Genomic DNA, 115,343 nt, shown 5'->3' on the forward strand with positions numbered 1-115,343 from the left:
TAAGTTAGATAAGGAAAAAGCTAAGGAACTTGTACCGCATAAGGTATGCGTCGTTGGATTTGCTGTAATAGTAAATCCAGCGGTTAAGGTGGATAATTTAACAAAAGACCAGCTCATCGGTATTTTTACAGGAAAAATTACAAACTGGAAAGAAGTAGGAGGAAATGACCTGAAAATAGTGGTGATAAATAGACCTGCGGGTTCTGGGACCAGGGCAACGTTTACAAAGTATGCCCTGGATGGCAGGGAAGAAACCCAGGGGATGGCTTTAACTCAGGATTCCTCAGGTACGGTAAAGAAAGCCGTTGCGGATACCCCCGGTGCCATAAGTTATATTGCCCTATCGTATGTGGACAGCAGTGTAAAAGTCGTGAAACTTAATGGAGTAGAACCTTCTAAGGAAAATATTGTAGAGGGTAAATACCCTGTCTGGTCCTATGAATATATGTACACTAAAGGGGAGGCTGCGGGAGCGGTAAAAACCTTTATCGACTATATGCTTGGTGATGAGGTAAAACCGATTATAGAAAAATTGGGGTATATACCGATAGGAGATATGAAGGTCACAAGATGAACAAAAGCCGGGAATAAAAACCCGGCTTTTTTAACATTTTCTTAACAGCGATTTAACATAATATAAATAGGAGAATGATATCCTTTATTTGAAAGTTAAAGATTTAAAAGGAGAATTCTTATATGAAACCGAAGATGATGGACAAATTGGGCAGTTTTTTTGCTTTTTTTTGCGCTTTGCTTTCGTTACTTATCACTATTTTCATTCTTGTGTTTATTTTTTATAAGGGTATTCGGACCTTTACGGTGGATAAAATATCCGTTTCCCATTTTCTTTTCAGCGCAAACTGGAATTTGGAAAATCAAAACGCACAGGCAGGAGCTCTTGCTTTTTTACTCGGTTCGATTTCGGTTTCTTTACTTGCTTTGCTTTTAAGCCTGCCTTTAAGTCTTGGACTTTCCATATTTGCTGCAGAAATTTCAAGAAAGATAGGGGAAAATTTCCTTCAACCAGTTGTGGAAATGTTTGCCGGAATTCCGTCGGTAGTTTACGGATGGATGGGCTTAAGCATCCTCGTACCTATTATTAGAAAAAGTTTCGGAGGCACAGGTTTTTCTCTACTTGCCGGGGGGATAGTACTTGGCATCATGATTTTCCCCACCATTACAAGCATTTCGGTGGATTCCCTTAAAGCACTTCCCCCGGACCTCCGGGAAGCTTCTCTGGCCCTTGGAGCTACCCGGTGGCAGACCATTAAGTACGTTTTACTTCCTGCCGCCCTGCCGGGGATATTGACCGGGGTTGTCCTGGGATTGGCCAGAGCTTTCGGAGAAGCCCTGGCGGTGCAAATGGTAATAGGCAACAGTGTCAGGATACCCGATTCCTTAATTAATCCGGTACACACATTAACCAGCATTTTGACCATGGAGATGGGTAATACCACCTGGGGAACCCTCTGGAACGATGCCTTATGGTCCATTGCATTACTGTTATTGATGATTTCGCTTTTCTTTATCGGTTTAATCAGATTTTTTGCAAAAAGGAGGGTTTTCCGGTGAGCCCTAAGTTAGAGGATAAATTAGCAACCTTTTTAATGTACATGCTGGCAGTACTTGCGGTGATGTTTTTACTGGCGATTACTTTCATCCTTTTAAATGCGGGTTTAAGGGTAATAAATATCCACTTTTTGATATCCTCGCCCAAGGCCTTTCAAAGCGGCGGAGGAGTAGGGCCTCAAATAGTTAATTCTTTTATGATTCTCTTTTTAACTCTCATATTTACTGTACCCATAGGAATAGGAGCGGGTATATACCTTTCAGAATTTGCTAAAAAAAATGCGATTACGGGTATATTGAGGTTAAGTATTGAAACCCTTTCCAGCCTGCCTTCGGTTATAATAGGTCTTTTCGGGCTGCTGGTGTTTGTAACTACCTTTGGGTGGGGGTTTTCAATGATTTCAGGGGCTATGACCCTGACGGTGTTGAATTTGCCGGTGATGACAAGAATTACTGAAGAAGCATTCCGGGATGTTAAGAGGGATTTAAGGGAAGCAAGCCTTGCCCTGGGCGCGACCAGATGGCAAACAATAACCCGGGTGGTAATGGTATCGGCAATACCCAGGTTAATCACGGGTATAATTCTCGCTTCGGGAAGAATTTTTGGAGAAGCCGCTGCTCTTATTTTTACAGCAGGCATGACATCACCAAAATTAACCCCTGATAATTTCTTCAATATTTTCAGACCTGCGGAGACTTTGGCGGTTCATATATGGAAGGTTAATTCTGAAGGACTTGCCCCTGATGCCAGGCGCATTGCGGATGGTTCATCGGCTTTGTTAATTATTATAATTATTGCGTTTAATTTTTTAGCGAGGGCTTTAACCCAAAAGTTGTATAAAAGGCTTACCGGTGCATAAATTAATCCTTTTTTAGGACCCGATAAAGGGTCTTTTTTTATTTAAAATGACATATAATTTAGATAAAGGCATATTATTTATAATAATTAATCTGTGAAAAGCAAAATGATATAGCATAATAAATGAAAATAAGAACATAATCTATGCATATATAAAGTAAAATGATATAATAATTTTGTAATTATCAATAAAAACGGGGGGTCTTTAATGTCAAGAATCACTTTTTCGGTAATAAAGGCGGATATCGGTGGATTTGTAGGTCACAGCAGTGTACATCCGGATTTATTGAAAACTGCAGAAAAATATTTAGGAGAGCAAGGAAAGGATTTGCTGATAGACTTTAAAGTAGCCCATGTGGGAGATGACATAAACTTGATAATGACCCATAAAAAGGGTGTGGACTGCGAAGAAGTACATAAACTTGCCTGGGAGACCTTTTTAGAGTGCACCCGATTAGCCAGGGAATATAAACTTTACGGAGCGGGACAGGATTTGCTTTCCGATTCCTTTTCGGGCAATATCAAAGGCATGGGCCCGGGAGTGGCGGAAATGGAATTTGAGGAACGTCCCAGCGAACCCGTTATCGTCTTTATGGCGGATAAAACGGAACCGGGAGCCTGGAACTTGCCGCTTTATAAAATGTTCGCCGACCCCTTCAATACCATCGGACTTATAATAGACCCCAAAATGCACGACGGTTTTATTTTTGAAGTCATGGATACCGTCGAAAATAAACTAATGAAATTTTCCTGTCCTGAAGAAATATACGACCTTCTGGTTTTTCTGGGTGCTTTCAATAAGTATGCTGTAAAAGCGGTTTATAACAAAAAGGGAGAACCGGCGGCAGCATCTTCAACACAGAGGATGAACCTTATGGCGGGAAGGTATGTGGGGAAAGACGATCCGGTGATGATAGTCAGGTGTCAAAACGGTTTTCCGGCTGTAGGAGAGGCTTTAGAGCCCTTTGCCAATCCTCACTTAGTTTCCGGATGGATGAGGGGGTCTCATTTTGGACCGCTAATGCCCGTATCCCTTGAGGATGCGACGCCCACGCGTTTTGATGGACCGCCGAGGGTAGTAGCTCTGGGATTTCAGCTGTCTAACGGAAAACTAATCGGGCCTCAGGATTTCTTTGCGGATAAGGGTTTTGATAGAGCGCGTCAAAAGGCGCTGGAAATAGCGGATTATATGAGAAGCCATGGGCCCTTTGAACCTCACAGGCTTCCTTTGGATGAAATGGAATATACGACCCTTCCCCAGGTAATAGAAAAGTTTAGCAAAAAAAATATATAAGGCCCGGGGAAGGGCTTTTTTTCTCAAAAATTTTATATTGAAATAATCGGGGGAGGGAATATAATAGAATAAAAGAGTGAAAAAATATAATAAATATAAAAAAACCTTTTTAAATATAAATAGCGAAAATTATTCAGAAAATGCAAGTTGTTACAAAAATATCAAAAAAATTTTTTTATCAAATAATATAAAATAAGAAGGAAAATTCATTAAAGTGTAGAAAATATATATAATATACTGGGTAGTCCACTTTTTTAAAAATTTAATATAGAAAGAGGGGGGATGAGAGAAAAGACCTTTGGTAAAGAATTTTGTTCGAGCGCGAAAATCCTCAATTAAAAGGGAGGTAAAACAATGACAGAAAAGCGCGAAGAATGGGGTAGCCGAATAGGTTTTATTCTGGCTTCCATAGGTATGGCAGTGGGCACCGGTAACATCTGGCGATTCCCACGAATGGTAGGTACCAACGATGGAGGAGCTTTCCTGGTGGCCTACCTGATAGCAAACTTAGTATGGTCTGCACCTTTAATCATGTTAGAACTTGTAATAGGTAAAAACACTCGGCTGGGGACAATCGGTGCCTTCAGGGACTTTATGGGAAGAAAATTCACCTGGATTGGCGCATGGATTGGGTTTACGTGCGTTGCTATCATGTTTTATTATGCCGTCATTCTCGGATGGGCACTGAGGTATTTCGTATTTGCCCTTAGCGGTACTTTTAAGGTGGGAATGGATTCCGAAGCTCTGTGGAACAGCTTTATCAATAATCCCTCCCAGACGATATTATTTCAGTTTATTGCGGTTTTAATAGGCGGCTATATTGTTTACAGAGGAGTTCAGGGTGGACTTGAAGCCGCAAATAAAATAATGATTCCCGCACTTTTTGTCTCACTTTTAATTGCTGCCATCTGGGCTATTATGCAACCCGGATCTGCCCTTGGTTTACAGTACATGTTCGTGCCCAAGTGGTCATCCCTTGGCAACCCGAAGGTTTGGTTAAACGCCTTTGCCCAATCTTCCTGGTCTACCGGAGCAGGGTGGGCTCTTATGCTTACCTACGCTAACTACATGAGGGAAAAGGACGATATCGCTGTTAACAGTATGATGATAGTATTCGGAGATGCCTGCGGAGCAATGCTCGGCGGTTTGGCGGTTCTTCCTACCGTATTTGCCCTTTCGGCAACTCCTCAGGCTGCTTTGGATGCATTAAAAGCTGGCAATACCGGTCTTACCTTCATATACTTAGCAAAACTCTTCCCAACTATGCCCGGAGGTCAAATCGTAGCCGCTGTATTTTTCCTTGCCCTTTCTCTTGCAGCTTTGTCATCTCTGCTTCCTATGTTTGAAGTAGGGGTGAAGAACTTCATAGATGCCGGGTTTGACAGGAAAAAAGCAACTTTAATTGTCTCCATAGGTGGATTTATCCTGGGTATTCCATCGGCTTACAGCGCAACATTCCTTGACAACCAGGACTGGGTATGGGGCGTTGGGCTATTAATCAGCGGTTTACTTTTTGCTATTGCAGCATATAGATACGGAATTGAGAAAATTAGGACGGAGATCATCAATAAGTCCAGCGATATTTACGTTGGCCGCTGGTGGACTTACTGCATTGCTCTTTTCCCGGTTATGTTTGCAATACTCTTCGGCTGGTGGGTCGTGCAGGCAATCAGCTGGTATCCCAACAACTGGTGGAATCCCTTTGAGACCTTCAGCGTAGGCACTATGGTGGTGCAGTGGGTAATTTCTGCTATTGTCTGGTTAGCATTAAATAACTGGCTGGCGGATTGGATCAAAGCTAAGTCACCGTATATCGCCGTAGATGTTACAAAATCCGCTGCTAAGGAGGCGAAGTAAATGAACGGCCAGACCGCATTCTGGATGATAGTGATGCTTTTAATTTACTTCGGAGGTTTTACTTTCTTCGCAAGCATTGCCTCAAAATCGGAAAGAAATAAATAAAAAAAAACTGGGCCTCTTTTAAAGGAGGCCCTTTTTGTATACCTTTCTTAAGATTTATTATATAATATATTTGCCAGATAAATTCTAAATGTTATCCCTTTTGAATAAATAATTCACAAAGGTCGGTAATTTATATTCAAAGGGGGTAAAGGCCTTGCCCAGAGTTAATGTCCTTTTTTTGGATGAGGCGTTAAGCGGGCAAAAAAGGCTTTTAAACAGGGCTCAGCACATTATAAATCTCCCAAATTTAAAAGGCGTAAGATATATGCTGGAAAAAAGCAAATTGGAAGAAATAAAAAATAAACTTGACCTGAAAATGCCGGGTATAGTCTACCTGGGGTCTGGAGATTTCCACCATTTTTCCAAGTTAATGATAGAAATGACTCGAAAAAAACCCGTTCTCGTGCTGATTGACCACCATTCCGACATGTTTGAAAGTCCAGGAGAAGTCATTACATGCGGTTCCTGGGTAAGAGACCTGGTAAAGGAAAATAAAATAGAAAAGTGTGTGATAATAGGGTTAAATAGAAAGGATTATGAATTTTTTAGAAACAGCGAATATAAAAAAGTTTTTTTTATACCCGAAGATTTACCCCAGGAGGTAAGGATTTACTATTTAATGAAAGAACTTTCCGACCAGGATGCTCCGGTTTACATCAGCATAGATAAAGATGTATTATCAAAAGATTACGCAGCTACCAATTGGGATCAGGGCACCATGACCTTAGAAGAACTTTTAGAGATAATAGAAATCATTGCCAGGACCAAAAGACTTATCGGAGTTGATATTTGTGGGGAGTGGAAGCAGGCAACCGGTAATTACATATCGGGGATGCTTGATAAGGAAAAAATTTTAAAAAATGAAGAAAGTAATCTAAGAATATTAGACAAACTTATAAAAGTATGGTAAAAAATTAATTATAAAGATGATTATACTATATTCGGGGAGGTAATAATATGGATATCCGTGCCGATGTGGCGGTAATTGGAGGAACCGGGTTTTATGCTTTTCTGGATGATGTAAGGGAAATTACGGTAGAAACTCCTTATGGACCGCCCAGCGATAAAATTGCCATTGCAAAAATTAAGGATAAAAACGTAGCTTTCCTGCCAAGACATGGCAAGGACCACAGGATTCCACCCCATATGATAAATTACAGGGCAAATATTTACGCATTAAAACAGCTCGGGGTAAAGAGAATACTGGGCCCCTGTGCCTCCGGCAGCCTACAGCCTCATGTAAAACCGGGAGATTTTGTTATTTGCGATCAATTTGTAAACAGGACCTGGGGCAGAAAAGATACTTTTTACGATGGACCGATAACCACCCATATTGGAGGGTCGGAACCCTACTGCCCGCAGCTAAGGAAAATAGCAATTGAAGTGGCAAAGGAAAAGGGTCTTCCTGTCCACGAAAGGGGCACCGTGGTGGTAGTTCAGGGACCGAGATTTTCCACAAAAGCTGAAAGCAAAGAATTTTCCAGCCATGGCTGGGAAGTAATTAATATGACCCAGTACCCGGAAGTAGTGCTTGCAAGAGAACTGGAAATTTGTTATGCTAATATCACCCTGGTTACGGACTACGACGTGGGGCTTGAAGGACATCCCGATATTGAACCTGTCAGCCATGAAATGGTGCTGAGAGTTTTTAATGAAAATATAGGTAAACTCAAAGATTTAATATACACTATTATCGAAAGGATTCCTGAAGAAAGGACCTGCAGGTGTAAGGATGAATTAAAACACGCCAGGATGAGCTGATAATAATCCGAGGAAGGTGTAAAATAAAATGCTTCTTTTAAAAATAAAACAAATGGTGGTAGAATACGGAGAAAAGATAGTTAAAGAAGGCCTTGTGGTGGCGACCTGGGGGAACATCAGCGCCAGAGAAGAGGGCGAGGATATCTTTGTAATAACCCCATCGGGAATGAACTATATGACCTTAGAACCAGAAGATATTGTAACGGTGGATATCAACGGAAAGCAGGTTTGTCCGGGAAGGAAACCCTCGGTAGAGACGCCCCTTCATGCAGCCATATACAGGGCAAGACCGGATGTGGGAGCAATAATACATACACACAGCACCAATGCCAGTGCCTGTGCGGCGGCCAGGGTTGATATCCCGTGCATTATGGAAGATTTAGCTTCGATGGTGGGAGGCCCCGTCAAGGTCGCTGAATACGCCCTAACGGGTACAGAAAAACTTGCGGAAAATGCTGTAAAGGCGTTGGAGAACAGGAATGCGGTGCTTCTTGCAAATCACGGTGTAGTAAGCGTTGGGAGGAATTTAGAAGAAGCTTTTAAAATAAGCCTCCTGGTGGAAAAAGGTGCCGAGATTTTTCTAAAATCCCGGATTCTCGGCGGGCCGGTTTCCTTAGATGAAGAGGAGGTAAAATATTTAAGGGAATTCTATATTAAATCGTATGGGCAAAAATAAAAAAATGTATTATAATTAGTTAGAATCATTTACCTTTTGCTGGTTTGAGGAAGGAGTACGAAATGCCAAAAAAAAACTGCGAGATTTCTTCCAAAGTAGATTACAGCCTTCTGGCTAAAAAACAAATTCTTGAATTTCTTGAAGGACTTAAGGGGAAAGACTATACGGTAAAAGAATTGAACCGTTCGATGAAAAAATTATTTAAAATGGGCAAAATGGTGGTGCCAGTTTGCTTATCCAAGTTAAAGGAAAGTGATGAAGAACTGGCACCAATAATTTGTTATGCTTTAGAATACGCCAATGATTATTCCCTTGTAAGTCCTCTAATGGATATATTGATTATGCCCGGCGTTTCGGACAAGGTCAAAACAAGGATACTTTCCGTGCTTGCTCATTACGGAGTGGATGCAACCGAGCTGCCCTTAGAATACATCTTAAAGGATTACAATAGAATTACCCGGGTATCCATGATGGAAATGCTTGAGGATATAAACAGGGATTATTTTTTAATCCCTTATATACTGGAGGACCTTCAGGATTTTCCTTTAGAATCCAAGTTAAACTATATTTACGATATAGGTTGTTACAGGATGGAAAAATCGATCCCCTTGCTGGAGGTTCTTGCAAAAGTGGATGAAGCCCCCGTAGCAGAAGAAGCAGTAAAAGCAATAAGTAAAATAAAAACGGGGAAGGCTTTGTTTGTTTTAAACAGGTTGCTAAAGCAGTTAAAGGATGAAAAGGTAAAAAAGATAATAGAGAGGGAAATTCTAAGACTAAAATTTTCCGGCATATGCGAAAGCACCTTCGAACGACCATTTAAACTTAAGCAGCCCTATAAAATATTGCTTACCGCCATAGATGGGCTCGGGAGCAGGGCTTTATGGGTGGTTTGGAAACACCCTCTTTTAAAAAGAAAATACTGTTCCGTCAGCTTTCTTATAAATATTTCTTCGGGAATAAAGGACTGCTGGAGCGTTTCCCGCTTAAGCTTGAAGGAATTCAAGGAATCGTCAAAAGACCTGTCGAGAACCACTGTTATTGCCGAAATAGATGGCAGTTATGCAATAAAGCTTTTGGAGGATGCCATATGGCAGAATAATAAATCGGGAAATCCGCTGCCCTATCAGTATTATTTCTGGCAGGGGGTAATCGAAGATAGCTTATCCACCGAAATAGTTCCAACCCCTTATATACCTGACTTTAATGAATACGATTTAGGTGAAATAAAATTGAACCATAATTATCTAATAAAAAATTTCGAACTACTAAATTACCCTTTGTTTGAAGATTGGTTTTTCTCGGAACCAAAGGTATACGATTTTGCAGAAGAATATAAATCTAAAAAAGGGTTTTTTCTTAAAAAACTTACTTTGGAAAAAACTGAAAAATTATTTTTTCAGTTTACGGAAGAAATAATTTTGCCCCGGTTGAATATTTTAAAAAGAATGCTGGAGCTTTCGGCGGATTTTTTGAGACTTTTGGATGAGAAAGAGTTAGTAAAAGTAGTGCTTTCGGCAATCCTCCATTTGGATATGCAGCCTATATATTATCACCCACTAATACAGAGAATAATAATTGAAAGCCTGAAAGTTGCTCTGACAAACTTGAAAAATGGTTTTGATATAAGGTTGAACCCTGAAGTCTTCGATTAATTTATACTATTATGAAACACGAGGAGGTATGACTCTTGGCAAAAAGATATCTTTTTACATCCGAATCCGTAACTGAAGGACATCCCGATAAGATTTGCGACCAGATATCCGATGCAATCCTTGATGCAATTTTAGAGAAGGACCCGATGGCAAGGGTTGCCTGTGAAACTGCCGCAACGACGGGACTTGTACTGGTGATGGGGGAAATCACCTGCGAATGCTATGTGGATATACCCAAAATTGTGAGAGAGACAATAAGAGAAATAGGGTACACAAGGGCAAAATACGGTTTTGACTGCGATACCTGTGCGGTAATTACCGCTATTGACGAACAGTCCCCGGATATAGCTATAGGGGTAAATACTGCTCTGGAAATCAGGGAAGGTGAATTTCAGGACGAACTTGACAAAATCGGTGCGGGAGATCAGGGCATGATGTTCGGGTTTGCGGTGGACGAGACTCCGGAATTAATGCCCATGCCGATTATGCTCGCCCACAAACTGGCCAGAAGACTTGCGGAAGTAAGAAAAACAAAACTCTTACCCTATTTAAGGCCCGATGGGAAGACCCAGGTAACTATAGAATACGAAGATGGAAGACCGGTAAGGGTAGATAAAATAGTTGTCTCCGCTCAGCATAAATCCACCATTGACCTTGCTACACTAAAGCAGGATATTATCGAGGAAGTAATAAAAAAGGTTGTTCCTGAAGAGCTGATGGACAAGAATACTAAATTTTATATTAATCCTACAGGAAGATTTGTTATCGGAGGTCCTCACGGAGATTCGGGATTGACGGGAAGAAAGATAATAGTTGATACTTATGGGGGTTATGCAAGACACGGCGGCGGTGCTTTTTCCGGAAAAGATCCGACAAAGGTGGACCGCTCGGCTTCCTATGCTGCAAGATACGTTGCAAAAAATGTGGTAGCGGCAGGACTTGCGAAAAAATGCGAGGTACAGGTAGCTTACGCCATAGGTGTAGCTCATCCCGTATCTATTATGGTAGATACTTTTGGTACCGGGATAATTCCCGATGAAAAGATTAAAGACCTGATATTAAAGCACTTTGATCTGCGCCCCGGTGCTATAATAAGAGACCTTGACCTTAGAAGACCCATTTACCGCCAGGTAGCGGCTTACGGGCATTTTGGAAGAACTGACCTTGATGTTCCCTGGGAAAAAACCGATAAAGCAGATATTTTGAGAAAAGAAGCGAGCAGCCTGTAAACGGGCTGCTAATTTTTTTTCAATTTTTCCGGTGCTTTCGAATATAAATAAGATATATAAAAATATATAGGGGGATTCTCTATGTTAGTGGAAGCATTGTTAGAAAAATACGGGGCTTTTGCTGTAATTTTTTTTGCAATTATTGGAGTACTTTATATTATGCACCTTTTTAGCTTAATAGTTTTAAGAAAAAAAGCAGGCAAGATTATGCCGGCGTTATTTATTCTGGTGGAGAATGCTCAGGATGAAATAGAAGGTTTCATCAGGAATTTGTTTAATGCCGGCATAATGGAAAGGGTTCTTGAATTAAACGTGATTGACATTGGTTCACGGGATGAAACTTTAGAAATTTTAAAACGATTATCCGAAGAAATGGGAATTAATGTATTTGAAGGAATTAATGGGCTGGAAACCGAAATTCTAAAATACCCCTATATGATATCGATAGATTTAAGAAAATTGAAGCCTGTGGAGGCTTTAAATTGCCTCGTGTCGAATTTTATAGAAAAAACAAAAATTAGGACGAATATCCCAGAAAAAATAGGACCTTAGTCGACTATTTTTTACAAGAAATTTGTTTAGCATATATATTAAAGGACCCTGAACTAAAAATTTAGTGCCCCCCTTTCTTTCTGAGGAAAGGCCCATAAAGATGTATGGGCCTTTTTATTTTATGGTAAAAATGGAAGGAATTATCAAATTCCTATAGAATAATATATTAAAAAATAAAAAAAATCTTTTTGGGAGAACAGGGCTATGAAAGATAAAATAAGAAAACTATTCAAGTTCGCAGTGGTAATAGCCGGTGCGTTCTTACTTTTTAGGGCTTATGAAGAAATAAATCACACCGTGTTAATTACGAACTTATCAACGGGTTTGTTATTCTTAGCAGCAATGATTGCGGCAGAATTATCCCAGGTAAACCTGGGCAAATACAGGGTCAGCTCGGAATTTGGACTTTTATATTCAATGATTTTTATTTTCCACTATCAAATTGCTCTAATTATAAAAGTTATTTCTGCTTTTTTGAGCGAAATCTACTACAGAGTTAAAAACGGCAATGATAAGGAAATTGTTTCAATGTCCTTATTCAATACTTCTCAATATGTTTTAAGTTTCTTATCCGGTATTTATTCCTATATGGCCCTTAAAAAATATCTATATAATCCGTACCAAAATGTGATATTGACGGAAATACTGATACAGGGGATAGCAATATTCTGCTATTACTTCACCAATATGGTCTTAGTAAACACCTATTTATTACTTGATAGCAGAAAATTCGAAAAAGGCGAAATTATAAGATTGGCTTTGGTTGACCTTTCTTCCTATTTTGCCTTAGTCCCCGGAGGTATTCTAATTGTACTTTTTAATAATTTATTCAAAAATTTTATCGGCCTGTTTTTAGGATTTTTTATATACTTTTTAATAGTATATATATACAGGCTTTATTTTGATTTGGTTTCATTAAATGGTGAATTGACCGCACTTTACGATCTGGGGGTTTCTTTTATATCCACATTAAATAAAGAGGATTTAATAAAAAAATTGATGAATGCAATTAAAATTTTAGTCCCCTGGGATGTAATTGTCTTATTTTTATATAAAGAGGGGAGGCTCATCCCCGAGGCTTTTGAAGGGGTCATATCGGCACCTGTTCCCGGTAAAGAGGGACAGGAATTATTATGGAAGGTTTTTTACAGCGGGAAGGGAGAAATAATAAAAGACCTTTCAAAATGTAAGGGGTGTACCAAATACTTCGGCGATGGTAAAAGGAGTTCTGCCCTTCTTGTACCTCTTGTAAATAAAGATGATAAATTTGGCGTACTAATGGTAGGCAGCAGGAGAAAAGGAATTTACAAAGAAAAGCATCTCAAGATAATTAGCATTATTTCCCATCAAGCTGCCGCTGCCATGACCAACGTCCATTTGTTCCTGGAAACAAAAGAAATGGCGATTACGGATAGCCTTACGAAACTCTACAATAGAAGGTATTTATTCAGTGAATTTAAAAAGATTTCAGGAAGGGAAAATAACAAAGAAGAAATCAGCATTATTATTTTTGATATAGATTATTTTAAACAGATTAACGATGAATACGGCCATCTAATTGGAGATGAAATTTTAAAAAAGGTAGCCATGTGCATAAAAAATAACGTAAGGGAAAACGATATAGTTTGTAGATATGGAGGGGAAGAGTTTGTTGTGCTTCTTCCCAATATGGGATGTGAGGAAGCATTTAAGGTAGCTGAAAGAATAAGAAAAATCATAGAGCGCACGGAAATGGCTAAGTCCGAGGATGGTTTGGGAATTTATGTCACCGTTAGTGCCGGAGTTTCTTCCATTTCGGTGGAAGATGATATGGAGAGGTTTTTGAAAAAGGCTGATGAAGCTCTTCTCTTCGGTGCAAAGAGGATGGGAAGGAACAGGGTGGTCAATTTTAAAAATATTGATATGCCGCTATAAAAGCGGTATTTTTTATTGCTAAGAAAGACAAAAAATGTTATAAAAAATTAAAGGGAACGCAAGGTTATAAAGGAGAAAAATTATGACGACTTTTTTCACAGAAGATTTATCTACTGTATATGAATTTCTTTCTTCTGGTTTTATAAGAGGCATAGGAGAATCTACAGCAAGAAGGATAATCGAACACTTTAAAGAAAATACCTTAGAAGTCCTTAAAAATAACCCCGAAAGATTAATGGAAATTGATGGAATAAAGAAGAAAAAATACAAAATGATTTTCGAATCCTTACAAAGTTTCCAGGGAATTTTAGATGTAATACTTTTTTTAAGAAAGTATGATTTAAAGGTTTATACCATACTGAAAGTTTGTAATATACTCAAGGAAAAACCTTTGGAATCAATTAAAAAAAATCCTTACCTGCTAATAGGAATAGATAATATTGATTTTTTTATTGCGGACAGGATTGCAAGGTCCTTGGGTATTCCTGGCGATGACGAGAACAGAATTGCGGCTGGGATTAGACATATTCTTTTGAAGGCTTCTGAAGAAGGACATGTCTTTCTACCTTTAAAGGACCTCCTTTTACAATTGGGATCATTGCTTTCCCTGGATATAGAAAAATTAAGATATATTATAAATGAGGGACAAGATAAAATTACTTTTGAGGATATTGCAGTTGTCAAAACAAAAGAAGAGGATAGGGTTTACCTTAAATCCTTTTATAACATGGAAAAAAGCATTGCCCGGAAAATCTTTCAAATCATTGGGGAAAACCATTCCATAAAAATTGATGGGAAAGAAATAGAAGAGATTGAAAAAAAAGCCGGAGTGAAACTGGCGGAAAAACAACGACAAGCCCTTTTCAAAGCTGCGGAAAATCGAATATTAATTATAACGGGGGGCCCGGGCACGGGAAAAACCACCCTGATAAAGTGTCTCAACGAATTTTTCAGAAAAAGAAAAATGAAGGTGGCTCTCTGTGCGCCAACGGGCAGGGCGGCCAAGAGAATGGCAGAAGCCACTTCCTGCAAAGCATTCACCCTTCACAGGTTACTGGAATACGGTCAGGATATTTTGGGAAACTTTGCAAGATCAGAGGAAAACCCTCTTGAAGAAGATGTAATTATCGTAGATGAGATGTCTATGGTAGATGTAAGTTTGATGTACCATCTATTATCCGCTTTGAAGGAGGATGCCAGGATAATACTTGTGGGAGATAAGGACCAGCTTCCTTCCGTTGGTCCCGGATGCGTTTTAAGGGACCTGATAGCCAGCGGTAAAATAGAAACGATTTTTTTGGACCAGATATTCAGACAGGCCAGCGATAGCCTTATTGCAGTTAATGCCCATAGAATTAATAAAGGGTACATACCCTTTTTAAATAAAAAAAACAGCGATTTTTTTCTTTTACAGGCAGAGTCTCCCGAAGAAATATTAAAAAGAATAATAGAGCTGGTCTGTGAAAGAATCCCCATCTTTGGCAATTATAGTCCGATGGAAGATATTCAGGTTATAACTCCGATGAAAAAAACATTGATTGGAGTTGAAAACCTTAATAAAAATTTGCAGGAAGTTTTAAATCCCAAGGGGCAAAACAGAAAAGAACTGGTGTATAAAGGGACCGTATTCAGGCAAAATGACAAGGTAATGCAGATAAAAAATAATTATCAAAAAGATGTTTTTAACGGAGACATAGGGAAGATTGTAGATATAAGAGAAGAGGGGGAAATAGTAGTAGTTTATCAGGATGTGGAGGGCGAAAAAGAAGTCACGTATAAAGAAGAAGAGATAGAAGAACTTACCCTGGCTTATGCCCTTTCGGTGCACAAAAGTCAGGGGAGCGAATATCCGGTAGTAGTAATGCCAATTTCTTTTGCGCATTATTCAATGTTAGACAGGAATCTACTTTACACTGCCGTTACCCGGGCTAAAAAACTGCTGGTGCTGGTGGGAACAAAGCAGGCGTTATTTTACGCCGTTAAAAATGTTAAAAATATTAAAAGATACAGCGGTTTAAGAGATTTTTTAGAAGAAGAATTTAAGCCATAGGGGGTATTTGCAATGGATGAAAAATTTAAAAAGTTAGAGGAGTATTTAATTAACCTGAAAAAAGTTTTAGTTGCCTTTTCGGGGGGTGTAGACAGTAGCTTCCTTTTGAAAGTTTGTCTTGATACTCTCGGCAGGGAAAACGTACTTGCGGTAACGGTAAGCATGCCCGCGGTACCCCGAAGGGAATTAGAAGAAGCCAGAGAAATCGCAAAATACCTGGGCGCGAACCATATTGTCTTGATACCCAAAATGCCCAGCAAGGAAAAAATATTTGAAAATCCTCCCGAAAGGTGTTATATATGCAAGAAGGATCTATTTACTGAATTGATAGAGCTGGGGAGAGAAAAAGGGATAATGAATGTCATGGATGCCAGTAATGCCGACGATGAAAAGGATTACAGGCCGGGACTAAAAGCCTTGCAGGAATTGAATATAAAAAGTCCTCTTAGAGAACTTAGATTTACAAAGGAAGAAATAAGATTTTACTCAAAAAAACTGGGTCTTCCTACTGCGGAAAAACCTTCTTTAGCATGCTTGTTCACTCGATTCCCTTATGGAGAAAGAATTACCGAAGAAAAGCTATTTATGGTGGAAAAGGCGGAGGATGTTTTAAAAGAACTGGGTTTTACCCAGTACAGGGTTAGGGCTCATAATAATCTGGCCAGAATCGAGGTTTTTGATAGGGAGATTGACAGGTTTTTTGATAAAGATTTGAGGGAAATAATTATTAAAAACTTTAAAGATATAGGATTTAAATACGTATCCTTGGACTTAGAGGGTTACAGGACGGGGAGTATGAATTAAAATTAGGAGGGGGCATTTTGGATATAAAGGATATTTTGCAAAAGGTGCAAAATCACCAGATGAATATTGATGAAGCTATAGAAAAACTAAAAAACCTTCCCTTTGAGGATTTGGAGTTTGCCAAGATTGATTATCATAGAAGCCTTAGAAGGGGTGTACCGGAGGTAATTTTTTGCCAGGGTAAAAAAAAGGATCATATAGTGAAAATAGTCGAAGCAATGATGAAGAAAGGCACAAATATTATGGGTACAAGGGCTTCCCTGGAGGTTGTGGAGGGAGTAAAAGAAGTAGCAGAAAACGTTCGGTATTTTGAAGAAGCAAGAATTTTTTACATTGAAAATCAAAAGGTTATAAAAAACAAAGGGAAAATAGCGGTTGTTTGTGCGGGCACTTCGGATATTCCCGTTGCGGAAGAAGCGGCGGTTACGGCAGAGATTTTTGGAAACAGGGTTGATAGGCTTTATGATGTGGGCGTTGCGGGTATCCACAGGCTATTTATGAATCTCAATTTAATTAAACAAGCAAATGTGGTAATTGTAGTTGCGGGGATGGAAGGTGCGCTGGCAAGTGTTGTAGCGGGGGTCATTGATAAACCGGTTATTGCTGTTCCCACGAGCGTGGGATACGGTGCAAATTTCAATGGGCTTTCAGCACTTCTTACTATGCTAAACAGCTGCGCGGGTGGCATAACGGTTGTCAATATTGATAACGGGTTCGGGGCAGGATTTGCGGCCCATTTGATTAACAGGTTAGGGGGAATTGAAAATGAGGATTCTTTATCTTGATTGTTTTTCCGGTATAAGCGGCGATATGTTCCTGGGAGCGCTGCTGGATTCAGGGGTAAATGTGGAGGAGTTCTTGACGGAAATTAAAAAACTTCCTGTAGAATTTGAAATTGAAGTGAAAGAAACATATAAAAACGGAATCAGAGGTAAGGATGTTTATATAAAAACCCATGAACATCATCCCCATCGGGGGTTAAAAGAAGTAACTGAGGTTATTAAAAAAAGTGAAATAAAGGAAAAAGTAAAGCAAAATGCATTGAAAGCTTTTGAAAAATTGGCAAGGGTGGAGGCAAAAATTCACGGAGTTTCGGAAAATGAAATACATTTTCACGAAGTAGGTGCAGTAGATTCAATAGTAGATATAGTGGGGGCCTTCATTCTTGTAGATCTTATTTCGCCTGATAAGGTTGTCTTTTCCCCTGTAAATGTGGGAAGCGGTACGGTCAAATGCGCTCACGGGATTTTGCCCGTTCCTGCTCCTGCTACCTTAGAGCTTTTAAAAGGAATTCCGGTTTACTCCCGGGGCGAAGGAGAACTTACAACTCCGACAGGGGCTTTGCTTGCAGTGATGCTCTCTTCAGAATTCGGTAATCTACCGGAGGGGAAAGTAATCTCTTTTGGATACGGTTTTGGGAAAAAAGATATCGGTAATTTAAATGCTTTAAGGGCGATATTAATAGAATCAAAAGAAGAGACGAAGAAATCATCATTAAATACAAGCCGGGATAGGATTTTTGTGATGGAAGCAAATATAGATGATATGAACCCACAACTTTACGATTCTGTAGTAGAAAAGCTTTTTAAGGTGGGAGCTTTGGATGTTTATTTAACGCCGATTATAATGAAAAAGGGAAGACCGGCAGTTAAGCTTTCCTGTCTTGTTGGACTGGATAAAAAGGATGAAATAATAAATACTATATTTGATGAGACTACTACAATAGGTGTAAGATATTACGAGGTAGAAAGGGAGAAAGCTGAGAGGTGTTTTAAAAAGGTAAATACTTCCATTGGGGAAGTTACAGTAAAAGTATCCACTTTCGGCAAAAACCAGCAAAAGATAACACCCGAGTTCGATGATATAAAAAAACTTGCCCATGAAAAAAATATCCCTGTTAGAAAGGCTTATGAGGTAATTTTTTCGGAAATCCAAAGAAATGAATAAAATTATTTTTAAAATGATACAAATTCTCTCCAATATGTTATAATTTTCAAGGAAAATAATGAAGCGGGAGTGTGTGAAATGGAAGAAAAGGTTAGGGTAAGATTTGCGCCAAGCCCTACGGGAAGCTTACATATTGGCGGCGCAAGGACTGCGCTTTTTAATCTTTTGTTTGCAAGGCACAATAACGGTACCTTTATACTTCGCATAGAGGATACGGATACGGAAAGGTCTACGGAAGAATCCGTAAAACAAATAATAAGGTCCTTGAAATGGCTTGGGCTTGATTGGGACGAAGGCCCCGATAAAGGTGGAGATTACGGGCCCTATTTTCAGTCCATGAGACTTGAGCTTTATAGAAAAGAAGCACAAAGGCTTGTGGAGAAAGGAAAGGCCTATTACTGCTATTGTACGCCTGAAGAACTGCAGGCAAAAAGAGAAGAGGCATTAAAACAGGGAAAGGCTCCAAGGTACGATGGCTGCTGCAGAAATTTAACCCAAGAGCAAAAAGAGCAGTTTGAAAAGGAAGGCAGGAAGCCGGTTATAAGGTTAAAAATAAATGAAGAAGGGCAAACCATAGTGGAAGATATTATAAGGGGGACGGTAATATTCGAAAATTCTGTCCTGGATGACTTTATTATAATGAAATCCAACGGAATTCCCACCTATAACTTTGCCTGTGTGGTGGACGACCATGCTATGAAAATTACCCATGTAATAAGGGCGGAAGAACACCTATCCAATACCCCGAAGCAGATAAAAGTTTATGAAGCCCTGGGTTATGAGATGCCTAAGTTTGCCCATGTTCCAATGATTCTGGCTCCTGATAGAAGCAAACTGAGCAAGAGGCACGGAGCTACATCGGTAGAGGAATTTCGCGATCAGGGGTATTTAGCCGAGGCTATTGTAAATTACCTTACCCTTTTAGGATGGTCGCCGGAGGGTAATGAAGAAATATTTGGTATGGATAAAGCTATAAAGGAATTCACCTTAGAAAGGGTAAACAAAACCGCTGCCATTTATGATGTAAAAAAACTTACATGGATAAACGGCCACTATTTGAGGGAGTTAGATGGAGGATATATTACTGACCAGACTATACCCTTTTTAATAAAGAAAGGGATCATTGAAGAAAAAGAAGTAAAGCAAAATTACGACTACATTAAGGAAGCGGTGATACTTTCAAGGGATAGAGCACGAACCCTGGAAGAACTGGCGGATATGATTTCGTTTTTCCTTAAAGATTTCGATTATTACGAAGAAAAGGGTGTTAAAAAACATTTCGAAGACATAAAAACGGCGGAGCTTTTGGAAAGGACGGCCCGGAAACTGGAAGGGATTGGAGAGTTTACAAAAGAAAACGTCGAGTTAAAGATAAGAGAACTGGCAGACGAAATGGGTATAAAAGCTGCGGAAATCATTCATCCTACAAGACTTGCCGTAACCGGACGTACTGTAGGCCCCGGACTTTTCGAGATACTCGCCCTTTTGGGAAGGGAAAAGACCGTAGAAAGACTGAAAAAAGCAGCTTTGTGGATAAAAAACAGGAATTAAAGGCGGGGAAAAGAATTCCCCGTCTTTAAATTTCCTGTTTTTATTTGTTAATAATTTTTTCTTCGACTTTTAAAAGATTTTCCCGGGCAATTTTCAAGTAGTCTTCAGGTTTTAAGGTTTTTACTTCCTCCATTGAGGCGCATATTTCCAATGTAAGCATACCATTATAGTCTTTGGGGAAATCATCTGCAAAGCTTTCCCAGTCGATACTTCCTTTAAAAGGAACGAAATGATTATCCTCATTTCCGTTGTTATCCGAAATATGGGTGCAAAAGAGTCTACTTTTCCATCTTTTGAGGGCAGTAAAAATTCCCTTTCCTGTAAGGACATCGTGGGAGGCATCGTGGCAAAAACCAAGATTTTCATCGTCTATATTTTCTAAGATTAAATCAAGATATTCATTTTTCCGGGTATTTTCAACGGCCAATTTAATATTATATTCTTTTGCCTTTTCTACAACTTTCCACATATTATCAATACCAGCGAGATTTGGCGAAAATTGAGGATTGTCTTCTACATGCAAAACTACCAAATTAATGCCTTTTTCGATACACTCCTCGAACCATAGGGAATACTGGTCAATAATTTTACAAACCATATTTTTTTCGACATGCCATATATAGTTGCAATGTTCATAGGGGAAATGCACATAATCCACGTCCAATCCTATTTCTCTAATAACTTCTGGCATTTCGGTTCTTTTTATTTCCAGTTCATCCTCCCACCAGAGGGAAATGGCGTTAAAACCGGCTTTTTTGATAAGATACGCTCGTTCAAAAAAAGGCAAGATATAGCCGAACCATGAAAAAATTCCCTTTTTATATCGTTTTTGCATTAATAATACCTCCAAGTCTTGTAATTCGCACATTTGTTCGTTTACCCGTATTGCTTTATTATACTTTTTGATATATAATATAATAGCAATAAAAGCTTTAAATTTACAGGGGGGCGTTTGGTTTCGACGGGGGCAGCGGAGATAAAAGCTGCAGGTCGAGCTTTCCGACTCGTTAAACCGGAAGCACGTATAAGTGCCAACGAAGAATTAGCACTTGCTGCTTAATTAACGCAGCACGCCCTTTTTGAAAGCGCCCGGCTTTCAAAAAAGGGTGTCAAAATACCGGGCTTTTCTCTAAGGGTTAGCTTTGGCCCTTCAGGGAGAACTCAAACAAAGCTGGCCGGCTTTCAATCCTGCCCTTGGGAGTGAAACCGGCGAGATCCAGAACAAGGGATAAACCTGTAGAGGCTTTTATCGATGTGCCTTCGGACAGGGGTTCAATTCCCCTCGCCTCCACCAACTTTACCCCTTTCCGTTTCAAACTAATTTAACTGCAGGGAAAAATAATTCACAAAAAGCGGGCTGTAAACCCGCTTTTTTTATACTTTAAACCTGTTAATCATATCATCAAGGTCTTTAACCGCCGAAATCATATCATCGAAAAGTTTTTTTATTTCATCTAAGGTAGCAGCCATTTCTTCAGTAGAGGCTGAAACTTCTTCTGCTGAAGCTGAATTTTCCTGTGTTACCGCACTTATGCTGTCGATTTTATCTGTCAATACCTTTCCTGCATTTTTAGCAGCCTCTATGCTTTGATAGATTTTTTCCATAAGCGGCGTTATTTTATTAACAGCCTCAACTATGTTGGAAAAAGATTTTGTGGTATTTTCTGATATGCTTTTTTGTGCTTCAATGTATTTTCCCGTTTCCTCAATGCCTTTGCTTGTCCTTTCAATGCTTGCGATAATCTCACCTAAAAGAGAAGATATACTTTTAGCGGATTCTTTTGAGTTTTCGGCTAATTTTCTGATTTCCCCTGCAACAACGGCAAAACCTCTTCCGTTTTCACCGGCTCTTGCTGCTTCGATAGCCGCATTAAGTGAAAGCAGGTTGGTCTGTTCTGAAATATCTTTAATAGTTTCTGTAATATTGTTAATTTCGCTAACCGTATTTGACAGCCCCCGGGTCATATCAATAATTCTCTGATAAAGGTCTGTAATTTTCTGTATAGACTGATTTAGCTCATTTATCTGTTTATCTCCTTCTTTAACGCTTCTATCAATATCCTCCGTCATTTCGTAAATGATTTTAGCTTCATCTGCGATAATTTCAATGCTCTGGTAGACATTATTAACATTAGCCCCTGCGTCCTGAAGGTCTTTAGCCTGTTCGGTAGCGCCTTCAGCAACCTGTTCTATTGTTTTAGCCAAATCATTTGATACCACCGCAATTTCATTAACTGATTTTTGTATGGTATGCCCTTTTTCCATCGTTATATCGGAAGCGTATTTTATTTTTTTCACCATTTCCCTAACTGCAAGAAGGGTTTTATTAATATTTTTAGCAATGTCTCCTACTTCATCGTTCAATGATAAAAGTTTATCGGAAATATCAAAGGACAAATCACCGTTTGCCATTAGGTCCAAATCCTTTTTAATCTTATTGATAACACCAACGATATTTTTATTAATGAAGAAATTAAAAATAACTATAATTAATAAAATAGAGATTAAAGAAACACCGATAAGGAAGTATATAATTTTGTTGGTGGTCTTATTAATAATATCTATAGGAGTACCTAAAGCCATCATGCCGACGACCGTTCCGTCCTTTTGGGTAAGAGGCATATACATAGTGAAGAAATCTTTTCCCAAAACTTTAGCGGTATTCAGATAATGCTGTTTTTTGCTGATAACTGTTTCAACAACGTTTTGTGCAGCGGTTGTGCCTACTTTTCTTTCTCCATTTTCAATAACGGTAGTTGCAATTCTCTTATCCATAAGGAAAATAGAGCAATCAATACCGGTTAAAGATTTAATTTTGTTAGGGAGGGTGTGGTTATCGTTAATAACAAAATCGCCTTTTTTGAGAGTATTTCCTTCTACATGCCATTCACCGGGGTACATATTGTCCGCAAGCTCGACTGCTAAACTCATGGTAACCCTGAACTTATCCTGAATCATTGACATAGCTAAAGACTTAACATTGCTGGAAACAAAAAAATTGATAACCAAAATGACAGCTAAAAAAGAAGCGATAGTTATAGAGATAATTTTGGATTTAAGAGAGTTAAAGCTGAAGAATGGTTTAACTAATCTCACTGATAGTGCCCCCTTTTTTTATAAATATATATCTAATTATACAGGAAATAAAGACAAGTTTCGACAAAAAATAACAAATTATAAAAGTATAATCTAAATTAAAAAATATTGAAAAAATAACGATTAAACAATAAAATATAAGTAAAAAGACAAAAATATAAATTTCAACAATCTATTATCCCTTTGGCCCCCATAACAGAATATACCCTATAATAAAGGGTTTATTTTTTTATAAAAAGAAAGTATATAAAAAATAAAAAGGAGGAATCAACGATGGTTACAAAAAAGCAAATCAAAACAATAACAGCACTTATAATCTCCGCAATTTTGTTAACGTTAGTTATAACACCGTTAGCAAAAGCGGAGGAAAGGGAAATAAAGGTAGTTATAGACGGAAATGAAGTGACCTTTCCGGACCAAAAGCCGATAATAGACGAAAACGGGAGGGTATTAGTGCCGATAAGGACGATAGCGGAGAAATTTTACTGTGACGACATAAAATGGGATGCACAGGAAAGAAAAGTAACGATAGTTAAAAACAGAAACAGTGAAATAATACTGTGGCTTGACAGCAAAAAAGCATTGGTAAACGGAGAAGAAAAAGAACTCGACACTTCTGCTAAAGCAGTAAACGGAAGGACGATGCTGCCGTTAAGGTTTATATCGGAAACATTTAACTCAAAGGTAGACTGGGACAGTGCAGCATATACGGTAAAGATAACAAAACCGCAGTACAGCCCTTATGTGGACTACACAAAGATAAAGGTAGAAGAAGATAATACGGTAACGCTTTACGTTAAGCTAAAAGACAACCTTCCCGATGATATAGCAAAACTAATGCAAAATAAGAAGAACATAAAGGTGGAATGTAAAGTAAATGAAAAGCAATTGTTTATATTAGACAGTTATAACAAAATAAATATAGACGTAAACCTAAACCAAAAAGTGATGACGGTAAGCAACGTGAAATTCCCATCAAAAACGAATAAAAAGCAGGTAATAAATTACACATTGCTAATAGCAACAGAGGAAAATAGTACGGCAAGCACAGCTTTTGCCAAGTTTGACTATATAATATTAGAAGCCGACCCCAACGCCGAACCGGTAGAAGTAGAAAAAGTAGAATACGAAAAAGGGGATAACCCAAATACTATAAACCTTATAATAACGCTGACAAAAGACCCGGGTCATTATGTAACAGTACAAAATATAGAAATAAAAAAATACGTAAATGGCAAACCTGACAATAAGCTGACCTACTGGTCTAACTGGGAATCTGAACAAAGAAGGCTGTCAATATTAAAAATGCCCGTCCCTGAACCAGCGGACGAACTGCAGGAGGTAACGTTCGTTATAAAATACAACGGAGGGGACAGGGAAGTTACTTTAACGTATGTAGTGCCGAAAAGATAAGGAGGAATAAAAAAATGAAAAAAAAGACAGCGTTAATTTTAATTGCAAGCCTCATAATGACAGGCCTTATATTCCCAACTGTATATGGTGCGGATCAAGACATAACCATAAAAATTGACGGGCAGGTAGTAGTGCCTCCGGACGCAAAACCGTTTATTCAAAACGGAAGGACGCTTGTGCCTATAAGGTTTGTATCCGAAAATTTAGGTGCAACCGTGGATTATAAAAAAGAATATGGATATGAAAAAGTATATATCAAGAAAAACGACCGAACAATCGAAATGACAATAGGGAACAATAACATAAAAATAAATAGCACTGTAGTGAATTATGAAGTAGCTCCGATAATTAAAGATGATAGGACTTTCGTCCCAGTAAGAGTAGTAAGCGAATCACTAGGCTACTTTGTAGGATGGGATGAAAAAAACCTAACAGTATTAATAGACACCACAAAACCGCTACAAAACACAATTATAGGCTATAAAGGGAGCGAAGGCTTTAAATATAAGTATAGATATGATACAGAAAACAAATCCTACTGCAAGCATCTAATAATTCTTGACTTAACATGCCCGATAGAACCACAATATACTGATGCTGAGTACGTTTTGAATTATTTAAAGAACACGGAAAAGGACTCAAAATTCAATGACACAACAGTAAAAGATATAATGAATTATATAAAACAGAAAAAAGAAAGAGAATATGACCTCCCTAACAAAGAATTTTATACTGATAAATACGAAATTTCTATAGGATCAGAATGGGGAAACTCTCTTATCAGCATACTATTTTTTGAAAGGTAGATGTGCTTATGAAGAAAGGAAAAAATAAAAAGCTTATTGCACTGCTTATAATGATTTCTTTCTTCATCTGGCAGAACTACTGCGTATTTGGGATGCCTGCAAATTTCTATGTAGTCCCCAACCGTCCGGGCATCAGTACTTTTCTATCGGAAATCAATAAAGACATCAAAGAAAGATACAAAGAAAATAATTATTTTAAAGAAAAAAATAAAGACGGTATTCCAATAAACAAGGATATGTATGTAAACAGGGGACTGCTGGTGTACGGCGAACCGTTTGGCGAAAGCAAAGAAGGCAGGATAAGGTTTTTAGGATATACAATGTCAGGGGATTACTTTACAAATGAGTATTTTCCTGACGATATGTGGAAGGGTGGAAACCTCGAAGATAGAAATTGGATAGAAAGACCTTGGGAAAAAGGTTTAACATTTAGAGGGAAAATAATATGTGGAAATAAATTTGACGGCAATTCTATCTTAACGGATGCAATAAAGAAAGGGCTAAGCTATTTTTATGAAAGCGACGGCAAATTTTCATATGCAAACAGCAAAATGGAGTGGAGCAAATATGTCCATATACTTCAGCCTCCGACGAAGTGGACATGGGGAATAGGTGTAGCATGGCACAACATAAACGGTAAAACATGGTATAAGACTATACCAATGGCACCATTTGACATGCCTTCTCCTGCCAATTTAAAAGCGGTAATATACGACAGCACAGTGAAGTTAAAAGTAGGAAACAACTGCACATATAAGGCAAAAATAACAAACCAAAGCGGAGAAGAAATAGTTTTTACTTACCATAATATTCTTTAAGCCAAATAACCGTATCAAATACTGTTTGCTTTATGGGTCTTGTATAATACCCCAATTCTTTTTTTGCCTTTTCACAGCTGAAGTTGCAATTAGTTCTTAATGTATAAATGGAATAAGAAGTAAAAGTAGGTTTTTCTTTTGATATACTGTAATAAATGTCTGCAAAATAAGAAAAAAATAATGCCGTATTGATATTGATGGTGTACTTCGGCTTTTTGATACCTGTAAATTCTTCCAGATAGGAAAAAAGCTGCTCGATTGTAATGGTCTCTCCTGAAAGGATGTAGTTTTCTCCTCTTTTCCCTTTTTCCCATGCTAAGATTATCCCTTGAGCTACATCCCTTACATCGACGAAATTGTAAGCACCCTTTATTGAAAATTTCTGTTTATTATTTATATAATCAATTATAACTTTGTTAATAAAGGATATTTTATAATCATAAGGGCCGATAACGCCGGAAGGATGGACTATTACCGGTTCCAAGCCGTAATCTTGAGATTTAAATACCAGGTTTGTAGCAATAGCTTTAGATTTTGCATAATCACCGATTACATTGTTTGGATTAAAATCCTTGCTTTCTTTTATAATAATACCTGCGGGTTCTTCTTTTAAAGCATGAACCGAGCTGACATATATTAAATCTTTGATGCCATTTTTTATACATGCTTTTATCACATTTTCCGTTCCTTTAACATTGATATCGTAAACCTTCTTATCCCTTTTAAATATAGAAATGCGGCTTGCGAGGTGAAATACGGCAGAGCCGTTTTTAAAGCAGGATGTAATTTTTTCCTCATCGCGCACATCTGCAAATTCGATTTGGACATCCAATTCTTTTATAGGTGTTAAATCTTCAAAAGGCGGCACTATTATTCTTATTTCATGTCCTTTTTCCAGTAATTTTTTAACCAAAACGTTTCCAATATGCCCCGTTCCTCCTGTAACTATAATCAAAATAACCCTCCCACCAATAATATTAGTCTATGGGGAGATAATTTTTTAATTACCTTTTCTTTTTTGCCTATTTAAATTATATAATTTTAATCATTTTTTTAATAGAAGTTCATAAGCAAACTTAATAAAAAATTTGCGTAGTCGGAGAAACTCATGCAATATTTTTAACTTTATTTAAATTTAAAAGGTGAATATTAAAAAATAGTTGTTTATATTTTTTTAACTTATTCCCTGCCTTTCATACACGCCCTTACCTGGCGGGGACTTCCCGACAGGGAAAGTTAAAAGTAATTATCGGGGTAAATAATTTCTCATTCCACGGAAAGGGGCATCATAAGGCACGGTTCCCCTCCATTTATCCCTCCCCGCGCCCCTTGCCTTTGCCCTGCCGGGACCTTATTTTGCAGCCAAGCCGTAAGGCGGCGCACGACAGGGACGGAGTTGGGATTGCCAAGCAATGAAAGGAGGTGAAAACAAAGAAGCCGGTGTTGTCCGGCTCTGAAAAACTGTGGTATAATTAAAATTGTTAAGGCAAGTGGCAAATACCTCATTGAAATAAAAATAATCATAAAAAAGAAAGTAGCTTAGAGAAAGCTACTATACCCTAACTGACTCGCTAGTATTTTCTACACTTGCCTCATCGGCACCTCACTTATATTATACCTCTTTTAATTCGTATTTATCAAATAGTTTTTTAAAAGACTATCGTTAGGTACGGTTCGTGGAAAGATGTCTTTCCGCCTAGTTTCCGCCCAAGAATATATTAAGTTATTATTTGTAGGATGACTATTTTATAACGGAAATAAATAAAGGAGCAAATCAATCAGGAAATTTCAATCAGGTAATTAATATTTATGCCTACAATTGCTAATAACAATTGTGGATTTAAACACATATGGTTCGCCTCCACCAAATGTAAACTAAAATTTTGATACAAAAAAACCCGCTGATTTCAGTGGGTTTTAGTGTTTTTTGGTAAAAATAAAGTGAAATTTATTGCGTTTTTGATGCTAATTATATTAAATTATTTGACTTTGATGCACACCCCTTTCAATTTTTAATGAGGGGTGTGCATTTTTAGTTAGGGGTGTGCACTTTTTGGCGGAAATAAGTGGAGTGGGTTGATATAACGCTTATGAAACAAGGCTTTTATGTTTTAGGGTTGGAACTACAACATGAATTACCAAATCTGCACTAAAATGAGATACCATCGCTATTTCTAAGCTGTACTGCCAAAATAAATATCCGAATAATATTCCAGCTATAGCATTCAAGATAATTGTCCTCAATATCACAATAGTATTCAAGCCAAAAAGATTTTTAGCTGGGGGGAGATGGCCAGCTGAAATAAAATTGCAGTAAATATATTGGCTATCCAAAATGAGAATGGACCGCTAACATACATGTACTATGCATAAGATAAGTATATGGGCTGTTTCAACCGGTAATGAAGGGCAATATATCGTGGTTTGAAATTTAAGACTTACGTTATTATAATGTTGTTATTGACGCACATAATACTAAGTAAGATAAATGGAGGAAAGCAACGATGGATTATGAAAAAATGATTCAGACATTACAAAAGAAGGGCTATAAAGTTTCGTTCTTTGAGTCGTCACCTGCCGCAATTGAGTATATTGTAGAGAATGTGCGAGGAGTTACGGTTGGGTTCGGAGATTCTGTAACGCTCTCATCTTTAAAGCTCGCAGAATATCTTCAAGAACATAATTCTATAGTGGATCCAAGTAAATGTGCAGAAGTTAAATTTTATAATGTTGCAAAAGAAGCACTTTTAACGGAAGTTTTTTTTACATCAGTAAACGGAGCGGCAGAAACTGGTGAACTAATAAATATTGACGGCTCTGGCAATAGAATTGCTGGGTCATTATTTGGACATAAAAAGGTTTTCTTTGTTTTTGGAACAAACAAGATTGAACCTACACTTGAGAAAGCTATATGGCGGGCTCGTAATATAGCAGCGCCACAAAATGCAAAGCGTCTTGGTTTAAAGACTCCTTGTGCGGTCAAAGGGGACAAATGTTATAACTGTTCAAGTCCTGATCGGATTTGTAATACTCTTAATATTTATCTTAGGAAGATGGACGGTGTTGAAGCAGAAATAATTATGATAAACGAAAAACTAGGACTATAAATTAGTGTGCATCATTCAGATTTCAAGATAATCCGAATCAGGTGATTTAGTTTATCTTGCATTTATTCAACAAAGGTTAGGTACATATACATGTATAAGAAACAATTAAAATCATCCACATAACTTCATGGTGTTTTAAAAAGAAATTAGCTAAGTAAGTTCGTAAAAAAATCCCCAGAAGATAAAAGGTATTAGTATAATAAACAAGTAGAAACTACTTTTTTTTTTGTTTTTCGTGTTTAATTATAACCCAATATTGCAAAAATATTGCAAAGATTTTTCCCCAGGCACCATTGGGGAATTTTTTATGTTAACTTAACTGTTTTATGAGAGACTGTCTCATCCTGTAGCTTTGTACACCAAATATTAACAAGTTAAAATAAATATTTCATATTTTTTAGTCATAAAATTTTAAACTAAAAAATATGTGAAGAAAATTTTCCGTAAAAAGCATTAAAAAAACAAAAATAAAAGAAAATTTTCCAAAAAACTATTGACGATGTAACTTATGTGAAGTATAATAAAATCAAACAGGAAATGTTTGAAATTTTTTTTACATAAAATTTACAATAAAGTTAAACTTAATGTAAATAATTGGATAAAGTGGTATCAGAAACTTCGAAATATTTAAAATTTAATAAATATACATAATTGCATTTTAGGTAGAAAATTTTAATAGCTCATTATAAAGGCCTCAACTTATAATTTAAAGTACGGGCTTTAACCGTAGTTAACCACAAGCTGTTTCTTAAAAGAGAAATACAATATTTAGACATGCGGTTATGAGTGCCCTGAAGCAATCCAGAAGCCTTTACATGAGCATCTAAACCAGTATAAGCACAAAAGGCCGGATGTTGGGTAAAAAGATAAAAAAATTTGTTAGTATAAGGCTTAACATATTGTGCAAGGAGGTAATAATGGTGGAAAGAGAGGACTTATTGCAAGATTTAAAAAACATTTTAAATGAAGAGCAAATTAATATCAACTATGATGACCTGTATGAAGCCTCTGCAGACCGATACAAGAAATATGCCAAAGCAAAAAGGGAACTTGATGTCCCGATACCTGTTGCAATAGTGTATCCTAAGTCAAATGAAGAAGTAGCAAAAATTTTGAAGTATTGCAATGAAAAAAGGATAAATGTAATACCGAGGAGCGGTAATACTTCAACCGAAGGCGGTTTGGAAAACTGGAAAGAAATATCAGTAGTGATTGACGCAAAATACCTTAATAAGATTATAAAAATAGATGAATATAATATGCAGGCAACTGTACAGGCTGGTGTAATTTTACAAGATTTAGAAGACGAATTGAGAAAAAGGGGTTACACAACAGGGCATTCACCCCAGTCTAAACCGATTGCCAAATACGGTGGTCTGGTAGCTACGAGAAGCATTGGACAGTTTTCGACACTATATGGCGGAATAGAAGATATGGTGGTAGGGTTGGAATGCGTATTTCCAGATGGACATATTGCCAGGATAAAAAATGTTCCAAGAAGGTCCGGAGGACCAGATATCAGGCATATTGTTATAGGTAATGAAGGTACATTATGTTATATTACAGAAGTTACCGTAAAAATATACAAGTATTTTCCTGAAAACAATAAATTCTATGGTTATTTGATAGATAATGTGGAGACAGGAATTCGGATTTTAAGGGAAATTGTTGTTAACGGTTATCGTCCTTCTGTGACCCGTGTTTATTCTGAAGAAGATGCAGCACAGCACTTCTCACATTTTCATAAAGGGAAATGCGTTCTTATTTTGATGGCTGAAGGAAACAAGGCAATAGTTGAGGCTACATGCAAGGGCATAGAAGAGGCTGTTGAAAAGTATAAAGATGGAATAATAGAAAGAGTAGATGACAAATTGATAGAAGATTGGTTTAATCACTTGTGTTGGACGCAGAAAGATGTGGACGATGAAATAAAATGCATGATTGATAATGATAGGCACGCCGGGTTTACGACTGAGGTATCTGCTGATTGGGAAACACTTCCTAAGCTTTACTATAATGTTATAAATAGGGTAAGAAAAGAATTTCCAAGAGCTAATGATTTGACTTTATTGGGAGGACATGTGTCCCATTGTTATATTAATGGTGCAAACTTCTATTTTGTATACAATTATGATATAAACTGTGCTCCTGAAGATGAATTAAGGGTCTACCATCACCCCATTCATAAAATTATTGTGGAAGAAACTTTGAAAATGGGAGGGTCAATGTGCCACCATCATGGTATAGGAAAGTATCGTACAGAGTGGGTTCGCGAGGAGCATGGTTCTGCCTATTATATGCTTGAAAAATTAAAGGAGGCTTTTGACCCCAATGGTATTATGAATTACGGATCAATTTATCCTCAAGAGGAAAGCATCAAAAAATATATATATAGATTGTAAAGATTATTTGCTACAAGCTTTCACAATATTGAGTGAAAGCTTGTAGCAGGGTTAATATATGTGTGCTATGAAATATGTACTTTTATACCCTGAAAAGAAAGAGTACATCCCTATTGTAAGCATCTGGAGGCATTAAATTATTGTTGCATAACCGATATAGCAAAGAATGAGCCAATGGCCCTCTCTTTTACTAAAAAAAATTTTAGTTTCATTGTTACTTTGTTATTAGAGTTTATTAATTTATTTTTTTAATTTAATATAACAAAATTTTTAGAAAGGAGAGAATTTATGAAAAAAGAAAATTTAAAACGGTATTTTCAGTTCTTGTTGGTGGTTTTAGCAGCGGGTTCAATTTATCCTTTAATCTACCTTCGAACGGCGTATCAGGAGACTATTTTAGAAGTTTTTGGTATTTCATTAGCTCAATTAAACACTATTTTCTCAGCATTAGGTTTTGCATATTTAGTTGGATATTTACCAAGCGGATTGTTAAGCGACAAATTTTCAGCAAAGTGGTTATTGGTAATATCCCTTTTAGGTGTGGGTGCTGGTGGCTTATGGTTTGCTCAGATTCCCGATTACCAGAGTGTAGTTATAATTTTTATTATTTGGGGTTTATTTTCAGTATTTACATTCTGGAGCTCTCACATGAAGTTGGTTAAACTTCTTGCGGAAGAAGGTGAAGAGGGGCGTTTCTTTGGAGTATTAGATGGTGGACGAGGTCTGGTAGAGGCAGTGTTAGCGGCTATTGCTATATTTATCTTTTCACAAATAATGAAAACAGGTGATAAGAGAGCTGCATTAATTGGAGTAATTTACATGTACACAATAGTTTTATTTGTGGTTGGATTGTTGGTTGCGATTTTTGTTAAACCGGAAAATAAAGCGAACACAGCAAACGAAAACAGGCAACCATTTAAACTGGTTGACGTTTTAGATGTGCTGAAGAATAAAAGGGTGTATTTACATGGGGCTATTATATTTATGTGCTATGCGGTGACCTGGGCGGTATATTATTTAGGTGGATTTCTTGAAACAAATATCGGTGTCGGACCTGTAGTAGTAGGTACTGTAATGACAATTGTTCTCTGGATGCGGCCTGTAGGAGGTACGGCTGCTGGATTCTTGGCTGATAAGTTTGGTAAACGAAATATAGTAAGGCTTGCCCTATTGGGAGCGTCTATATGTCTTATATTAATATCCATACTTCCTTCTGGATTAGTAAAGCCAGTATTTTACGTCCTAGTCATATTAACTGGATTATTCATATATTCGATTCGTGGTACTTACTGGTCGCTTATTGCAGACAGTAAAGTAGATAACAGAATAGTCGGTGTAGCAATAGGGTTAGTTTCATTGATTGGTTATTTACCGGATATAATATTACCTACTTTTAATAGCTTCTTGTTTAGGGTGTTTGGGGATAATGCAGGCTATAATGCTTACTTTATATCCACTGCAATTATAGGTTTTATTGGAATAATACTTGTTACTATATTTGATAAAGTTGTAAAAAAAGAAGATTGCGCATAAAAAGATCTTTTAATTTTAAATACAGTGTGTAAGGTATATAATATATATCTTACACACTGTAATAAATGTCATTGTAAAAATAAGGGTGAATCAATATGAAGATAGTTTGTTTGGTAAAATTTATTCCTGATGTGGAGAATTTTGCATATGATTATAAAAGAAATACACTGATAAGAGAAAATGTGAGATTAATTATAAATCCTGATGATACCTGTGCATTAGCTTTGGCTCTTAAATTAAAAGAAAAAAATCCTGGTATATCTATTGAAGTTGTAAGCATGGCACCTTTGAATGTAATTCCAATCATGGAAGATCTTATAAGAAGAAAAATAGATAGAGCGACTCTTATATCTGACAAGTTATATGCAGGTAGCGATACTTATGTAACAAGTATGATAATTGCAAGGTATCTTAAAAATACCCGGTTTGATTGTATTTTTACAGGGACGCGTTCCATAGATGGCGATACAGCCCATGTTCCGTCTCAAATTGCAGAAATACTCGGTATTAGCAATATAAATCATATAATTGATTTAGAAGATGATTCATTTAATAATGAAAGTGCAATTGTCAAGGTTGATTTTGAAAAAAGTATAGGAAGATATAAGATTAAATTGCCAGCGGTTTTGAGTTTTCAAAAAGTAAGCAAATATAAGCTTCCTTATATAAAATACGAAGACCTGTATTTAGATGCGAAGGATAAAATTACTATAGTTACTAACAAAGATTTGGGTTTTGATGAAAGTGAAGTGGGGCTTAAAGGATCATTAACTCGGGTTACAAAGACCTTTTTTAAGGAATTTGCAAAAAAGAAAAATATAATTGTAACTACAGACGATGATGGCATTGAGACAGTATATAAATATTTAAGGCTTAAGGGGTTCGTGTAAACATGAAGAAAGTGATGATCTATATAGATGAGGAAGACTTTAAAGGATCGGTTAGTTTAATAGGGGTGCCAGAAAAAATATACAAAAACGGTAAATATAAAACGTATGGAGTAGTTATAAATAAAGAACATACAGAAATTAGCGCAAATTTTGATTATCTAATAAATATATGCGATGAGAGAATAAAATTATATGATATTTTAAATATTATAAATTGCATTGAAGAATTACACAAAATTTACAATTTCGATTGTATTCTTATACCCGCTACTCAAATGGGAAGAATAATTGCTCCAAGGCTTTCTATGAGATTTAAAGTAGGGCTTGTTGCTGACGTAATAGATGTTAAGTTCAATCACGGGAGAATAGAAATGATAAGACCTGCTTTTAGCGGTAAAATTATGGCAAATGTTGTGCTGAAAGATTGTAAACCTATTATGATGAGTATTAGACCAAATGTATTTGATTTTAATTCTGGAAAATTAAAAGAGACAAAGATAATAAATTATAAACCCTATAATATTAAACCTTCTCAAATTGAGTTATTAGAAATTAATAAAAAAAATGAGGTAAAAGATATAAGAGAGAGTGAGATTTTAGTGTCAGGCGGTGGTGGAGTAGCAAAACATTTTGAACGGTTATATTTGCTAGCAGATTTATTAGGTGGTGCGGTCTCTGCAAGTAGAAAAGTCGTTGACGAGGGGATTGCTCCTAGAAGTATTCAGGTCGGTCAAACCGGTAAGACGGTAAGTCCTAAATTGTATATTGCCCTGGGAATAAGAGGTGCACCTCAGCATATGGTAGGTCTTAAAAATGCAGAGAACATAATCTCTGTAAACATAAATAAGGAAGCCCCTATTTGTGAGATATCGGATATAGTGGTGCATGGAAATGCGATTGAATTTATTGACAAATTAATAGAAAAAATCAAGAGTGAAAAACAAAAATCAAAAATGATACAGTAACGTATTACAAGTTGAATTATAAATTCAACTTGTAAATAAAATAAATAAAAATTATTGGGAGGTTGTTTGTATGAATATTACAGAGTTCAATATGGATTATTTTTACTTAAAAGGGAAAAATGCTATAGTAACTGGGGGAAATACTGGACTGGGGCAGGCTTTTTCTTTAGCATTGGCAAAGGCAGGGGCAAATATATTTATACCCAGCATTATGCCGGATGATCCTGACTTTAACAAATTACTTGAAGCTGAGGGCGTAAAAGTTGCTTATATGGAAGCGGACTTAACAAAACCCGGAGTTCCAAAATTAGTTGTTGAGAAATGTGTAGAGACATTTGGGTCGGTAGATATTCTTGTTAATTGTGCGGGAATATGTATTAATAAGCCTTTTTTAGAATATAGCAGGGCAGAATGGGATCCTATGATAGCTATAAACCTTACTGCAGCCTTTGAGATGAGCCATGAGGCAGCAAAATATATGATTCCTCAAAGAAGTGGGAAAATAATAAATATTTGTTCACTATATTCTTTCCTGGGAGGACAAATGTCTCCGGCCTACAGTGCTTCTAAACACGGCCTTGCAGGGCTAACAAAGGCTTTATGCGATGAACTAGCACAATACAATATTCAAGTTAATGGCATTGCACCTGGATATTTTAAGACAAAGGTTGCTGAATACTCAATAAAAAATCCAGAAAGAAATAAGTGGGTCGTTGATCACACTCCTACAGGAAGGTGGGGAGAAGTTATTGACCTTATGGGGGCCTGTGTATTTTTAGCAAGTAAGGCATCTGATTTTGTAAACGGGCATATTTTAGTAGTTGATGGTGGATATTTAACAAGATAATTTTTGACTAAATACAAATTTTGGCTAAGGTCTTTCTTAAAAAGACCTTAGCCATTTAAGATTATGTTTTACAAGGAGGGGTAGAAATGGGGGATAAGTATATAATAGGAGTGGATCAAGGCACTCAAAGTACTAAAATTGTAATTTTTAACCAAAGAGGAGAAATAATTAATAGTGTTGCTGAGCCATTAAAGCCTTTAATTTCGAGACAACCAGGATATGCAGAACATCCTGATGATGACCTCTGGGAAAGTCTCAAAATTGCATTAAGAAGGATAATGAAGGAATTTGAAGGGAAAAGAGAAGATATCGTAGGCTTAGGGCTTTGTTCAATAAGATGTTGTAGAGTGTTTATGAGGTCAGATGGTAATTTGTTTTCACCCGTTATGAATTGGATGGATGTACGTGCATATCAAAAATATGAAGATGACCCAGATATAAGTTACACATGCCCTCCTACAGGATATTTAACTTATCGCTTGACAGGCGAGTTGAAAGATACTGCTGCAAATCAGTTTCAATGGCAGTTTCCAATAGATTTGGGTACCTGGCAGTGGTCAAAAGATGAAGAATACTTTAATAGTTTTAACATTCCAAGAAAAAAATTATTTGAATTGAAAATGCCAGGGGATATACTGGGTTATGTAAATGAAAAAGCAGCTCAAGAAACAGGTATTCCTGCTGGTATACCGGTTGTTGCTACAGCAAATGATAAGGCAGTAGAAGCCCTTGGGGCCGGACTTATAGATTCTGATGTTGCACTTATTTCTCTGGGAACATATATAGCTTCAATGGTATGTGGAAATGAAAATAAACCATTTGCTAAGAATTTTTGGACAAATTTATCGTGTATTCCATACAAATATTTATATGAAAGCAACGGCATAAGAATAGGAATGGGGTTGATTACATGGTATAAAAATATTATAGGGGAAGAATATGCAAAGAAAGCAAAGCATGAAGGTTATTCAGTTGAAGATTATTTAGCAAAAGAAGCGGCTAATGTGTCAGCCGGCTCAGATGGGCTTTTAACCATACCTGATTGGCTTGCGCCTGCGAGTCAACAATATAGAAAAGGAATCATTATAGGGTTTGATAGAAGACATACCAGGGGTCATATATACCGTTCGTTATTAGAGGGAATTGCAATGACTTTGAAAAATCATTATGATCCTATGATTGAAGAACTTGGGATTAAGCCTAAATATATAATAATATCTGGCGGGGGATCGAATAGTGATCTTTTTATGCAGATTTTTGCGGATGTATTCGGCGTTGAAACTGTAAGGAATGTAGTAAATGGAGCAGCATCTTTAGGAGCAGCTATTTGTGTAGCTGTTGCTACGGGTTTATATAACGGATTTGAAGAGGCCGTGAGAAATATGGTAAGGCAAAAAGACAAATTTTTACCTAATGAGAAAAATTATAAAATATACAGAAATATAAATACAGGTGTTTATCATGAATTGCCCAAACTTGTAGAGGAAGCATTAAAGACAATGTATAATGTTTTTAATTGAAATAATTATATATAACGGGATAAGCACGTTGGATATTCTCTTCTGCAAGGGCAAAAAATAGAGTCTTTATTGCTTCGTCTCAGTTACAGTTCCGCTATTTTTGGTCCTTGGAAAGCCAGGGGTAAAGAATCCTTGGCTTGAATATATTTTTTTTCATGAGGTTTGTAAAAGAGCGTACTTTTCGGAACACCTGCAATCCTAAGGAGAAATTCTATATTTATACCCCGAGCTATGAACTTCTCGACGAATTCTATTTTTTCATATAGCTCTGCTCGCTTTTTTTAATAATTACCTTAAAAAAGTTATTTCCAAGTTTTTATCAAAAATCATTGACAGTAGCATAACTTTTTCTTTTCTGAATTTTGCAATATCTTATATGTTTTAGTCCAATTCTCTCAAGGGACAGAAAAAAACGGCACTGGAGGTGATATATTATAAAAGAAGCGAGTTGTATAAAAATATGTTTATTTAAATCATTGCAGGAACAGGGGGAACCATGTAATGAAAAAAGTAAAACCTATTGTATTTTGGCCGCCTGTTGTTTTGCTTATTGGGGTAGTTATATTAAATTTCATAAGATATGAAACATTTACTTCTGTTGTTACAAGTGCAAATGATTGGATAATCCAAAACTTCGGATGGCTATTCAGCTTATCAGCAGTTGTAATTTTAGGTATATGTATTTGGATATATTTTTCACCTTTTGGAGATGTGAAAATTGGAGGAGCGGATGCTAAACCATTTTTTAATACTTTTGAGTGGTTTATGATAACTCTTTGCACAACGATAGCAGCTGGAATTCTTTTTTGGGCAGCGGCAGAACCGATATATCACATTACTTCTCCTCCTGCTTCTTTGGGAATAGAGCCTAACAGCCATCAAGCTGCAGTATTTGCTATGTCTACAGTATATTTACATTGGACTATAGTACCCTATGCTTTATATACACTACCATCATTAATGTTTGCTTTTGCATTTTACAATATGAGAAAACCTTTTAGCTTAAGTTCTATGTTGTACCCATTATTTGGAGAAAAAGCTATAGGCAAATGGGGAGAAATTGTGGATGCAATATGTCTATATACTTTGGTAGCAGGCATGGCAGCATCTCTTGGTACAGGAGTTTTAACTCTGGCAGGAGGCCTTAATTATGTTTTTGGAGTGAAAAGCAATAAGTTTATATGGGCTATTTTAATCATAGCTATAGTAATGGCATTTGTTATATCTGCATCAACTGGACTTATGAGAGGAATAAGAATTCTTTCAATAATAAACACAAGAGTATTTTTCGTAATTATGATATTTAGCTTTGTTTTTGGACCAACAAGATATATTTTAGAACTGGGTACTGAGTCATTAGGAAATTTCCTAACACTATTTTTTCAGAAGAGTTTATTTACAGGTGCAGCATCCGGAGATCAATGGCCTAAATGGTGGACTATTTTTTACTGGGCAAATTGGCTTGCCTGGGCACCTATTTCAGCGATGTTCTTGGGGAGAATTGCTTATGGACGAACAATAAAAGAGTTTATAATGGTAAATTTATTTGCTCCTGCTATGTTTTGTGGTGTGTGGATGACAATATATTCAGGCACATCAATCTACATGCAAATGAATGGTTTTGGATTATCGAATATTCTTACACAAAAAGGACCTGAGGGTATTATATATGCAATTTTTTCTAATATGCCTCTTTCAAAAATAATAATACCATTTTATCTGTTTATAGTATTTATCTCGTATGTGACTGCTGCAGATTCAAATACTACTGCAATGGCTGCTATGAGTTCTACAGGAATATCTCCTGAAAATCAAGAAGCAGGTGTTACGTTAAAAGTGTTTTGGGGGGTAATAATTGGTTTGGTTGCATGGATTATGATTAGCTTTGCAGGCGTTGATGGGATAAAAATGATATCAAACCTCGGGGGGTTCCCCGCTCTTTTCCTTGAGATATTAATTGCAATTGGTATCATTAAGGTTGCTCGAAATCCAAAAAATTATGATTTCCATATTAGAGATAATGGTCCCAATAGAATGTAGAATATAAAGTGAATCGCGAAACTTGGATAATCCCGTCTTCAAAGACGGGATTATTTTGATGCGTGCTGCTTGTTTTATCTGAGGGAAAAGAGTTGCATTATATGAAGTCCCTGATTTCTTTGAAAAATTAAAAAACGATGCTCTTTCTATAGGAGTGTGTGAAAAAACTTGAACAATTCAATCTCCACTTGTTATAATAAATAATATAAAAAACTAAAATATAATTTAGCAATATATTTTCTTTCTGAAAGATATCATTAGAAAAGGACAGCATATAAATAAAAAAAATTAGAAGAATCTTTTAAATTTAAGACACATACATCAAAAATAAAAAAAATAAATATTTCGAAACAAGGGGATTAATCGATGATATATATAGATTTTAATAGACTAACTCCTCTGGAAAAGAAAATACACAATACCCTTCTTTCTTATTCTAGAGAACACGATAACATAACAATAATTGAAGCAGCAACAATAAATAATTGTTCTGTATCTAAGATCTCCAAGTTAGTAAAAAAACTTGGGTTCAAAAATTACAAACAATATGTTGCATTCCTGTATGGGAAAGATTTATCCGAAATTTCACATACAGGATATTTCAATGAGCTGGAAAGAATTAAAAAATTTATAGATGATTTTGATATGACTCTGGTACAAAAAACCGTAAAACTCATAAATTCGCATAGTAAAATAATTCTATTTGGCTACGGCCCATCTTTTCTATGCGCTGAATATTTTGAATACAAATTGCGTATTACTACAAATTGTTTTGCAATGGCTGCACCAGATGAAGTTTCTATAGAAAATTTAATTGATGGTGATAGTCTATTATTCATTTTTACAGCAACAGGGAAATTTGCATCTTTTGAAAATATATATAAAATGTGCAAGGGACATAATTGTAAGGTAGTTATAATTACAGAAGAATACAATGATTCACTGGTTTCTTGCTGTGATGAACTCATTTGGTTATGCAAATACAAACAACCAGACTATTTAAAACCCCATGAAAAAACGAGGACTGTATTTTTTATTTTTATTGAAGAAGTGATTCAGCAAATAATCCATAATAATCTTCAAACTAGTGATAACAAAGAATTAATCTAAACATTTTTAGATGCTCTTTTAAGTTTTAAATATTACTTATTGTCAATTTTAAAATTAAATTAAATGCGGCGCAAAAGAATAATTGAACGATTATATGAAATCCGATATGATGTTGGCTGACAAAACTAACACATATGAGGGTTTAATATGAGGGTTTAAAAGAATGCATTTTTAAAAAGCGGGTAAAAACCCGCTTTTTTTATACTTTAAACATGTTAATCATCTCATTAAGATCTAATGCTTTTTTAGGATTCGAAATATCTTTTTGCTTCTTAAACGCAGTTACTGGTTTTTTCAATACTTGTGAAAATTTTGCAACAAACAAGTAATAATATTATTGACATAAGTTCATAATAATATTATAATAAAAGATGATGATAATGAACATATGTCAAAAATAATAAAGGAGAGATAAGAGTTGCCAAGGCCACCTAAATGGCGGAGAGTGCAGTTTTTGCCGGAGATAACGTATTTTAAACCTGCAGGAGTTCCTCTAAAGCAGCTTGATGAAGTAAAACTTACCATAGAAGAATTGGAAGCCATTCGATTAAAAGACTTAGAAGAGTTGGAGCAGGAAGAATGCGCTGAAAAGATGGGAATTTCAAGGCCTACTTTCTTCAGGATTATAAATTCAGCGCGCAGTAAAATAGCGGACGCTCTGGTTAACGGAAAAGCCATACGCATTGAAGGAGGAAATTTTAAAATTTCACAGCTTGTAAGATGTTTAAAATGTGGCAATGTCTGGCAGGAAATCAGTATCGATGATAAAAAGGAAGATATTAAATGCCCAAGCTGTAATAATAAAGAGCTGATTTTAGATGACAATTACGGAAGATGGTGTCACAGACATAGGAGAAGAGGAGATTTTGACAAATCAGATTAATTTTTTTAGAGTGGAGAAGAGTAAATATGAAATCGGCAGCTGTTAAGAAACAAGAAAATCAAGATTTTAAGTGGACTCCTCAGCGAAAGGCTATTATTACAGCTATTAAAAACAGTAATAAAAAGCATCTTTCAGCTGAAGAAATATATCTAATTGCAAAAAAAATTTTACCTAAAATAGGTTTAGCAACAGTATACCGAGCATTAGAGCTTTTTTGCGAAAAAGGTATACTTCAGAAATTGAATCTGCCAAATCAACCAATAAAATATGAGATTTTAAAAGATGATAGTAACAGTCATTGTCATTACGTTTGTTTGGGATGCGGGAAGATTTATGAGGTCCCTATACAAAAAGAATTAACTTTATCTGAAAATGAAAATCTTAAAGATTTCGAAGTAGTTAACAGCTCATGCTGGTATTTTGGGTATTGTAAAAATTGTAAGGATAAGGTTAATAAAAAATATAAAGGAAAGGGTGTAACTAATGAAACAAAATGAATCGGATATCGAAAAAAACAATTCAGAAACTTTTACAGAAAAGGGTGTAGAAAAAATTCCAGCCTTTTAATTGACCTTCCACCGGGTACCAGCGATGAGCCTCTTACAGTAATGCAGTCTTTACCAATAAACGGACTCATTATAGTTTCGTCGCCACAGGATCTTGTTCTAATGGTTGTAAAAAAGGCCATAAAAATGGCGGAGATGATGAATATCCCGGTATTGGGTATTGTGGAAAATTATAGTTACTTAGTTTGCCCCAAATGCGGAGAGAGGATAGAAGTCTTTGGTGAAAGCCGTGGAGCAGAAGTAGCAAGGCAAGCAGGGATTCCCTTTCTTGGGTCGTTGCCGGTAGATTATAAACTTGCACAGCTATGTGACAGAGGCGAGATAGAATCATATAAAAGTGATGAAATAAAAGGTATCAGTGAGTGGTTAAAACACACGGAAAGGAGGTGAAAAGTATGCCGAGAGGAGATGGAACGGGTCCCAACGGGCGCGGCCCCATGACCGGCAGAGCTGCGGGCTTTTGCGCAGGATTTCCCGTACCGGGCTTTATGAATCCCGTGGGAAGGAGGCACTTGCGCAGGGCTTTCGGTTCTGGTTTTGGGATTGGTAGTTTTGGATTTGGCAGGGGTTGGAGGCACTGGTACTATGCCACAGGTTTGCCCTTCTGGGCAAGGAAATTTTATCCTTTTGACTATAATGCAGTATATACTGCTGAAAATGAACAGAAGTATGAAGAAGAAATCCTTTCCCAGGAGGCCAAATATTTAAAAGAGCAGCTAAAAGCGATAGAAGAAAGGCTGGAAGAGCTTAAAAAGGCAAAAAAAGAAGGCCTTGATGAAGGAAAAGGCCAAGAATAATAAAAGGGATTGACAAGCAGGGCGGTTCTTTGTCCGTCCCTGCATAAAAAATGCTAACATTTACATTATATTTTATATTATACTATTAAATTCATATTTTAAAAGGTTAACTCTAATTAAAAACTAAGTGAGGGATGTATAATGAAGGTTGCGGTCACATCTACAGGCAATAATTTAGATTCCATGCTGGATGAGAGATTTGGGCGCTGCAGATATTTTATTTTTATCGATCCCAAAACTAAGGAATTCGAAGCCGTAGAAAATGAATATGCAAATAGCACCCACGGCACGGGTGTTCAAGTGGCCCAGTTTATAGTAGATAAGGGAGTTTCAGCCCTTATAACGGGAAATGTAGGTCCCAATGCAATGAGCGTATTAAAAGAATCAGGAATAGAGGTGTATTCTGTAAGTTCAATCAGCGTTAAAGAAGCGTTTGATAATTACATTCAGGGGAAATTTCATATTTAAAAGGAGGGATTTTTTTATGAAGGTAGCTATAGCCACTGATGGAAATTTAGTTTCGGCTCATTTCGGGCATTGTCAGACTTATACTATATATGAAGTAGATGAAAGTAAAAAGAAGGTAATAAATAAAGAGGTAATTGAAAATCCTGGTCATCAGCCGGGATTCCTTCCTGGATACCTTGCAAAATTAGGGGTAAATTGCATAATAGCTGGGGGAATGGGGCCAAGGGCTCAAGAACTGTTCGCCCAGAATAACATAATAACCATAACCGGCGCATCTGGCCGTGTGGACGATGTAATCCAGGAATATCTTAATGGGAATATTGCCGACAGAGGTAACATTTGTGATCACGGTGAAGGAGAACACGGTGGACATTGCTCCCATTAAAGCTCAGAATATTATTTTCTTAATGGCGGTGAAAACATGATAATTGCAATTGCCAGCGGAAAAGGTGGGACCGGAAAAACCACGGTGGCGGTAAATCTTGCCCTTACATTAAAAGATAAGATGCCGATTACGTTATTGGACTGTGACGTGGAAGAGCCCAATGCCCACCTTTTTCTTATGCCTGAATTTACGGAAAAGGAATCGGTTATCCTACCGGTGCCTTCCATAGATTCTGATAAATGTACCCATTGTGGGATTTGCACCAAAATATGTGCATATCATGCCTTAGCTGACTTAGGCAAAAGGATACTGGTGTTTGAGGAACTATGTCACGGCTGTGGAGGGTGCAGTTTGCTATGCCCTGAAAAAGCCATAACGGAAATACATAAAGAAATAGGAATTGTAGAACAAGGCACAGCAGAGGGTATAGAATTTGTCCAGGGAACCTTAACCATCGGCTCAGTTCTTGCCCCAACCGTGATCAAAAGGGTGAAAAGCAAGATTAAAAGTGGTCTTGTGGTTATTATTGATTCGCCACCGGGCACATCATGTCCAATGGTTAATGCTGTAGCTGGGGCAGATTACTGCGTGTTGGTAACCGAACCTACACCCTTTGGTCTTAGTGATCTTAAACTGGCTGTAGAAGTGGTCAGAGAGCTTAAGATTCCCTTTGGTGTTGTAATAAATAGGGCAGGTATTGGTAATGATGAGGTTGAACAATATCTCAAAGAAGAAGGGATTTCCCTGCTTTTAAAAATACCTTTTGACCGAAGGTATGCATTCTGTTACGCTGATGGGCACCTTTTGATCGAAAAATTTCCTGAACTTAGGCAGTCTTTTATAAATTTATGGGAGGCTATAGAAAGGCGTGTCAAAGCATGAAAGAAATAGTTATACTAAGCGGGAAAGGCGGGACAGGAAAAACCACAGTTACAGCTTCCCTTGCAGTTCTTGCAAAAAAAGCGGTCCTGGCTGACTGTGATGTGGATGCTGCTAATCTACACATTCTTTTAAAACCTGAGATAAAAGAAACCTTTGAATTTTGGGGGAGCCAAAAGGCGAAAATAAATGGCTATAAATGTAGAAGGTGCGGTCAATGCGAAAAAGTTTGCCGCTTCAATGCTATAAAAGATTTTAAAGTGAATTCTATTTTTTGTGAGGGATGCAGGGTTTGTTATAATATTTGTCCTGAAAAAGCTATTGAGATGATAGATACTCTTGCGGGCCACTGGTATATTTCTGATACAAAGTACGGGCCTATGGTTCATGCCAAGCTTGGAGCTGCAGAGGAAAATTCGGGCAAACTGGTTTCATTAGTTAAAAAGGCTGCAAGAGAAATAGCAGAAGAGAAGGGAAAAATTATAATAACAGATGGTCCACCGGGCATAGGGTGTCCAGTGATTTCTTCACTTTCTGGGGCTGATTAAGTATTGATTGTAACTGAACCTACTGCGTCAGGGTTTCATGATTTTGAAAGGTTATTAAATTTGGCAAATAATTTTAATGTAACTATCAAGGTAGTGATTAATAAGTTTGACATAGCGGAAAAAAAGGCTCGAGAAATAGAAAAATACTGCATTAATAAAGGAATTGAGGTCATAGGGAAAATTCCCTTTGACGAAGAAATAATAAAATCGATATCTGAAGGTATTCCACCTGTTCTATATTCTTCTGGACCTGCTGTACAAGCTTTAAAAAATATAGCATTATCATTATTTAATGATTTTTAAAAATAGCGTTAAGCCTTCCGTCAATTGATGGCGGAAGGCCTATTTTATATTATTAATAATTCTATACCATCAGCGCCAGGAGATTATACCTACATTTTTACTGTAAAATTTACGTTTTTTCAGGAAAAAGCTTGTTTCGGTAGTAACCTTTTGAAAGGTATATGGCAGCTAACGGATTATGCCCCAGCACTCTATCCTTAACCGCTAAGACTGTAACCGGTGCTTCGGAATACTTTATAAAAAGCGAATCATGTCCAACACATAGGCCTAAAATTATGTTTAAATCAGTTTTGGCTTTATTTAAAAAGAAGGCTTGACCAATAGGGTTGCACATTGGCTCATATGTGTTCGGACGAACTTTTTCATTTTCTTTTATATTTATTTCTTCTTTAGGAATACTACAGTTTTTACATATAACCGAATTAACTTCAAATCCATTGGCAGTAAGAATTTCGGCCACTATTTTGGCCTCTTGGCTTAGACCTATACAGAATGATATACCTAAATTTTTGAATCCACATTTTTTAGAAAAATCCATTATTTCTTCTATTCTTGTTAATTTACAGTAGCCTTCACTTTCAACTAATGCCGAATTATAGGTTAATTTGAAGTTTTCTTCCATGAAATATTTTTTTAATATTTCGTCCTTATCATTTTCAAGGCATGGACAGTTTTTCGGTGCTTTTGACATATCGCCAGTCCTACAAGAATGAATAACGCATTGTGCACAAGAGTACATCTTTTTCACCCCTCTAATGTAGCATGAATATGATTTTGCGTACCTGTATAGACACAACCGGGTATAATGATAAGTCCTTTTTCTGTTTCAATGATTAAAGACTGGTCATCAATAGTATAGGGTCCTGTACAAAACCACTACCTGTTTTAATTACAAGATCTTTATTTATTTTTATTTATTTTTCTTAGTAGAGAAATTACTGAAACACCGATTATTCCGCCAATTAAAGCTGTAAAAAGTTGCGGTAAAGTAAAGGTTTGAACCACCAGAGCAGGCACCTTAATGCTTAGACTTTTAAGAATATATTTTACTGAAATTGAAAGCCATAAGTATTTAACTAATGATGCCAATGATATTCCAAATACTTTATTTTTTTGAGAGGAAAAAAGCCATGCATAAAGAGCATTGCCTATCATAATAAAAGGAATCATAGGTGGAAATTTTAAAATACCCACCAAAAAAGCGATAACAGGGGTTAAAAGACCTATAGAAATTCCAGAATACATTCCAACTGTGCCTGCAGCGATTATTAACATTGCATTTACAAGGGAACCCGTTATTAGTTGGGGCATTTTAAAAGATTGAACGATTAAGGTTAAAGCCAGTAAAAGGGCAGTTCTGATTAAAGATTTTGTTTCAAATTTCATAATACCTTCTCCCTTCGTTTCAGAATACATCCTCACGTAAGGAGGATAATTGTACTATTATGTTACAATAGATAACCAGAAATTACAATAAATAAAAATTTTCTATATATTAAAGAAATTTGATTGATTTTTTAATTCCTGAAATGGCGACGATATTTGCAATATATTTTACGGTTTCTTAAATTCCTGGAAGTGCTGCTAAATTTTTTGACACCTTTTTTAATAGAAATTAATATTTTATTTATTAGACAAATAAATTGAGTGAAACTAAGGAGGGGAAGGAAATGTCTACCGAGGAACTCATAAAAAAGATGAGAGAACTGGTAGATGAAATAGATTTTGATAAAGAACCTGAAGAAGTAGAAAAAAGTTTGGAAGAAATGCTGAGCTGCTTTAAATCCCATAAATGCAGTGCTTCTATTTTTTGTCATCTCATTGCAACCATATTTTTAAATAAAAAATGCGGCCTTAAAGAGATAAAAAGAGAAATAAGGGATATTGAAAAGAAGCTGGATGACCCCTGCAATGGGCTTGTTGAAATAAAGAACGAAATAAAAGATATTGAGGAAAAACTTGATGATCCGGATTTTGGATTGGAAGAGATAAAAAATGAAATTAAAGAAATTGAAGAGAAATTGGATAATTCCGATTACGGCCTGGTGGAAATAAAAAACGAAATAAAAGAAATAGAAGAAAAACTTGACAATCCTGATTTTGGATTAGAAGAAATTAAGAACGAAATCAAAGAAATTGAAGCAAAATTGGATAATATAGTACCTCCAGAAACCAATAAAATATTAACCACGGGGCCCGTTATAGCCGACAACGGTGTAAATAGTATAGTAGCCAAGGTTCTTAATAACACGAATAATACTGTTACCGTTACCGTTTATTTATATGATATAGGTACGTGTCCTAACCCAAAAATACTTAAACAGTCTTTTAATCTCACAATACAAAGTAAATGCGCACAATCTGTTATCTTACAAAAACCTTCAACGGAATGGGAAGTAGTATATGAGGGAGTGGTCCCCGGAGTATATGTTTTCACTGCAGTTAGGAGAAATGCAGCCAATGCTCCCGTTTCTGCCAGTGAATTGGTAGAAACAAATCTCTTCAGGCATAGCGAACATGTAGTAAGTATTGACCCATAAAATAGTAAAAGAATAAAACCCGGATGAAAAAACTTCATCCGGGTTTAATATATTATTTATTTATTTATTTTTATAAAGGAAGTTTTCTTCCCAATCCCAAATTTAAAGCTCTATTTAAAATTTCTCTTCCCAGAACCACATCTTCTACTGCCATACCTATATTGCTGTTTACGATAAGCTCATTTTGGTTTTCCCTTCCCTTTTTTAAACCGGCTATAATTTCTCCGGTTTCGCAGTAAATTTCAGGTAATCCATCGGGGAAATAACCCATTTTATCAAAAAGCTCATGTTCCTCTATACTGTCTACGATATATTTATCGGCTCTTTTTGTTATTAAAGGATCCCAGTAAGTATTTAAATCACAGGGTAAAATGGTTTGCCCTTTTGTAACCCATTCATCTTTGACAACTTTTAAGGGAGTTTTTAAAATCAAAGTTGCGGAGCAAAGCACCTCACAGTTTTTTACAACTTCTTCAGGGTTTCTTCCTTTTATTATTTCTACATCGATTTTCGGTTGAACTTCTTCTATGAGCTTATCCATGGCGTCTTCACGTACATCGTATATATAAATTCTCTTCAAATTTTTTAAAAGGTGAGGCATAAACTCCACGTGTGCGGTACCTTGCACTCCGCACCCAAACATTCCGAAGGTTTCTGCATCGGGATGAAGGGCAGCTGCGGCAAGAGCGGTAACCGCAGGTGTTCTCATGGCGGTTATCCAGGTGGCATCCATAATTGCTAAGGGCCAACCGGAATATTCATCATTCATTATTAATAAACCCGAAGTTTGCGGGAGATTAAATCTTTCATGGTTTTTCGGGAAACACTCTATCCATTTCATACCTGCAGCGTGTTTTGAGGGTACATATGCCGGCATTGCATGGAAAAATACCTCGGGCAAGGGGTGAATTCCTATTTTTGCAGGCATTTCGTATTCTTTTTTTCCGTGAGCAACAAGGGCATCCTCTGTTAGTTTGATGATTTCATCTATGGAAAGCCCTACGCTTTCACATTCCTTACGGGTTAAATACAGCACCTCTTCCCCAATATTTATTTTTTGAGATAGCCAATCCCGGTCTTTTAGGTCAAGTTCCATTCAAAAACCCCCTCTGAAAAATAATAATGTTCAATATTTCTATAATTTATCGAAAAAATCCTTCTAATTTAAATTAACATGTTATTTATTAATCAATTTCAAGAGCTTTTTTAAAATCTTCAAGGGTTGTTACAGGACTTTTGCAGGAACCGTTTTTATAAACATAAGCGGCTGTATTACCGCTTATTGTTTGGTAGTTTTCGTAAGCGGGGACGATTTTTTTTAAATCATCGGCATAAGCCCATACGGTGTAGGGCAAAAAATTTGACATAAGGTATTCGGTAAATATTTTTGGGTTATTTCCGGATATTACGACTTCCGTCCCTTTTAGATTATAAAGGAATGCATAGAGGAAAAAGGTATAGGAAACCGGATTTTTATTGATTTTACTTCCGAAAACTTTAAACTGCTTTTGGGCAATTTCTTCGATTTTATGGTCGAAAAACAATCTTGATAGCCGGATAAGGGAATATGCCGCTACGGAATTTCCCGATGGAACCGCACCATCATAAACTTCTTTTGTGCGAATGGGTAAATGCTCTACATCTTTACCGGTAAGAAAAAAACCTCCTTCTTCATTGTGGTAAAAAAGTTCTATAGTTTCGTCTAATAAAGATTTTGCTTTTAATATATATGTCCTATCTAAGGTATAATCGTATGCTTCTATTAATGACCAAATAAGATAAATATAATCATCAAAGGTGGCTTTACCCCTCATAGGACTATCCTTAAATCCCACATGGAGGCGGCCGTCTGTATCAAAAGTGTTCTCGAGTATAAACTTTAAAGTCGTCTCAGCTTCTTTTCTATAAACATCGTTTTTTGTAATCCCAAATGCTTTAAATAATGCACATATCATAAGACTGTTATTTGAAACTAAAATTTTTTCATCTCTGAAAGGTTTTGTCCTTTTTTCCCTGTATTCAAAAAGCTTTCTTCTTATATTTTCATCCATTTTGCAGGATAAATCTTTCCCAATTAAATTGGGTATGTTTTTCCCTTCAAAATTTCCTTTTTCCGTTATGTTGTAATTTGCGATAAATTCATTGGCTTTTTCACCCAGAATATCCTTTATTTCCTGCAACGTCCAGATGTAAAACTTGCCTTCTTCACCTTCCGAATCGGCATCCTCGGCGGTATAAAACCCTCCTTCGGGATTTTTAAGATTTCTCAGAACATAATCTATAATTTCAACACAAAAAGTCTTAAAAAATTCATCCTTTGTAATTTTGAAGGTCTCGGCACAAACATAGGCGATCAGAGCATTATCGTATAACATCTTTTCAAAATGAGGCACGAGCCATATCTTATCGGTAGAATACCTGCATAAACCAAAACCGATATGGTCGTAAATTCCACCTTTATACATATTTATCAACGTTTTTTTTACCATTTCGAGTGCCATTGGGTCTTTTTTGTATTCGTAGTACCCCAGCAGGAAAAGTAGGGTCGAAGCCATTGGGAATTTTGGAGCTCCAAAAAAGCCACCGTATTTTCTATCATAGGAAGCAAGAAGAATTTCATAAGCTTTTTCAATAACTTTAGTGTTAAGTTCAACGTATTTTTCTTGAGCAAAGTCATTGATGGAAGAAACGAGCTCTTTACCTATAACAATTAATCTTTCTTTTTCTTTTTGCCAGAGTTCATTTATTTTCAAAAGAACCGTTTTTAAACCAGGTCTGCCGAAGGAATCTTCTTTTGGCAGATATGTGGCTGCAAATATGGGGTATTTTGATGGGGTCATGATAATGGTTAAAGGCCAGCCCCCACTACTGGTGAAAGCTTGACATACTTCCATGTAAAAATTATCCACATCGGGATGTTCTTCTCTATCGACTTTTACGGAAATGTAATATCTGTTCAGCAAATCTCCGATCTCTTTATCTTCGAAGCTTTCTCTCTCCATTACATGGCACCAGTGGCAGGTGGAATAACCGATGCTTAAAAATATCAATTTATCTTCAGCCCGGGCTCTTTCAAAGGCTTCCTCTCCCCACGGGTACCAATCTACAGGATTGTAAGCGTGCTGGAGAAGGTAGGGAGATTTCTCATTTATCAACCTATTAGCCTTTTTGCTGTCAATATTCATAACTATACCTCCGAACAAATTTGTACTTATTATTACACTTAAAAGGGAAAATAATTTATATAAAAAATTTTAGGGAGCATTTTAAAAAATGCTCCCCTCTATAAGTCACAATTTTATTCTTTAACCGTATTTTTTAAAGTACCAATTTTATCTATTACTACTTCAACAATATCCCCCGGTTTTATCGGTCCTACACCGGAAGGAGTTCCGGTCAGGATTACATCGCCCGGGAAAAGTGTCATTATAGAAGAAATAAAAGCAACTATGTATGGAATTTTGAAAATAAGGTTAGAAGTATTCGAGTTTTGTTTTATTTCACCGTTTAATAAAAGCTTTATAGAAAGATTGCCTGGGTCTAAATCCGTTTCTATCCAGGGACCTAACGGGCAGAACGTATTAAAGGATTTACTGCGGGTCCATTGAACATCTTTTTTCTGAAGGTCTCTTGCGGTTACATCATTAGCACAGGTAAAGCCGAATATGTATTCGAAAGCTTTTTCTTCTTTTACATTATAGGCTTCTTTGCCGATGATAATTGCCAGTTCCGCTTCGTAATCTACTCGCTTAGATGCCCTGGGAAGTATAATTTCTTCTTCAGGACCTATTACGGTGGTAGGAGGCTTAATAAATATTATTGGTTCGTCGGGCACCTCGAGTTTAAATTCCCGGGCGTGATCGGCATAATTAAGCCCCAAACAAACTATTTTGGAAGGCTCAGCCGGAGCTAATAATTTTACTTCTTTTAAAGAAATGGAGTCATTATTGAACTTTGTTTCAATAAAAGGCGGGGTTGACAGAGGTCTAAGATTTTCACCCTCCAGTAATCCCCACTGGATGTACCCTTTATGAGAAAATCTACAAAAACGCATTATATTACCCCCAAAAAACTTATTTTTATTAATTATATCATTCAAGGATTGAAATACCCTGATCTAAAACACTCCGGGCAATTTCTTTTGCATCTTCTAAAGAATGATCTCTGAAATTACCGCATTGTATTTCATTTGCTGCCGATATCTCTTTTGATTTCAATACTTTTTTTAATGAGTTCTCTACCGCTTTTTTAATTTCTTCTAAGGGTGTCTTATCAAATTTAATAAGATAAAATCCCGTCCTGCATCCCATTGGTGAAACATCAATAACTTTATCCAATTCATCCCTTAAAAATCCGGCCAGCAGATGCTCTAAGGTATGAATACCACCGGTTGATATACTTCCACTATTGGGAGTGATAAATCTAATATCGTATTTTGCTATAATGTCTCCTTTTTCTCCTTCTTCAACGGCTGCTAACCGGACATAGGGCGCTTTTACCTTTGTATGATCCAATTCAAAGCTTTCCACCCTTGCCATAATGAACCTCCTTTTTAAAAAAACGTTTAAATCCTATATTTCTTCAAAAACTATAAAATTCCTTTTAGAGTATTGATAAATTTCATTATATTATTTTCATATTTAGTTTTAATATTATAATTTTTTCTTGACAAAACATTGATAAAAGCAACCGTTGAAAAATTAGAGGGTAAGTGGCTAATTACGGAGATAGAGGTTCAAGATAGAAGACCTTAATAATGCCTTTCACTAATTTTTAAAAAAATTACAGCGCATGATTATTTTTTAATCATGCGCTGTAATACATATGTTTCATTTTCCTGACGGGCTAATCTCTCGTCTATTTTTTTAATATCGTTCCATACATAATTTATTTCGGTTCTAACTTGTTTTACTTCTTTTTCAACCTTATCCAAGCGTTTTTCGACCTTATCTAAACGACCTTCAACCTTCTCCAAACGGTTTTCAACCCTATCCAAGCGGTTTTCAACCTTATCTAAGCGGTTTTCAACTTTCTCTAAGCGGTTTTCAACGTTTCCCAAGCGGCTTTCAACCTTATCCAAGCGGTTTTCTATTCTTGCCTGACCTTCTGTAAGTGCTTTTAATTGGCTAATTACGATTTCTTGAAATTCTTTAGATTCCAAATTAAGACCCCCTTGAACATCACAATAATTATTTCCACCATTTGATAATAATAATTTCTACATTTTAATTTTATTTTCCTTTATAAATAAAATTATATATTATATTATTATTTTTTTTGTAATAATAATAGATTATTTGTTATGGTAGTATATTTAAAATTGTATGATAAAATAAAAGTAGTTATAAAAAAATTAATAAATATGAAAAAATAAGGAGGTTTAACATGAAATATAAAATAATTGGTGATACCTTACCTGCGGTGATTTTGACCTTGTCAGAGGGGGAGAGTGTATTTACTCAATCTGGGGGAATGGCCTGGATGACCGACGGTTTTGAAATGAAGACAAATATGGAAGGTGGCCTTTTTGGGGGAATTATGAGAAAGCTTTCAGGAGAAACCTTATTTATGACTTCTTATACCTGCAAAAAGGATAACGCAGAAATAGCTTTTGCTTCTTCATTTCCGGGAAAGATTATCCCTTTAGAATTAAAGTCGGGAGAATCGATAATATGTCAGAAAAAAGCCTTTTTATGCGGAGAAAGAAGCGTAAAATTAGAAATATTTTTCAGGAAAAAACTCGGAGCAGGTCTTTTTGGAGGAGAGGGTTTCATACTTGAAAGAATAACAGGACCTGGACTTTGCTTTATAGAATTAGATGGAGAAGCTGTGGATTACAACCTTGGACATAATGATGTTTTGAAAGTGGATACCGGACATGTAGCAATGTTTGAACCCTCTGTGGATTTTGATGTAGAAATGGTAAAAGGTTTTACAAATATTCTCTTTGGAGGAGAAGGTTTGTTTTTATCTACATTAAGAGGTCCTGGCAAAGTATGGCTTCAGACGATGCCCATAGAAAATCTTGCTTCAAGGATAATACCATATATTCCAGAAAGAAAAAGTGATTAAATCACTTCATAATAAATATATCAATAAATACAAATAGCTGCGAGTTAGTTTTTAAAAAAATGGGGGGTCAACATGAATAAAAAATTTATGACCAAACTTACTCATAAAGGAGAAAAGGTGCCTCCTTCAATTTCCTATCCTAAGGTTCCTCCAATTTATTTGAGTTCTGTTTTTTGTTTTGACAGTGCGGAGGAACTGGATTTGGTGTACGAAAAGGCTGAATCGGGTTATGTTTATTCGCGTATCAGCAACCCAACCCACCATTGCACGGAAGAAATCCTTGCTGCGCTGGATGAAGGGGATGATGCCATCGTTTATTCCTCGGGCATGGCTGCTATAACCATGTCCATATTAGCCTTTGTGAAAGCAGGCGATCATATTATTTCAAGCAATGTTTTATATGGAGGAACGTGGGAATTTTTAAATAGCGAATTGAAAAAATTTAATATTGAGGTAAGCTTTGTAGATCTTAATAAGGAAGATATAGAAAAATATTTTAAACCCAATACGAAAGTAGTTTATGTGGAAACTATTTCTAACCCCCTTATGGAAGTAATAGATATAAGAAAAATAGCAGAAGCAGCTCATAGTAATAATGCTGTACTTATAGTAGACAATACTTTTGCCACTCCTGTAATTTGCCAGCCATTAAAACTTGGGGCTGATGTAGTGGTTTACAGTGTCACAAAATATATGGCCGGTCATAGCGACATTTTAGGAGGAGCTGTAGTGGCAGATAAAGAAAAAATAGAAAAAATAAGCCGTATTGGGCAAATTTACGGACCTACTATGAGCCCCTTTGACAGCTGGCTTTTGATGAGGAGCTTGAGAACCTTAGAGTTAAGAGTAGTAAGGCATAGTGAAAATGCTCTAAAATTAGCAGAGTATTTGAAAAACCATCAAAAGGTAAAAAAGGTTTATTACCCCGGACTTATATCCTCACCTTATAAAGAAACAGCGGATGTAATATTTAACAATGGATTATATGGTGGAATGTTAAGCATAGATCTTTATGGTGGAGAAAAGGCCGCATGTGATCTGATAAGAAATATGAAAAGTATTAAGTTGGTTCCTAGCCTCGCAGGTGTATCTACAACCCTTTCTTACCCCGCAAAAACATCCCATAGATCTATGAGCAGGGAAGAGCGAGAAAAAGCGGGGATTTCCGATGGACTTTTACGGGTTTCTGTAGGTCTGGAGGATATTGAGGATATTATAACGGAGTTTGACGCGGCATTACATACAACGTGATAAATTCTTACAGTTGAAATAATTAATAAAAAAATATATAATATAAGTTGCATAATTTCCATAAAAATAAAATCCAAGGTGATGGAGCTCACCGAAAACCGCCTTTTAGGCTAATAGCTCCTACGATATCGAAAGATATTGTAGGAGCTATAATTTTTCTAAGGGGTGAAAAATATGGTTATAGAAGTTGATTTAGCAAAGGAAATGTTGATCGAATACCTTATGGAAATAAAACAGATTATCGGGGACGGAGAAAATTCTTCATTAGAAATAGTAGATTATGAATTGGACAAACTTTTAAAAAATGAATTCAATTTGGCGGTTTTAGGTCAGTTTAAACGGGGTAAATCTACTTTTATTAATGCTTTATTGGGAGAAAAATTAGTTCCCACAGCAGTAGTGCCCCTTACTTCAATAGTTACTATTATTAAATACGGCTCAAAAGTAAAAACGACAGTATATTTTTTGGACGACTCAGAAAAAGAAATAGCTATTGATGAGCTGGAATATTACGCTACTGAAAGGGGCAATCCGGGGAATGAGAAAAAAGTAAAGGAAATTATTATAGAGCATCCATCCGAATTCCTTAAAAAAGGTATTTCCCTTATTGATACACCCGGGATCGGATCCGTCTACCAGCATAATACCGATGTTATCTATGAGTTTTTACCCAAATTAGACGCAGCTATATTCCTTTTTACTATAGACTCTCCCGTTGCGAAGAACGAATATGAATTTTTAAAAGACGTCCGGGATCATGCAGTTAAAATATTTTTTGTGCTTAACAAGATAGACTATGCTGAAGAAAAAGATGTGGAGGAAGCACTTAATTTTGCTGCCGAAGTCTTAAAAGAAAAATTAGGTGATGAGAAAATAAAGATTTTTCCAATTTCGGCCAGGATGGCATTAGAGGCTAAAGAAACTGGTGATGAAGAAAAATTAAAGTTCAGTGGAATGCCAGAATTGATTCGCGAATTGGAAAAATTTATAAATGAGGAAAAGGGAAGTGCCCTTCTGTTATCAAGTTGTAACACAATTCTTCGTTATTTATCCAAAATAAAGTTTGATATAAACCTGAAGATGGAAGCTGCTAAGACACCGGTAGAGGAACTGGGAAAAAATATTAATGTACTCAAGAAAAAAATGGAAGAAATTGAGAAGGATAAAAAGGACATGCTTTTCATCTTTGAAGGGGAGAGTAAAGAACTTCTTGCCCGTTTTAATGCCGAGTATGAAAAATTTAAAAATTCCCAATACCCGAGTTTGGAAAAGGCTTTAGAGGTTTACTTTACAAACAGCAATGCTTTACCCTTGAAAGAGCTTATAGAAAAGAGTAGAGAATATATAACCGAAAAAACCCTTGAGGTAATAGATTCATGGAAGGAAGGGGAACTCAAGCACTTAGCAGGCGCATCGGGAAATATTACGAAAAGGCTTGCTCAAAAAGTGGAGAAAATAATTGTCGAACTGCAGGAATTGACCTCCAGTATGTTTCATATCCAGTATGAAAGCTTCGCTTTGATAGAGGGTTTTAAAGAAGCAGGATATTTTTACTATAACATGGAACCGGAAAAGACCTTTTTATTACCAACTCCCCTATCAATTGCTCCGTTTCTTCCGGGTTTTATTGCCCGCAGGATAGCCCTGAACAATTTGAAGGAGTGGTTAAAACAGCAATTTGACAGGCAATGCGGGAGGGTAAGGTACGATATTGCTCAAAGGATGGAAAAAACTTTTAAGGAGTATTATAATTATCTGGAAGAAAAGATTACAGAAACCGCTGAGGGCATTATGGATTCTGTTGAAAAAGCCCTTGAACTTAAAAAGAGCGGTGAGCAAAATGTAAAAAGCTTAGTTGAAGAATTAGAAAAAGTTTTAAAGAGGGTAAGTGAAATAGAAAATGGTATAAGAAAAATAAAAAAACAAATAGAAGGGGCTGTATAAATTGGAAGCGGGTTTTGAAGAAAAAATCAAAGATATATTAAATAATATCGGAAAAGCTATAGTTGGGAAAACTCATGTGGTAGAACTTATATTAACCGCACTTTTGGCGGACGGGCATGTGCTCTTAGAGGATGTGCCCGGGGTTGGAAAGACTTTAATGGCTAAGGCAATTGCCCGGTCCTTGGATTTGGAATTCAAGAGAATCCAGTTCACTCCTGACATGCTGCCTCAGGATGTGTTGGGCATTAATATTTACAATCAAAAAACAGGGGATTTTGTATTTAATGCGGGACCGATTATGACCAATATTCTTTTGGCTGATGAAATAAACCGGGCAACGCCAAGGACTCAATCAAGCCTTCTGGAAGCTATGGAAGAAAGGCAATTTACAGTTGACGGAGTAACAAGAAGGTTGAAAGCCCCCTTTTTGGTGATTGCTACTCAAAACCCCGTTGAAATGGAAGGAACTTTTCCCCTACCCGAAGCTCAATTAGATAGGTTTTTAATGAAAATTGACATGGGTTATCCTCAACTGGAAGAAGAAAGATTAATACTGCACCGCTTTGGAAAGGGAAATCCCTTAGAGGAAATAAAACCCGTTTTAACTGGGATGGAACTACTCGAAATGCGGGAAAGACTGAAAAAAGTCAATTTTGATGAAAGTTTGGAGAACTACATGCTTACAATCATTAGAGAAACCCGAAAACACCCTGCAGTTAAACTGGGAGCAAGCCCCCGGGCTTCTCTGCTTTTTTATAGATGTGTTAAGGCTTTTGCAGCTATTAAGGGCCGGGATTACGTTATACCGGATGACATTAAATATCTGGCAAAACCCGTTTTGAACCATAGATTAATATTAAACTATGAAAGTGTAATAAAAAACTATAAACCTGAAGATGTTTTGGACGACATTATAAAGAATACACCGGTTCCCGTAGAATGAATTATTTTAAGAAGGGAATGTTATGGAAGCTTTATTTTTTATAGGGGCGGTAATTTTTATAGTTACAATATCTTATGTGTGGAGTAAGTTGAGTGTGAAAGGGCTGGAATTAAACCATGGTTTTGAAAGAGATAGAATATTTTTAGGAGAAACTATAAATTATGTACAGGAATTGACCAATAAGAAGCTGTTACCATTGCCCTGGATAAAAGTCGAAACTGAGGTGCCCAAGGCGATGGATTTTATTAAAGGAACCCTTGTGGCTCATAATAAGCCGGGTAAGAAAATTTTAAGTGGGGTTTATTCCCTTTTATGGTATCAGAAAATTAGGAGAAGATATCCCGTTTCCCCACAAAATCGCGGGATTTTTTTCTTTGGTCCCGTAACTTTGAATACCGGAGATTTACTTGGTATTTACCAAAATGAGATGAAAATTTACAACAATGCCAGGTTGATAGTTTACCCCCGAATAGTAGATGTATTTGTCACCGAAGGCACTCCCGATATTTCCCTTTCAGGAGCAGGCGGCAAAAAAAAGATCTTTCCGGATCCTTTTTTATTCGGCGGCAAAAGGAATTATTTTCCCGGAGATTCCTTAAAAGATATTGATTGGAAATCCTCAGCAAAATTTGACAGGCTTTTGGTGAAGGTATATGATTCAAGTTACAAAAAAAGGATTTGTTTTATACTTGATGTAAATACATTTGAAAATGCGTGGGAGGGAATTAATCCCAAGCTGTCGGAATTTCTTATAGTTCTTACTGCTTCGATTGCAAAGAAAGCCATTGATTCAGGATATGAAGTGATGCTTGCCAGCAACGGAAGAATTATATCCGGTGATAATGATACCGATATATTTACTTTAATACCTTATGGCACGGGTGCAATACATTTAAAGGTAATTTTAGATGCTCTGGCACGCCTTGATTATTACAGTATTTATAAGATAGACGAGGTATTTGACAGGGTTTTCCATACATTAAAAAAGGGGAGCAGAGTGGTTTTTATAACGGCAAACTGGGGTAAGAGTGGGAAAAAAATAGTGGAATTCCTGGAAAAAATGAGTTTTGATGTAGAACTGATTCTGGCGGGGAAAAGGAATAAGGATTATAAAGGACCTAAGGGAGTTAAGACTTATCACGCTTTTGGGGAGGAAAAATGGCGTGAAATTTCTTTTATCGAACTGGTTTAAAGGGATAAAAGTATTACTTTTACTGCTAATTCATTATATATTTTTGCTCATTATTAATTTTAGTTTTGGAAAAATTTTTTTAAAAGAACTTTTTTCGGCTTATGAAATATTATTCTGGTTTACAGCGGGGATTTTATCTAAGTTTTTTTATTACAGGTTGAAAAACTTCAAAATACTTTTGTTGCTTTCAGTATTAATGTTGATGTTTTTAAAATACCACAATGTTTTTTATTATTTAAGCTTTGCATTTTTATGCTTTATTTTTGGACTTTGGCCGGATAGCAGGGAGCTCGAGCATTATGAACTGATGCAAAAACTTAAAAAGTTCACACTTATTATTGTTATTTGTCTTCTTTTTTATAAAAATGATGGAAAAACCGGCGAAATGCTTTTTTTAACCTTCGGTTTCATAATAGTTTCCCTTATAGCTCTTTCTTTATACCAATTAGAGTCTTTCTCCTTGCAAATTTCTAAGGGAAGATGGATATTTACTACTTTAATTTTTTCTTCAATAATTGGAATTATTATTGTTGTGTTAGTGGAACTAATAAAGCCTTATGAATTTTTAGTATTTACTGATTTTATTAAGGCAACATATTTTTTGTTTGTAGAACTTATGTTTAAGATCTTAGAACCTTTATTCAAGCCTTTGGATAAAGTTCTATCATTTTTATTGTACTTTATTTCAAGATACGCAAAAATAAAAAGACAGGAAATTTTACCCGGGGAACAAGGCGTAAATATTATGCCTGGCAGTCATGAAGAATACGTGGTGCCTGCTACAGTTGAAATTGTTTTTAAAGTTTTCGGCTTAATTTTCCTTTTGATGGTATTTAGTGGAATAATATATTTAGCTTTGAAAAAGTATATTGGATCTTTTACTGAAAAGAATGATTTTGTTGATGAGAAAGAATCGGTATACGACCCCACATTATTTAAAAACAGCATAAACGAGCTTTCTTGTAAAATAAAAAAAATAATAAGATCCCGTATTAAACCTTTGAAATACGGAGATTTCCCTGCGGCTAAGGTCAGAAAGATGTATGCTCAACTTCTACGGGTAGCGGAAAAAAAGGGGTATTTCAGAAAAACCTACGAAACACCCCTTGAATTCACACCTCAACTTAAAAAAGCCTTTGAAGATGATAAGAACATAATAGAATATATAACAAATCTTTACCAGAAAGCGAGGTATTTTCCTGAATCGGTTTTGGATATCGAGGTGGAAGAAATGAAAAAAATAACTAAAACTTTAATGCAGAGTAAAATTTGATTAGTTTTACTTTAATATTGGAATTCTGCTTCCTCCCCGTGCATCAACCGGGAGGATTTTTTCTACTACTCCTCTTCTGTGTCCTATAAGAAAACTTGTCATGTTTGCAGAGGAACACGCATGGTTGGGTATAACTTCTATTTTATCGCCCACTTTTAAGTTTGTATTACCGCTGATTCTTATTTTTCCTACCTCCTCTGACAGGCTTTCAACGGTCAGTTCAGGATGTCCTTTTACTATGCCGTAACCTGCTGTTAAGGAAACCCCATGAGCACCCTTATCTAAACCAAAACACTTGCTTCCCGCATCTATTATAAAAAGGTCTTCCTTAGGGTGAGATACTATTGTGGCAATTACGGTAAGGGCGCACCTTTCCTCGGGAACGGTTCCTAAGGCAATCTGAATTGCATCGTAAAATACGTAATTACCCGGTCGTAATACATTGATTTTGTCGTCTTTTGCGGCATAAAACGCCGTAGGGGTGCTTCCGGTGGCTATAATTTCTACGTTAAAACCTTCCTTTTCTAAAAGGTTAGAGGCCATACGCAAGGCGTTTGCTTCTTCCTCAGCGACCGCCTTAACTTCCACAGAATTTGTTTTAGCATATACATGTCCCGGATGGGTGGCAATTCCCTTGAATTTAAGGTGATGAAATTCTCTCAGCGTTTTTGCAAGTTCTGGAGCTTTTTCAGGAATTACTCCAAAGCGGTGTAAGCCCGAGTCAATTATTATTAGATAATCTAAATAAAGCCCTTCCTCACTGCAAATTTTATCTACCTTTAATGCGGCCTCTTTGGTATCAAAACTAAGAATTATATGAGCATTCTTTGCAAGGGTTATTACTCTTTCTATATTTTCTTTTGATGCAACCGGATATGCCAGCATTATTTCTTTAAAACCGCACTCAACCAATTTTTCGGCTTCATCAATTGTACCAACCAAAAAGCCCTTTGCACCTAAGTCCGCCTGCATTTTTGCAATTTCAGTGCTTTTGTGGGTCTTTACCATAGGCCACAGTTGTTTTTTGTTTTCTCTACATAAATCAGCCATTTCTTTTAGATTATTTTCTAATTTATCTAAATCGACGAGGAAAGCAGGTGTTGGTAGATCAAAGATTTCGGTCATAAAAACCCTCCCCTAAAAATAAAAAAATTCAGTTTATATAAATAATTTTATCATAACCGTTTTATAACATCCAATTTATGATAATTAAGAAAGAAGGATTTGTAAAAGTGATTTTATAGATAGAGTATTTTAAGAAAAATAATATTATCACCAATAGTTTGATTATATATAATATTAATGATAAATATGAAAATTCAGGAGGGAAAATAATGTCCTGCATTGTTATGACAGAAAAAAATAAATGCAGGCAGTGTTATTCCTGTGTTCGCCATTGTCCTGTTAAGGCGGTAAGGGTAAAAGGGGGTCAAGCAGAGGTACTTGTGGAGCGCTGTATTTCATGCGGCAGTTGTGTAAAGGTGTGCTCACAAAACGCTAAGGTTATAGAAAGCGGGATTGAAGAAACTTTAAAGATACTTAAAGAAAAAAAGTTTAAAGTTGCCGTGCTTGCCCCCAGTTTTCCTGCTGCGTTTAAAATTGACGAAATCGGTAGGATTATAGGGGGATTAAAGGCTTTGGGCTTTGACGAAGTATGGGAGGTAGCTGTTGGTGCTGAACTTGTTGGAAAGGCTTACGAAGAATTATTGAAAATCTCACCTTTATTTCCTATAATAAGTACCCCATGTCCTGCAATAGTCAATTTGATTGAAAAACATTTTCCAAATCTTATACCCAATTTGACACCTTTGGTTTCTCCCATGATAGCGGTTGGAAGGTTAATAAAATCTTTATATCCCGGTGCTTTTGTAATATTCATCGGTCCTTGCATAGCGAAAAAGGATGAGGCTAAGGAAGTATACGGCGTAGATGTGGTTTTAACCTTCAGCGAGATGAAAGACCTTTTTAATTTGAGAAATATCGTAATAAATTCTCAAGAAATTTGCGGTTTTGATGGTCCGCTACCACAGGGGGTTTTTAGAGGATTTCCGGTAAGCGGTGGGCTTTTGCAGTCTTTGAAAGGTAAGGCAGGATTTTCCCGAAAATTTATTACTGTCGATGGCAGGGATGCGATAAAATGCCTTGAAAGTATAGATAAATGGGAATTTAAGCCAAATTTTGTTGATATTCTTATGTGCCGCGGTTGTGTGGATGGTCCGTATTTTAAAAATGACAATTTCTATACCGGTGGCGAAAGGGTTGAAAAATTCATCGTTTCCGGAAACATAGGTGATGAGAAAAGGTTAAAGCTTGATGCTTATAAAGATATAATTAAAAATTTAGATCTTACCCGTAGTTTTAAAAATAAGTCCGTAAAAATAGAAGAACCGACAGAAGAAGAAATAAAAAGAATACTTATACATACTAATAAGTTCAATGAAGGAGATGAATTAAACTGTGGTGCATGCGGATATGACACCTGCAGGGAAAAAGCAGTAGCTGTATACAATGGTATTGCTGAGATAGAGATGTGCTTGCCTTATCTTTTGACAAAAGAAATTCAGGAAAAAAATCGTATTGATGAGTTAAACAGGGAAATGTCCGCGATAATAGAGTCGTCTTACGATGGAGTCCTGGTTACTGATGGGCAGGGTAAAATATTGAGGCTTAATGCGGCATTTGCCAAATATTTAGGTGTTCCCCGTGAAGATGTGATAGGAAAAAATACTGAGGAGCTGGAAAAAAATCGAGTAATATACCCTTCCATTACTAAACTTGTTATAAAAGAAAAAAGGAGGCTTACTTTAATCCAGCAGGCGGGGAAGAGAAAGCTTTTTACTACCGGGACTCCTATATTCAATGAAAATGGTGAAATTGTAAGGGTTTTAATAAATGCCATGGATATTGATGAATATCAAAGTCTTACAAAGGATGCCCTTGATGCCGAAAAACTCAAAAAATACTTAGAAAAATGTACACATTCCGGAGACTCGGGGCCTTTGCACAGAATAGTTTCGGTTAGTCCTGTAATGGAAAAATTAATACACCTTTGCTTGAGACTGGCAAACGTAGATTCAACGGTTCTCCTTCTTGGAGAATCCGGTGTTGGGAAGAGTTTAATTGCCAGATTTATTCATGATAATAGCCCTCGCAGCAAAGGACCTTTCGTTAAGATAAATTGTGGATCGATTCCGGCAAGTCTGCTGGAATCAGAACTTTTTGGGTATGAAACCGGTGCTTTTACGGGAGCAAAGCGTGAAGGCAAGCCGGGGTTAATAGAAATGGCCCATAAGGGTACCCTTTTTCTCGATGAAATCGGCGACCTTCCGCTGAACTTACAGGTAAAGCTGCTACAAGTTCTGCAAGACCGGGAGCTTACGCGGATAGGAGGTATAAAACCCATTGAAGTTGATATAAGGATTATAGCAGCTACAAATAGAGACTTAAGAAAAATGGTAGAGGATGGGGCTTTTAGAGAGGACCTATATTACAGGTTAAGTGTGGTACCTATTACTGTACCTCCGTTACGGGAGAGAAAAGAAGATATCGAACCTCTTATATTCTATTTTGTAAATTACTATAATAAACGTAATGGGATTTCAAAAACTCTCCTGCAAGAAGCAATAGATGTACTCAAAGATTACTCATGGCCGGGAAATGTCAGGGAATTGGAAAATTTTATTGAAAGAATATTGGTGACATCGGAAAAAAATTTCATAGGTGTTGAAGATCTGCCTCAATATATAAAGAAAAGCGAAACTTCTCGACAAAATCATTGTAAAATTACCGTGGAAGGTTTGATGCCGCTTAAGGAAGCCATTGAAATGGTAGAAAAACAGCTTTTATTTCTTGCAAGAAAACAGTGCAAAAATACTTACGAAATGGCAGACCTGCTGGGGATAAATCAGTCAACGGTAGTTAGAAAACTTAAAAAATTAAAGGACAATAGTTAATGCACTCTCGCATTTTTGATGTTTCGGTGCATTTTTGAATTAATTAGCAAAATAAAATTATAACATTCACATATTATTTTATATTAATGCTTTCAAGCATCGGAAACATTTTTGCAATATTTCCGATGCTTTTTTTATGTTATTTTTCTATAAAAAAATTGTTTTATTTTAGAATGTCCATAGGTATGAAAATTGCTTAAAAATGATTAGCAAAAAGAGTAAGGAGGAAGTAAATATGTCTGAAAAAGTTTTTGATATAACCCAGGAAGACTTATTATGGGTTGAAGAATTATTGAAAGGTTACGGGCGAAAAAAAGAGGAACTTTTACAAATATTGAGAGATGTCCAAAATCGATTTGGATTTATTCCTATGAAAGTACAAATTAAAATATCAGAATATTTAGACATACCTTTAAGTGAAGTGTACAGTATTGTTACTTTTTATGCATTTTTTTCTTTAAAACCAAAGGGGAAATATCGAATAAGCGTATGTAAAGGAACTGCTTGTTATGTAAGGGGATCTGAAAAAATCATAGAAAAATTAACCCAGTACTTAAAGATACAGCCGGGCGATACCACTGATGACGGTTTATTTTCCATCGATATAGTTCGATGCTTGGGTGCCTGCGGATTGGGACCGGTAATGATGATAAATGAAGATGTTTATGCAAGATTAAAACCCGATGATATTCCCAAAATCATTTCAAAATACGAGCCTCCTTTTAAAAATTACGAGGAAGTTATGAAAGAACAGGAAGAGATAGTAAAAAGCAGAAAGAGGGCAGAATTAAAACCTTCAACAAAGTTAGTGACAGCTTGAAGTCAGGGTGAGAATTTTTACGGAAAGGAGGTTGGTTATGAATACCGAAGAAGTTTCTCCCTTTGCTACTATTGTGGTATGTTATGGGATTTGCAGTATAGCTGCCGGCGCTAAGGATGTATTAAACACGTTTATAAATGAGATAGAAACAAAAGGTATACCGGTAAAAATAAAAACTACTGGATGCATAGGTCTTTGTTCAATGGAACCCTTGGTACATGTATATATGGAAGGTCTTCCTGCAGTAACCTACTGCTATGTAACACCGGAAAAAGCAAGAGGAATATTGTTTCACCATATAATGAGAAGAACGATTATCAAAGAGTGGGTTATCCCTAATGTATAAGGAGGGGTAAAAATGGAATTTTATAGAAAACATGTGCTGGTATGTGGTGGAGGAGGTTGCATTTCTTCCGGTTGTATAAAAGTAAAGGACCGGCTTTTAAATAAGATTGAAGAAATGAATTTATCCTCCGAAATAAAAGTAATAATTACCGGATGCATGGGTCCATGTCATTTAGGGCCAATGGTTGTAATTTATCCTGATGGAGTGCTGTACACAAAAGTGACTCCAGAAGGAGCGGATAAAATTATCGAAAAACATCTTTTCTTGGGAGAAATTGTGGAAGAACTTCTAATTAAGGATTCAAATGGAACCCCCATAATTTGCAAGGATGAAAATCCTTTTTTTGCCAAACAGGTAAAAATAGCCCTGAGAAATGTGGGACTCATAGATCCTATGAATATTGAGGAATACATCGCAGCAGACGGATACAGGGCTCTGGCAAAGGTATTATTTACGATGAAGCCAGAGGACGTTATTGAAGAAATTAAAAAATCCGGTTTAAGAGGGCGAGGCGGTGCGGGATTTCTTACCGGGCTCAAGTGGAGTTTTACTGCAAAAGCAAAGGGTAGTCCTAAATATGTATTGTGCAATGCCGATGAAGGCGATCCCGGTGCTTTTATGGATAGGAGCATCCTGGAAGGAGATCCTCATTCTGTTATAGAAGCAATGGCTATAGCGGGATATGCGGTAGGTTCCAACCAGGGTTATGTTTATGTGCGTGCGGAGTATCCCCTTGCTGTAGAAAGATTAAAGCATGCGATAGAACAAGCAAGGGAGAGAGGACTTTTGGGCAAAGATATTTTAAATAGCGGGTTCGACTTTGATATAGATATAAAGGTGGGTGCCGGAGCTTTCGTTTGCGGAGAAGAAACGGCATTAATAGCATCTGCAGAGGGGAAAAGGGGAGAGCCTCGCCCCAAACCTCCTTTTCCTGCAAATGAAGGCTTCTTAGGCAAACCTACGCTTATAAATAACGTGGAGACTTATGCAAATATCTGTCCCATTATCCTAAGGGGAGCTGATTGGTTTTCTGGCTACGGGACGGAAAACAGCAAGGGCACTAAGGTCTTTGCCCTCGCCGGTAAAATAAAAAATACCGGGTTAGTGGAAGTACCTATGGGTACCGCCCTTGGTGAGATCATTTACGATATAGGCGGGGGTATACCCGGTGGGAAAAAATTTAAAGCCGCTCAAACAGGAGGTCCCTCAGGAGGATGCATTCCCAAAAAGTACCTTAACACTCCAGTAGATTATGAATCTTTAAAAGAACTTGGAACGATAATGGGGTCAGGCGGGCTAATAGTAGTGGACGAAGATACCTGCATGGTAGATTTTGCAAAATATTTTCTCCAATTTGTTCAGGATGAGTCCTGTGGGAAGTGTGCACCCTGCCGGTTGGGAACAAAGCGAATGCTTGAAATTATGGAGAGGATTACACGAGGTGAAGGCAAAGAGGGGGATATTGAACGGCTTATTGAATTGGGAGAAATTATAAAAGAAACCGCCTTATGCGGGCTTGGCCAGACCGCACCGAATCCCGTGCTCAGTACAATAAGATATTTTAGGGATGAATATGAGGCCCATATTAAATACAAAAAGTGCCCGGCTTCAGTATGTGCAAGTCTTTTTAATTCACCCTGCCAAAATGCGTGCCCTGCAGGGGTGGAAGTACCACTATATATTAGTGCTATAAGAATGAAGGATTACGAAAAAGCAGTAAGTATAATTAGAGAAAACAACCCCTTCCCGGCGGTATGCGGTAGAGTGTGCAATCATCCGTGCGAGTCGAAATGTCGCAGGGCTCAAATAGATGAACCGCTGGCTATTAGAGCATTAAAGAGGTTTGTTGCAGATTATGATATGAAAAACCCGCATTTACCGGTGGTTAAAAAAGCAAAGGGCAAAAAAATTGCCGTAATAGGCTCGGGACCTGCAGGCCTTACGGCAGCTTATTATCTTGCACTTGAAGGATATAGCGTTACCGTCTTTGAAGCACTTCCTATAGCCGGCGGTATGTTAGCCATTGGTATTCCGGAATACAGGCTGCCAAAAGATGTTTTAAAATCAGAAATTGAACATATAAAATCAGCGGGTGTTGAAATACATTTAAATATGGCTTTGGGTAAGGACTTTACCATAGAAGATTTGAAATACCAGGGTTATGACGCAATATTTATTGCAATAGGAGCCCAAAAAGATATTAGACTTGATATACCGGGACAGGAGCTTTACGGTGTATACTCAGCGTTGGAATTCCTAAAGAAGGCAAACTTAAATGAATATATTGACATAGGCAAAAAAGTTGCCGTTATAGGCGGGGGCAATGCTGCTGTTGATGCTGCAAGAGTAGCACTCAGAAAGGGCGCAAAAGAGGTTAATGTGTTTTACAGGCGTGGTCCTGATGAAATGCCGGCTTTACCCGAAGAGGTCAAAGATGCTATTGAAGAAGGCGTAAAATTCCACTTTTATACAGCTCCTATTCGGATTATAGGTGAAGGTGGTAAGGTGATTGGAATTGAAATAATCAGGATGAAGCCTGCAGATTTTGATGAAAACGGCAGGAGAAAAACGGTGCCCATAGATGGGTCTTCGTTTAGCATAAAAGTAGATAACGTAATTTGCGCCCTTGGACAGCAGGTAGATTTAGGGGCAATAAAAGTGCCAAAAGGAATGAGCATTACCATAGACAAAGAAACCATGGAAACTTCAATACCCGGAGTATTTGCAGGAGGGGACTGCGTAACGGGTCCTTCTACGGTAATAGAAGCTATAGCCTCGGGTAGAAAAGCAGCTTTATCAATAGACAAATATTTAGGAGGCAATATGTATGAAAAGAAGAACTATTGTTCCCGGACAGCGGACTATGAGATTTATGAAGAACATAGGAATAGGTGTACAACTGTAAAATTAAAGGCACAGGAAAGAATAGATAGTTTTAAAGAAGTGGAATTAACTCTTGAAGAGAGCGCAGCTTATGAGGAAGCATGCAGGTGTTTAAGGTGCGATGTAAAACAGAACGAGGAGGATGAGGTAGAGTATGCTAAATCTTACAATTGATAATATAAATGTTCAGGTTGAAGAAGGTGCTACCATCTTGGATGCTGCCAAAAAGGCAGGGATTTATATACCTACTCTCTGTTACAGAGAAGACCTAAAACCGATGGGTGTATGCAGACTCTGTGTAGTAGAAGTAAAAGGTGCAAAAACCCTTCAGGCAGCCTGCGTAACTCCCGCATCGGAAGGAATGATAGTAAAAACTAATTCTCCATTCATAAGAAAAGCAAGAAAAACGATATTAGAGCTTATATTATCCAATCACCCTATGGAATGTCCTGCATGCATAAGAAATGGTAATTGTGAACTTCAAGAAATGGCTTCTAGATTGAATATAACCGATATTAAATACAGCGGTGAGAAAAATATCTTTAACAGGGATGAAACTACACCTGCTATAGTACGAGATCCTAACAAGTGCATACTTTGCCGTCGATGTGTAAACGTATGCGGTGAAATCCAGGGGATAGGTATAATAGAACCTCATCACAGGGGTTTTAATACTTCAATTGATCCACCCTTTAATCAAGGCTTAAGTAAAATGCCATGCGCTCAGTGCGGGCAATGCGTGCTGGTATGTCCTACCGGTGCCCTGACCGAAAGGGACGATACTGATAAGGTATTTGATGCACTTTCCGATCCACAAAAATATGTAATTGCGCAAACCGCTCCTGCAGTAAGGGTAGCATTAGGTGAGGCTTTTGGGATGGAGCCTGGAAGTATTGTTACCGGTCAGATGGTCGCGGCTTTGAGAAAAATGGGATTTTACAGGATATTCGATACAAATTTTACAGCCGACCTCACGATTATTGAAGAAGCCAGTGAACTCGTTGAGCGTTTAGAACAAGGAGGCAAGATGCCCTTGATAACTTCCTGCAGTCCGGGTTGGATAAAATTTTGCGAACATTTTTACCCTGAATTACTGGATAACTTATCCACATGTAAATCCCCACAGCAGATGATGGGAGCGCTTATAAAGACCTATTATGCGGCTAAAAACAGGATACCTCCGCAAAATATTGTCGTAGTATCCATAATGCCCTGCACTGCTAAAAAATTTGAAGCTCAAAGGGGCGAAATGGTATCCAGCGGTTATCAGGATGTAGATATAGTTATAACGACGCGGGAACTTGCACGCATGATAAGGGAAATGAATATTGACATATTAAAATTAAAACCCGAAGATTACGATTTTCCTTTAGGGATTTCGACGGGAGCGGGTGCTATTTTCGGTGCAACGGGTGGGGTAATGGAAGCGGCGTTGAGAACAGCATATTATTTTTTGACCGGTGAGGAATTAAAACATGTAGAAATACATCCGGTAAGAGGAATGGAGGGAATTAAAGAGGTCGAGGTAGAAATTAAAAATCTTAAAATAAAAGCTGCTGTTGCCCATGGACTTAAGAATGCGAGAAAGCTTATGGAAAGAATCAAAAATGCAGAAGTTCAATACCATTTTGTTGAGGTAATGGCCTGTCCGGGTGGATGCTTAGGTGGGGGAGGACAGGTGATTCCTACCAACGACAGTATAAGGTTAAAACGTATGAAAGCTATTTACGACATAGATGAAGGTATGCATATTAGGCGGTCTCATGAAAACCCTGCGGTTATGGAGCTTTACAGGGAATATTTAATAAGGCCGTTAAGCGAGAGGTGCTATCAGCTTTTACACACGGATTATATGCAAAGACCCAAGATTTTAACCCGGGATTAACCCGGGTTATTTTTTTGCAATAGTTATTCAATTAAAGAATTCTCCAATTCCGATAAATTTAATATTTTAATGGTATTTTTCTTAAAATCGATAATGCCTTCATTTTTCAATTTAATCATTTCCCTGGAAAGCGAAGGTCTTGGTATTCCTATGTATTCTGCCAGATCTTTTCTGGATAAGGGTAATTCTAAAATTAAGCTTTTATTTTTTTTATATTCTTCCAGTAATAAAAGGGAAATTTTTTGCCTAATGCTTTTTTGAGAAATTATTGTTATTTTTTCGTTAAGCATTAAAATTCTATTGGAAAGCAGGGAAATAAAGTTAAAGAGAAATTTTTTATTGCCGTTACAAAGTTTTATTACATCGTCTATGGATATAAACATTATCTTTGTTTCGGTAAAAGCAGTGATCGTGGAGGGATATTTTCTAATATCGGAGAAAATTATAACCTCCCCGAATATGTTTCCTTTTTTCAAAGAGGCCACAGTAATAGACCTGCCGGAAGCATAGAATTTTTTTATTTCCACGCTTCCATCAAGGATTATTCCTATGTTGAGGCAGTCGTCCCCTTCAACAGCTATTAACTGGCCTTTATTAAAAGGTTTTATCTTGTAATTAACAGAATTTAAAATATCTTCAATATCTTTTATGGACATGCCTTTGAATAACGGGCAAAGGGTTAAGGAACTTACAATTTCTTTCATATTACCTCCATATATTTCTAATTTAGTAACTATTGTTACCGAAATTTTTGTCTAATATTATTATATTATAAAAAAGCATTAAAAACTTAGAAGGATTTTAAAAAAAGAAAGGATGGTTTCTATGATAGAAAAGCTATATGAATTTAAGATCGTCAATGACAAATTAATTGAACGAATTGTGGATGACGATAATGTAGCAATAAATCATATGATACTTGTTAAGGATACAGGTTTACCCGAGCATTTTTCTAATTCTAATGTTTATATGTTAATTATAAGGGGCAAAATGACAATTAGCCTTAATGACAGTTCTCCCAGAATTTATGAAAAAGGCAGTATTTTATATATACCTTACAATACAAAAATGAATGTTCAAAATTTGGACGAGGAAGTTCTTGAATTTTTTGTAGTAAAAGCTCCCAATCCAAAAAACTTTAAAAGATAAACAATAAAAATAAAATTATAAAAGCCGTGCTTTGATGCACGGCTTTTTTTGTTAAAAATTGTCTCCGAGTAAAAGTAATATCAGAATGAGAAACACAAGAAATGATCTATCTTTTTTTGGTCCCATTACTTTTTCGATGTTATCCATTCTATTACCTCCTAAAATTTAGTCTAATACATTATATGACTGTAAGCCATTTTGGGTGCAAGGGTTAAAGGAAGAATGTTTGAGCTGATTTTTAAGAGATTTTTTTAATAGAATTTTTGTAAAAATAGAGAGTTAAATACTTTAAAAAAAGGAAATTGATTTTTATAATGAATATTTATGATATTATTATTTTAAAAGAATAGTAAAATTTTCATAATTTAAATAAAAGATAAGGGAGAGGTTAAATTGGACTGTAAAGAGTTACTAAAAATTTTAAGATCCGAATTAAAACTTGCTACCGGTTGTACGGAACCTGCAGGTGTGGCCTTTGCTACCGCAAAGGCAGTGGAATTGCTGGGGGAGGAGGTTTTAAAGGTAAAAGTAACCGTAAGTACCAATGTATTTAAAAATGGAATGGGAGTTTATGTACCGGGAGCGGATAATAAAGGTCTGGAATATGCCGCAGCCCTGGGAGCGGTTATAGTCAAGCCGGAGTTAGAGCTGGGGATCCTTGAAGATGTGGACGGGGAGTGTATAAAGAGAGCATTAAAACTAATAAAAGAAGGTGCTATTGAAATTACCTATTTATCCGGTTGTCCGGGAGTATATATAAAAGTTGAAGCGGAATCTGCGAACCATGAATCTACTGTAATTATTAAAGGAAATCATACTAATATAATCTATTTAGAGGTGGATGGGAAAATATTAAAAGACGAAGTTAAAGAAGATAAAAGGCAAGAAGAAGAAAAGATAAAGGACTGGTCTATTAAAGATATAATTGATACGGTTAATAAATTTTCCGAAAAGGATTTGTTATTTTTAAAAGAAGTAATAAAGATAAATGCTGATATAGCTCAAAAAGGATTAAATGAAAAATGGGGCATGGGAATTGGATTTACATTAAATGAAATGTTTATAAGAGGAATCTTAAATAAAGATATGGTTAATACAGCAAAAGCATGGACAGCAGGGGCAATAGATGCGAGAATGGCTGGTGTGAAAATGCCTGTTATAAGCTGCGGAGGAAGTGGAAATCAGGGGATCATGGCTTCAATTCCGGTTATTGTAGCTTCGGAATATTTAGAAGTTGATGAAATAAGCCTTTTAAAAGCTTTGGCCTTGAGCTTTTTAATAACTTTGTACATAAAAAGCCATATTGGAAGATTATCCGCACTGTGTGGGTGTGCTGTGGCTTCATGTATGGGGTCGGGAGCGGGGATAGCTTATCTAATGAATCTTGGAGAAAAAGGAATAATGGAGGTTATACAAAACATTGTTGGATGTATTTCGGGTATTATTTGCGACGGTGCCAAACCCGGATGTTCTTTAAAGGCTTTAATTGCAGTTGAAACTGCCTTTCAGATGGTTTTTTTAACTAAATACCATATAATGGTAGAGCCTTTTAGCGGAATTGTTTCGAGGGATGTGGAAGAAACTATAAAGAATTTGGGCAGGGTTTCTATCCCAGGCATGGTGGAGACTGATCATACCATACTGGAAATAATGCTTAAAAATAAACCTGAAATGAATGAGGCTATATTAAATGACCGAAAAAATGTGTAAGCCCTTGTCGAAGCCTGGAAAAAGCTTTAAATAAAATATTTGACAAAATATTAAAATATTGTAATAATAAACTAAAACAGTAATATATTAAATCAATTATTTACATTCCCTTTGGAATTGATTTATTTCCTTTTATACAATGTTGTTAGAATATAATGAAAAAAATTAAAATATAAATTTATAAAAAGATAAAGGAGGGATTTAATGACAATTGAAAAATTTTTAGAGACTCTTTCCGGCTTTTTGTGGGGTAAACCCCTGATCTACACCGTTCTTTTTGTGGGATTGTATTTAACAATTGGCTCCGGCTTCTGGCAGTTTAGGAAAATAGGCTATATTTTGAAAAACACGCTGGGGAAAATAGGTAAAAAATCTGAAGGCGGGGAAGGAATACTTACTCCCTTCCAGGCTGTAAGCATAGCCCTTGCCGGGACAATAGGCGTCGGCAATATTGCCGGGGTAGCCAGCGCCATTGCAGTCGGTGGACCGGGAGCCGTCTTCTGGATGTGGGTATGTGCCCTTGTAGGAATGATGACAAAAATGGTGGAAGTAACACTTGCGGTGCATTACAGGGATAAAAATCCCGATGGCTCTACCTATGGCGGACCAACCTACTATATGGAAAAGGGTCTTGGCATAGAAAGAGGTTTTGGATTTTGGAAACCGTTAGCCGTATTATTTGGAGTTGGTATTTTTTCTACATTTTTTATTACTTTACAGTGTTATACTGTTTCCGAGGCAATAAATAATACCTTTAAGGTTCCGATGATAGTAGTTGGATTAATTTACATATTACTAACCTATATGGTTATTTTGGGTGGGATAAAGAAGGTAGGAGAAGTTACCAGTTATGTTGTTCCTTTTATGGCAATATTTTATATAGTAGGCGGTTTATTTATCATTCTTAGCCGATTACCGGATGCTATAAGCGGTATAGGACTCATATTTAAGAGTGCTTTTACGGGTACCGCTGCAGTGGGTGGATTTGCAGGAGCAACTATTTCAAAAGCGCTGCAAATGGGTGTAGCCAGGTCAATTTACAGCAACGAAGCCGGATGGGGAACTGCTCCCATGGCTCATTCGACAGCAAAAACCGATCATCCAGTGAGACAGGGGCTCTGGGGAGCTTTTGAGGTTTTTATGGATACTATTGTAGTATGTTCCATAACCGCACTGGTTATAATAACTACCGGTATGTGGTCTTCCGGAGCTTCAGGAGCTTCATTGACCCTTGCTGCTTTTGAAAAGGGATTGGGGTATTTTGGTAAAGTTGTTGTTACCGTGGGTATTTTTCTCTTTGGATGGTCCACCACCACGGGCTGGTATACTTATTATGAAATAATATTAAGGCATTTGCTTAAAGGAAAAGAAAAGCTACATAAAACAATACTTACAGTTTACAAATACCTTTATCCCATTCCGGGATTTTTAATGGTGGTTTTTGCGGTTACAACGGGTCTTCCTCCTGCAATAGTATGGCTTTTAGGGGATGTTACCAGTGCTTTACCTACATTCATTAACTTGATAGTAGTTTTAATCCTTGCCCCAAAATTCTTTGAGCTTTTACGGGATTTTAATGCACGAGAATTCAAGGAAAGCAACGCTCAAATGGCAAAAAAAATATTTTTTGAAGATTAAAAATCACGGCGGGCTATATGCCCGCTTTGGCTTTAGGTAGGGGGTCTTTATGCTTGATATAATTATTCACGATGCTCTGGTGGTTCCCAACCTTGTTTATTCAGCAAGAGGCAGTGAAGTGGAAATGGTTATTGTGGACGGAAAGGTGATTTTAGAAGGAGGAAAATTATTAACACTGGATGAGCAGGAAATAACCAAAAACGCAAAAGAATCTGCCCGTTTACTTGCCGAAAGGGCGTACAACAGTGTAAAAAATTCCGGTACCGATACATTACTAATGATGGAAGAAGGATATTTGTAAATTAAGGGGGAGGCTTTATGGACCTAATATTATACAACGGGAAAATAATCACTATGGATGGGAATTTGCCACAAGCCGAGGCTGTGGCTATTAAGAACGGTAAGATAATAAAAGTGGGTAGTAATGGAGAAATTTTATCGTACAGGGAAAGCAATACCGAAGCGATAGATTTAAAAGGGAAGATAGCACTTCCAGGATTTAATGACAGCCATATGCACCTTTTAAGTTTTGCATTAAGCCTTGAAAAAGCTGATTTAAACGGATGCATTGACATACAAGAGTTAATTAAAAGGGTGAGGGATTTTATAGAAGCTAACGGAATTAAAAAAGGAGAATGGGTTCAAGGAAGGGGATGGAATCACGAGCTTTTTTATGAAAAAAGGATGCCCACGAGGCACGATCTGGATAATATTTCCCGGGAACACCCTGTAATTTTGACAAGAACCTGCGGCCACATTGCGGTGGCAAATACATATGCATTAAAGCTTGCAGGCATATTTGAAAATCCTCCTGCTGTACCGGGTGGGAGCATAGATCTTGATGAAAAGGGAATGCCTACAGGAGTGCTTAGAGAAAATGCAATGGAACTTATATACGGTAAATTGCCACCTTACGATAAATCGAAAATAAAAAAATTGATAGTAGAGGCGGCAGAAAAGTTTATTAAATCGGGATTGACATCGGTGCAATCCGATGATTTAGAGTCAATAAAAGGTGATTTTGAAGAGATTTTAAAAGCTTATTTTGAATTGGAAGGGGAAAATAAACTTCCCATTAGAGTAAACGAACAGGTGCTGCTGCCTACTATAGAAAAACTTGAAAGATTTCTTTCCCTCGGGTTGAGGACCGGACATGGCAGCGAGTATTTTAAAATTGGTCCTTTAAAACTTTTAACCGATGGTTCTCTCGGCGGAAGGACTGCTGCTTTGACCTTCCCTTATGAAGATGATAAAGATACAAAAGGCATAGCCATATACACCCAGGATCAGTTGGATGAGCTGGTGGAAAAAGCATACCTTAACGGAATGCAGGTGGCCTGCCATGCTATTGGAGACAGGGCGATGGAAATGGTATTTAACTCCTATGAAAAAGCTATGAAAAAACTTCCCAAAAAAGACCCGCGTTTCAGGATAATCCACTGTCAGATCACGACTGAAGAGTTAATTGAAAAATTCAGTAAATATAAAGTAATTGCAGATATCCAACCGATTTTTGTTTCTTCGGATCTTTCCATTGTAGAAAAAAGAATTGGCAGGGAAAGGGCTAAGTGGACTTATAACTGGAAAACCCTTATAAAAAAAGGTGTTCCCGTTGCCGGTGGTTCGGACTGTCCTGTGGAACCTTTTAATCCTCTTTTTGGCATATACGCTGCTGTTACAAGAAAGAATTTATCAGGATTTCCCGAAGATGGCTGGCTACCGGAACAAAAACTTTCTGTAAAAGAGGCAGTTTATATTTTTACCATGGGATCGGCATACTGCACTTTTGAAGAAAATATCAAGGGATCGATAGCATCCGGTAAATTGGCGGATATCGCGGTGCTATCGGAGGATATTTTTAAAATTGCTCCCGATGATATAAAAGATGTAGAAGTAGAAATGACCATACTGGGAGGGAAAATAGTCTACAGCAAATAAATGCTTTTTTTGGGGATAATAAAAAATAAAAAGGAAAATAAAAAGGTGAGTAAATATGAAAGAAAAAAAAGAAGTAAAAGGTTTTAATGAGTTAAATTTGTCAAAAGAGGTTTTGAAAGCTATTGAAGAAATGGGGTTTGAAGAACCAACTCCCATACAGTACAAAACAATTCCTGAAATTCTGGAAAATAAGGATGTAATCGGCCAGGCTCAAACTGGCACGGGTAAGACCGCAGCTTTTGGAATCCCAATTATTGAAAGGGTGGATTCTACAAAAAAAACCGTCCAGGCACTTGTGCTCTGTCCCACTCGAGAATTGGCGGTACAGGTTTCAGAGGAATTGAAACACCTTTCTAAGTATAAAAAAGGTATGAATATTGTTCCAATATACGGGGGTCAAGCAATAGAACGGCAGATACAGCTTTTAAAAATGGGGGTTCAAATCGTAATTGGTACACCGGGCAGAGTAATAGACCATTTAAAGAGAAAAACGTTAAAAGTCGATAATATTAAATACTTCGTTCTGGATGAGGCAGATGAAATGCTCAATATGGGTTTTATAGAAGATGTGGAATGGATATTGGATAAAACTCCGAAGGAAAAACAAATTGTATTATTTTCGGCAACAATGCCTCAAGAAATTTTGATGCTTGCAAAGAAGTATCAAAAAAACCCGGTGTTTATTAAGGTGGTTCATGATGAATTAACGGTCCCGAGTGTAGAACAAAAATATATAGAAGTCAAAGAGGAAGATAAAATAGAAGTGCTCTCAAGATTGATAGATTTATACAATATTAAAAAAGCGATGGTATTTTGCAATACAAAGAGGAAGGTAGATGAGGTAGCTGATTTGTTGCAGGCAAGAGGTTACTTATCCGAAGGGCTTCACGGGGATATGAGACAATCCCAGAGGAATAAAGTTATAGAAAAGTTTAGAAAAGGGCATTTAGAGATCCTGGTAGCTACTGATGTCGCAGCAAGAGGTCTGGATATCGAAAATGTGGAAGTGGTGTTTAATTTCGACGTACCCCAGGATGTGGAGTACTATGTGCATAGAATTGGAAGGACCGCAAGAGCAGGAAAAGAGGGTAAAGCTTATTCCTTTGTTACAAAAAAGGATTTTTATAGATTAAAGGATATACAAAAATATATTGGAAAGAAAATAAAATTAGAAAAAATACCTACTTTACTTGAAATAGGAGAAAAAAGGCTCGAAGAATATTTGCGTTATATTCAAGCAGAAATAGAAAAAGGCGCAAATCAAAAATTGTACGATATTATTGAAAGGTTGGCTGGAACGGAATATACCACCTTAGATATTGCAGCTAATTTATTAAAACTTCTTTTGATAGAAAAAGATATTATCGTTAAAGAATAAAATTAACCTGCCTTATTTTAGGCAGGTTTTTATCTTATTCCGAAATTATTTTTTTATCCTTTTCCAGAATGTGATTGCTTATCCAGTTAACTATAAAATCGAGAAGTTCCATAACGTAGGCTTCCTGGTTCTGGTCGATTTTAAATACATCAATACTGTCAATTTTTTCAATAAAATCTTTGTGTTCAACCTTATGGGAAAGGAGTCTCTTGTAACCTATTTTTTCCATATAATCTTCTTCCGACTTAAAATGGTATTTTGCGTAGTCTTTTAACTCGGAAATTAATTCTATAATCTTATCGTATTTATCTAAGATAAATTCATTCTTTAAAAGGTTATAAGTATCTTCGGCTATTTCAAAAAGCCTCCTGTGCTGATTATCTATTTCGTAAATACCTATCTTATAGTCGTCTTTCCATTTAATCAAAGTTATGCCCCCCTTTTTTTTATGCTTATATTTTAACTATATCAGACCATTATATAAGCTGACAATGCTTGTAGAATAAATTTTCTACTTTTCAAATATTATTAATAGAGGAAACAATAAAAATAATTTTTAAACAATTATGATTTGGAAGGAAAATTATAGTAAATATAGAAAATATATAAATATATAAAAATTAAATTTATTTAAAGTAAGTTATTTGAAAGGAGTGGAAGTCAGTGGAACATTACGGTTTTTTATCGGTATTACCTCCCCTGATAGCCATTTTACTGGCTATTGTTACAAAGGAAGTGCTTATTTCGTTAACCGCAGGAATTTTTGTGGGAACTTTGATTTTAAGCAATGGAAACGTATTTCAGGCTTTTATCTCTGCCTTCGATATTGCTTTTGAGAAAGTAGGAGATGCTTCCTGGAATGCCAGGACATTATTATATGTATTTTTCCTGGGGGGAGTTCTGGGGCTGGCGACCCGTTCGGGAGGGGCAAAGGCTTTTGCGGATTTTATAGCAAACAAAATTAAATCCAGGAAAAGCGCTCAAACTATGACCTTAGCGGCGGGACTTTTCATATTTTTTGATGATTATTTTAACTGTTTGACGGTAGGTTCTGTATTAAAGCCGGTGACAGATAAGTTCAGGGTTTCAAGGGAAAAACTGTCTTTTATTACCGATGCCACGGCAGCGCCGGTTTGTATTCTTGCGCCTATTTCTACGTGGGTTGCTTATATCATAGGGTTATTATCGGAACAATTTCAAAATCTGAAACTAAATAATAATGCTTTTGTGGAATTTGTCAAAACCATACCGGTTAATTTTTACTCATGGCTTATGCTCCTGATGATAGTTGTAATAATATTTACCAAATTAGAGTACGGACCGATGGCTAAAGCTGAAATCAGAACTATCAAGACCGGCCAGTTATATAATCCAGATAGGCTGCCGCCACCGGGTCTTGATACCGGAGAAAAGAAAGTATCTGAAAAAGGCAAGGGCATAGATATGATTTTCCCAATCGCCGCTCTGATAATTATTGTATTTCTTTTTATGCTCTATACGGGAGGTTACTTTGAAGGTGGAAAAAGCGTGGGAGCAGCCTTGCAATCCTCGGATTCGGTGACGGCTTTAGTATATGGTTCCTTCCTTACATTGACGGTTACGATATTGTTTTATAAAATCCGAGGGGTTCTTAATATTTTGGAAGCAATGGATGCCGTGGTTGAAGGAATGAAGTCAATGATGGTAGGGAATACGATACTGGTATTAGCCTGGATCATAGGCGGGGTTACATCAAAACTTGGAACGGGCGCTTATGTTTCGGAAGTAGTAAAGGCATCCATGCCGGTATGGTTGATTCCTTTTTCAGTTTTTATAGTAAGCTGTATCATGGCATTTGCTACGGGTACTTCATGGGGTACCTTCGCAGTAATGGTTCCTTTAGTGGTGCCTGTTGCAATAAGTACCAACATCAGTTTAACAATGGTTTTAGCGGCTTTGTTTAGCGGTGCTATTTTCGGAGATCATTGTTCGCCTCTTTCGGATACTACAATTTTATCGTCTACCGGTGCCGGATGTCCTCACATCGACCATGTAAATACCCAGCTTCCCTATGCTTTAACTGCGGCTTCCTGTGCCGGATTAGGATTTCTCCTATTTGGAATCACGAAAAATCCAGTAATTTCTTTTATTGCGGCATTGGCAGCGATGGTAATATTAATGTTTGTCATGGGCAAAATTAATGCAAAACAAATTGACGAAATTGAAAAATATATTTTGGAACTGGAGGCTGGTAAAGTAAATGAATAACCATAAATTTTTATTTGGAGGGATTTTATGCTATATCCTGCTGAATTCAAGTATAGAATGAGCATGCTGAATTCAAAGGAAATCGAAATGATTCATCAGGCAAGCTTAGAAATACTTCAAAGAACAGGGGTTTATATGCCTTTAAAAAAAGAAAGGTTAGAAGTATTAAAAGAATATGGAATTACCGTAAGGGAATATGATAAAAGAATATATTTTCCACCCAAGGTTGTGGAAGAAGCACTCAGTAAAGCACCTAAAAGTTATACTCTTTATGCCAGAAATCCCGAATACGACTTGCCTTTAGACGGACAGCACGGGTATTTGAGTTTGGATGGATGCGGTGTTCACGTAGTAGACCTGGAGACCGGTCAGGTGAGAAAATCTACGAGAGAAGACCTTGCCCGGGCGGCAAAAGTAGCGGATTTCCTGCCGCAAATTTCCTTTTTGTGGCCCTGTGTAAGTGCCCTCGATTGCACTCCTTCGGTGCAACCACTCTATGAACTGAAAACCCTTTTTGAGAATTCCAGTAAACATATACAGGTCATGACCGCCGTAGATCCACTGAATGCAAAAGGGAGTGTCGAAATTGCAGCGAGTGTAGCCGGAGGAAGGGATGCTTTGCGAAGAAGGCCAATTATCTCGAACTTTCAGTGCAGTGTAAGTCCTTTATGCTTTGAAGAAAAAAGCATGGAAGCGGCTTTTATATTTGCAGAAGCGGGAATTCCTGTGGGTATTATGACCATGCCTATGGGAGGGGCTACAGCACCGATAACTGTAGCGGGGAATATGGCTGTCAGTAATGCTGAAATTTTGGCGGGAATTACGGTACTGGAACTTTTATACCCTGGAACTCCTACTTTTTACGGTTCCTGTGCTACGATGATGGATTTGAGGACCGCCCAGATAACCTGCGGAGCGCCGGAAGATTTTTTAATGCAGGCTGCCATATGTGAAATGGCTCATTATTATAAAATCCCTGCCTGTGTCGGTACTTTTGCTACCGGAGCAAAAACCTTTAACTGGCAATCCGGTGTGGAAAATTCAATATCCTGTGCGGTTAGTGTTTGGTCCGGTGCTGACATGATATGCGGTGCGGGAATGTTGAACGGTGCTACCATCTTTTCTTTTGAACAACTGCTTATGGATTGTGAAATTTTTGAAATTATAAGACGGGTATTTTCGGGTGCCGAAGTAAACGCGGAAACCTTAGGACTGGATGTAATAAATAAGGTAGGGCCTGGGAATAATTTTTTGATCGAAAAACACACCATAAAATTTGCAAGAAAAACGTGGATGCCCAGCCTGATACAGCATAAGTCTTATGAGGACTGGGTAAGAAATGGGAAACCTTCTCCCGAAGGTATTGCAAAAGAAAAGGTGCTCACAATCCTTAATAGTCACCAACCTTTACCCCTGAATAACACGGAAGAGTTAAATGAGATAATAGATTATTATGAGCACTTGAGCAGGGCAAAATAATTTTTAATTTACAAAAGGAGGGAAATTATATGGGCTACGTATATGCCGTCCTCGGAGGAGGAAGGCAGGGCACTGCTGCGGCTTACGATATGGCCAAATCCGGGGATGCGGATGCGGTCTTAATTGCGGATATATCATGGGAAAATGCGGTTAAATCCTGTGACAGGGTAAATGCTTTGCTTAATAAAAAAATAGCCCAGCCCTTTAAATTGGATGTTACGGATAGAAAGAGCCTTCAGAATTTTTTAAATGAGGTGGATTCGTTTCTATCTGCAGTACCCTACTGGTACAATTTAAAGATTACTGAAGCAGCTATAGAGGCAAAAGCAAATATGTGCGACTTAGGCGGAAATACGGAATTGGTAAAAGAGCAGCTGAAATTAGACGAAAAAGCGAAAGAAGCGGGAATTGCCGTTATACCCGATTGCGGTCAGGTACCCGGCATGGGAACATCCTTGGTTGTATATGCCATGAGCCTTCTGGATAAACCTGAGGAAGTTTACATGTGGGATGGGGGAATACCCCAGAATCCCGTGCCTCCTTTTAATTACATACTTACTTTTAATATTGCGGGGTTGACCAACGAGTATTACGGAACAGCAAAATTTTTAAAGGATTATAAGGTTGTTGAAGTTCCTACCTTCAGGGAAGAAGATTACGAGCTGGTAAGTTTTCCCGAGCCCATTGGGGAACTGGAGGCATTTGTGACCAGCGGCGGTACTTCTACGGCTCCCTGGACCTTTGAAGGGAAAATAAAAACATTTATAAACAAAACTTTAAGGCATAAAGGGCACTTCGTGCAGTGGAAAACTTTAATGGATTTTGGTTTCCTGGAAGAGGAACCCATAGAAATAAGGGGAGTAAAGATTTCTCCGAGAGAAGTATTGCATGCTTTGGCCGAGCCCAAATTAAAGGCTAAGGAAAAAGATAAAGATATTGTCATAGTAAGGGTTAAAGTTCTGGGAGAAAAGGATGGTAAAAAAGCCGAGGCTCTTGTAGAAGTAATTGATTATTACGATGAAGAGACGGGATTTACTGCAATGAACAGAACCACCGGCTGGGACGGATCCATAGTCGCAATAATGAATGCAAAAGGAATTACAAAAAGAGGCGTAAATCCTGTGGAAATCGGTGTTCCAGCGGATGTTTTTGTAGAAGAACTGAAAAAAAGGGGAATCAATGTTTCGGAGAAGGTTTCCTACCTTACATAAGTTCTTTTTTAACTTTTTCAAGAGCTTGTTCTAAGTCCGCTATAATATCCTCTACATCCTCGAGACCAACTGATAGCCTTACGAGGCCATCGGCAATTCCCGCCCTTAACCTTTCTTCTCTGGGAACAGGGGAATGTGTCATAGAAGCCGGATGCTGTATAAGGGAATCTACGCAACCCAGACTTACTGCCAGTGTTATCATTTCTACACTGTTCATTAAAAGCTTCCCGGCTTCTATTCCCCCTTTTAATTCGAAACTTATCATACCGCCAAAGCCATCCATTTGCTTTTTGGCTAATTCATGCTGGGGATGAGAGAAAAGCCCTGGATAATATACTTTATCTATCATAGGATGGCCTTCCAGAAACTCTGCGACTATTTGAGCATTCCGGCAATGGCGGTCCATACGTAATCCTAAGGTTTTTATTCCTCTTAAAAGCAGCCAGGCGTCAAAGGGACTTATAATTCCACCAATATCCTTAAGATATGGCACCTTCATTTCAGCGATTAAATCTTTCGGACCTACGATTATACCCGCTATGACATCGCCGTGCCCACCGATGTATTTTGTAGCGCTGTGGATTACCACATCCACTCCATGCTCAATTGGTCTTTGCAAATAAGGTGTCATAAAGGTATTGTCTACAACCACTTTTGCTCCGACATTGTGGGCTATTTTTGCTGCTCCGCCAAGATCTACCAGTTTAAGTGTGGGATTGGCAGGCGTTTCTATATAAACAACTTTTGTGTTATGCTTTATAGCCCTCTCAAGATTTGAAAGCTCTGAAAGGTCAGCAAAAGTAACTTCTATTCCGTATTTCGGTAGAACATGGCTTAAAAAACTATGGGTACAACCGTACAAAGTGTCGTTTGCTACGATGTGATCGCCCTGTTTTAACAATGTGAATAGAACCGTAGAAATAGCTGCCATACCGGAGGCAGTAGCTATTGCCGCTTCACCGTTTTCTAAGGCCGCCATTTTTTCTTCGAGTTCGGTAACGGTGGGATTACCCAGTCTCGTGTATATATACCCGGCTTCTTCTCCGGCAAAGCGGCGCGCTCCCTGATCTACATTTTCAAATACAAAAGTTGAAGTCTGGTAGATGGGAGTTACGTGAGCTCCGGTAAAAGGGTCATGTTTTTGCCCCGCGTGAATAGCTTTTGTATTAAACCTCATAAAAGTCCCTCCAGGATATAGTTTTATTTTTGAATTATAGATCTGCAAAAACCGTACCTGTACCGCGGGGCTTTTATTAAGGGACAGTGGTAAGCAATTTAACCATATAAGGGATAATATGTGGTAAAAATATTTACCGATGGTAAAAAAATTTACCATATTAATTATTGAGAATCCTTTTTGCCGATCTCGTAAATTTTCATTTTGTTTATAATCGTAGCATGGGATACACCCAGAAGCCTGGCAGCTTCTCTTATGCTTTTGGATTTAGCCAGTGCATCCATTATAGCTTGTTTTTCTGCTTCTTCTACCGCTTCTTTTAGTCCTCTGCAGGATTTTTGAGCATTTTTCATTCTTCCCACTGTTGTTTCGCTGAATTCATCTTCTTTTAAAATTAGGTGTTCTTCTCTAATAAACTCTTCCTCACAAAGGTTTATGGCTCTTTCTATCACGTTAGAAAGTTCCCTTACGTTGCCCGGCCAGTCATATCTCATAAGTTTTTTGATAGCCTCGGGAGTGATATCTAAAAATTTTTTTCCCGCTTTTTGGCCGAGCTTTTTAACCAGGTGTCTTGCCAAAACGGGAATATCTTCTTTTCTTTCTCTAAGGGGAGGTATGATAATAGGAATAACGTTTAGCCTGTAATAAAGGTCCTCCCTGAATTTCCCCTCTTTCATTAATTTTTCCAGATCCCTGTTTGTGGCTGAAATTATCCGCACATCAACGGGGATTTCCTCATTTCCTCCTACCAGCCTGATTTTTCCTTCCTGCAGCACCCGGAGGAGTTTTACTTGAAGATGGGTGGAAAGTTCTCCTATCTCGTCAAGAAAAAGCGTACCCTTGTCAGCGTATTTAAAAAGTCCCTGCTTTCCCCCTTTTTCGCTCCGGTAAAGGCCCCTTCGTCATATCCAAAAAGTTCGCTCTCAAGGAGTGTATCGGGAATTGCAGCACAATTTACCGCTACAAAAGGCTTGTTCCTCCTTGGGCTTGCCATGTGAATTGACCGTGCAAAAAGTTCTTTGCCCGTTCCGCTTTCTCCGCGGATCAGGACGGTTGAATTCCCTTTTGCTGCTATTTTGGCTATTTCCTTTATCTTTTTTATCTTTTCACTTTCACCGAGGATTTCGTCAAAGGTTGTCATAGCCGGCTGGGTAAAAGAATACACCAGTTCCATTACGCTTTCTATATCTTGAAGGGAAGCCACAACCCCCACCGGGTTTCCTTCTTGATCGAGAATGGGTCGACCTGAAGTTATATAATGGCTTTTTACTCTTTCGCTGTTCAATACTATCTCCACATTATCGTAGCTTACGCCGGTTTTTAAAGTGTTTAACATTGGGATATCGGGTGCTAATATCTCGGCAACGGGTTTTCCTATGGCATCCTGGCCTTTTATCTTTAATATTTTCTCTGCTGCCGGGTTAAGAGCCGTAATTATGCCATTTTTATCTATGGCTATTATGCCTTCAACGGTAGCATCCAAAACAGCTTTGATTTCTTTTTCTTTTTTCTCCTGGGGCATCATCTTTATTCTTTCAACTTCTATTACATCTTTTTCCTTCATCAATTCATTTTTTAAAAAATCAAAAGAAAGTCCTTTTAAATTTTCAATTTTTATGCATGCATAACCGGGGCCGACTTCCATGGCTCTTAAATTTATATTGTATTTGCATAAAATTTTCAAAATATCCAGGGCCATTCCCACTCTATCCCGGGTTTTAACCATAAAACAAATCGATTCGTTCATTTGCATCACCTCTTTAATTTTATAAAAATTTATAAAAAATTTCTATAAAAACCGATTGGAAACTAATTGTTAAATTGTTGAAAAATACAAATATTTTATATTATAATAAAAGAAATACCGAATAAAAGGTTGCTCAAGGGTGCTAAAAGCTTAAAAGGGAAAGCGGTGAAAACCCGCTGCAGCCCCCGCTACTGTATACGGCGACGAATCCGAACCCCACTGGGAAACCGGGAAGGGCGGAGGAGGTTGACCCGTGAGCCAGGATACCTGCCCTTGAGGAATGCCGGTCCTTCGGAGGGAAGGAAAGGCATGGGTAAGTATGCTGTACCCCTGCCGAAGGCAGGGGTTATTAATTTTTATAAAGGGGGATAGGATGGTTGTAAGTTTTTTTTACCCGGGAAGCGCAGGGGAAATTTTACAGGGAAAAGTGGAGGGGAGGGACGTACTGGTTTCTTTTCCCGTAAATTTATATACCCGTGTTGAAATATTCGAAGGAGAGTTTAATGATAGGGAGGTAAAAGATTACGTTAAATCTTATAAGTTTTTTAAAAACATTTTAAAAAGGTGGGGAATGGATAGGGAAAAAAATCTTTGCTTTAAAATAAATTCAAAAATACCTAAGGGAAAGGGATTTGCGAGCAGTACGGCTGATTTATGTGCTCTGTACCACTGCCTCGTAAGATATTTTAAAAGGAAATTTGATATAACGGAATTAGTAGAAGAAGCTTTGAGAATAGAGCCTACGGACAGCATTGTATTTAACAGGGCAACCCTTTTTGATTATAAAAACGGGAAATATTATAAAATTTTGGGTGATTATATAAAATTTTACATATATGTATTCGAAGGAAAAGAGGAAGTGGATACAATAAAGTTTAATTTATCGGTTAAAGAACCCTTAGCTGAAGTTGATGACCTGGTACCGGTATTAATTCGGGGAATTGTGGAAAAAGATATTCGAAAAATTTCTCTGGTATCGACGGAGAGTATAAAAAGAAATCAAAAAAGGCTATATTACCCCATTCTTCAGGAAGTAGTAAGTATAATGAAAAAAACGGGAGGTCTTGGGATTATTGGCGGGCACAGCGGTAATTTTCTCGGAATTATATATGACCGGAAATTAGATTTTGATATAAAAATCGAAGGTTTTAAGAGTTACTGGGTAAATACTCTATCCAGAATCTATTAATAAAATAATTAAAGGAGTTGTTTATATGCGCATAATGGTTCAGGGAACTTCATCTTCCTGCGGCAAAAGCCTGGTTACAACTGCCCTGTGCCGGATTTTTGCCGAGGATGGTTACAGGGTATGTCCGTTTAAATCTCAGAACATGGCATTAAATTCTTATGTTACCGATGAAGGACTCGAAATGGGAAGGGCACAGGCTCTACAGGCTTTAGCCTGTAGGATAAAGCCCAAGGTGTATATGAATCCTATTTTATTAAAACCTACCACCGACAGGAAAAGCCAGGTAATTATTATGGGAAAGCCTTATAAAAACATGGATGCCGTGGAATATTTCAATTTTAAAAAAAGCCTTAAGGAAAAGATAAGGGAGATATATTCAGAGATAGAAAAACAATACGATATAATAGTGATAGAAGGGGCGGGAAGTCCTGCGGAGATAAACCTTAAGGAAGACGATTTTGTGAACATGGGGATGGCAGAAATAGCAAACTCCAATGTTCTCCTTGTGGGAGATATCGATAGGGGAGGAGTTTTTGCTTCAATATACGGAACATACATGCTGCTGGAAGAAAGCGAAAGAAAGAGGATAAAAGGAATAATAATAAATAAATTCCGGGGAGACAAGTCCTTATTAATGAGCGGTATTGAGATAATCGAGAATTTAATAGGTGTGCCGGTGATAGGTGTAATTCCGTATATTGATATAAGGCTGGAAGATGAGGATGGAATGGTCCAGTTAAATAATGTTTATAAAAATAAAATCAAAATATCGGTTATAAGGCTTCCGAGAATTTCCAATTCCTCCGATTTCAACCCCTTTCTTTTTGATGAAGATGTATCGCTATTTTATACGGATGATCCTGAGGAAATTGAAGATGCTGATATTGTTATTATCCCCGGCAGTAAGAACACCATTGAGGATTTAAGGTGGATGAAGAAAAAAGGACTTTTTAATAAACTCAAGGAACATAAAGGTATAATCTTTGGAATATGCGGTGGCTATCAGATGATGGGGAAAATAGTAATTGACGAGGAGGGCTGGGAGACAAAAAAGGGTGATTTTGAAGAGGGGTTGAATTTTTTTGATGGTATCACACACATAAAAGGGGAAAAGGTGTTGAGGAATGTAGAAGGTACCGCCCTTGGGAAAAGAGTCAGTGGCTACGAAATTCATATGGGTGAAACGGAAAATAACAAAAACCCGTTTGTTGAAATTCATAAAGAAGGCCAAATTATCTACGATGGAGATATGAAGGATGAAAGATTTTATGGCACTTACCTTCACGGCATCTTCGATTCCGGTGAATTCAGGCAGGAGATATTAAATATTATCAGGAGAAAGAAGGGATTGGAGCTTAAAACATCCCAGGATTTTAATATAAAGAGGGAGGAAGAATTGGCAAAACTTTCTCAGGTTTTCAGGGAGAATCTGGATATTGATTATATCTATAAAATAATGAAGGAAGATTAAAATGCTGGAAATAAAACTTCAATGGCTGGACATTATAATCGCCTGTATAGTGGATATTATTTTTGGTGACCCCTATAATTTTCCCCATCCTGTTAAATTCATGGGGAAACTTATAAGTTTTGAGGAAGCTTTGGCGAGGAAGTTTTTTAAAGAAAAGGGTTTAATTATTGCCGGTTTTTTTATAGTATTATTTAATATTGTTCTTGCCTTTACTATTCCCTGGTTTTTACTTAATCTTGTAAAATTTAATTACTTTCTTTTTCATGCAGTAAATATTTTTCTAATTTATACAACTGTTGCATCAAGGTGTTTAAAAGATGAAGCTATGAAAATTTATTATGCTTTAGAAAAATCCTTAGATGAAGCCCGTTATTGTCTTTCATTTATCGTTGGGAGGGACACAAAAAATCTCGATGAAAGAGAAGTAATCCGGGCAACGGTGGAGACGGTTGCGGAAAATACTTCTGATGGTGTTATTGCTCCACTTTTTTATGCCGTATTCGGGACGCCCTTTGCCATTGTTTATAAAATGGTTAATACCATGGATTCTATGCTGGGATATATGAATGATAAATATAAATATATTGGGTTTTTCCCTGCAAAAACCGATGATGTTTTAAACTTCTTTCCTGCCAGATTAACCGGGCTTTTAATGATAGTTTCGGGAATTTTTAAATATAATGTTATAGAAGCTTTCAGAATAATGATAAGGGATAGAAAAAATCACAAAAGCCCTAATTGTGCGTATCCCGAAGGGGCGGTAGCAGGGCTTCTTGGTGTGCAGCTGGGGGGAGATAATTTTTATTTCGGAGAACTTGTTAAAAAACCGAAAATTGGAGATAAAAAAAGGGAACTTGAAATTGAAGATATAAAAAGAGCTGTAAGTATAATGTTCGAAGCAGAAAGCATATTCCTTTTTGTTTTAATAATTGGGATCTTAATTCTGTAAAAACAAAGATAGAAGGGGAGGATTAATATACACGGAGGGGATATATATTCTTATGGAAGAGAACTGATCGATTTTTCCAGTAATATAAACCCTTTAGGATTAATGGAAGGTCTTGAAGAATACATAATCAAAAATTTATATAAACTTTCCTTTTATCCGGATATAAAATACAGAAAGCTTAAAAAAAATGTGGCGGAATACCTGAATATAAATGAAAATGAAGTAATTGTAGGTAATGGTGCTGTGGAGATAATAAATAATATTATATTAATGTTTAACAGGGTAGTTGTTTTCGTACCGTGTTTCAGTGAATATATTTTAAGGGCATCGGTTTTTAAAAAGCCTGTTGTAAGAATTCCTTTAGATGAAGAATTTAAGGTGAACCCTTTACTGCTCGAAGCAAATTTAAAAAGAGGAGACCTTCTAATTCTCGGAAATCCCAATAATCCCACAGGGTTCAGGATTAAAAAACAGCAATTGATAAAGATTGTTGAAATGGTGGAAGATAAAGAAGCCTTTTTGCTATTGGACGAAGCCTTTTATGAGTTTTGCGAAGATGATTACGACAGCATTAGCCTATTTTATGACTCTAAAAATGTTTGTATAATAAGAGCCGCCACAAAATTTTTTGCCCTGCCGGGTATAAGGCTTGGATATGCTTTTGCCAGTAAAGATTTTGTAAAAAATTATTCAATCTATGAACTACCCTGGAGCGTAAATGCGGTTGCCGAGATTGCATCAGATTATATCTTTAAAAATAAGGATTATATTATTAAAAGTAAAAATTACGTAAAAAAGCAAAGAGAGATGATGTACAAGAAATTAAATGAAATTTACAATATAAAGGTTTTCAGAACCGACTGCAACTTTTTCTTATTGAAACTTTTAAAATATGATGAAGAATACGTGTTTGAAAGACTTTTGGAGAAAAACTTATTAATAAGGAAATGTTCTGATTTTGAAGGGCTGGATAAAAGCTACCTTAGGGTGGCTGTAAAAAAGGAAAAAGAAAATATTGAATTGATAGAGGGATTAAAAAGTGTTTTAAATTAAATTATTAATTCTTACTTAAAGAGGGGAATAACAATGGACAAAAAATTATGGGAAAAATGTGTTTCGTTTCACGGGCACGAGTGTCCGGGCCTTGCGATAGGCTTCAGAGCTTGCGAAGCAGCAAAAGAAAAGCTAAACATAGGATTTTCAAAAGATGAGGAGATTGTATGCGTTACTGAAAACGATGCGTGCGGAGTGGACGCTGTTCAGGTAATAACCGGCTGCACCGTGGGAAAGGGGAACCTGATTTTTAGAAATACAGGTAAGCAAGCTTATACGTTTTTTAGAAGGGATACAAAAGAAGGAATAAGGATTGTATTAAAACCATCGGATAGGGAAATGACCAGGGAAGAAAAAATGAAATACTTATTAAATGCGCCATTAGAAGATATTTTTGAGTTTAAAAAGCCCCGTTTTGATATACCTGAAAAGGCAAGGATATTCAGGTCAGTAAAATGCGAAAATTGCGGTGAAATGGCTGCGGAAAATAAAATAAGATTGATGGAAGGTAAAAAAGTGTGCATGGACTGTTACGAGGATTACTTCAGAGGGTGGAACTAATTTTATAATTGACGTTATCTATTATTTAGATAATAATTATAAACAAGAATAAAATTAAAAATAATCAGTAAAAGGGGGATACCATGAGTAAGGCCCTTTTGGTTATTGATATGCTTAACGATTTTATCGATGAAAGGGGGAAGTTGTTTGTAGGGAAAGCCGGTAAGGATATAATCCCTTTCATAAAAGAAAAAATTACGGAATTTAGAGAAAGAAATCTACCTATTGTCTTTATCTGTGACAATCACGAAAAAGAGGATAGAGAATTTGAAATGTTTCCACCGCACTGCATTAAGGACTCATGGGGAAGCAGTATAATAGAAGATTTTGAAGTAAGAGAAGAAGACAAAATAATTAAAAAACGCCGCTACAGCGCTTTTTACGGAACGGATTTAGACCTTTATCTAAGGGAAAAAGGCATTGAAGAAATCCATCTTGTAGGCGTCTGTACAAATATATGCGTTTTATATACCGCAAAGGATGCCAGGGAAAGAGGCTATAAAGTAAAAATATACAAAGAAGGTGTAGCCTCTTTTAGCGAAGAAGCTCATAAATTTGCTTTAAAGGAAGCCGAAAAAACTTTGGGTTGTCAAATAATATAGGTATATAAAAAATAGGCTCTTTTTTAGAGCCTATTTTTTATCATATTCTCATTTTATAATGGCAAATTTTCTACAAAAAGTCTAAAAAATATCAAATTTGGGCTTTTTATTGCAGGGAAAAAATACCCTTATGTCGAATTATTTACTTTTACGGAGGTGTTTTTCATGAGGTTTCAAAAATTATTCTACTTTGCTTTATTACATATTATGCCATTATTGATCTTTTCTGTTTTTTTGATTTATTCCGGGATTTCATTCAGTAAAATTGTAATACCATTGCTCTTCTCTGTTATTTTTATGGTAATCTTAAGTGGTATATTTTTTACAAATTTATTAAAACCTCTAAAAAATCTATCCACGATAATCCAGGATTTTTCCAAAGGCAGTATTTCAATATTTGGAGAGTTAACCAAAATAAAAGGAGAATTTGAATTTTTATTAAAACCAGTAGCTGGAATATTTGAGCAAATTTTGGTTTTGATTGAAAATGTAGAGCGTACATCGGAACAGATAGATTACTTTGCGGAAAAATTTACCGGCAACATAAAATATATCGGTTCCGCTGCAGAACAGATAGCAAACTCCGTAAATGAAATTGCTGTGGGTGCAACAAAAGAAGCGGAATTTGCTCAAACGGTTACATTCAACATGGGAGAATTAAATTCCTTAGCTGATAACATTTCCGCTGAAACTTCAAAAGGTTCCGAAGGACTGGAAAAAATTGTGGTAAAAGCGAGAGAAGCAAAAGAAGTGTTGAACGAACTGATAGATGGATTGCAGTTTTCATCAAAGACCAGTAGGGAATCTTCCAAGATGATGAAGCGGTTGGAAGAACTTACGATAAAAATAAATGATTTCGTGGATGTAATTACCGAAATTGCTGGTCAGACAAATCTTTTAGCTTTAAATGCGGCTATTGAGGCGGCAAGGGCCGGAGAGCAGGGCAAGGGTTTTGCAGTAGTAGCCGGTGAAATCAGGAAGCTTGCAGAACAGTCGGGAAATGCAGCAAAGGAGATAAGGGAGCTTTCTTCAAAAATAAAAGAAGAATCAAAACTTACCGCCGAACAGGTGGAAAAGAGCGTGGCTACGGTGGACCAAAATATCTTAAAGGGGAAAGACTCACAGAAAGCTTTCGATGATATAATTACCGAAATAAACAATTTATGGGAAGCCATGCAGAGGATTAATGATTTAACAGGAAAACAGGCTCAGAAGGTAAAAAGCGTCTCACATGCGGTGGATGAACTTGCCGCCGTTGCCCAGGAAACCGCAGCAGGAGTAGAGGAAATATCTGCTTCTACCGAAGAGCAAAAGAGTTCTATTGATATAATAATTAAAGATGCCGAAAGAATATTTGACATGGCAGAAGAATTGAAATCTACTTTTGAGATCTTCACGAAGAATTTTAAAATTGGTGATGAGCATAATAAATTGATAGAAGCTACGAAAGATTTGATAGTGGAACTTTCGAAAAAAGATTACGTAGTCAATTTTAATATTGAAAAACAAAGAAAAGAGCTTAGAGAAATGTTAAAAGATAAACCTTATATTGCTAATTTTTTTGTGTCAGATAGGGAAGGCAATTTAGTTTATAATACTTTTGAAGAGCACATTTCAAAGAACTTTGCTTTCAGACCCTGGTTTAGAGAAGCCATGAAGGGTAATGTATATGTGACGAATCCCTATTTTGATGCCTCTACTCACAAGCTATGCGTAGCGGTATCATGTCCTGTAAAAAATGAAACAGGTTCTATCGTAGGAGTAATTGGAGCGGATATATATCTTTTATAATCAAAACGGTAGGTGGGGGAAATAGTGGATAGAATTATCGCAGTTGGTATAGGCAGTTTTTTCGGAGGCATTTTAAGGTATTTATTTTCAGGATGGGCTGCCGCTTTATTGGGAGAATTTTTCCCCTTCGGTACGCTTATCGTTAACATCCTGGGGAGTTTTTTTATGGGATTGGTAATGGCATCCAGTATAGAAGCAGGAATTTTAGATTTTAAGTGGCGTCTATTTTTAACGACAGGAATTATGGGAGCATTTACAACCTTTTCGACTTTTTCTTACGAAACCCTGCAGTTTATATTCGAAGGTGAGTTTTTGCTTGCGGCGTTAAATATTTTTTTAAATCTGCTTTTGGGGCTTTTTGGAGTATGGCTGGGGATTACCTTGGCGAGGCTTTTAATTTTATAGGAAAAAGGTGAAATGATATGAAATTGCAGGGAAGGGGAAAATTATTAAAAATTTATATAGGAGAATCCGATAAGTGGCACGGAGAAAACCTTTTTAACGCAATAGTGAAGATGGCAAAAAAAGAAGGCATGGCGGGTGCTACCGTATACAGGGGTATAGAAGGATTTGGCGCTTCGAGCAGGCTTCATACAGCAAAAATCATAAGGCTTTCCGAGGATCTACCCGTTATTATTGAAATTATTGACAGTGAAGAAAAAATAAATAATTTTTTAACTAAATTGGATGAGATGATTAATGAGGGCTTAATAATCCTTCAGGATGTAGATATTATTAAATATACCTCTAAGGAACATAATAAAATGGAGGGATAAAATGAACAGTCAGGAGCTTGCAAAATTAATCGACCATACTTTTTTAAAACCAACAGCGACTTTTGAAGATATAGACAGGTTGTGCAGGGAGGCTGTAGAGTACGGTTTTTATTCCGTTTGTGTAAATTCAACATTTGTAGAATATGCTGTAAAGCAATTAGTTAATACACCTGTTGTGGTTTGCACCACTGTGGGATTCCCTCTGGGTGCGGTACATAAGGAAACCAAAGCCTATGAGGCAAGAAAAGCCGTTAGCCAGGGTGCTTTAGAAGTTGATATGGTCATAAATTTGGGACTATTAAAAAGTGGAGATTATTTTGAGGTGAGAGAGGATATAGAAGGAGTAGTGAAAGCGGTAAAGCAGGAAAACAAGGATGCTAAGGTGAAGGTAATAATTGAGACCTGCTTTTTATCTGAGAGCGAGAAGGTAACGGCCGCAAAGCTCTGTCAGGAAGCCAACGCTGATTTCGTGAAAACCTCCACCGGATTCGGCACGGGCGGGGCAACGGTGGAAGATGTAAAGCTTTTAAGAATGCTTGTAGGTAATACTATGGGAGTGAAAGCCTCTGGTGGAATACGGGATTTAGATACAATGTTAAAGATGATTGAAGCCGGAGCAAATAGAATAGGTACAAGTTCGGGGGTAGCAATCATCGAGGAGTTAATTAAAAAGAGCCAGTAGGCTCTTTTTTTTTTTTTAACTTTTTTGCTCCCTGAAGAATAATATATTACAAGGACGAAGGACTTCGGGGAGGAATTAAAAAATGAGAGCAAAATACAATGTCCAATGGGCTAGTAAAGATTTGGGATTTGAAGCAAGAACAATTGTAGGAGACGTGGACGGGGACGGTGTTAATGAAATTATCACCATAGCCAATTTAGAAAATGTTAGTGGGTCTGTTATCGTGATTTTTAAAAAAAGAAGAAATACCATTGTAGAAGTGGGCAGGCTGGAATTAAGTCGTGATTCCCATTTAGTTTATATTTTCGATATAGACAGGGATGGAAGGAAGGAAATAATAGTTGGAACTGATAATAATATTGCCGTTTACAGATTGGAAGATAGAAAAATAAGATTTATTACGGAAAGCGCCGGAATCGGTGGGCCTGCCACTTCGATTGCGGTAGGGGATTTTGACAAAGATAGCTATGTAGAAATTATCGTAAGTGTTAGAAATAAAGTTTACATTTTCAGATGGAAAAACGGATTGGTGCTGATAAATAGTGTAAATTTTAAAGGGAATGTTAAAGTGGCAGCAGGTGATGTGGATAACGACAGAAGGATTGAGGTAATAATAAAAGAAGCAAACGATTCTACGGGTACCATATATATATTCGAATTAAGAAATAATGAACTAAGGAGGATAACATCCGTTATTATAAGAAATATAGGCCATGGTTTTCTTGTGGTAAAAGATGTGGACGGTGATGAAAAAGCTGAAATAATTTTCAATTCTAAGGATGATTTTATTTATATTCTTAAAAAAGTTGATAGGGAATTTATATTCTTCAGAAAAGATGTACCGGAATCGAAAAGCTTAAATGAAGCGGTGGTATACGATATTGATAACGACGGATTGAACGAAATAATCGCTATTTCCTTAAATAGTTTAATGATTCTGGAAATAGGGAACAGAGAAGTTAAAGTAAAATTGTTACAGATGATACCGAATGGTGCCATTAGTGTTTCCGCAGGAGAATTGGATGGAATGAGTCCACCGGAAATAGTAATTGGAACATCCTACGGTTACGTCTACCTTTTACAAACGGTCAGGGATGGTATGGGAGATAAATTGCTTATAGGAAGGGTTCAGTCTATAATACAGGATACCGTAGATATACCTGCTGGAAAACCCGATGCTTCAAGGATAGTAGAAGCTAATGCTAAATTTATTGTGAAAGATACCAGGGTAATCAAAGATAAGGTTATAGTGGACGGAGATGTAGAGGTTAAGGTTTTATACGTAGCAAATTTACCCTCTCAACCGGTGCATTTCTTTGAAGATGTTATACCCTTTCTACAATTTATCCATCTTTACGGTGCTCATCCGGGAATGGAAGCCCTTGTTCATTTTAAAACCGAATATGTGGATGCAAAACTGATTTCACCGAGGAAAGCCAAGATTACAGTAGTGTTTGAGATGTTTGTGAAATTAGTAAAATTTTATTAATCATCGGTTACTGATTTAAAGCAGGGTTTTCCCTTTCAATCTGGTTTAAAGTATCTTCGCATTTTGAGATATAATCGAACATCTTACTAATTGAGTTACTTTGAAGTAAAGCGTTTTGCGCCTGGGACAATGCGGAAATTGCTTGCTGCATTGCCTGAATTACCTGTAAATCCTGAGAAATAAGTTCTTCCACGCATTCCTTTTCCATAGAATCTATTATTTGTCTGTAATTTGCGGCATTTGCCTTCAGGTCTGAAACTCCCTGCATGGCAATCTGTTGTAGCTGTGAGGCTAAGTTATATAAATTTTCGAGTCTTTTTGCATCAGAGGTGTATGTGGTGGATTGGTTTAAGTTGTTCTGGATTTGCTGGCTTACGGATAATTGCTGTTCTCTTGCTAACTGTGCAATAGACTGGATTTCCTGAAGGAGTTTATCCTTTTCCAAAGCCATTTTTTCTCCCTCCCTCAAAATGACTTGTTTATAATATTCCCAAAAGAGTCCAATTTAATTCCAGGAATATATGGAGCATTTGAGGAGAAAATAAAAAAGAATAAAAGTTTTAAGGAGGGAGAATAATGGCGGTTAAAACTGTAATTGGTGTTTTCGAAAATAAACAGCAGGCGGAAAAAGCGGTAAATGCTTTGAGAAATTCGGGTTTTGATACAAATGAGATTTCCATTGTGGCAAAAGGAGGCAAAAAAAATAACGGAAATAACGGTGATGAAGAAACTCTGGAAATGGATACCCTTACTGATGGAACTGCAACGGGAGGAGTTATAGGAGGGCTGGCTGGTCTTGCCATAGGTGCTGGAGCTCTTGCTATTCCTGGTATAGGGCCGCTTTTTGCAGCAGGACCAATTGCAGGGCTATTGTCGGGAGCGGCAACGGGAGGCATAGCAGGAAGCCTTATTGATTGGGGAATTCCTGCCGAAAGGGGCAGATACTATGAAGAGGAAGTAAAGAAGGGAAAAATGCTAACAGTGATAAGAGCTCATGAGCAAAAAGTGCAGCAGGCTGCAGATCTTTTAAGGCAAAATGGGGCAAAAGATGTGGAAACCCATTAAAAAGCTGAATAAAGAGGGGTAATTTACCCCTCTTTTATTTTTTATTTTTTATGTGTTATAATACAATTGTAATACAATAAGATAAAAAATAATAATTATTAAAACAAAAGTATTCAAATAATTAATTTAATTTTAGTAAATTCTAAAAAAAGGTAAAATCATAATTATTGTCGAATATATTTATATGTAGTAATATTATTTTTTAATTTTCCTTTTGCATATATTTTGGGGGGCTTTTTTATGCAGGTAAATTTTAGTCTTAATTTAACCCAAACTCAAAAACTATTAATGACGCCGGAATTAAAACAGGCAATAACCATACTCCAGCTTTCGAGCTTAGAACTTACGGAATATATAGAAAATGAACTGGTAGAAAATCCTATTCTGGAAATTGAAGATGAAGAATACGAAGATCCGGAAGAAATTAGCGTTACGGGGGAAGAGGATTACAACATCGAATGGCAGGAGTATTTAGAACAGTGCGCGGATGCGGATTTTATTAGGATGCCGAAGGAAGAAAAGGAAGAAAAAAGCTTTGAAAATTTTGTTTCTTTAGCCCCCACCTTGCAGGAATATCTGCTAAACCAGCTGTTCCTTATGAAGATAGATAAACGAAGCTTTAAAATCGGAGAGTTTCTTATAGGAAACATAGATAACCGCGGATACCTGACCCTGGGTGTACGGGAAGCGGCTGAAATATTAAAGGTAAGAGAGTCAGAAGTGGAAAGGGTATTAAAAATTGTGCAAAGTTTTGACCCACCGGGTGTAGGAGCAAGGGATTTAAAAGAGTGCCTTATTATTCAATTGGAACAAAAAGGGATTTTAGATGATCTATTGAGAAAGATTATAGAAGAGCATCTTGAAGATTTAGCACAGGCAAAATATTCCAGGATAGCCGAAAGGTTAAATATTAGCCTGTCTAAGGTTCAAGAATTGAAGGATATCATTCTGACCCTGGATCCCAAGCCCGGAAGAAATTTCGCTTCGGGGAATGAAACTCAATACATCATACCCGATGCTTCGGTGAGAAAAATTAATGATGAGTATATAATCCTGATGAACGATACGGTTACGCCAAAACTTTCAATCAATCCTTACTACCGTTCCTTGCTTAATTCGGAAGATAAGGATCCCGGTGCTCTAAAATTCTTAGCCAAGAGATTTGAATCCGCATTGTGGCTGATAAAAAGTATAGAACAAAGGCGAATGACCCTTTATAAAGTTATAAAAGCTATCATAGATGTTCAAAAGGAGTTTTTAGATCACGGAATAGCATATTTAAAACCCTTAACATTAAAACAGATAGCGGACAAAGTTGGAGTACATGAATCCACAGTAAGCAGAGCGATTAACGGTAAATATATTCAAACACCAAGAGGAATATTTGAACTTAAATTTTTCTTCAGCAACGGTTTGGAAGGCTCTGACGGCAGCGCAATTTCCGCTGAAACCATAAAAAAGATGATAAAAGAAATGATAAATGCGGAAAATCCTTATAATCCTATAAGCGATCAGAAAATAGCCGATGAATTAAAAGAAAAGGGTATTAACATCTCCAGGAGAACCGTTGCTAAGTACAGGGAAGAAATAGGGATTCCCTGTTCAGCCAAGAGAAAAAGACTGGCTTAAAAATTTTTTAAAAAAATTAGACAATCGAGGGATTTTGTGGTATTATATATAAGGGTATATAATACCTTTTATTTTTTCTATAGCGGGACATTTATGTATATAAAGGGACAATAATTGTCCCGCACATGGCCGGTATAAAATTTTCCATTTAAGAAAATCTAAAAAAGAAATTAAAAAGAGGGAGGAATTGTTGTGAAAATTAGAGTGGGTATTAATGGTTTTGGAAGAATTGGAAGGAACTCCTTTAAGGCAGCTTTAAAAAATCACCCTGAAATCGAAATTGTAGCTATAAATGACCTGATGGATGCTCCCACCCTGGCACACCTTTTAAAGTACGATTCCGTTTTTGGCAGGTTTGAGGGCAAAGTCGAAGCAAAAGAAAATTCCATAATCGTGAACGAAAAGGAGATAAGGATTTTTGCGGAGAAGGACCCGGGGAATATACCCTGGAAGGATTTAGGAGTAGATATCGTAGTGGAATCCTCCGGTGTATTTACTTCTAAAGACAAAGCTGCTTTACATATTGAAAAAGGTGGAGCCAAAAAAGTAATTATTTCGGCTCCGGCAAAGGATGAAGATATTACAATTGTCATGGGCGTAAACCATGAAAAATACAACCCGAAAGAGCATCACGTTATTTCTAACGCTTCCTGTACGACCAACTGTCTTGCACCGGTAGCCAAGGTCTTGATGGATAATTTTGGAATACAGAAGGGATTAATGAATACGGTACATTCGTATACTAATGACCAAAGAATTCTTGATTTACCCCATAAGGATTTAAGAAGGGCAAGGGCAGCGGCTTTAAATATAATACCTACAACTACGGGTGCTGCAAAAGCTGTAGCTCTGGTAATTCCGGAATTAAAAGGAAAGTTGAACGGATTTGCTTTGAGGGTGCCTACCCCAACGGTTTCAATAGTAGATTTTACAGTTTTATTAGAAAAGAAAGTCACCGCAGAGGAGGTTAATGAAGCCCTGAGAGCTGCTGCAGAGGGCTCCATGAAAGGAATTCTCGGTTATACCGATGAACCGCTGGTTTCAATGGATTTCAAAGGATCGGAATATTCTTCAATTGTGGATGGTTTATCCACAATGGTAATTGAAGGGGACTTTGTAAAGGTGATTGCATGGTACGATAATGAATGGGGTTATTCCTGCAGGGTTATGGATCTGGTAAAATATATTGCAGAAAAAGGACTGTAATGAAAAATAGCCCAATATTATTGGGCTATTTTTCTAAAACTGAAGGTAAAGGAGATTTTAATGGAAAATATCGCAGAACTTATTAATAAAATTTCGCCGGAATTTGTGGAAATAATTGAAAAAAGGTACAGGATTTTAAAAAATATACAGTACTATCAGCCGATAGGCAGAAGGCTGTTGGCTAATTACACTCATTTTACCGAGAGGACTTTAAGAACGGAGATAAAAAAACTTTTAGAATTCGGTCTTCTTGAAGTTGACGATAATGGTATGAAATTGACGAAGGCGGGAGAAAGCCTAATCGGCGATATGGAGGAATTTATTTTCAATTTAAAGGGATTGAATCGTTATGTAACGAATATAGAGAATATGTACAACTGCCATTGCTTGATCGTTCCCGGGGATGCTGATTCCGATGAAAGCGTAAAAAGAGAAATGGGGAAGAAAGCAGCTACCCTTTTAAAGAGCTTGATTAAAGGTAAAGAAATTATTGCTGTTACCGGTGGATCCACGATGGCAGAAATACCCAGAGGTATTACAAAAACTATGGAATACGAAAATGTAATGGTGGTTCCTGCAAGGGGTGGTTTGGGAGAAAGGGTGGAATACCAGGCAAATACCATTGCTGCGGAAATGGCGAAAAAACTTGGAGCTAAATACAAACTTCTATTTGTCCCGGAAAATTTACGACCGGAAACCTTAAAGACCATTATTGAGGAGCCCGTGCTCTCAGAGGTAATTTCCATGATCAAAAAAGCTGATATTTTAATTCACGGTATAGGTATAGCTGAGGAAATGGCAAGAAGAAGGGGGCTTTCTCAAAGGGAGATTGAGATAATCAAAGAAAAGGGAGCCGTTGCAGAAGCGTTTGGTTACTATTTTGATATTGAAGGAAAGGTTGTCCACTATACACCCAGCGCGGGGATTGGCATTGATGAGATAAAAAACATTTCTACCGTGATATCGGTGGCCGGAGGGAAAAAGAAGGCCCTTGCTATCAAGGCTTTTATAAAATTTTTTAGTCCTAAGTATCTCATTACCGATGAAGGCGCTGTAACAAATCTTATGAATTGGGAGGGAACACAAGGTGAATAAAAAAACAGTAAAGGATTTTGATGTAAAAGGCAAAAGGGTTTTTGTGCGCGTGGATTTCAACGTGCCGTTAGATGAGAATGGTAACATCACCGACGATACAAGAATAAGAGCAGCTCTTCCTACAATTAATTACCTTGTAGAAAATCAAGCCAAGGTCATTCTTGCTTCCCATCTCGGTAGACCAAAAGGTAAGTTTAATCTCAAATACAGCTTATCGCCTGTAGCCAGAAGACTTTCTCAGCTTCTAAATAAGGAAGTAATTTTTGCCGAAGATTGTATAGGGGAAAAGGTTGAAAATTTGGTAAGTAATATGAACCCAGGGGACGTATTATTATTGGAAAACCTCCGATTCTATCCTCAGGAAGAGGAAAATGACAGAGATTTTGCAAAGAAACTTGCTGATCTGGCGGAAATTTACATAAACGATGCTTTCGGTACAGCTCACAGAGCCCATGCTTCTACCGCTGGAATTGCGGAATTTTTACCATCGGGTGCGGGCTTTTTAATGCAGAAGGAAATTGAGATAATGGGAAAGGCTCTGGAAAATCCGGAAAGGCCTTTTGTGGCGGTTCTCGGCGGCGCAAAAGTAAGTGACAAAATTGGTGTCATTACCAATTTGCTGAATAAAGTAGACTCCCTACTAATTGGAGGGGGGATGGCTTTTACCTTCTTAAAAGCCTTAGGTTATGAAATTGGTAGATCATTACTGGAAGAGGATAAAATAGAACTGGCCGGGTCTATAATTAAAGATGCCAGGGAAAAAGGTGTAAAATTGGAATTACCCGAGGATGTAGTTGTTGCAGAAGAAATAAAAGAAGGAACCAATTATAAAACCGTATCCGTAGGAGAAATCCCCTCAAATTTAATAGGGGTAGATATTGGAGAGAAGACGAGGGAAAAGTTTGCACAAATAATTAAAAAAGCTAAACTGGTGGTTTGGAACGGGCCAATGGGTGTATTTGAAATAAAATCCTTTGCAAAAGGTACTCTTGCAATCGCAGAGGCTATGGCGGAATCGGGAGCTATTACAATTGTCGGTGGCGGAGATTCGGCTGCAGCAGTGGAACAGCTTGGATTTGCAGATAAAATGACACATATTTCCACAGGTGGGGGAGCATCTCTTGAGTTTTTGGAAGGCAAGGAACTTCCAGGGGTTGCAGTATTAAATGATAAGTGATATGGGGGTATTTTGGATGAGACGTCCCTTAATTGCGGGTAATTGGAAGATGTACAACAATGTTTCTGAGACCCTAGTGTTTTTTGATAATTTTATAAAATTAGTAGAAAACTTAGAAGGGGTAGAGGTTGCAATTTTCCCTCCTTTTACAAGCCTGTGGGAGGCTGCCAAAAAAACTGCGGGAACTAAAATAAAGATTGGAGCTCAAAATGTGCACTGGGAGGAAAAGGGCGCTTTTACAGGCGAAATTTCACCGAACATGCTTAAAGAAATACCCTGCGAGTACGTGATTATAGGCCATTCCGAAAGAAGGCAGTATTTTGCAGAGTCCGATGAAACGGTAAATAAAAAGGTGCGGGCAGTTTTAAAGCACGGTATAAAGCCGGTTATTTGCGTTGGAGAAAATTTAAAAGAAAGGGAAGAGAATCTAACGTTAAAAGTAGTTTTGCCTCAGGTTCGTAAAGCATTAGCAGATGTAGAGCTTTTAAGCGGAGAAGAGATAGTTTTTGCTTATGAACCAATCTGGGCCATTGGTACGGGAAAGGTTGCTACCCCCGAAGATGCTCAGGAAGTTATAAAAAATATTAGAAAGGAAATAGAAACCCTTTATAATAAAAATATTGCAGAGAATGTTAGAATACTATATGGAGGCAGTGTAAAACCGGATAATATCAAAGCGCTGATGCAGGAACGGGATATAGATGGGGTTTTAGTAGGCGGCGCCAGCGTGGATCCGCAGAGTTTTTACAAAATATGTGCTTACAAAGAACAGGGAGTTGAATAATTGTGAGGAAAAAACCTTTGGTACTGGTAATCCTGGATGGATGGGGACTTGATGATAGGGTAGAAGTAAATGCAATAGCCAGGGCAAATACACCCAATTTCGATAGATATTTTAAAGATTATTTCAGTACAATTTTAGAAGCCAGCGGTTTAGCTGTAGGTCTTCCGGAAGGGCAAATGGGGAATTCGGAAGTGGGACATTTAAATTTAGGTGCCGGAAGAATAGTATATCAGGAACTTACCCGGATTAGTGAGGATATAAAAAAGGGCGAATTTTTTAAGAATGAAGTTTTATTAAAAGCAGTGGAAAATGTAAAGGCAAATAATAGCTCCTTACACTTAATGGGTTTACTGTCCGATGGAGGTGTCCACAGCCATATAGAGCATCTTTTCGCACTCCTTCGATTGGCCAAGGAACACCAGGTGGAAAGGGTTTATATTCACGCTTTTTTGGATGGACGGGATGTCCCACCTGCCTGTGCCGGAATTTATATAGAACAATTAGAAGAAAAGATGAGGGAATTGGGAACCGGCAAGATAGCGACCATTTCGGGTAGATACTATGCGATGGACAGGGACAAAAGATGGGATAGAACTCAAAAAGCTTATGATGCAATGGTCTTAGGAGAAGGTATTTACGCCGGTAGCGCTAAGGATGCCCTTGAAATGGCTTACGAAAGAGGAGAAACCGATGAGTTTGTAACACCCACTGTTATTTTAAAAGATGATAGAACACCTGTTGCTACAATAAACGACCGGGATTCAATTATATTTTTTAACTTCAGACCGGACAGGGCAAGGCAGCTTACCTATGCCTTTTGCGATGAGGATTTTGAGTGTTTTATTAGAAGGAAAGGTTTCATAAAGGTATATTACGTTTCAATGACCCAGTACGATGAAAAGGTGAAAAACGCCAATGTGGCATATAAACCCCAATCCCTAAATAATATTTTTGGAGAAGTAATATCGAAAGCGGGATTTAAGCAGCTGAGAATTGCCGAAACGGAAAAATACGCCCATGTTACCTTCTTTTTTAACGGAGGATTGGAAAAAGCTTTTCCCGGAGAGGATAGAATACTTATCCCGTCTCCAAAAGTTCCGACTTACGATATTAAACCGGAAATGAGTGCCTATGAAGTAACGGAGGAAGTAATCCGGCAAATAAATAGAAATTACTACGATGTAATAATTTTAAACTTTGCGAACCCGGATATGGTCGGTCACACCGGAGTTTTTGATGCGGCGGTAAAAGCGGTGGAAGCAGTGGACGATTGTTTGGGCAGGGTGGTGGATGCGGTTAAAAAAACAGGGGGCATTACCATAATCACTGCTGATCACGGAAATGTGGAAAGGATGAAGGACCCGGAGACCGGTGAACCATACACCGCCCACACCAGTGATCCTGTACCGTTTATAATAATAGATGATAAAGCATATAAACTGCGGAGGGGTATTCTTGCGGATGTGGCTCCCACAATGCTTTATCTTTTAGGTTTAGATAAACCCGAGGAAATGACGGGTCAAAATTTAATATTAGAATAAATTTTGTAAAGAAAGGGGATTTATATGTCAACTATCGTTGATGTTTATGCAAGAGAGATACTGGACTCCAGAGGAAATCCAACAATTGAAGTTGAAGTGGTTCTGGAAGACGGCAGTTTTGGAAGGGCTGCAGTGCCATCGGGAGCTTCTACAGGCCAGTTTGAAGCAGTGGAGTTAAGGGATAAGGATCCCAAAAGATTTTACGGAAAAGGCGTATTAAAGGCTGTGGAAAATGTGAACAGCGTTATTGCCCGGGAAATCATAGGAATGGATGCGCTTGATCAGCTGAATATAGACAGTTTGTTAATCGATCTTGACGGAACTCCCAATAAGGGAAAACTCGGGGCCAATGCAATACTTGGCGTTTCCTTAGCCTGTGCTAAGGCTGCAGCCGATTATTTGGGGATAAGTCTTTACAGATACATAGGTGGAGTAAATGCAAAAATTCTGCCCGTACCTATGATGAATATTTTAAATGGCGGTAAGCATGCGGATAACAATGTGGACCTACAGGAATTCATGATAATGCCTGTTGGTGCAAAAAGCTTTGCCCAGGCTTTAAGAATGGGATCGGAAACCTTTCATACTTTAAAAAAGGTATTGGCTGATAAAGGATTAAATACGGCTGTAGGGGACGAGGGTGGCTTTGCTCCGAATCTTTCTTCCAATGAAGAAGCAATAAAGGTTATATTAGAAGCCGTGGAAAAAGCGGGTTACGTTCCCGGTGAAGATATTTTTATTGCACTCGATCCTGCTGCCACGGAGTTTTATAAAGATGGAAAATATCAATTAAAAGGAGAAGGCCTTGATTACGATTCAGCGGGAATGGTAGAGTATTACGTAAAGTTGGTAGAAAAATACCCCATTATATCTATTGAAGACGGTATGGCAGAGGAAGACTGGGAAGGTTGGAAAATGCTAACCCAGGCTCTTGGGAATAAAATTCAGCTGGTGGGAGACGACCTTTTTGTTACAAATACTGAGAGGTTGGAGAGAGGGATAAAGCTCGGAGTTGCAAATTCGATACTTATAAAACTCAATCAAATCGGTACTCTAACGGAAACTTTAAATGCTATAAAAATGGCTGAACGTGCGGGTTATACTGCTATAATATCCCATAGATCCGGGGAAACTGAAGATACAACGATATCAGACCTGGTAGTTGCGGTAAATGCCGGACAAATTAAAACAGGAGCACCTTCGAGAACCGATAGGGTTGCAAAATACAACCAGCTTTTAAGAATTGAAGAAGAACTCGGGATTGCTGCAGAGTTTCCGGGGATGAAAGCCTTTTATAATATTAAAAGATAGAAAAGTAATTTCATAGGGATTAAAAGGGCCTCAGAATATATATAAAACAATGAGGCCTTTTTTATTTAACATTGATTATTATAAAATACATGAATTTTAGAAATAATACTGATAAACCAAGAAAACATTTATTTTAGCTATAGAGATAGATTTAAAAACTGTAAAATATTGAGTTTTTTTGCACATTGTGATAAAATAACTTTCGTTAATTAAAATATAGGGGGTGCAAAGATGTCGGCACTAAAAGTTGCTGTATCAATTATCTACATGCTAATTTGCATTGGACTTATTGTTACTGTCCTTTTACAGCCCGGTAAAAGTGCGGGCCTTTCAGGGGTAATCGGTGGAGGAGCAGAACTTTTTTTCGGTAAGAAAAAGGGTATAGAAGAAAAACTTGCAAAATTTACCGAGATTCTTGCTGCCCTGTTTTTGATATTATCAATAGTTATGATGATATTATTTACAAAATAACATATATTTTGGAGGGAGCATGACAATGGAAAATTTAATAGCACTGGCGCCCATAGCAGGGATAGTGGCACTTGTTTTTGCTTTTTTCCTTGCTATGAAGGTGGTAAAAAGTCCTGCCGGCAACCAAAGGATGCAGGAAATTTGCGAAGCGATTCATGAAGGCGCAATGGCGTTTCTCTTTAGAGAATATAGAACCCTTGTGGTTTTTGTCGCAGCAATGTTTTTGATAATAGGCTTTTTCATAAGCTGGAATACGGCGGTATGCTACATTACTGGTTCAATTGCATCGGTGCTTGCAGGTTTTATTGGAATGAATGTGGCAACCCGTGCGAATGTAAGAACAGCTAATGCCGCCCAGGAAGGTCAAAACAAAGCCTTGAGCATCGCTTTTTCAGGTGGGGCAGTTATGGGAATGTCCGTTGTCGGTCTGGGGCTACTCGGACTGGGAATAATGTATTACCTTTTTGGAAATCCGTCGGATGTAAAAAGTTTTGAAGTTATAAACGGATTTGCACTGGGAGCAAGTTCGATCGCCCTTTTTGCAAGGGTAGGCGGCGGAATATACACGAAAGCAGCGGATGTTGGAGCAGACCTTGTGGGTAAAGTTGAAGCGGGAATTCCCGAGGATGACCCCAGAAACCCTGCCGTAATTGCGGACAACGTGGGCGATAACGTTGGCGACGTAGCAGGAATGGGTGCTGACCTTTTTGAATCCTATGTGGGTTCCATAGTTTCCGGAATGGCTATTGGTGCCGTTGCTGTGAGCACCACAACGGGACAACCCTACGGTATAAAGGGTATTATTTTCCCGCTTATAATAGCTGCTGCGGGCATCATCAGCTCAATTATAGGCACATTATTCGTAAGAACAGGTGAAGGCAGTGATCCTCAGAAAGCCTTACGAAATGGAACCTTTGCCAGCGCGATTCTTGTTATTATCTCGAGCTTTTTCTTGAGTAAATACATACTGGGAGAGATAAACGTTTTTTATGCAACAGCATCAGGAATAGTAGTGGGTACAATTATAGGTCTATTGACGGAAATATATACTTCTTCGAGTTATGCTTCAGTAAAAGAGATTGCGAAAGCATCACAAACCGGTCCTGCGACAAATATTATTACTGGTCTTGCAGTAGGTATGAAAAGTACAGCTTTACCGGTTATCTTCATTGCCCTTTCAGTTATTCTCTCCTATAAGTTAGCGGGACTTTACGGTATTGCCTTAGCGGCAATCGGTATGCTTTCTACGACAGGCATGACGGTAGCAGTAGACGCTTACGGTCCAATAGCAGATAACGCGGGTGGAATTGCTGAAATGGCAGAACTCGATCCATCCGTAAGAAAGATTACCGATAAGCTGGACGCTGTAGGAAATACAACTGCAGCTATGGGTAAAGGATTTGCCATAGGATCCGCAGCTTTAACAGCTCTTGCTCTTTTCTCGGCATATACTTCTGCAGCAGGATTAAGAGAAGGCATAAACCTTTTAAATGCGGAAGTAATTGTAGGGCTTTTAATTGGCGGTATGCTTCCTTACTTATTCTCCGCTATGACAATGGAAGCTGTTGGTAAGGCTGCATATCAAATGATAGAAGAGGTGCGCCGTCAATTCAGAGAGATTCCGGGAATAATGGAAGAAAAAGCAAAACCCGATTATGCCAGGTGTGTTGATATAAGTACAAGAGCAGCCCTTAAAGAAATGATTATTCCCGGTCTTATGGCGGTAGCAGTTCCTTTGCTAATAGGGTTCATTTTTGGGAAGGAAGCCTTAGGAGGGCTCTTAGCCGGTGCACTGGTAACCGGGGTAATGATAGCTATACAAATGGCAAACTCCGGTGGAGCATGGGACAATGCTAAGAAATATATTGAAGAAGGAAACTACGGAGGCAAAGGTACACCTACCCATGCAGCGGCGGTAGTAGGTGATACGGTGGGTGATCCTTTCAAGGATACTTCCGGCCCTTCATTAAACATCTTAATAAAACTTATGACGATTGTGGCTTTGGTTTTTGCACCCCTTTTCATGTAATAACAAAATCCCTGCACTTTGGTGCAGGGTTTTTTGTTATTAAAAATATTTGAGATGTATACTATAATAATGAAATCAAGAGAAAAAAAGGAAAATAGTTTGAAATAATTGGCAAAATGGTGTATATTAAGTTTAAAGGATGGAGGTGTAAGCAAATGGTTTTTAATATCTGGGCGTTTCTCAATACCGTTAACTTTATTGTAATAATTATTCAAGCACTTTTTTGTGTTGCATGGGTATTATTTTCATTAAATTCTAAAAGAACTTCAGTAATAGTTTTAACTTCTGCAATCTCGGCGGTTATTCTTGGTGCTTCAATTTTTGCAGGTAACCTGGTGTTTTCAATAATATTGTTTTTTATATTGATTTCGTTAATGGCAAATACCGTTAAAATTGTAAATGAATATCAAAGAGGGGTTTTACTGAGATTTGGAAAATTTGCATACGTTGTTGGACCAGGTATTAATGTAATTATGCCCTTTGGGATTGACAGGATGCTCATAGTAGACTTAAGGACTGCTACAATTGATGTTCCAAGACAGGAGATCATAACAAAGGACAACATACCCGTAAATATCGATGCGGTAGTTTATTTTAACGTATTTCAACCTGAACTTGCGGTATTAAAAGTGCAAAATTACTTCAATGCTACCAGTTTACTTGCTCAGACGATTCTAAGAGCAATATTGGGTAAATACGATTTAGACGAGATACTGGCAAAAAGGCAGGAACTAAATGAAATGCTAAGAGAGGAGCTCGATAGAGCTACGGATCCCTGGGGCGTAAAAGTAACCGCTACGGAGATAAAATCTATTGAATTGCCGGAAGAAATGAAACGCGCCATGGCAAAGCAGGCTGAGGCGGAGAGGGAAAGAAGAGCTAAAATCATTAGAGCGGAAGGGGAACTCCAGGCCGCAGAGAAATTATCGGAAGCCGCAAGGATCATTGCACAAAATTACGGGGCATTACAGCTAAGACAATTGCAGACCCTTTCTGAAATTGCTGTAGAAAAGAATTCCACGATTATTTTCCCATTACCTATGGAAATATTAAAGTTTTTTGCAAGTAAGGATTAATTTTTAACAATGTATGAATTGACATTTTTATCGATATATGTAAATATATGAAATAAGAAAAAATAAAGGAGGGATAAAATGGAATTAAAAGGTTCAAGGACTGAGAAAAATTTACTCGAAGCCTTTGCCGGAGAATCCCAGGCGAGGAATAAGTACACCTATTTTGCATCGGTAGCTAAAAAAGAGGGATATGAGCAAATTGCTTCTATATTTTTAGAAACTGCCGAGAACGAAAAAGAGCATGCGAAGGTATGGGCAAAGTATTTGGGGTTAATTGGAGATACGGCGAAAAACCTTGAAGAAGCTGCAGGCGGAGAAAACTACGAATGGACAAATATGTATAAGGAATTTGCCCGGGTAGCCAGGGAAGAAGGGTTTATTGAAATTGCCGAACATTTCGAGAAAGTTGCAGAAGTGGAAAAGGCTCATGAAGAAAGGTATAGAAAACTGCTACAGAGGTTAAAGGAAGGCAGTATTTTCAAAAATGAAACACCGATAAAATGGCGTTGCAGGAATTGCGGATACATACATGAGGGTCCTGAACCGCCGGAGAAGTGCCCGGCCTGTGACCACCCGAGGGCTTTTTACGAAAGGCTGGCTGAAAACTATTAATTAATAAGAAACGAAAAAGTGGGTTTTAAAACCCACTTTTTTATTCTTCGTTTTTTGCTGACCAGAGTCCGTGAATATTACAGTACTCCCTTGCGGTTACCTTATCCGCATCGGTGTAAAAAACAGCTTCAGGGGCTTGTCCCGGTTTTAAGAACTCTCTTAACGTACCATTTTCTGTTATGAGTTCTATCCATTCTATGAAATGCTTTTCCTCCATGGGATGGGGAACACTGCCTACCTTAACTTTAAAGCCCCCTTCTATTTTTTCAATTACCGGTACGTGTTTTTCCTTGCTTGCGTCCACGGTATTTTCTACTAAAAGGTTCATCGGTTTTCCGCAGCAAACCAGCTGTCCTTTTCCGGTATGAACTACTTCCACAATATTACCGCATATTTCGCATTTATAAATCTGTTTCAAGGATGTCATGTAAAGCCCTCCTTTCATATATTCCGTTATATTGATATATATTCTATTACAGTATTTTTTTTCCTGCAAGTATGAAAAGTAAAAGAAAAAAGTTGCTTTAAAATGAAACAAATGTTACAATATTTAAAAACATATGTTGCAAAATTATATTGAGAAGGAGGGGAATAGATGAAAGAAAATCAATCAAAAGAATGGTTACTGTTTATTTATAAGGTCCCCAAAGAACCTTCTACCCAGAGGGTAAAAGTATGGCGAAAACTTAAAGATATGGGAGCCTTTTATATTCAACAGTCGGTGGCAATAATGCCTTACTTTGAGGAAGCGGAAAAAGAAATTCTACAAATTGCCCTTGATATTAGAAATAACGGTGGAGAATCCTATGCTTTTACAGTACATAATATTTCCGACAAAGACAGGGAAATACTAATAACTAACTTTAACAGGCAAAGAGATGAGGAATACCAGGAACTTATTGAGAAATGTGAGGACTTTTTAAAAGAAATACAAAAGGAGACAGAAAGAGAAAATTTTACGTTTGCCGAGTTAGAAGAAAACGATGAGGAACTTGACAAATTAGAAAGGTGGTATGAAAAAATCTATAAAAGAGATTTTTTTTATGCTTCTAAAAGGGAATCAGCCATAAGAATAATACAAGAATGTGAAAATGCTTTAAAAGAATTTTCCATTAAGATATATCAAAGGGAAGGGATGGCTTAATATGTGGAATGTAATTGTGCTCGGGCTAACCAGTTTATTAACGGACATAAGCACCGAAATGGTATATCCTCTTCTTCCGATATATTTGACCACACGTTTGGGAGCCACACCACTAATCGTAGGGACTATAGAAGGAATTGCTGAAAGCATCGCCAGTTTACTTAAGGTTTTTTCGGGGTATTATTCGGATAAAATTAAAAAAAGGAAGGCTTTTGCCATTTCCGGTTACGGAATATCCACTGTCGGCAAGGTAATCCTTTATTTATCTTTTTCATGGCCAATGGTATTAACGGCAAGGATTTTAGATAGATTTGGGAAGGGGATAAGAACAGCTCCGAGAGATGCGTTAATCGCCGAATCGGCCAAAAAGGAAGAATTCGGTAAAGCCTTCGGACTTCACAGGGCAATGGATACCCTGGGAGCGGTGATAGGGGTATTAACAGCCTATATTTTAATAAGTATACCCGGTGTAAATTATAATAAAATATTTTTGGCATCTTTAATACCCGCCTTTCTCGGGGTAATGGCTTTGTTTTTTGTTCGAGAAAAGGGAGAAAGAGGGATAAAATCGAAAAAATTATTTCTCGAGTGGAATAAATTAGATAGCAGGCTGAAAATGTTCTTGATAATCATGTTCATTTTCACACTGGGCAACTCATCCAACCAATTTTTACTTTTGAAAGCAAAAAATGTGGGGTTTAACGATAAAACCGTGATATTATTATATCTAATTTACAATATAGTCTACGATATGCTTTCTTATCCGGCGGGGATAATTTCCGACAAAATAGGCAGAAAACGTATGATAGTAATGGGATATTTAGCTTATGGAATAGTTTATTTTGGATTTGCATTGGCAAAAATGCCGGTTACCATTTGGGTACTTTTCGGTATATACGGTCTTTACATGGCATTTACTGAAGGAGTTGAAAAAGCCTTTATTTCGGAAGTAGCACCCGAGCAAGTAAGGGGTACAATGATAGGGTTACATGCCACACTGGTAGGAATTGGACTTTTCCCGGCATCTTTTTTAGCAGGGATCCTGTGGAATCTTTTTGGACCAAGTGCCCCTTTTTATTTTGGAGGAGTAATGGGGTTACTGGCAGCTATAGGCATTAAAATATTGATATGAGTCTTTTTTCTTGAAAAATCCTGGCAAAACTTGTACAATAATTGAAAATATATTTGGTAAAAATATTAAAAGGAGTGACCGAGATTGACAAGGGAAGAAGCATTAAAAATAGTCAAAGAAAAGGTCTCCAACAAAAACCTGGTAAAACATATGATTGCCGCAGAGGCGGTAATGAGAAGGCTTGCAAAGCATTTCGGAGAAGATGAGGATAAATGGGGGTTAACGGGATTACTGCACGATGTGGATTACGATATGGTAAAGGATGACATGTCGAAGCACAGCCTTGTTGGAGGAAAACTGGCCAGGGAATGGGGACTGGGGGAAGAAATAGCCCATGCCATAGAAGCCCATAATGAAGACCATGGTATTAAAAGGGAAACCTTACTTGATAAAGCGATGTTTGCTGTCGATCCGATTACCGGCCTCATTGTTGCGAGTGCCTTAATTCATCCGGACAAAAAGCTTGCCTCAATTGATACACAATTTGTAATTAATAGATTTTACGAAAAAACTTTTGCTAAAGGTGCCAGCAGAGAAAAAATTTTAGCATGCAAAGAAATTAATCTTTCATTAGAAGAATTCGTAACTCTTGCTCTGGAGGCAATGAAGGAAATCCATCAGGAACTGGGACTTTAATATTTAAATTTACGGGGAGGCATGATAAATGAACCTTCAGGAAAAAATCTTGGAGCTAATGAAAAAAATGGAATACAAACCGATGTCCGAAGCGGAACTATTATACAGCTTAGGTCTTGAAATGAAAGAAGCCGATGTATTTCTCAAAACCTTGATGTACATGGAGAAAGAAGGGCTTGTGGTAAAAAATAGAAGGGGCAAATACGGCCTTCCCGAAAGGATGAACCTCGTTGTGGGTAGACTTGAGGGACATCGGGGAGGGTATGCCTTTTTAATTCCTGATGACCCCGAAAAGGAAGATATATATATTAGCCTTGAGAACCTGCACGGTGCTACCCATAATGACAGGGTAATAGTTAGGCCCACATATAAACCTGCCGGGGGGCGCATGGAAGGGGAAGTAATAAGAATTTTAAAAAGAGCAAATAAAAAAATAGTCGGAACCTTAGAAATACAAAAGCATGTAGCCTACGTGTCTCCCGATGATAAAAGATTCTTTTACGATGTAATAATTCCAAAAGATGAGTTAAAGGGAGCTAAATCCGGTCAAAAGGTAGTGGCGAGCATCACCAAATGGCCTGAAGGAAGGAGAAATCCTGAAGGAAGTATCGTCGAGGTGCTCGGCTACGCAGAGGAAAAAGGTGTGGATATTCTTTCAATAATAAAAAAATACGATTTACCTTTAGAGTTTCCAAAAAAGGTATTAAAGCAGATAGAAAGTATTCCCGATCATGTCGCTGAAGAAGATATAAAGGGCAGGCTGGATTTAAGGGGACATAAGATAGTAACCATAGATGGGGAGGATGCCAAGGATTTTGACGATGCAGTTTCCGTGGAAAGGATTCCCGGAGGTTACAGGCTGGGAGTTCATATTGCCGATGTCAGTTACTATGTAAAAGAAAAAACTCCTCTTGATATAGAGGCTATGAAAAGAGGCTGTAGTGTATATCTGGTTGACAGGGTAATTCCCATGCTTCCTCCCAAGCTTTCCAACGGTATTTGCAGTCTAAATCCGAGAGTGGACAGATTAACTATTAGTGTTATAATTGATTTTGATGAAAAGGGAGAAGTAAAAAAATACAATATTACCCCAAGTGTAATTAGAAGCTGTGAAAGGATGACCTACGACGAGGTAAACAGAATATTGGAGGACCAGGATGAAGAAGTTATTAAAAGATATGAATATCTGGTAGAGGATTTCAAATTAATGGCGGAGCTTGCCGCAATTTTAAATAAAAAGAGATTTGAGAGGGGCAGCCTTGATTTTAATTTAGAAGAAGCCAAGGTTAAATTAGACGAAAACGGAAAACCTGTTGCTATTGTTAGAGAAGAAAGAAGGACCTCTCACAAAATGATAGAAGAATTTATGCTTGCGGCAAATGAAGTAATAGCAGAACATATATTCTGGCTTAAGATACCTTTCGTATATAGAATTCATGAGGTTCCGGATATGGAAAAAATTTTTTCTCTTCAGGAGTTTCTCGATCATCTTGGGTATAAAATAAAGGGTATTAGAAATCTTAAACCCAAAGCACTGCAAAGGGTTCTGGAGGAAGTAAAAGGCAAACCGGAAGAGAAGGTAGTGAATACAGTACTGTTAAGGTCTTTAAAACGTGCCCGTTACAGTGATGAAAATGTTGGCCATTTTGGGCTTGCGACAAGTTTTTACACACATTTTACATCTCCTATTAGAAGGTATCCGGATCTAATAATTCACAGAATTTTAAGGGAGCAGTTGGAAGGCACTATTACCGAGAAAAGGCAGGAACAGTTAAGTAAAATTCTGGGCAAGGTAGCAAAATTATCTTCTGAAAGGGAAAGAATTGCGGATGATGCGGAAAGGGAAACGGTTGAGCTGAAAATGGTAGAATATATGGAGGATAGAATTGGGGAGGAATTT

105 protein-coding genes, 1 other RNA gene, 1 pseudogene and 2 riboswitches (2 of these 109 running past the window's edge) are annotated in these 115,343 nt (G+C 37.3%); of the genes and pseudogenes, 88 read left to right on the forward strand and 19 right to left on the reverse strand.

Annotation, left to right across the window (positions count from 1 at the left end):
* The 17 genes from ACPLOV_RS00560 to gltX all read left to right on the forward strand — a co-directional run.
* Positions 1-574, forward strand: the 3' portion of a protein-coding gene (locus ACPLOV_RS00560) for a phosphate ABC transporter substrate-binding protein (protein WP_424910283.1). The gene continues 290 nt to the left of window position 1, outside the view; 574 of the gene's 864 nt are visible here — the last part of the coding sequence; the start codon falls outside the window, past its left edge; its stop codon occupies positions 572-574.
* 122 nt (positions 575-696) lie between these two features.
* Complete coding sequence (pstC, locus tag ACPLOV_RS00565) at positions 697-1,572, forward strand: phosphate ABC transporter permease subunit PstC (protein ID WP_424908454.1); 876 nt, start codon at positions 697-699, stop codon at positions 1,570-1,572.
* Positions 1,569-2,429, forward strand: a complete 861-nt coding sequence (pstA, locus tag ACPLOV_RS00570) for a phosphate ABC transporter permease PstA (protein WP_424910284.1) — start codon at positions 1,569-1,571, stop codon at positions 2,427-2,429. Before pstC ends, pstA begins: the two co-directional genes overlap by 4 nt.
* A gap of 207 nt (positions 2,430-2,636) precedes the next feature.
* Positions 2,637-3,722: a fructose-1,6-bisphosphate aldolase/phosphatase gene (gene fbp / locus ACPLOV_RS00575; protein WP_424910285.1), complete on the forward strand. Its 1,086-nt coding sequence runs from the start codon at positions 2,637-2,639 to the stop codon at positions 3,720-3,722.
* Between the two features lie 354 nt (positions 3,723-4,076).
* Positions 4,077-5,579 (forward strand): sodium-dependent transporter, encoded by a 1,503-nt coding sequence (locus tag ACPLOV_RS00580; RefSeq protein WP_424910286.1) that lies wholly within the window; start codon positions 4,077-4,079, stop codon positions 5,577-5,579.
* A gap of 259 nt (positions 5,580-5,838) precedes the next feature.
* On the forward strand, positions 5,839-6,594 hold the full coding sequence (locus ACPLOV_RS00585) for an arginase family protein (RefSeq protein WP_424910287.1): 756 nt from the start codon (positions 5,839-5,841) through the stop codon (positions 6,592-6,594).
* 47 nt (positions 6,595-6,641) lie between these two features.
* On the forward strand, positions 6,642-7,445 hold the full coding sequence (locus ACPLOV_RS00590) for an S-methyl-5'-thioadenosine phosphorylase (protein WP_424908459.1): 804 nt from the start codon (positions 6,642-6,644) through the stop codon (positions 7,443-7,445).
* A 28-nt stretch (positions 7,446-7,473) separates the two neighbouring features.
* The gene (locus ACPLOV_RS00595; RefSeq protein WP_424908460.1) at positions 7,474-8,121 is read left to right on the forward strand and encodes a class II aldolase/adducin family protein; all 648 of its coding nucleotides are present in this window, start codon (positions 7,474-7,476) and stop codon (positions 8,119-8,121) included.
* A gap of 62 nt (positions 8,122-8,183) precedes the next feature.
* Positions 8,184-9,773, forward strand: coding sequence for a HEAT repeat domain-containing protein (locus ACPLOV_RS00600; protein ID WP_424910288.1), 1,590 nt, complete (start codon positions 8,184-8,186; stop codon positions 9,771-9,773).
* 35 nt (positions 9,774-9,808) lie between these two features.
* Positions 9,809-11,002, forward strand: a complete 1,194-nt coding sequence (gene metK, locus ACPLOV_RS00605) for a methionine adenosyltransferase (RefSeq protein WP_424910289.1) — start codon at positions 9,809-9,811, stop codon at positions 11,000-11,002.
* 81 nt (positions 11,003-11,083) lie between these two features.
* Positions 11,084-11,554, forward strand: a complete 471-nt coding sequence (locus ACPLOV_RS00610; RefSeq protein WP_424910290.1) for a hypothetical protein — start codon at positions 11,084-11,086, stop codon at positions 11,552-11,554.
* 204 nt (positions 11,555-11,758) lie between these two features.
* The gene (locus ACPLOV_RS00615; protein WP_424910291.1) at positions 11,759-13,468 is read left to right on the forward strand and encodes a sensor domain-containing diguanylate cyclase; all 1,710 of its coding nucleotides are present in this window, start codon (positions 11,759-11,761) and stop codon (positions 13,466-13,468) included.
* An 82-nt stretch (positions 13,469-13,550) separates the two neighbouring features.
* Positions 13,551-15,518, forward strand: a complete 1,968-nt coding sequence (locus tag ACPLOV_RS00620; protein WP_424908465.1) for an ATP-dependent RecD-like DNA helicase — start codon at positions 13,551-13,553, stop codon at positions 15,516-15,518.
* Between the two features lie 12 nt (positions 15,519-15,530).
* Entirely contained in the window at positions 15,531-16,322 is a 792-nt protein-coding gene (larE, locus tag ACPLOV_RS00625; RefSeq protein WP_424908466.1) for an ATP-dependent sacrificial sulfur transferase LarE, read from the forward strand.
* Positions 16,323-16,381: 59 nt separating this feature from the next.
* Positions 16,382-17,107, forward strand: a complete 726-nt coding sequence (gene larB / locus ACPLOV_RS00630) for a nickel pincer cofactor biosynthesis protein LarB (protein ID WP_424910344.1) — start codon at positions 16,382-16,384, stop codon at positions 17,105-17,107.
* Positions 17,088-18,269 carry a nickel pincer cofactor biosynthesis protein LarC gene (larC, locus tag ACPLOV_RS00635; RefSeq protein ID WP_424908467.1) on the forward strand — a complete coding sequence of 394 codons (1,182 nt, stop codon included), beginning with the start codon at positions 17,088-17,090 and terminating at the stop codon, positions 18,267-18,269. Before larB ends, larC begins: the two co-directional genes overlap by 20 nt.
* A gap of 78 nt (positions 18,270-18,347) precedes the next feature.
* Positions 18,348-19,820 carry a glutamate--tRNA ligase gene (gene gltX / locus ACPLOV_RS00640; RefSeq protein ID WP_424910292.1) on the forward strand — a complete coding sequence of 491 codons (1,473 nt, stop codon included), beginning with the start codon at positions 18,348-18,350 and terminating at the stop codon, positions 19,818-19,820.
* Between the two features lie 40 nt (positions 19,821-19,860).
* Here the strand turns inward: gltX and ACPLOV_RS00645 are convergent, their stop codons facing one another.
* Positions 19,861-20,655 (reverse strand): sugar phosphate isomerase/epimerase family protein, encoded by a 795-nt coding sequence (locus tag ACPLOV_RS00645; protein WP_424908469.1) that lies wholly within the window; start codon positions 20,653-20,655, stop codon positions 19,861-19,863.
* Between the two features lie 109 nt (positions 20,656-20,764).
* On the opposite strand from ACPLOV_RS00645, the gene ssrA reads away from it, so the two are divergent.
* Positions 20,765-21,114, forward strand: a transfer-messenger RNA (tmRNA) gene (gene ssrA, locus ACPLOV_RS00650).
* Positions 21,115-21,194: 80 nt separating this feature from the next.
* Here the strand turns inward: ssrA and ACPLOV_RS00655 are convergent.
* Positions 21,195-22,916, reverse strand: coding sequence for a methyl-accepting chemotaxis protein (locus ACPLOV_RS00655; protein WP_424910293.1), 1,722 nt, complete (start codon positions 22,914-22,916; stop codon positions 21,195-21,197).
* 273 nt (positions 22,917-23,189) lie between these two features.
* Between ACPLOV_RS00655 and ACPLOV_RS00660 the strand changes: the two genes are divergently transcribed.
* Genes ACPLOV_RS00660 through ACPLOV_RS00670 form a run of 3 tightly spaced genes read left to right on the forward strand, consistent with a single transcriptional unit; the run spans position 23,190 to position 25,953 of the window.
* Positions 23,190-24,329, forward strand: coding sequence for a copper amine oxidase N-terminal domain-containing protein (locus ACPLOV_RS00660; RefSeq protein ID WP_424910294.1), 1,140 nt, complete (start codon positions 23,190-23,192; stop codon positions 24,327-24,329).
* A 14-nt stretch (positions 24,330-24,343) separates the two neighbouring features.
* Positions 24,344-25,135, forward strand: a complete 792-nt coding sequence (locus tag ACPLOV_RS00665) for a copper amine oxidase N-terminal domain-containing protein (protein ID WP_424910295.1) — start codon at positions 24,344-24,346, stop codon at positions 25,133-25,135.
* 8 nt (positions 25,136-25,143) lie between these two features.
* Positions 25,144-25,953, forward strand: coding sequence for an Athe_2463 domain-containing protein (locus ACPLOV_RS00670; RefSeq protein ID WP_424910296.1), 810 nt, complete (start codon positions 25,144-25,146; stop codon positions 25,951-25,953).
* On the opposite strand, the gene ACPLOV_RS00675 is transcribed toward ACPLOV_RS00670, so the two are convergent.
* The gene (locus ACPLOV_RS00675) at positions 25,931-26,908 is read right to left on the reverse strand and encodes an NAD-dependent epimerase/dehydratase family protein (RefSeq protein ID WP_424910297.1); all 978 of its coding nucleotides are present in this window, start codon (positions 26,906-26,908) and stop codon (positions 25,931-25,933) included. The genes ACPLOV_RS00670 and ACPLOV_RS00675 overlap by 23 nt on opposite strands.
* Positions 26,909-28,457: 1,549 nt before the next feature.
* On the opposite strand from ACPLOV_RS00675, the gene ACPLOV_RS00680 reads away from it, so the two are divergent.
* On the forward strand, positions 28,458-29,060 hold the full coding sequence (locus tag ACPLOV_RS00680) for a lactate utilization protein (RefSeq protein ID WP_424910298.1): 603 nt from the start codon (positions 28,458-28,460) through the stop codon (positions 29,058-29,060).
* Positions 29,061-29,743: 683 nt separating this feature from the next.
* Here the strand turns inward: ACPLOV_RS00680 and ACPLOV_RS00685 are convergent.
* Positions 29,744-29,863: pseudogene (locus ACPLOV_RS00685) on the reverse strand (hypothetical protein); the annotation flags it as partial.
* Positions 29,864-29,977: 114 nt separating this feature from the next.
* Between ACPLOV_RS00685 and ACPLOV_RS00690 the strand changes: the two are divergent.
* The 17 genes from ACPLOV_RS00690 to ACPLOV_RS00770 all read left to right on the forward strand — a co-directional run bounded on the left by ACPLOV_RS00690 (position 29,978) and on the right by ACPLOV_RS00770 (position 45,196).
* Positions 29,978-31,462 carry an FAD-binding oxidoreductase gene (locus tag ACPLOV_RS00690; protein ID WP_424910345.1) on the forward strand — a complete coding sequence of 495 codons (1,485 nt, stop codon included), beginning with the start codon at positions 29,978-29,980 and terminating at the stop codon, positions 31,460-31,462.
* Positions 31,463-31,750: 288 nt separating this feature from the next.
* Complete coding sequence (locus ACPLOV_RS00695) at positions 31,751-32,995, forward strand: MFS transporter (protein ID WP_424909485.1); 1,245 nt, start codon at positions 31,751-31,753, stop codon at positions 32,993-32,995.
* A 95-nt stretch (positions 32,996-33,090) separates the two neighbouring features.
* Positions 33,091-33,885: an electron transfer flavoprotein subunit beta/FixA family protein gene (locus ACPLOV_RS00700; protein ID WP_424909484.1), complete on the forward strand. Its 795-nt coding sequence runs from the start codon at positions 33,091-33,093 to the stop codon at positions 33,883-33,885.
* A 2-nt stretch (positions 33,886-33,887) separates the two neighbouring features.
* Complete coding sequence (locus ACPLOV_RS00705; protein ID WP_424909483.1) at positions 33,888-34,850, forward strand: electron transfer flavoprotein subunit alpha/FixB family protein; 963 nt, start codon at positions 33,888-33,890, stop codon at positions 34,848-34,850.
* Positions 34,851-34,920: 70 nt separating this feature from the next.
* Positions 34,921-35,697, forward strand: coding sequence for an SDR family oxidoreductase (locus tag ACPLOV_RS00710; protein WP_424909482.1), 777 nt, complete (start codon positions 34,921-34,923; stop codon positions 35,695-35,697).
* A gap of 86 nt (positions 35,698-35,783) precedes the next feature.
* Positions 35,784-37,217 (forward strand): FGGY-family carbohydrate kinase, encoded by a 1,434-nt coding sequence (locus tag ACPLOV_RS00715; RefSeq protein WP_424910299.1) that lies wholly within the window; start codon positions 35,784-35,786, stop codon positions 37,215-37,217.
* A gap of 501 nt (positions 37,218-37,718) precedes the next feature.
* Positions 37,719-39,257, forward strand: a complete 1,539-nt coding sequence (locus ACPLOV_RS00720; protein ID WP_424909480.1) for a BCCT family transporter — start codon at positions 37,719-37,721, stop codon at positions 39,255-39,257.
* A gap of 366 nt (positions 39,258-39,623) precedes the next feature.
* Complete coding sequence (locus ACPLOV_RS00725; protein ID WP_424909479.1) at positions 39,624-40,367, forward strand: MurR/RpiR family transcriptional regulator; 744 nt, start codon at positions 39,624-39,626, stop codon at positions 40,365-40,367.
* A gap of 418 nt (positions 40,368-40,785) precedes the next feature.
* The gene (locus tag ACPLOV_RS00730; RefSeq protein WP_424909478.1) at positions 40,786-41,250 is read left to right on the forward strand and encodes a DUF134 domain-containing protein; all 465 of its coding nucleotides are present in this window, start codon (positions 40,786-40,788) and stop codon (positions 41,248-41,250) included.
* Positions 41,251-41,276: 26 nt separating this feature from the next.
* Positions 41,277-41,747, forward strand: a complete 471-nt coding sequence (locus ACPLOV_RS00735; RefSeq protein WP_424906878.1) for a Fur family transcriptional regulator — start codon at positions 41,277-41,279, stop codon at positions 41,745-41,747.
* Positions 41,748-41,816: 69 nt separating this feature from the next.
* Entirely contained in the window at positions 41,817-42,206 is a 390-nt protein-coding gene (locus ACPLOV_RS00740; RefSeq protein ID WP_424910346.1) for a P-loop NTPase, read from the forward strand.
* A gap of 5 nt (positions 42,207-42,211) precedes the next feature.
* Positions 42,212-42,613: a DUF5320 domain-containing protein gene (locus ACPLOV_RS00745; protein ID WP_424906876.1), complete on the forward strand. Its 402-nt coding sequence runs from the start codon at positions 42,212-42,214 to the stop codon at positions 42,611-42,613.
* A 141-nt stretch (positions 42,614-42,754) separates the two neighbouring features.
* Positions 42,755-43,081, forward strand: coding sequence for a NifB/NifX family molybdenum-iron cluster-binding protein (locus ACPLOV_RS00750; protein ID WP_424910300.1), 327 nt, complete (start codon positions 42,755-42,757; stop codon positions 43,079-43,081).
* A gap of 16 nt (positions 43,082-43,097) precedes the next feature.
* Entirely contained in the window at positions 43,098-43,466 is a 369-nt protein-coding gene (locus tag ACPLOV_RS00755) for a NifB/NifX family molybdenum-iron cluster-binding protein (protein ID WP_424910301.1), read from the forward strand.
* Positions 43,467-43,502: 36 nt separating this feature from the next.
* Complete coding sequence (locus ACPLOV_RS00760; protein WP_424910055.1) at positions 43,503-44,348, forward strand: ATP-binding protein; 846 nt, start codon at positions 43,503-43,505, stop codon at positions 44,346-44,348.
* Complete coding sequence (locus ACPLOV_RS00765; protein WP_424910302.1) at positions 44,345-44,893, forward strand: 4Fe-4S binding protein; 549 nt, start codon at positions 44,345-44,347, stop codon at positions 44,891-44,893. The genes ACPLOV_RS00760 and ACPLOV_RS00765 overlap by 4 nt, the downstream gene beginning before the upstream one ends.
* Positions 44,894-44,896: 3 nt before the next feature.
* The gene (locus tag ACPLOV_RS00770) at positions 44,897-45,196 is read left to right on the forward strand and encodes a hypothetical protein (RefSeq protein WP_424910303.1); all 300 of its coding nucleotides are present in this window, start codon (positions 44,897-44,899) and stop codon (positions 45,194-45,196) included.
* 109 nt (positions 45,197-45,305) lie between these two features.
* Here ACPLOV_RS00770 and ACPLOV_RS00775 read toward each other — a convergent pair whose 3' ends face one another.
* Together ACPLOV_RS00775 and ACPLOV_RS00780 are read right to left on the reverse strand one after the other, a co-directional pair.
* Complete coding sequence (locus ACPLOV_RS00775) at positions 45,306-45,935, reverse strand: DUF1847 domain-containing protein (RefSeq protein WP_424910034.1); 630 nt, start codon at positions 45,933-45,935, stop codon at positions 45,306-45,308.
* 161 nt (positions 45,936-46,096) lie between these two features.
* Positions 46,097-46,582 carry an ECF transporter S component gene (locus ACPLOV_RS00780; protein WP_424910304.1) on the reverse strand — a complete coding sequence of 162 codons (486 nt, stop codon included), beginning with the start codon at positions 46,580-46,582 and terminating at the stop codon, positions 46,097-46,099.
* 284 nt (positions 46,583-46,866) lie between these two features.
* Here ACPLOV_RS00780 and ACPLOV_RS00785 point away from each other — a divergent pair, with 284 nt between their 5' ends.
* On the forward strand, positions 46,867-47,736 hold the full coding sequence (locus ACPLOV_RS00785) for a hypothetical protein (RefSeq protein WP_424910305.1): 870 nt from the start codon (positions 46,867-46,869) through the stop codon (positions 47,734-47,736).
* Positions 47,737-47,806: 70 nt separating this feature from the next.
* Here the strand turns inward: ACPLOV_RS00785 and ACPLOV_RS00790 are convergent, their stop codons facing one another.
* The 5 genes from ACPLOV_RS00790 to ACPLOV_RS00810 all read right to left on the reverse strand — a co-directional run bounded on the left by ACPLOV_RS00790 (position 47,807) and on the right by ACPLOV_RS00810 (position 52,897).
* Positions 47,807-48,832, reverse strand: a complete 1,026-nt coding sequence (locus ACPLOV_RS00790; protein ID WP_424910306.1) for an ornithine cyclodeaminase family protein — start codon at positions 48,830-48,832, stop codon at positions 47,807-47,809.
* 88 nt (positions 48,833-48,920) lie between these two features.
* On the reverse strand, positions 48,921-50,921 hold the full coding sequence (locus tag ACPLOV_RS00795) for a thioredoxin domain-containing protein (RefSeq protein WP_424910307.1): 2,001 nt from the start codon (positions 50,919-50,921) through the stop codon (positions 48,921-48,923).
* A gap of 113 nt (positions 50,922-51,034) precedes the next feature.
* Positions 51,035-51,790, reverse strand: coding sequence for a fumarylacetoacetate hydrolase family protein (locus tag ACPLOV_RS00800; protein WP_424910308.1), 756 nt, complete (start codon positions 51,788-51,790; stop codon positions 51,035-51,037).
* Between the two features lie 37 nt (positions 51,791-51,827).
* A complete protein-coding gene (locus ACPLOV_RS00805; protein WP_424909917.1) occupies positions 51,828-52,274 on the reverse strand; it encodes an S-ribosylhomocysteine lyase in 447 nt (148 codons plus the stop codon).
* 257 nt (positions 52,275-52,531) lie between these two features.
* Positions 52,532-52,897, reverse strand: coding sequence for a hypothetical protein (locus tag ACPLOV_RS00810; protein ID WP_424909916.1), 366 nt, complete (start codon positions 52,895-52,897; stop codon positions 52,532-52,534).
* A gap of 224 nt (positions 52,898-53,121) precedes the next feature.
* Between ACPLOV_RS00810 and ACPLOV_RS00815 the strand changes: the two genes are divergently transcribed.
* The 6 genes from ACPLOV_RS00815 (at position 53,122) to ACPLOV_RS00840 (ending at position 60,411) form a co-directional block, all read left to right on the forward strand.
* A complete protein-coding gene (locus ACPLOV_RS00815; RefSeq protein WP_424909915.1) occupies positions 53,122-53,808 on the forward strand; it encodes a TIGR00266 family protein in 687 nt (228 codons plus the stop codon).
* Positions 53,809-53,880: 72 nt separating this feature from the next.
* The gene (locus ACPLOV_RS00820; RefSeq protein ID WP_424910309.1) at positions 53,881-55,059 is read left to right on the forward strand and encodes a trans-sulfuration enzyme family protein; all 1,179 of its coding nucleotides are present in this window, start codon (positions 53,881-53,883) and stop codon (positions 55,057-55,059) included.
* Between the two features lie 68 nt (positions 55,060-55,127).
* Positions 55,128-55,189, forward strand: a riboswitch (Fluoride riboswitch).
* 44 nt (positions 55,190-55,233) lie between these two features.
* A complete protein-coding gene (locus ACPLOV_RS00825; protein ID WP_424910310.1) occupies positions 55,234-57,003 on the forward strand; it encodes a dynamin family protein in 1,770 nt (589 codons plus the stop codon).
* A 1-nt stretch (position 57,004) separates the two neighbouring features.
* Positions 57,005-57,946 (forward strand): AAA family ATPase, encoded by a 942-nt coding sequence (locus ACPLOV_RS00830; protein WP_424910311.1) that lies wholly within the window; start codon positions 57,005-57,007, stop codon positions 57,944-57,946.
* A 22-nt stretch (positions 57,947-57,968) separates the two neighbouring features.
* On the forward strand, positions 57,969-59,138 hold the full coding sequence (locus ACPLOV_RS00835; RefSeq protein ID WP_424910312.1) for a DUF58 domain-containing protein: 1,170 nt from the start codon (positions 57,969-57,971) through the stop codon (positions 59,136-59,138).
* Entirely contained in the window at positions 59,110-60,411 is a 1,302-nt protein-coding gene (locus ACPLOV_RS00840; RefSeq protein WP_424910313.1) for a DUF4129 domain-containing protein, read from the forward strand. Before ACPLOV_RS00835 ends, ACPLOV_RS00840 begins: the two co-directional genes overlap by 29 nt.
* Before the next feature lie 6 nt (positions 60,412-60,417).
* Here ACPLOV_RS00840 and ACPLOV_RS00845 read toward each other — a convergent pair whose 3' ends face one another.
* Positions 60,418-61,536, reverse strand: coding sequence for an alanine racemase (locus ACPLOV_RS00845; protein WP_424910314.1), 1,119 nt, complete (start codon positions 61,534-61,536; stop codon positions 60,418-60,420).
* 209 nt (positions 61,537-61,745) lie between these two features.
* On the opposite strand from ACPLOV_RS00845, the gene ACPLOV_RS00850 reads away from it, so the two are divergent.
* The 5 genes from ACPLOV_RS00850 to ACPLOV_RS00870 all read left to right on the forward strand — a co-directional run bounded on the left by ACPLOV_RS00850 (position 61,746) and on the right by ACPLOV_RS00870 (position 70,298).
* Entirely contained in the window at positions 61,746-64,364 is a 2,619-nt protein-coding gene (locus ACPLOV_RS00850; protein WP_424910315.1) for a sigma 54-interacting transcriptional regulator, read from the forward strand.
* 235 nt (positions 64,365-64,599) lie between these two features.
* The gene (nuoE, locus tag ACPLOV_RS00855; protein WP_083947276.1) at positions 64,600-65,184 is read left to right on the forward strand and encodes an NADH-quinone oxidoreductase subunit NuoE; all 585 of its coding nucleotides are present in this window, start codon (positions 64,600-64,602) and stop codon (positions 65,182-65,184) included.
* 37 nt (positions 65,185-65,221) lie between these two features.
* Entirely contained in the window at positions 65,222-65,530 is a 309-nt protein-coding gene (locus ACPLOV_RS00860; RefSeq protein WP_424909403.1) for a (2Fe-2S) ferredoxin domain-containing protein, read from the forward strand.
* A gap of 12 nt (positions 65,531-65,542) precedes the next feature.
* Complete coding sequence (gene nuoF, locus ACPLOV_RS00865; RefSeq protein ID WP_424910316.1) at positions 65,543-68,587, forward strand: NADH-quinone oxidoreductase subunit NuoF; 3,045 nt, start codon at positions 65,543-65,545, stop codon at positions 68,585-68,587.
* Complete coding sequence (locus ACPLOV_RS00870; RefSeq protein ID WP_424910317.1) at positions 68,568-70,298, forward strand: NADH-dependent [FeFe] hydrogenase, group A6; 1,731 nt, start codon at positions 68,568-68,570, stop codon at positions 70,296-70,298. The genes nuoF and ACPLOV_RS00870 overlap by 20 nt, the downstream gene beginning before the upstream one ends.
* Before the next feature lie 23 nt (positions 70,299-70,321).
* Here ACPLOV_RS00870 and ACPLOV_RS00875 read toward each other — a convergent pair whose 3' ends face one another.
* Positions 70,322-71,002 carry a Crp/Fnr family transcriptional regulator gene (locus ACPLOV_RS00875; RefSeq protein ID WP_424910318.1) on the reverse strand — a complete coding sequence of 227 codons (681 nt, stop codon included), beginning with the start codon at positions 71,000-71,002 and terminating at the stop codon, positions 70,322-70,324.
* A 121-nt stretch (positions 71,003-71,123) separates the two neighbouring features.
* On the opposite strand from ACPLOV_RS00875, the gene ACPLOV_RS00880 reads away from it, so the two are divergent.
* The 6 genes from ACPLOV_RS00880 (at position 71,124) to ACPLOV_RS00905 (ending at position 78,111) form a co-directional block, all read left to right on the forward strand.
* Entirely contained in the window at positions 71,124-71,447 is a 324-nt protein-coding gene (locus ACPLOV_RS00880) for a cupin domain-containing protein (protein WP_424910319.1), read from the forward strand.
* Between the two features lie 393 nt (positions 71,448-71,840).
* The gene (locus tag ACPLOV_RS00885; protein WP_424910320.1) at positions 71,841-73,157 is read left to right on the forward strand and encodes a serine dehydratase subunit alpha family protein; all 1,317 of its coding nucleotides are present in this window, start codon (positions 71,841-71,843) and stop codon (positions 73,155-73,157) included.
* Positions 73,158-73,367: 210 nt separating this feature from the next.
* Complete coding sequence (locus tag ACPLOV_RS00890; RefSeq protein WP_424910347.1) at positions 73,368-74,795, forward strand: alanine/glycine:cation symporter family protein; 1,428 nt, start codon at positions 73,368-73,370, stop codon at positions 74,793-74,795.
* Between the two features lie 49 nt (positions 74,796-74,844).
* Entirely contained in the window at positions 74,845-75,096 is a 252-nt protein-coding gene (locus tag ACPLOV_RS00895; RefSeq protein ID WP_424910321.1) for a hypothetical protein, read from the forward strand.
* 17 nt (positions 75,097-75,113) lie between these two features.
* Entirely contained in the window at positions 75,114-76,733 is a 1,620-nt protein-coding gene (locus ACPLOV_RS00900) for an amidohydrolase (protein WP_424909250.1), read from the forward strand.
* A gap of 55 nt (positions 76,734-76,788) precedes the next feature.
* Positions 76,789-78,111, forward strand: coding sequence for a DEAD/DEAH box helicase (locus tag ACPLOV_RS00905; protein WP_424910322.1), 1,323 nt, complete (start codon positions 76,789-76,791; stop codon positions 78,109-78,111).
* 34 nt (positions 78,112-78,145) lie between these two features.
* Here the strand turns inward: ACPLOV_RS00905 and ACPLOV_RS00910 are convergent, their stop codons facing one another.
* Positions 78,146-78,538: a bacteriohemerythrin gene (locus ACPLOV_RS00910; protein WP_424910323.1), complete on the reverse strand. Its 393-nt coding sequence runs from the start codon at positions 78,536-78,538 to the stop codon at positions 78,146-78,148.
* A gap of 236 nt (positions 78,539-78,774) precedes the next feature.
* On the opposite strand from ACPLOV_RS00910, the gene ACPLOV_RS00915 reads away from it, so the two are divergent.
* Genes ACPLOV_RS00915 through ACPLOV_RS00925 form a run of 3 tightly spaced genes read left to right on the forward strand, consistent with a single transcriptional unit; the run spans position 78,775 to position 83,048 of the window.
* Entirely contained in the window at positions 78,775-80,358 is a 1,584-nt protein-coding gene (locus tag ACPLOV_RS00915) for a Na+/H+ antiporter NhaC family protein (protein WP_424909247.1), read from the forward strand.
* 27 nt (positions 80,359-80,385) lie between these two features.
* On the forward strand, positions 80,386-81,837 hold the full coding sequence (locus ACPLOV_RS00920; protein WP_424910324.1) for a trimethylamine methyltransferase family protein: 1,452 nt from the start codon (positions 80,386-80,388) through the stop codon (positions 81,835-81,837).
* A gap of 29 nt (positions 81,838-81,866) precedes the next feature.
* On the forward strand, positions 81,867-83,048 hold the full coding sequence (locus tag ACPLOV_RS00925) for a saccharopine dehydrogenase family protein (protein WP_424909245.1): 1,182 nt from the start codon (positions 81,867-81,869) through the stop codon (positions 83,046-83,048).
* On the opposite strand, the gene megL is transcribed toward ACPLOV_RS00925, so the two are convergent.
* From megL to ACPLOV_RS00940, 3 genes are all read right to left on the reverse strand, one after another.
* Positions 83,041-84,225, reverse strand: a complete 1,185-nt coding sequence (gene megL / locus ACPLOV_RS00930) for a methionine gamma-lyase (RefSeq protein WP_424909244.1) — start codon at positions 84,223-84,225, stop codon at positions 83,041-83,043. The genes ACPLOV_RS00925 and megL overlap by 8 nt on opposite strands.
* 164 nt (positions 84,226-84,389) lie before the next feature.
* Entirely contained in the window at positions 84,390-85,043 is a 654-nt protein-coding gene (locus tag ACPLOV_RS00935) for a sigma 54-interacting transcriptional regulator (protein WP_424910348.1), read from the reverse strand.
* Complete coding sequence (locus ACPLOV_RS00940; RefSeq protein WP_424910325.1) at positions 85,040-85,972, reverse strand: sigma 54-interacting transcriptional regulator; 933 nt, start codon at positions 85,970-85,972, stop codon at positions 85,040-85,042. Before ACPLOV_RS00940 ends, ACPLOV_RS00935 begins: the two co-directional genes overlap by 4 nt.
* A 120-nt stretch (positions 85,973-86,092) precedes the next feature.
* A riboswitch (cobalamin riboswitch) is annotated at positions 86,093-86,261 on the forward strand.
* Between ACPLOV_RS00940 and ACPLOV_RS00945 the strand changes: the two genes are divergently transcribed.
* The 12 genes from ACPLOV_RS00945 to ACPLOV_RS01000 all read left to right on the forward strand — a co-directional run bounded on the left by ACPLOV_RS00945 (position 86,219) and on the right by ACPLOV_RS01000 (position 96,535).
* Entirely contained in the window at positions 86,219-86,344 is a 126-nt protein-coding gene (locus ACPLOV_RS00945; protein WP_424909242.1) for a hypothetical protein, read from the forward strand. (Overlaps the previous riboswitch by 43 nt.)
* 1 nt (position 86,345) lies before the next feature.
* Positions 86,346-87,161: a kinase gene (locus tag ACPLOV_RS00950; RefSeq protein ID WP_424909241.1), complete on the forward strand. Its 816-nt coding sequence runs from the start codon at positions 86,346-86,348 to the stop codon at positions 87,159-87,161.
* A gap of 25 nt (positions 87,162-87,186) precedes the next feature.
* A complete protein-coding gene (locus tag ACPLOV_RS00955) occupies positions 87,187-88,632 on the forward strand; it encodes a cobyric acid synthase (RefSeq protein WP_424910326.1) in 1,446 nt (481 codons plus the stop codon).
* A gap of 1 nt (position 88,633) precedes the next feature.
* Positions 88,634-89,581, forward strand: coding sequence for an adenosylcobinamide-phosphate synthase CbiB (gene cbiB / locus ACPLOV_RS00960; protein WP_424910327.1), 948 nt, complete (start codon positions 88,634-88,636; stop codon positions 89,579-89,581).
* Between the two features lie 66 nt (positions 89,582-89,647).
* The gene (locus ACPLOV_RS00965; RefSeq protein ID WP_424910349.1) at positions 89,648-90,634 is read left to right on the forward strand and encodes a pyridoxal phosphate-dependent aminotransferase; all 987 of its coding nucleotides are present in this window, start codon (positions 89,648-89,650) and stop codon (positions 90,632-90,634) included.
* 33 nt (positions 90,635-90,667) lie between these two features.
* Positions 90,668-91,195 (forward strand): FmdE family protein, encoded by a 528-nt coding sequence (locus tag ACPLOV_RS00970; RefSeq protein ID WP_424910328.1) that lies wholly within the window; start codon positions 90,668-90,670, stop codon positions 91,193-91,195.
* An 83-nt stretch (positions 91,196-91,278) separates the two neighbouring features.
* Positions 91,279-91,797 carry a cysteine hydrolase family protein gene (locus ACPLOV_RS00975; protein ID WP_424910329.1) on the forward strand — a complete coding sequence of 173 codons (519 nt, stop codon included), beginning with the start codon at positions 91,279-91,281 and terminating at the stop codon, positions 91,795-91,797.
* Between the two features lie 165 nt (positions 91,798-91,962).
* The gene (locus ACPLOV_RS00980; RefSeq protein WP_424910330.1) at positions 91,963-93,588 is read left to right on the forward strand and encodes a methyl-accepting chemotaxis protein; all 1,626 of its coding nucleotides are present in this window, start codon (positions 91,963-91,965) and stop codon (positions 93,586-93,588) included.
* Between the two features lie 24 nt (positions 93,589-93,612).
* Positions 93,613-93,993 carry a fluoride efflux transporter CrcB gene (gene crcB, locus ACPLOV_RS00985; RefSeq protein ID WP_424909798.1) on the forward strand — a complete coding sequence of 127 codons (381 nt, stop codon included), beginning with the start codon at positions 93,613-93,615 and terminating at the stop codon, positions 93,991-93,993.
* 17 nt (positions 93,994-94,010) lie between these two features.
* Positions 94,011-94,364, forward strand: a complete 354-nt coding sequence (locus tag ACPLOV_RS00990; protein ID WP_424909797.1) for a DUF190 domain-containing protein — start codon at positions 94,011-94,013, stop codon at positions 94,362-94,364.
* Between the two features lies 1 nt (position 94,365).
* Positions 94,366-95,046, forward strand: a complete 681-nt coding sequence (deoC, locus tag ACPLOV_RS00995) for a deoxyribose-phosphate aldolase (RefSeq protein WP_424910331.1) — start codon at positions 94,366-94,368, stop codon at positions 95,044-95,046.
* An 82-nt stretch (positions 95,047-95,128) separates the two neighbouring features.
* On the forward strand, positions 95,129-96,535 hold the full coding sequence (locus ACPLOV_RS01000; RefSeq protein ID WP_424910332.1) for an FG-GAP-like repeat-containing protein: 1,407 nt from the start codon (positions 95,129-95,131) through the stop codon (positions 96,533-96,535).
* Positions 96,536-96,542: 7 nt separating this feature from the next.
* Here ACPLOV_RS01000 and ACPLOV_RS01005 read toward each other — a convergent pair whose 3' ends face one another.
* Positions 96,543-96,986, reverse strand: a complete 444-nt coding sequence (locus ACPLOV_RS01005; RefSeq protein WP_424910008.1) for an exonuclease SbcC — start codon at positions 96,984-96,986, stop codon at positions 96,543-96,545.
* A 125-nt stretch (positions 96,987-97,111) separates the two neighbouring features.
* On the opposite strand from ACPLOV_RS01005, the gene ACPLOV_RS01010 reads away from it, so the two are divergent.
* From ACPLOV_RS01010 to rbr, 12 genes are all read left to right on the forward strand, one after another.
* Entirely contained in the window at positions 97,112-97,600 is a 489-nt protein-coding gene (locus ACPLOV_RS01010; protein WP_068747355.1) for a general stress protein, read from the forward strand.
* Between the two features lie 240 nt (positions 97,601-97,840).
* Entirely contained in the window at positions 97,841-99,229 is a 1,389-nt protein-coding gene (gene rpoN / locus ACPLOV_RS01015; protein ID WP_424909087.1) for an RNA polymerase factor sigma-54, read from the forward strand.
* Between the two features lie 192 nt (positions 99,230-99,421).
* Complete coding sequence (gene gap / locus ACPLOV_RS01020; RefSeq protein ID WP_424909088.1) at positions 99,422-100,435, forward strand: type I glyceraldehyde-3-phosphate dehydrogenase; 1,014 nt, start codon at positions 99,422-99,424, stop codon at positions 100,433-100,435.
* A gap of 60 nt (positions 100,436-100,495) precedes the next feature.
* Complete coding sequence (locus ACPLOV_RS01025; RefSeq protein ID WP_424909089.1) at positions 100,496-101,530, forward strand: sugar-binding transcriptional regulator; 1,035 nt, start codon at positions 100,496-100,498, stop codon at positions 101,528-101,530.
* Positions 101,523-102,707, forward strand: coding sequence for a phosphoglycerate kinase (locus tag ACPLOV_RS01030; protein ID WP_424910333.1), 1,185 nt, complete (start codon positions 101,523-101,525; stop codon positions 102,705-102,707). The genes ACPLOV_RS01025 and ACPLOV_RS01030 overlap by 8 nt, the downstream gene beginning before the upstream one ends.
* A gap of 16 nt (positions 102,708-102,723) precedes the next feature.
* Positions 102,724-103,491, forward strand: a complete 768-nt coding sequence (tpiA, locus tag ACPLOV_RS01035) for a triose-phosphate isomerase (RefSeq protein WP_424910334.1) — start codon at positions 102,724-102,726, stop codon at positions 103,489-103,491.
* Positions 103,492-103,493: 2 nt separating this feature from the next.
* On the forward strand, positions 103,494-105,032 hold the full coding sequence (gpmI, locus tag ACPLOV_RS01040; RefSeq protein WP_424909092.1) for a 2,3-bisphosphoglycerate-independent phosphoglycerate mutase: 1,539 nt from the start codon (positions 103,494-103,496) through the stop codon (positions 105,030-105,032).
* A 24-nt stretch (positions 105,033-105,056) separates the two neighbouring features.
* A complete protein-coding gene (gene eno, locus ACPLOV_RS01045) occupies positions 105,057-106,343 on the forward strand; it encodes a phosphopyruvate hydratase (RefSeq protein ID WP_424910335.1) in 1,287 nt (428 codons plus the stop codon).
* A gap of 231 nt (positions 106,344-106,574) precedes the next feature.
* Complete coding sequence (gene secG / locus ACPLOV_RS01050) at positions 106,575-106,814, forward strand: preprotein translocase subunit SecG (RefSeq protein WP_424909094.1); 240 nt, start codon at positions 106,575-106,577, stop codon at positions 106,812-106,814.
* A gap of 25 nt (positions 106,815-106,839) precedes the next feature.
* On the forward strand, positions 106,840-108,843 hold the full coding sequence (locus ACPLOV_RS01055) for a sodium-translocating pyrophosphatase (RefSeq protein ID WP_424910336.1): 2,004 nt from the start codon (positions 106,840-106,842) through the stop codon (positions 108,841-108,843).
* A 155-nt stretch (positions 108,844-108,998) separates the two neighbouring features.
* On the forward strand, positions 108,999-109,919 hold the full coding sequence (locus ACPLOV_RS01060; RefSeq protein WP_424909096.1) for a slipin family protein: 921 nt from the start codon (positions 108,999-109,001) through the stop codon (positions 109,917-109,919).
* 78 nt (positions 109,920-109,997) lie between these two features.
* Positions 109,998-110,531: a rubrerythrin gene (gene rbr / locus ACPLOV_RS01065; protein ID WP_424909097.1), complete on the forward strand. Its 534-nt coding sequence runs from the start codon at positions 109,998-110,000 to the stop codon at positions 110,529-110,531.
* Between the two features lie 40 nt (positions 110,532-110,571).
* Here rbr and ACPLOV_RS01070 read toward each other — a convergent pair whose 3' ends face one another.
* Entirely contained in the window at positions 110,572-110,958 is a 387-nt protein-coding gene (locus ACPLOV_RS01070) for a desulfoferrodoxin (RefSeq protein ID WP_424910337.1), read from the reverse strand.
* Positions 110,959-111,126: 168 nt separating this feature from the next.
* Between ACPLOV_RS01070 and ACPLOV_RS01075 the strand changes: the two genes are divergently transcribed.
* The 4 genes from ACPLOV_RS01075 to rnr form a co-directional block, all read left to right on the forward strand.
* Positions 111,127-111,675, forward strand: a complete 549-nt coding sequence (locus ACPLOV_RS01075) for a Chromate resistance protein ChrB (protein ID WP_424910338.1) — start codon at positions 111,127-111,129, stop codon at positions 111,673-111,675.
* Between the two features lies 1 nt (position 111,676).
* A complete protein-coding gene (locus ACPLOV_RS01080; RefSeq protein WP_424910339.1) occupies positions 111,677-112,807 on the forward strand; it encodes an MFS transporter in 1,131 nt (376 codons plus the stop codon).
* An 84-nt stretch (positions 112,808-112,891) separates the two neighbouring features.
* On the forward strand, positions 112,892-113,443 hold the full coding sequence (locus ACPLOV_RS01085) for an HD domain-containing protein (protein WP_424909099.1): 552 nt from the start codon (positions 112,892-112,894) through the stop codon (positions 113,441-113,443).
* 28 nt (positions 113,444-113,471) lie between these two features.
* Positions 113,472-115,343, forward strand: partial view of a ribonuclease R gene (gene rnr / locus ACPLOV_RS01090; RefSeq protein WP_424910340.1) — the 5' portion only. Its footprint extends 255 nt past the window's final position; the window shows 1,872 of its 2,127 coding nt (coding positions 1-1,872); the start codon lies at positions 113,472-113,474; the stop codon falls past the right edge of the window.

Origin of the sequence: Thermovenabulum sp., assembly GCF_049723235.1 — a bacterium.
Lineage (GTDB): Bacteria > Bacillota > Thermosediminibacteria > Thermosediminibacterales > Thermosediminibacteraceae > Thermovenabulum.

Bases quoted from the DNA above. Each gene is read 5' to 3' on its own strand.
- eno (WP_424910335.1), top strand. From the start codon at position 105,057: ATGTCAACTATCGTTGATGTTTATGCAAGAGAGATACTGGACTCCAGA.
- ACPLOV_RS00600 (WP_424910288.1), top strand. From the start codon at position 8,184: ATGCCAAAAAAAAACTGCGAGATTTCTTCCAAAGTAGATTACAGCCTT.
- ACPLOV_RS00760 (WP_424910055.1), top strand. From the start codon at position 43,503: ATGATAATTGCAATTGCCAGCGGAAAAGGTGGGACCGGAAAAACCACG.
- ACPLOV_RS01005 (WP_424910008.1), bottom strand. From the start codon at position 96,986: ATGGCTTTGGAAAAGGATAAACTCCTTCAGGAAATCCAGTCTATTGCA.
- rbr (WP_424909097.1), top strand. From the start codon at position 109,998: ATGGAATTAAAAGGTTCAAGGACTGAGAAAAATTTACTCGAAGCCTTT.
- larE (WP_424908466.1), top strand. From the start codon at position 15,531: ATGGATGAAAAATTTAAAAAGTTAGAGGAGTATTTAATTAACCTGAAA.
- ACPLOV_RS00815 (WP_424909915.1), top strand. From the start codon at position 53,122: ATGAAATATAAAATAATTGGTGATACCTTACCTGCGGTGATTTTGACC.
- pstC (WP_424908454.1), top strand. From the start codon at position 697: ATGAAACCGAAGATGATGGACAAATTGGGCAGTTTTTTTGCTTTTTTT.
- gltX (WP_424910292.1), top strand. From the start codon at position 18,348: ATGGAAGAAAAGGTTAGGGTAAGATTTGCGCCAAGCCCTACGGGAAGC.
- ACPLOV_RS00765 (WP_424910302.1), top strand. From the start codon at position 44,345: ATGAAAGAAATAGTTATACTAAGCGGGAAAGGCGGGACAGGAAAAACC.
- ACPLOV_RS01075 (WP_424910338.1), top strand. From the start codon at position 111,127: ATGAAAGAAAATCAATCAAAAGAATGGTTACTGTTTATTTATAAGGTC.
- ACPLOV_RS00610 (WP_424910290.1), top strand. From the start codon at position 11,084: ATGTTAGTGGAAGCATTGTTAGAAAAATACGGGGCTTTTGCTGTAATT.
- larB (WP_424910344.1), top strand. From the start codon at position 16,382: ATGAATATTGATGAAGCTATAGAAAAACTAAAAAACCTTCCCTTTGAG.
- ACPLOV_RS00825 (WP_424910310.1), top strand. From the start codon at position 55,234: ATGGTTATAGAAGTTGATTTAGCAAAGGAAATGTTGATCGAATACCTT.
- rpoN (WP_424909087.1), top strand. From the start codon at position 97,841: ATGCAGGTAAATTTTAGTCTTAATTTAACCCAAACTCAAAAACTATTA.
- ACPLOV_RS00950 (WP_424909241.1), top strand. From the start codon at position 86,346: ATGGTTGTAAGTTTTTTTTACCCGGGAAGCGCAGGGGAAATTTTACAG.
- ACPLOV_RS00905 (WP_424910322.1), top strand. From the start codon at position 76,789: ATGAAAGAAAAAAAAGAAGTAAAAGGTTTTAATGAGTTAAATTTGTCA.
- ACPLOV_RS00725 (WP_424909479.1), top strand. From the start codon at position 39,624: ATGATATATATAGATTTTAATAGACTAACTCCTCTGGAAAAGAAAATA.
- ACPLOV_RS01010 (WP_068747355.1), top strand. From the start codon at position 97,112: ATGGCGGTTAAAACTGTAATTGGTGTTTTCGAAAATAAACAGCAGGCG.
- ACPLOV_RS00700 (WP_424909484.1), top strand. From the start codon at position 33,091: ATGAAGATAGTTTGTTTGGTAAAATTTATTCCTGATGTGGAGAATTTT.
- ACPLOV_RS00590 (WP_424908459.1), top strand. From the start codon at position 6,642: ATGGATATCCGTGCCGATGTGGCGGTAATTGGAGGAACCGGGTTTTAT.
- fbp (WP_424910285.1), top strand. From the start codon at position 2,637: ATGTCAAGAATCACTTTTTCGGTAATAAAGGCGGATATCGGTGGATTT.
- ACPLOV_RS01080 (WP_424910339.1), top strand. From the start codon at position 111,677: ATGTGGAATGTAATTGTGCTCGGGCTAACCAGTTTATTAACGGACATA.
- ACPLOV_RS00680 (WP_424910298.1), top strand. From the start codon at position 28,458: ATGGATTATGAAAAAATGATTCAGACATTACAAAAGAAGGGCTATAAA.
- ACPLOV_RS00805 (WP_424909917.1), bottom strand. From the start codon at position 52,274: ATGGCAAGGGTGGAAAGCTTTGAATTGGATCATACAAAGGTAAAAGCG.
- ACPLOV_RS00645 (WP_424908469.1), bottom strand. From the start codon at position 20,655: ATGCAAAAACGATATAAAAAGGGAATTTTTTCATGGTTCGGCTATATC.
- ACPLOV_RS00785 (WP_424910305.1), top strand. From the start codon at position 46,867: ATGTCTACCGAGGAACTCATAAAAAAGATGAGAGAACTGGTAGATGAA.
- ACPLOV_RS00795 (WP_424910307.1), bottom strand. From the start codon at position 50,921: ATGAATATTGACAGCAAAAAGGCTAATAGGTTGATAAATGAGAAATCT.
- ACPLOV_RS00790 (WP_424910306.1), bottom strand. From the start codon at position 48,832: ATGGAACTTGACCTAAAAGACCGGGATTGGCTATCTCAAAAAATAAAT.
- ACPLOV_RS00940 (WP_424910325.1), bottom strand. From the start codon at position 85,972: ATGAACGAATCGATTTGTTTTATGGTTAAAACCCGGGATAGAGTGGGA.
- deoC (WP_424910331.1), top strand. From the start codon at position 94,366: ATGAACAGTCAGGAGCTTGCAAAATTAATCGACCATACTTTTTTAAAA.
- ACPLOV_RS01055 (WP_424910336.1), top strand. From the start codon at position 106,840: ATGGAAAATTTAATAGCACTGGCGCCCATAGCAGGGATAGTGGCACTT.
- ACPLOV_RS00895 (WP_424910321.1), top strand. From the start codon at position 74,845: ATGCTTGATATAATTATTCACGATGCTCTGGTGGTTCCCAACCTTGTT.
- ACPLOV_RS00835 (WP_424910312.1), top strand. From the start codon at position 57,969: ATGGAAGCTTTATTTTTTATAGGGGCGGTAATTTTTATAGTTACAATA.
- ACPLOV_RS01025 (WP_424909089.1), top strand. From the start codon at position 100,496: ATGGAAAATATCGCAGAACTTATTAATAAAATTTCGCCGGAATTTGTG.
- megL (WP_424909244.1), bottom strand. From the start codon at position 84,225: ATGAGGTTTAATACAAAAGCTATTCACGCGGGGCAAAAACATGACCCT.
- ACPLOV_RS01070 (WP_424910337.1), bottom strand. From the start codon at position 110,958: ATGACATCCTTGAAACAGATTTATAAATGCGAAATATGCGGTAATATT.
- secG (WP_424909094.1), top strand. From the start codon at position 106,575: ATGTCGGCACTAAAAGTTGCTGTATCAATTATCTACATGCTAATTTGC.
- ACPLOV_RS00970 (WP_424910328.1), top strand. From the start codon at position 90,668: ATGGACAAAAAATTATGGGAAAAATGTGTTTCGTTTCACGGGCACGAG.
- ACPLOV_RS00745 (WP_424906876.1), top strand. From the start codon at position 42,212: ATGCCGAGAGGAGATGGAACGGGTCCCAACGGGCGCGGCCCCATGACC.
- ACPLOV_RS00800 (WP_424910308.1), bottom strand. From the start codon at position 51,790: ATGCGTTTTTGTAGATTTTCTCATAAAGGGTACATCCAGTGGGGATTA.
- ACPLOV_RS01060 (WP_424909096.1), top strand. From the start codon at position 108,999: ATGGTTTTTAATATCTGGGCGTTTCTCAATACCGTTAACTTTATTGTA.
- tpiA (WP_424910334.1), top strand. From the start codon at position 102,724: ATGAGACGTCCCTTAATTGCGGGTAATTGGAAGATGTACAACAATGTT.
- ACPLOV_RS00780 (WP_424910304.1), bottom strand. From the start codon at position 46,582: ATGAAATTTGAAACAAAATCTTTAATCAGAACTGCCCTTTTACTGGCT.
- ACPLOV_RS00850 (WP_424910315.1), top strand. From the start codon at position 61,746: ATGTCCTGCATTGTTATGACAGAAAAAAATAAATGCAGGCAGTGTTAT.
- ACPLOV_RS00755 (WP_424910301.1), top strand. From the start codon at position 43,098: ATGAAGGTAGCTATAGCCACTGATGGAAATTTAGTTTCGGCTCATTTC.
- ACPLOV_RS00615 (WP_424910291.1), top strand. From the start codon at position 11,759: ATGAAAGATAAAATAAGAAAACTATTCAAGTTCGCAGTGGTAATAGCC.
- ACPLOV_RS00980 (WP_424910330.1), top strand. From the start codon at position 91,963: ATGAGGTTTCAAAAATTATTCTACTTTGCTTTATTACATATTATGCCA.
- ACPLOV_RS00820 (WP_424910309.1), top strand. From the start codon at position 53,881: ATGAATAAAAAATTTATGACCAAACTTACTCATAAAGGAGAAAAGGTG.
- ACPLOV_RS00875 (WP_424910318.1), bottom strand. From the start codon at position 71,002: ATGAAAGAAATTGTAAGTTCCTTAACCCTTTGCCCGTTATTCAAAGGC.
- ACPLOV_RS00880 (WP_424910319.1), top strand. From the start codon at position 71,124: ATGATAGAAAAGCTATATGAATTTAAGATCGTCAATGACAAATTAATT.
- ACPLOV_RS00665 (WP_424910295.1), top strand. From the start codon at position 24,344: ATGAAAAAAAAGACAGCGTTAATTTTAATTGCAAGCCTCATAATGACA.
- ACPLOV_RS00955 (WP_424910326.1), top strand. From the start codon at position 87,187: ATGCGCATAATGGTTCAGGGAACTTCATCTTCCTGCGGCAAAAGCCTG.
- ACPLOV_RS00705 (WP_424909483.1), top strand. From the start codon at position 33,888: ATGAAGAAAGTGATGATCTATATAGATGAGGAAGACTTTAAAGGATCG.
- ACPLOV_RS00695 (WP_424909485.1), top strand. From the start codon at position 31,751: ATGAAAAAAGAAAATTTAAAACGGTATTTTCAGTTCTTGTTGGTGGTT.
- ACPLOV_RS01000 (WP_424910332.1), top strand. From the start codon at position 95,129: ATGAGAGCAAAATACAATGTCCAATGGGCTAGTAAAGATTTGGGATTT.
- ACPLOV_RS00975 (WP_424910329.1), top strand. From the start codon at position 91,279: ATGAGTAAGGCCCTTTTGGTTATTGATATGCTTAACGATTTTATCGAT.
- larC (WP_424908467.1), top strand. From the start codon at position 17,088: ATGAGGATTCTTTATCTTGATTGTTTTTCCGGTATAAGCGGCGATATG.
- ACPLOV_RS00860 (WP_424909403.1), top strand. From the start codon at position 65,222: ATGAATACCGAAGAAGTTTCTCCCTTTGCTACTATTGTGGTATGTTAT.
- ACPLOV_RS00670 (WP_424910296.1), top strand. From the start codon at position 25,144: ATGAAGAAAGGAAAAAATAAAAAGCTTATTGCACTGCTTATAATGATT.
- ACPLOV_RS00870 (WP_424910317.1), top strand. From the start codon at position 68,568: ATGCTAAATCTTACAATTGATAATATAAATGTTCAGGTTGAAGAAGGT.
- nuoF (WP_424910316.1), top strand. From the start codon at position 65,543: ATGGAATTTTATAGAAAACATGTGCTGGTATGTGGTGGAGGAGGTTGC.
- ACPLOV_RS00690 (WP_424910345.1), top strand. From the start codon at position 29,978: ATGGTGGAAAGAGAGGACTTATTGCAAGATTTAAAAAACATTTTAAAT.
- ACPLOV_RS00595 (WP_424908460.1), top strand. From the start codon at position 7,474: ATGCTTCTTTTAAAAATAAAACAAATGGTGGTAGAATACGGAGAAAAG.
- ACPLOV_RS00900 (WP_424909250.1), top strand. From the start codon at position 75,114: ATGGACCTAATATTATACAACGGGAAAATAATCACTATGGATGGGAAT.
- ACPLOV_RS00580 (WP_424910286.1), top strand. From the start codon at position 4,077: ATGACAGAAAAGCGCGAAGAATGGGGTAGCCGAATAGGTTTTATTCTG.
- ACPLOV_RS00660 (WP_424910294.1), top strand. From the start codon at position 23,190: ATGGTTACAAAAAAGCAAATCAAAACAATAACAGCACTTATAATCTCC.
- cbiB (WP_424910327.1), top strand. From the start codon at position 88,634: ATGCTGGAAATAAAACTTCAATGGCTGGACATTATAATCGCCTGTATA.
- ACPLOV_RS00920 (WP_424910324.1), top strand. From the start codon at position 80,386: ATGCTATATCCTGCTGAATTCAAGTATAGAATGAGCATGCTGAATTCA.
- ACPLOV_RS00990 (WP_424909797.1), top strand. From the start codon at position 94,011: ATGAAATTGCAGGGAAGGGGAAAATTATTAAAAATTTATATAGGAGAA.
- nuoE (WP_083947276.1), top strand. From the start codon at position 64,600: ATGTCTGAAAAAGTTTTTGATATAACCCAGGAAGACTTATTATGGGTT.
- ACPLOV_RS00715 (WP_424910299.1), top strand. From the start codon at position 35,784: ATGGGGGATAAGTATATAATAGGAGTGGATCAAGGCACTCAAAGTACT.
- ACPLOV_RS00750 (WP_424910300.1), top strand. From the start codon at position 42,755: ATGAAGGTTGCGGTCACATCTACAGGCAATAATTTAGATTCCATGCTG.
- ACPLOV_RS00620 (WP_424908465.1), top strand. From the start codon at position 13,551: ATGACGACTTTTTTCACAGAAGATTTATCTACTGTATATGAATTTCTT.
- ACPLOV_RS00710 (WP_424909482.1), top strand. From the start codon at position 34,921: ATGAATATTACAGAGTTCAATATGGATTATTTTTACTTAAAAGGGAAA.
- ACPLOV_RS00720 (WP_424909480.1), top strand. From the start codon at position 37,719: ATGAAAAAAGTAAAACCTATTGTATTTTGGCCGCCTGTTGTTTTGCTT.
- ACPLOV_RS00845 (WP_424910314.1), bottom strand. From the start codon at position 61,536: ATGACCGAAATCTTTGATCTACCAACACCTGCTTTCCTCGTCGATTTA.
- ACPLOV_RS00735 (WP_424906878.1), top strand. From the start codon at position 41,277: ATGAAATCGGCAGCTGTTAAGAAACAAGAAAATCAAGATTTTAAGTGG.
- ACPLOV_RS00925 (WP_424909245.1), top strand. From the start codon at position 81,867: ATGGGCTACGTATATGCCGTCCTCGGAGGAGGAAGGCAGGGCACTGCT.
- ACPLOV_RS00775 (WP_424910034.1), bottom strand. From the start codon at position 45,935: ATGTACTCTTGTGCACAATGCGTTATTCATTCTTGTAGGACTGGCGAT.